The organism is Methylobacterium longum (genome assembly GCF_022179385.1).
Classification (GTDB): Bacteria; Pseudomonadota; Alphaproteobacteria; order Rhizobiales; family Beijerinckiaceae; genus Methylobacterium; species Methylobacterium longum.
In genome coordinates, this window is record NZ_BPQS01000004.1 from 56,659 (window position 1) to 172,001 (window position 115,343).

93 protein-coding genes, 2 tRNA genes, 1 other RNA gene and 3 pseudogenes (1 of these 99 running past the window's edge) are annotated in these 115,343 nt (G+C 68.9%); 59 read left to right on the top strand and 40 right to left on the bottom strand.

What is annotated here, in order from left to right; all coding sequences use genetic code 11:
- Window positions 1–160: 160 nt before the first annotated feature.
- Window positions 161–1,156, bottom strand: a complete 996-nt coding sequence (locus MFF58_RS05055) for a helix-turn-helix domain-containing protein (protein ID WP_238285765.1) — start codon at window positions 1,154–1,156, stop codon at window positions 161–163.
- 660 nt (window positions 1,157–1,816) lie between these two features.
- Here MFF58_RS05055 and MFF58_RS05060 point away from each other — a divergent pair.
- The gene (locus tag MFF58_RS05060; RefSeq protein ID WP_238285767.1) at window positions 1,817–3,385 is read left to right on the top strand and encodes an alpha/beta hydrolase domain-containing protein; all 1,569 of its coding nucleotides are present in this window, start codon (window positions 1,817–1,819) and stop codon (window positions 3,383–3,385) included.
- 313 nt (window positions 3,386–3,698) lie between these two features.
- On the opposite strand, the gene MFF58_RS05065 is transcribed toward MFF58_RS05060, so the two are convergent.
- Window positions 3,699–3,774: transfer RNA gene (locus tag MFF58_RS05065), tRNA-Ala, on the bottom strand.
- Between the two features lie 122 nt (window positions 3,775–3,896).
- On the opposite strand from MFF58_RS05065, the gene MFF58_RS05070 reads away from it, so the two are divergent.
- From MFF58_RS05070 to MFF58_RS05080, 3 genes are read left to right on the top strand one after another with little or no spacing between them, the layout of a single operon-like run.
- Window positions 3,897–4,199, top strand: a complete 303-nt coding sequence (locus MFF58_RS05070) for a YggT family protein (RefSeq protein ID WP_238285768.1) — start codon at window positions 3,897–3,899, stop codon at window positions 4,197–4,199.
- A gap of 12 nt (window positions 4,200–4,211) precedes the next feature.
- Entirely contained in the window at window positions 4,212–5,255 is a 1,044-nt protein-coding gene (locus MFF58_RS05075; RefSeq protein ID WP_238285769.1) for a MaoC family dehydratase, read from the top strand.
- Between the two features lie 30 nt (window positions 5,256–5,285).
- Complete coding sequence (locus MFF58_RS05080) at window positions 5,286–5,921, top strand: GNAT family N-acetyltransferase (protein WP_238285770.1); 636 nt, start codon at window positions 5,286–5,288, stop codon at window positions 5,919–5,921.
- A 15-nt stretch (window positions 5,922–5,936) separates the two neighbouring features.
- On the opposite strand, the gene MFF58_RS05085 is transcribed toward MFF58_RS05080, so the two are convergent.
- Window positions 5,937–6,581, bottom strand: a complete 645-nt coding sequence (locus tag MFF58_RS05085) for an outer membrane protein (RefSeq protein WP_238285771.1) — start codon at window positions 6,579–6,581, stop codon at window positions 5,937–5,939.
- Window positions 6,582–6,730: 149 nt separating this feature from the next.
- Between MFF58_RS05085 and MFF58_RS05090 the strand changes: the two genes are divergently transcribed.
- Window positions 6,731–7,192: a hypothetical protein gene (locus MFF58_RS05090; RefSeq protein WP_238285772.1), complete on the top strand. Its 462-nt coding sequence runs from the start codon at window positions 6,731–6,733 to the stop codon at window positions 7,190–7,192.
- Between the two features lie 115 nt (window positions 7,193–7,307).
- On the opposite strand, the gene MFF58_RS05095 is transcribed toward MFF58_RS05090, so the two are convergent.
- Window positions 7,308–7,871 carry a L,D-transpeptidase gene (locus tag MFF58_RS05095; RefSeq protein ID WP_238285773.1) on the bottom strand — a complete coding sequence of 188 codons (564 nt, stop codon included), beginning with the start codon at window positions 7,869–7,871 and terminating at the stop codon, window positions 7,308–7,310.
- Window positions 7,872–8,039: 168 nt separating this feature from the next.
- On the opposite strand from MFF58_RS05095, the gene MFF58_RS05100 reads away from it, so the two are divergent.
- From MFF58_RS05100 to MFF58_RS05135, 8 genes are all read left to right on the top strand, one after another.
- Window positions 8,040–8,492, top strand: coding sequence for a hypothetical protein (locus tag MFF58_RS05100; protein ID WP_238285775.1), 453 nt, complete (start codon window positions 8,040–8,042; stop codon window positions 8,490–8,492).
- A gap of 234 nt (window positions 8,493–8,726) precedes the next feature.
- Window positions 8,727–9,941 (top strand): efflux RND transporter periplasmic adaptor subunit, encoded by a 1,215-nt coding sequence (locus MFF58_RS05105; protein ID WP_494337833.1) that lies wholly within the window; start codon window positions 8,727–8,729, stop codon window positions 9,939–9,941.
- 18 nt (window positions 9,942–9,959) lie between these two features.
- The gene (locus MFF58_RS05110) at window positions 9,960–13,118 is read left to right on the top strand and encodes a multidrug efflux RND transporter permease subunit (protein WP_238285777.1); all 3,159 of its coding nucleotides are present in this window, start codon (window positions 9,960–9,962) and stop codon (window positions 13,116–13,118) included.
- 290 nt (window positions 13,119–13,408) lie between these two features.
- Window positions 13,409–15,022, top strand: a complete 1,614-nt coding sequence (locus MFF58_RS05115) for an ABC transporter substrate-binding protein (RefSeq protein ID WP_238285778.1) — start codon at window positions 13,409–13,411, stop codon at window positions 15,020–15,022.
- A 9-nt stretch (window positions 15,023–15,031) separates the two neighbouring features.
- Window positions 15,032–16,012 (top strand): ABC transporter permease, encoded by a 981-nt coding sequence (locus MFF58_RS05120; protein ID WP_238285779.1) that lies wholly within the window; start codon window positions 15,032–15,034, stop codon window positions 16,010–16,012.
- 10 nt (window positions 16,013–16,022) lie between these two features.
- On the top strand, window positions 16,023–16,994 hold the full coding sequence (locus MFF58_RS05125; RefSeq protein ID WP_238285780.1) for an ABC transporter permease: 972 nt from the start codon (window positions 16,023–16,025) through the stop codon (window positions 16,992–16,994).
- On the top strand, window positions 16,991–17,971 hold the full coding sequence (locus tag MFF58_RS05130; RefSeq protein WP_238285781.1) for an ABC transporter ATP-binding protein: 981 nt from the start codon (window positions 16,991–16,993) through the stop codon (window positions 17,969–17,971). Before MFF58_RS05125 ends, MFF58_RS05130 begins: the two co-directional genes overlap by 4 nt.
- Window positions 17,968–18,948 (top strand): ABC transporter ATP-binding protein, encoded by a 981-nt coding sequence (locus MFF58_RS05135; protein WP_238285782.1) that lies wholly within the window; start codon window positions 17,968–17,970, stop codon window positions 18,946–18,948. Before MFF58_RS05130 ends, MFF58_RS05135 begins: the two co-directional genes overlap by 4 nt.
- A gap of 169 nt (window positions 18,949–19,117) precedes the next feature.
- On the opposite strand, the gene MFF58_RS05140 is transcribed toward MFF58_RS05135, so the two are convergent.
- From MFF58_RS05140 to MFF58_RS05150, 4 genes are all read right to left on the bottom strand, one after another.
- Window positions 19,118–19,579 (bottom strand): hypothetical protein, encoded by a 462-nt coding sequence (locus MFF58_RS05140; protein WP_238285784.1) that lies wholly within the window; start codon window positions 19,577–19,579, stop codon window positions 19,118–19,120.
- 227 nt (window positions 19,580–19,806) lie between these two features.
- Window positions 19,807–19,929: a hypothetical protein gene (locus MFF58_RS32210; RefSeq protein ID WP_283206425.1), complete on the bottom strand. Its 123-nt coding sequence runs from the start codon at window positions 19,927–19,929 to the stop codon at window positions 19,807–19,809.
- A gap of 478 nt (window positions 19,930–20,407) precedes the next feature.
- Window positions 20,408–20,851 carry an MEKHLA domain-containing protein gene (locus tag MFF58_RS05145; protein ID WP_238285786.1) on the bottom strand — a complete coding sequence of 148 codons (444 nt, stop codon included), beginning with the start codon at window positions 20,849–20,851 and terminating at the stop codon, window positions 20,408–20,410.
- 70 nt (window positions 20,852–20,921) lie between these two features.
- Window positions 20,922–22,091 carry an SMP-30/gluconolactonase/LRE family protein gene (locus MFF58_RS05150; RefSeq protein WP_238285788.1) on the bottom strand — a complete coding sequence of 390 codons (1,170 nt, stop codon included), beginning with the start codon at window positions 22,089–22,091 and terminating at the stop codon, window positions 20,922–20,924.
- A 624-nt stretch (window positions 22,092–22,715) separates the two neighbouring features.
- On the opposite strand from MFF58_RS05150, the gene MFF58_RS05155 reads away from it, so the two are divergent.
- Window positions 22,716–23,420 carry a nucleotide-binding protein gene (locus MFF58_RS05155; protein WP_238285790.1) on the top strand — a complete coding sequence of 235 codons (705 nt, stop codon included), beginning with the start codon at window positions 22,716–22,718 and terminating at the stop codon, window positions 23,418–23,420.
- A 2-nt stretch (window positions 23,421–23,422) separates the two neighbouring features.
- Here the strand turns inward: MFF58_RS05155 and MFF58_RS05160 are convergent, their stop codons facing one another.
- Window positions 23,423–24,808, bottom strand: a complete 1,386-nt coding sequence (locus MFF58_RS05160; protein ID WP_238285791.1) for a M20/M25/M40 family metallo-hydrolase — start codon at window positions 24,806–24,808, stop codon at window positions 23,423–23,425.
- A 286-nt stretch (window positions 24,809–25,094) separates the two neighbouring features.
- Between MFF58_RS05160 and MFF58_RS05165 the strand changes: the two genes are divergently transcribed.
- The 5 genes from MFF58_RS05165 to MFF58_RS05185 all read left to right on the top strand — a co-directional run bounded on the left by MFF58_RS05165 (window position 25,095) and on the right by MFF58_RS05185 (window position 29,809).
- Entirely contained in the window at window positions 25,095–25,619 is a 525-nt protein-coding gene (locus tag MFF58_RS05165) for a (2Fe-2S)-binding protein (RefSeq protein ID WP_238285793.1), read from the top strand.
- Window positions 25,616–26,623 carry an FAD binding domain-containing protein gene (locus MFF58_RS05170; RefSeq protein WP_238285794.1) on the top strand — a complete coding sequence of 336 codons (1,008 nt, stop codon included), beginning with the start codon at window positions 25,616–25,618 and terminating at the stop codon, window positions 26,621–26,623. The genes MFF58_RS05165 and MFF58_RS05170 overlap by 4 nt, the downstream gene beginning before the upstream one ends.
- A gap of 7 nt (window positions 26,624–26,630) precedes the next feature.
- Window positions 26,631–28,883, top strand: coding sequence for a xanthine dehydrogenase family protein molybdopterin-binding subunit (locus tag MFF58_RS05175; RefSeq protein ID WP_238285795.1), 2,253 nt, complete (start codon window positions 26,631–26,633; stop codon window positions 28,881–28,883).
- A gap of 258 nt (window positions 28,884–29,141) precedes the next feature.
- On the top strand, window positions 29,142–29,579 hold the full coding sequence (locus MFF58_RS05180; RefSeq protein ID WP_238285796.1) for an EamA family transporter: 438 nt from the start codon (window positions 29,142–29,144) through the stop codon (window positions 29,577–29,579).
- 74 nt (window positions 29,580–29,653) lie between these two features.
- Window positions 29,654–29,809, top strand: a complete 156-nt coding sequence (locus MFF58_RS05185; RefSeq protein WP_238285797.1) for a hypothetical protein — start codon at window positions 29,654–29,656, stop codon at window positions 29,807–29,809.
- 20 nt (window positions 29,810–29,829) lie between these two features.
- On the opposite strand, the gene MFF58_RS05190 is transcribed toward MFF58_RS05185, so the two are convergent.
- The 3 genes from MFF58_RS05190 to MFF58_RS05200 form a co-directional block, all read right to left on the bottom strand.
- Complete coding sequence (locus MFF58_RS05190) at window positions 29,830–30,510, bottom strand: glutathione S-transferase family protein (RefSeq protein ID WP_238285798.1); 681 nt, start codon at window positions 30,508–30,510, stop codon at window positions 29,830–29,832.
- Between the two features lie 73 nt (window positions 30,511–30,583).
- Window positions 30,584–32,053 carry a M48 family metalloprotease gene (locus MFF58_RS05195; RefSeq protein ID WP_238285799.1) on the bottom strand — a complete coding sequence of 490 codons (1,470 nt, stop codon included), beginning with the start codon at window positions 32,051–32,053 and terminating at the stop codon, window positions 30,584–30,586.
- Window positions 32,054–32,058: 5 nt separating this feature from the next.
- Window positions 32,059–32,832, bottom strand: a complete 774-nt coding sequence (locus MFF58_RS05200) for an OB-fold nucleic acid binding domain-containing protein (protein ID WP_308445415.1) — start codon at window positions 32,830–32,832, stop codon at window positions 32,059–32,061.
- Window positions 32,833–33,418: 586 nt separating this feature from the next.
- Between MFF58_RS05200 and MFF58_RS05205 the strand changes: the two genes are divergently transcribed.
- The 4 genes from MFF58_RS05205 to MFF58_RS05220 all read left to right on the top strand — a co-directional run bounded on the left by MFF58_RS05205 (window position 33,419) and on the right by MFF58_RS05220 (window position 38,182).
- Complete coding sequence (locus MFF58_RS05205) at window positions 33,419–33,826, top strand: helix-turn-helix domain-containing protein (protein WP_238285800.1); 408 nt, start codon at window positions 33,419–33,421, stop codon at window positions 33,824–33,826.
- Window positions 33,827–34,004: 178 nt separating this feature from the next.
- Window positions 34,005–35,183 carry a methionine adenosyltransferase gene (gene metK / locus MFF58_RS05210; protein WP_238285801.1) on the top strand — a complete coding sequence of 393 codons (1,179 nt, stop codon included), beginning with the start codon at window positions 34,005–34,007 and terminating at the stop codon, window positions 35,181–35,183.
- Between the two features lie 394 nt (window positions 35,184–35,577).
- Window positions 35,578–36,312, top strand: coding sequence for a tRNA (guanosine(46)-N7)-methyltransferase TrmB (gene trmB, locus MFF58_RS05215; protein ID WP_238285803.1), 735 nt, complete (start codon window positions 35,578–35,580; stop codon window positions 36,310–36,312).
- Window positions 36,313–36,466: 154 nt separating this feature from the next.
- Window positions 36,467–38,182, top strand: coding sequence for a sensor histidine kinase (locus MFF58_RS05220; protein WP_238285804.1), 1,716 nt, complete (start codon window positions 36,467–36,469; stop codon window positions 38,180–38,182).
- Between the two features lie 195 nt (window positions 38,183–38,377).
- Here MFF58_RS05220 and MFF58_RS05225 read toward each other — a convergent pair whose 3' ends face one another.
- Entirely contained in the window at window positions 38,378–39,238 is an 861-nt protein-coding gene (locus MFF58_RS05225; protein WP_238285805.1) for a hypothetical protein, read from the bottom strand.
- Between the two features lie 324 nt (window positions 39,239–39,562).
- On the opposite strand from MFF58_RS05225, the gene MFF58_RS05230 reads away from it, so the two are divergent.
- From MFF58_RS05230 to MFF58_RS05245, 4 genes are all read left to right on the top strand, one after another.
- A complete protein-coding gene (locus MFF58_RS05230) occupies window positions 39,563–40,162 on the top strand; it encodes a superoxide dismutase (protein ID WP_238285806.1) in 600 nt (199 codons plus the stop codon).
- Between the two features lie 426 nt (window positions 40,163–40,588).
- Window positions 40,589–42,115, top strand: a complete 1,527-nt coding sequence (murJ, locus tag MFF58_RS05235) for a murein biosynthesis integral membrane protein MurJ (RefSeq protein WP_238285807.1) — start codon at window positions 40,589–40,591, stop codon at window positions 42,113–42,115.
- 73 nt (window positions 42,116–42,188) lie between these two features.
- Window positions 42,189–42,866, top strand: a complete 678-nt coding sequence (locus MFF58_RS05240; protein WP_238285808.1) for a haloacid dehalogenase type II — start codon at window positions 42,189–42,191, stop codon at window positions 42,864–42,866.
- Between the two features lie 203 nt (window positions 42,867–43,069).
- Complete coding sequence (locus MFF58_RS05245; protein ID WP_238285809.1) at window positions 43,070–43,426, top strand: hypothetical protein; 357 nt, start codon at window positions 43,070–43,072, stop codon at window positions 43,424–43,426.
- Between the two features lie 55 nt (window positions 43,427–43,481).
- Here MFF58_RS05245 and MFF58_RS05250 read toward each other — a convergent pair whose 3' ends face one another.
- From MFF58_RS05250 to tlpA, 3 genes are all read right to left on the bottom strand, one after another.
- Entirely contained in the window at window positions 43,482–45,239 is a 1,758-nt protein-coding gene (locus tag MFF58_RS05250) for a carbamoyltransferase family protein (protein WP_238285992.1), read from the bottom strand.
- Between the two features lie 209 nt (window positions 45,240–45,448).
- Complete coding sequence (nhaA, locus tag MFF58_RS05255; protein ID WP_238285810.1) at window positions 45,449–46,648, bottom strand: Na+/H+ antiporter NhaA; 1,200 nt, start codon at window positions 46,646–46,648, stop codon at window positions 45,449–45,451.
- A 55-nt stretch (window positions 46,649–46,703) separates the two neighbouring features.
- A complete protein-coding gene (gene tlpA, locus MFF58_RS05260; protein WP_238285811.1) occupies window positions 46,704–47,345 on the bottom strand; it encodes a thiol:disulfide interchange protein TlpA in 642 nt (213 codons plus the stop codon).
- Between the two features lie 42 nt (window positions 47,346–47,387).
- On the opposite strand from tlpA, the gene argH reads away from it, so the two are divergent.
- From argH to MFF58_RS05275, 3 genes are all read left to right on the top strand, one after another.
- Entirely contained in the window at window positions 47,388–48,767 is a 1,380-nt protein-coding gene (argH, locus tag MFF58_RS05265; RefSeq protein WP_238285812.1) for an argininosuccinate lyase, read from the top strand.
- Window positions 48,768–49,210: 443 nt separating this feature from the next.
- Window positions 49,211–49,492, top strand: a complete 282-nt coding sequence (locus tag MFF58_RS05270; protein ID WP_238285814.1) for a hypothetical protein — start codon at window positions 49,211–49,213, stop codon at window positions 49,490–49,492.
- 121 nt (window positions 49,493–49,613) lie between these two features.
- Complete coding sequence (locus tag MFF58_RS05275; RefSeq protein ID WP_238285816.1) at window positions 49,614–50,327, top strand: invasion associated locus b family protein; 714 nt, start codon at window positions 49,614–49,616, stop codon at window positions 50,325–50,327.
- Window positions 50,328–50,492: 165 nt separating this feature from the next.
- Here MFF58_RS05275 and MFF58_RS05280 read toward each other — a convergent pair whose 3' ends face one another.
- Both MFF58_RS05280 and MFF58_RS05285 read right to left on the bottom strand, forming a co-directional pair.
- On the bottom strand, window positions 50,493–50,759 hold the full coding sequence (locus MFF58_RS05280; RefSeq protein ID WP_238285818.1) for a hypothetical protein: 267 nt from the start codon (window positions 50,757–50,759) through the stop codon (window positions 50,493–50,495).
- A gap of 405 nt (window positions 50,760–51,164) precedes the next feature.
- Window positions 51,165–51,842, bottom strand: a complete 678-nt coding sequence (locus MFF58_RS05285; protein ID WP_238285820.1) for an HAD family hydrolase — start codon at window positions 51,840–51,842, stop codon at window positions 51,165–51,167.
- Between the two features lie 223 nt (window positions 51,843–52,065).
- On the opposite strand from MFF58_RS05285, the gene MFF58_RS05290 reads away from it, so the two are divergent.
- A complete protein-coding gene (locus MFF58_RS05290) occupies window positions 52,066–52,386 on the top strand; it encodes a PetM family of cytochrome b6f complex subunit 7 (RefSeq protein WP_238285822.1) in 321 nt (106 codons plus the stop codon).
- A 21-nt stretch (window positions 52,387–52,407) separates the two neighbouring features.
- Here the strand turns inward: MFF58_RS05290 and MFF58_RS05295 are convergent, their stop codons facing one another.
- Entirely contained in the window at window positions 52,408–52,902 is a 495-nt protein-coding gene (locus tag MFF58_RS05295) for a PAS domain-containing protein (RefSeq protein WP_373323277.1), read from the bottom strand.
- Window positions 52,903–53,108: 206 nt separating this feature from the next.
- On the opposite strand from MFF58_RS05295, the gene msrA reads away from it, so the two are divergent.
- Complete coding sequence (msrA, locus tag MFF58_RS05300; protein WP_238285823.1) at window positions 53,109–53,765, top strand: peptide-methionine (S)-S-oxide reductase MsrA; 657 nt, start codon at window positions 53,109–53,111, stop codon at window positions 53,763–53,765.
- A 3-nt stretch (window positions 53,766–53,768) separates the two neighbouring features.
- On the opposite strand, the gene MFF58_RS05305 is transcribed toward msrA, so the two are convergent.
- The gene (locus MFF58_RS05305) at window positions 53,769–53,933 is read right to left on the bottom strand and encodes a hypothetical protein (protein ID WP_238285826.1); all 165 of its coding nucleotides are present in this window, start codon (window positions 53,931–53,933) and stop codon (window positions 53,769–53,771) included.
- Window positions 53,934–54,086: 153 nt separating this feature from the next.
- Complete coding sequence (gene mepA, locus MFF58_RS05310) at window positions 54,087–55,007, bottom strand: penicillin-insensitive murein endopeptidase (protein WP_238285828.1); 921 nt, start codon at window positions 55,005–55,007, stop codon at window positions 54,087–54,089.
- Window positions 55,008–55,192: 185 nt separating this feature from the next.
- On the opposite strand from mepA, the gene MFF58_RS05315 reads away from it, so the two are divergent.
- Complete coding sequence (locus MFF58_RS05315; protein WP_238285994.1) at window positions 55,193–55,534, top strand: PRC-barrel domain-containing protein; 342 nt, start codon at window positions 55,193–55,195, stop codon at window positions 55,532–55,534.
- Window positions 55,535–55,549: 15 nt separating this feature from the next.
- Here the strand turns inward: MFF58_RS05315 and MFF58_RS05320 are convergent, their stop codons facing one another.
- The 4 genes from MFF58_RS05320 to fumC all read right to left on the bottom strand — a co-directional run bounded on the left by MFF58_RS05320 (window position 55,550) and on the right by fumC (window position 58,309).
- Window positions 55,550–56,176 carry a ParB-like protein gene (locus MFF58_RS05320; RefSeq protein WP_238285830.1) on the bottom strand — a complete coding sequence of 209 codons (627 nt, stop codon included), beginning with the start codon at window positions 56,174–56,176 and terminating at the stop codon, window positions 55,550–55,552.
- 81 nt (window positions 56,177–56,257) lie between these two features.
- Window positions 56,258–56,488 carry a ribbon-helix-helix domain-containing protein gene (locus MFF58_RS05325; RefSeq protein ID WP_238285831.1) on the bottom strand — a complete coding sequence of 77 codons (231 nt, stop codon included), beginning with the start codon at window positions 56,486–56,488 and terminating at the stop codon, window positions 56,258–56,260.
- 145 nt (window positions 56,489–56,633) lie between these two features.
- Window positions 56,634–56,837, bottom strand: coding sequence for a DUF4169 family protein (locus tag MFF58_RS05330; RefSeq protein ID WP_238285832.1), 204 nt, complete (start codon window positions 56,835–56,837; stop codon window positions 56,634–56,636).
- Between the two features lie 62 nt (window positions 56,838–56,899).
- Entirely contained in the window at window positions 56,900–58,309 is a 1,410-nt protein-coding gene (fumC, locus tag MFF58_RS05335; protein ID WP_238285833.1) for a class II fumarate hydratase, read from the bottom strand.
- Window positions 58,310–58,430: 121 nt separating this feature from the next.
- Between fumC and MFF58_RS05340 the strand changes: the two genes are divergently transcribed.
- Window positions 58,431–59,819, top strand: coding sequence for a cytochrome P450 (locus MFF58_RS05340; RefSeq protein WP_238285834.1), 1,389 nt, complete (start codon window positions 58,431–58,433; stop codon window positions 59,817–59,819).
- A 394-nt stretch (window positions 59,820–60,213) separates the two neighbouring features.
- Here MFF58_RS05340 and MFF58_RS05345 read toward each other — a convergent pair whose 3' ends face one another.
- Both MFF58_RS05345 and ssrA read right to left on the bottom strand, forming a co-directional pair.
- Window positions 60,214–60,846 (bottom strand): SspB family protein, encoded by a 633-nt coding sequence (locus MFF58_RS05345; RefSeq protein ID WP_238285835.1) that lies wholly within the window; start codon window positions 60,844–60,846, stop codon window positions 60,214–60,216.
- A 65-nt stretch (window positions 60,847–60,911) separates the two neighbouring features.
- Window positions 60,912–61,295, bottom strand: a transfer-messenger RNA (tmRNA) gene (gene ssrA, locus MFF58_RS05350).
- Between ssrA and MFF58_RS05355 the strand changes: the two genes are divergently transcribed.
- The 7 genes from MFF58_RS05355 to MFF58_RS05385 all read left to right on the top strand — a co-directional run bounded on the left by MFF58_RS05355 (window position 61,287) and on the right by MFF58_RS05385 (window position 68,088).
- Window positions 61,287–62,144, top strand: coding sequence for a CPBP family intramembrane glutamic endopeptidase (locus tag MFF58_RS05355; protein WP_243985468.1), 858 nt, complete (start codon window positions 61,287–61,289; stop codon window positions 62,142–62,144). The genes ssrA and MFF58_RS05355 overlap by 9 nt on opposite strands.
- Before the next feature lie 81 nt (window positions 62,145–62,225).
- Window positions 62,226–63,020, top strand: coding sequence for a thymidylate synthase (locus MFF58_RS05360; protein WP_238285837.1), 795 nt, complete (start codon window positions 62,226–62,228; stop codon window positions 63,018–63,020).
- Window positions 63,017–63,508 (top strand): dihydrofolate reductase, encoded by a 492-nt coding sequence (locus MFF58_RS05365; protein WP_238285838.1) that lies wholly within the window; start codon window positions 63,017–63,019, stop codon window positions 63,506–63,508. Before MFF58_RS05360 ends, MFF58_RS05365 begins: the two co-directional genes overlap by 4 nt.
- Window positions 63,509–63,787: 279 nt before the next feature.
- Window positions 63,788–64,975, top strand: a complete 1,188-nt coding sequence (gene hflK / locus MFF58_RS05370; protein WP_238285840.1) for an FtsH protease activity modulator HflK — start codon at window positions 63,788–63,790, stop codon at window positions 64,973–64,975.
- The gene (gene hflC / locus MFF58_RS05375) at window positions 64,972–65,943 is read left to right on the top strand and encodes a protease modulator HflC (RefSeq protein WP_238285841.1); all 972 of its coding nucleotides are present in this window, start codon (window positions 64,972–64,974) and stop codon (window positions 65,941–65,943) included. The genes hflK and hflC overlap by 4 nt, the downstream gene beginning before the upstream one ends.
- A gap of 115 nt (window positions 65,944–66,058) precedes the next feature.
- Window positions 66,059–67,609 carry a DegQ family serine endoprotease gene (locus MFF58_RS05380; RefSeq protein ID WP_238285843.1) on the top strand — a complete coding sequence of 517 codons (1,551 nt, stop codon included), beginning with the start codon at window positions 66,059–66,061 and terminating at the stop codon, window positions 67,607–67,609.
- A gap of 317 nt (window positions 67,610–67,926) precedes the next feature.
- The gene (locus MFF58_RS05385; protein WP_238285845.1) at window positions 67,927–68,088 is read left to right on the top strand and encodes a hypothetical protein; all 162 of its coding nucleotides are present in this window, start codon (window positions 67,927–67,929) and stop codon (window positions 68,086–68,088) included.
- A gap of 4 nt (window positions 68,089–68,092) precedes the next feature.
- Here the strand turns inward: MFF58_RS05385 and serB are convergent, their stop codons facing one another.
- Entirely contained in the window at window positions 68,093–68,986 is an 894-nt protein-coding gene (gene serB / locus MFF58_RS05390) for a phosphoserine phosphatase SerB (RefSeq protein WP_238285847.1), read from the bottom strand.
- Window positions 68,987–69,000: 14 nt separating this feature from the next.
- Between serB and miaA the strand changes: the two genes are divergently transcribed.
- On the top strand, window positions 69,001–69,924 hold the full coding sequence (gene miaA / locus MFF58_RS05395; RefSeq protein WP_238285849.1) for a tRNA (adenosine(37)-N6)-dimethylallyltransferase MiaA: 924 nt from the start codon (window positions 69,001–69,003) through the stop codon (window positions 69,922–69,924).
- Between the two features lie 200 nt (window positions 69,925–70,124).
- On the opposite strand, the gene MFF58_RS05400 is transcribed toward miaA, so the two are convergent.
- A complete protein-coding gene (locus MFF58_RS05400) occupies window positions 70,125–70,994 on the bottom strand; it encodes an NAD(P)-dependent oxidoreductase (RefSeq protein ID WP_238285850.1) in 870 nt (289 codons plus the stop codon).
- A 284-nt stretch (window positions 70,995–71,278) separates the two neighbouring features.
- Here MFF58_RS05400 and MFF58_RS05405 point away from each other — a divergent pair, with 284 nt between their 5' ends.
- The 5 genes from MFF58_RS05405 (at window position 71,279) to MFF58_RS05425 (ending at window position 78,182) form a co-directional block, all read left to right on the top strand.
- Complete coding sequence (locus tag MFF58_RS05405) at window positions 71,279–73,339, top strand: carbon starvation CstA family protein (protein WP_238285851.1); 2,061 nt, start codon at window positions 71,279–71,281, stop codon at window positions 73,337–73,339.
- A gap of 7 nt (window positions 73,340–73,346) precedes the next feature.
- Entirely contained in the window at window positions 73,347–73,565 is a 219-nt protein-coding gene (locus MFF58_RS05410; protein WP_238285852.1) for a YbdD/YjiX family protein, read from the top strand.
- A 305-nt stretch (window positions 73,566–73,870) separates the two neighbouring features.
- Window positions 73,871–74,071 (top strand): DUF3606 domain-containing protein, encoded by a 201-nt coding sequence (locus MFF58_RS05415; protein WP_238285853.1) that lies wholly within the window; start codon window positions 73,871–73,873, stop codon window positions 74,069–74,071.
- Window positions 74,072–74,154: 83 nt separating this feature from the next.
- Window positions 74,155–74,589 carry a tellurite resistance TerB family protein gene (locus tag MFF58_RS05420; protein WP_238285854.1) on the top strand — a complete coding sequence of 145 codons (435 nt, stop codon included), beginning with the start codon at window positions 74,155–74,157 and terminating at the stop codon, window positions 74,587–74,589.
- A gap of 323 nt (window positions 74,590–74,912) precedes the next feature.
- On the top strand, window positions 74,913–78,182 hold the full coding sequence (locus tag MFF58_RS05425; protein ID WP_238285855.1) for an efflux RND transporter permease subunit: 3,270 nt from the start codon (window positions 74,913–74,915) through the stop codon (window positions 78,180–78,182).
- A 254-nt stretch (window positions 78,183–78,436) separates the two neighbouring features.
- Here the strand turns inward: MFF58_RS05425 and cynS are convergent, their stop codons facing one another.
- Window positions 78,437–78,925, bottom strand: a complete 489-nt coding sequence (cynS, locus tag MFF58_RS05430) for a cyanase (protein ID WP_238285856.1) — start codon at window positions 78,923–78,925, stop codon at window positions 78,437–78,439.
- A gap of 243 nt (window positions 78,926–79,168) precedes the next feature.
- Here cynS and tsaE point away from each other — a divergent pair, with 243 nt between their 5' ends.
- From tsaE to MFF58_RS05465, 7 genes and pseudogenes are all read left to right on the top strand, one after another.
- Window positions 79,169–80,758, top strand: a complete 1,590-nt coding sequence (tsaE, locus tag MFF58_RS05435) for a tRNA (adenosine(37)-N6)-threonylcarbamoyltransferase complex ATPase subunit type 1 TsaE (protein ID WP_238285858.1) — start codon at window positions 79,169–79,171, stop codon at window positions 80,756–80,758.
- 19 nt (window positions 80,759–80,777) lie between these two features.
- Window positions 80,778–81,515 carry a nucleotidyltransferase family protein gene (locus MFF58_RS05440; protein WP_238285860.1) on the top strand — a complete coding sequence of 246 codons (738 nt, stop codon included), beginning with the start codon at window positions 80,778–80,780 and terminating at the stop codon, window positions 81,513–81,515.
- 139 nt (window positions 81,516–81,654) lie between these two features.
- Window positions 81,655–81,731, top strand: a tRNA-Arg gene (locus MFF58_RS05445).
- Window positions 81,732–82,294: 563 nt separating this feature from the next.
- The gene (locus tag MFF58_RS05450; protein WP_238285862.1) at window positions 82,295–82,462 is read left to right on the top strand and encodes a hypothetical protein; all 168 of its coding nucleotides are present in this window, start codon (window positions 82,295–82,297) and stop codon (window positions 82,460–82,462) included.
- Between the two features lie 145 nt (window positions 82,463–82,607).
- Window positions 82,608–82,766: pseudogene (locus MFF58_RS32215) on the top strand (winged helix-turn-helix domain-containing protein); the annotation flags it as partial.
- Window positions 82,706–83,359, top strand: a complete 654-nt coding sequence (locus tag MFF58_RS05460) for an IS630 family transposase (RefSeq protein ID WP_238285995.1) — start codon at window positions 82,706–82,708, stop codon at window positions 83,357–83,359. The pseudogene MFF58_RS32215 and the gene MFF58_RS05460, both read left to right, overlap by 61 nt.
- A 20-nt stretch (window positions 83,360–83,379) precedes the next feature.
- Window positions 83,380–83,634, top strand: coding sequence for a hypothetical protein (locus tag MFF58_RS05465; RefSeq protein WP_238286005.1), 255 nt, complete (start codon window positions 83,380–83,382; stop codon window positions 83,632–83,634).
- Window position 83,635: 1 nt separating this feature from the next.
- Here MFF58_RS05465 and MFF58_RS05470 read toward each other — a convergent pair whose 3' ends face one another.
- The 7 genes and pseudogenes from MFF58_RS05470 to MFF58_RS05495 form a co-directional block, all read right to left on the bottom strand.
- The gene (locus tag MFF58_RS05470; protein WP_238285864.1) at window positions 83,636–86,938 is read right to left on the bottom strand and encodes a type I restriction endonuclease subunit R; all 3,303 of its coding nucleotides are present in this window, start codon (window positions 86,936–86,938) and stop codon (window positions 83,636–83,638) included.
- A 57-nt stretch (window positions 86,939–86,995) separates the two neighbouring features.
- A pseudogene (locus MFF58_RS32535) lies at window positions 86,996–87,178 on the bottom strand (HNH endonuclease); the annotation flags it as partial.
- A gap of 181 nt (window positions 87,179–87,359) precedes the next feature.
- Window positions 87,360–88,469, bottom strand: a complete 1,110-nt coding sequence (locus tag MFF58_RS05475; RefSeq protein WP_238285867.1) for a restriction endonuclease subunit S — start codon at window positions 88,467–88,469, stop codon at window positions 87,360–87,362.
- Window positions 88,462–89,964 (bottom strand): type I restriction-modification system subunit M, encoded by a 1,503-nt coding sequence (locus MFF58_RS05480; RefSeq protein WP_238285869.1) that lies wholly within the window; start codon window positions 89,962–89,964, stop codon window positions 88,462–88,464. Before MFF58_RS05480 ends, MFF58_RS05475 begins: the two co-directional genes overlap by 8 nt.
- A complete protein-coding gene (locus MFF58_RS05485; protein WP_238285871.1) occupies window positions 89,961–91,463 on the bottom strand; it encodes a type I restriction-modification system subunit M in 1,503 nt (500 codons plus the stop codon). Before MFF58_RS05485 ends, MFF58_RS05480 begins: the two co-directional genes overlap by 4 nt.
- A gap of 811 nt (window positions 91,464–92,274) precedes the next feature.
- Window positions 92,275–98,367, bottom strand: a complete 6,093-nt coding sequence (locus MFF58_RS05490) for a DEAD/DEAH box helicase (RefSeq protein WP_238285873.1) — start codon at window positions 98,365–98,367, stop codon at window positions 92,275–92,277.
- An 11-nt stretch (window positions 98,368–98,378) separates the two neighbouring features.
- The gene (locus tag MFF58_RS05495; protein WP_238285874.1) at window positions 98,379–101,861 is read right to left on the bottom strand and encodes an STY4851/ECs_5259 family protein; all 3,483 of its coding nucleotides are present in this window, start codon (window positions 101,859–101,861) and stop codon (window positions 98,379–98,381) included.
- Window positions 101,862–102,821: 960 nt separating this feature from the next.
- On the opposite strand from MFF58_RS05495, the gene MFF58_RS05500 reads away from it, so the two are divergent.
- Both MFF58_RS05500 and MFF58_RS05505 read left to right on the top strand, forming a co-directional pair.
- Window positions 102,822–103,628 carry a GIY-YIG nuclease family protein gene (locus tag MFF58_RS05500; RefSeq protein ID WP_238285875.1) on the top strand — a complete coding sequence of 269 codons (807 nt, stop codon included), beginning with the start codon at window positions 102,822–102,824 and terminating at the stop codon, window positions 103,626–103,628.
- 301 nt (window positions 103,629–103,929) lie between these two features.
- A pseudogene (locus MFF58_RS05505) lies at window positions 103,930–104,157 on the top strand (hypothetical protein); the annotation flags it as partial.
- Window positions 104,158–104,587: 430 nt separating this feature from the next.
- Here the strand turns inward: MFF58_RS05505 and MFF58_RS05510 are convergent.
- The 3 genes from MFF58_RS05510 to MFF58_RS05520 form a co-directional block, all read right to left on the bottom strand.
- A complete protein-coding gene (locus tag MFF58_RS05510) occupies window positions 104,588–107,695 on the bottom strand; it encodes a DNA-primase RepB domain-containing protein (protein WP_238285876.1) in 3,108 nt (1,035 codons plus the stop codon).
- A 205-nt stretch (window positions 107,696–107,900) separates the two neighbouring features.
- Complete coding sequence (locus MFF58_RS05515) at window positions 107,901–108,296, bottom strand: hypothetical protein (RefSeq protein ID WP_238285877.1); 396 nt, start codon at window positions 108,294–108,296, stop codon at window positions 107,901–107,903.
- Window positions 108,297–108,299: 3 nt separating this feature from the next.
- On the bottom strand, window positions 108,300–108,635 hold the full coding sequence (locus MFF58_RS05520; protein WP_238285878.1) for a helix-turn-helix transcriptional regulator: 336 nt from the start codon (window positions 108,633–108,635) through the stop codon (window positions 108,300–108,302).
- Between the two features lie 750 nt (window positions 108,636–109,385).
- Here MFF58_RS05520 and MFF58_RS05525 point away from each other — a divergent pair.
- The 3 genes from MFF58_RS05525 to MFF58_RS05535 form a co-directional block, all read left to right on the top strand.
- Window positions 109,386–110,210, top strand: coding sequence for a Crp/Fnr family transcriptional regulator (locus tag MFF58_RS05525; RefSeq protein WP_238285879.1), 825 nt, complete (start codon window positions 109,386–109,388; stop codon window positions 110,208–110,210).
- The gene (locus tag MFF58_RS05530) at window positions 110,207–113,506 is read left to right on the top strand and encodes a GAF domain-containing protein (RefSeq protein WP_238285880.1); all 3,300 of its coding nucleotides are present in this window, start codon (window positions 110,207–110,209) and stop codon (window positions 113,504–113,506) included. Before MFF58_RS05525 ends, MFF58_RS05530 begins: the two co-directional genes overlap by 4 nt.
- A gap of 199 nt (window positions 113,507–113,705) precedes the next feature.
- Window positions 113,706–115,343 carry the 5' portion of a hybrid sensor histidine kinase/response regulator gene (locus MFF58_RS05535; RefSeq protein WP_238285881.1) on the top strand. The gene runs 810 nt beyond the window's last position, so only the first 1,638 of its 2,448 coding nucleotides appear in the window; the start codon lies at window positions 113,706–113,708; its stop codon lies off the right edge, out of view.

Below are 115,343 nucleotides of genomic sequence, written 5' to 3' on the forward strand. Positions count from 1 at the left end.
GCCTCCGAGCGGCATGCGCGCCGAGCGGACGGGGTCGTCCGGCCCGGTCTCATCCCAGGCCGGGCCGGCTGAACGGCGTCGGGCCTGTCCAGGGACGGGCATCGGCCGGCTGCCCGCGGCTTCCGGCCGACGGGCCGTGCCTTCCTCGATGACGGATCGCTCAGGCCGCGCCCAGACCGCTCGCGGAGCCGCGGCCTGAGCGATCCGCCAGCACGGCAGCGCTCCTGTAGTCACGCGGATTCAGGCCGTGGCGAGCTTTGAAGCGACGGGAGAAGTGCGCCTGGGTGGTGAAGCCGCACTCGTACGCCACGACCCCGATCGGGACTGCGAAGCCGTCCGGATCGGCCAAGCGCTCGGCGGCGACCGTTAGACGACGGTCCCAGATGTATTCGGAGATGTGCCGGCCGCGCTCGTGGAACAACTCCTGTAGCCGGCGCAGCGACACGCCGACCGCGGCGGCAAGCTGCGGTGGATCGAGGCTCGGGTCCGCGAGGTTCGCCTCGACGAAGGCCTTGGCGCGCTGGACCGTGGCGCTGCCGTGGACGGTACGGGGGACCTCCCGGGCCAGTCGATCGGCGAAGCTGGCCACGATCAGGTCGGTGCCGATCTCGGCCATGCGGGCGGCCGCCTCCGCGTCGAGCCGGTCGCGAACGCCGATCAGGTCGCGAAAGAACGTTTGCGCCAGGAATGTAGAGCCGGCATCGGCTTCGAGGGTGAGCGCCGTGTAGAGCCGGGTCGGGCCCAGGACGCTCTCCAGGCGCGAACGGGGCAATTCGAAGAACAGGTACTGGCTGTCGGCGTCCGACGCGACGACGCCGGGTCGCTGGTCGAGCACGACGATGTCGCCCGGCCCCTGGACCGAGCACCGGTCGTCCTGAAGGCTCGTCGTGCCGCCGGCGATCACGAAGGCGACGCAGACCATGCCCTCAGACCGCCGACGCCGGAGCGTGGTGGGTGTCGCCTCGCTCCGGACGGATCTCTGCGCGATGCGGCTGATGACGAGCGGGCCGATTTCGGCGATCTCCAGACGCGCCGCGAAGGGGGAGTCGTCGAGACGCTGTTGTTCGATGGGCTCGCACTGGTCGAACAGTGTTTCCCGCCAGAGCGTGAAGCTGTTTCGTGGATGAAGCCCAGCGGTCGTGAAGAGCGTGTGCATCGACAGTCCGGAACCCACTTGCCCCGATCGCGGGAGCGCGGGCCGTTCCCGCCTTAGATTGTATATAATCTGCAGTGACAATCCCGTCGCGTCCGCCAGTGTCCGCCCTTGGGGCGCCCGTCCTCATCCCCTCTGCGGATGCCGCCCCGCCCGGAGGCCTGATCTGCACGACCGTACCGGCGGCGAGGGCGGGGCAGGGCCCGCGCCGCTCCCCTGCGGGGTTGCGCTGCGGCCGGCCCTTCGACCGGGGTGCGACGGCCGGGATCGTTTCGGGGCGGAGACGGGTGCGCGCTCAGTCGATGGCGGGCGCGCTCGCGCGATTGTGACGAAGCCGGAGCAGATTGCAGACCGACGCGACATTCGTTCGGGAGCTCCGAGCGGCAAGCCCGTCCCGGGCGCTCGGTCCCTGAAGACGGCTCGCCCTCACGGCGTGCTCGCCCTCTGATCCCTCCTCGAAGGGCAGGGCGCCGTCGACGATGCCGGACATGGGCCGGGACCGGATCCTGGGACGCCCGAACCGGCCTGTCGGCCGCCGGGGCTTCGAGGCCGGTTCTCGCCAGGGCGCCGCCATCACCGGCCCAGGGCCCTCTCGACCGTCGCCCGGTAACCGCTGGCCATCGGCGAGCCGTCGCGCCAAGCTGTGCGGAACAGGGGAACGCCATGAAAAGCCTTCTGCGCGCGGCCGCGCTGCTCGTCCTCGCGTTCGCCGGCGGCGCTGCGCAGGCCAAGGTTACACGGCTCGAGATCGCCTCTCGGCAGGCCTACGGTTCGTTCAAGGCCGGCGACTACGTGCGCCTGGATGGGCGCATCGCCGGGGAGCTCGCGCCCGACGCCTCCGACATTCCCGATCTCGGCAAGGCGACCCGCACGGCCGCCGGTCAGGTCGCCTACAGCGCGCGCATCATCCTGTTCATCCCCGTGGACCCCGCCGCAGGCAATGGCGCGCTGCTCGTCGACGTGCCCAATCGCGGCAAGGCCTACGCTAATGCGCTCTACAACAGCCCGCGCACCCGCCCCATGCCGTCCGGCACCCTCGATGCCGGCACCGGCTTCCTGGAGGATCGCGGCTTCGCCGTCGCCGAGGTGTACTGGGAGCTTGGACAGGGGGCGGATCTGCCCGCCTTCACCGACGCCGACGGGACGCGGCGCTTCGTCGAGGGCGTCGGCTTCGCCATCGTGCGCGATGCCGCCGACTTCCTGGCACATGCCGCGGCCGACACGGCCGGGACGCCGAACCCGCTGGCCGGGACGATCAGCCGGACGCTGGCCACCGGCAAGTCGCAGGACGGCCGCTTCCTGAAGACGTTCCTGCTCCACGGCTTCAACGTCGCGGAGGGGCGCCGGGTGTTCGACGGCCTGCACGTCTTCGTCTCCGGCGCCGGGCTGCTGCCGATCCTGCGATCGGGCACCGGGCCGGACTCGAGCGCCGACAAGACGCCGAACTTCGCCGATCCGGACTACCCGGGCGTCCATGACGGCCCGCTCACAATCGGCGCGATCGTGGCCGCGGTGGAGGCCCGGGGCGAGGTCCCCCCGAAGATGATGCTGCTCAATTCGACGGTCGACTACAGCTCGCTGCGCGCCTCCCTCGGCCGGAGCGGCGCGCACGGCACCGCCGACCTGCCGCTCCCGCCGAGCGTGCGGATGTACGATGTCGCCGGCGCCTCGCACGTCACCGTCGTGAAGGCTCCGGCCTGCGACCTGCCGCCGGGGCGGCTCGACTGGGCGCCCGTCGCCCGCGCGACGCTGCAGCGGCTGGACGACTGGGCCGCACGCAACGAGGCGCCCCCCGCCACGCGGCTGATGCCGCTCCAGCCCGCCAGGGATGACCCAAGCGTCCTTCAGGCGCCGAAAAACCTCCCCGCGGCCGTCGTCCAGGTGCCGCAGCGCGACGCGGACGGGAATCCCATCGGCGGCGTGCGTCTGCCGGACATCGCGGTACCGTTGGGCGTGCACGGCGGCCAGAACGCGCCGTTGACGACCTTCACGTGTTCGCTGGTCGGCGCGTACCAGCCGTTCGCGTCGACTCAGGCGGCGCGCGACGGCAGGCACCCGTCCCTGGCCGAACGGTACGCGGATCAGCAGGATTACGTGAACAAGGTCCGCGTCGCGGCCCGCGCGGCGGTCGCGGACGGCTTCCTGCTGCCGGAGGATGCAGCCGTCATCGTCAACGCGGCTGCCGAGAGCCCGGTCGTCGAGCAGAAGGCGCAGGCCGGGCCGCCCCGCTGACCCGCACCCCTGTTGGACGCGCGACGCTGGCCTCAGCCATGGCGATGCGAGGCCAACCTATGGGCGGCCACCGCCCGTCGCGGGCATCGAACCCGCGCCGCGTCCTCACGACAGAACCAGTCTCCGACCGGCCGCGGGCGGACGTCCCGGGAAGCGACGATGGCGGCTGCGGATCGGCGATCGATCTCGGCCCCGAGCCGGTCGCGAGATCGCCCCGGAGGATCGCAGGAAGCCCCGTGGGCCCCGCTAAGTCCCGGCCGCCGCAGCACTATCGCTGCCGAGCGTCGGGCGCTGACTTTTCACCAGGAAAGCCTGGTGGAGCTGAGGGGATTCGAACCCCTGACCTCCGCAGTGCGATTGCGGCGCTCTCCCATCTGAGCTACAGCCCCGTCGAGGCGCCGGCCTTGTAGGCGCGGGCGGCTCAGCCTGTCAATTCCTGTTTCAACGTCGCCCGCCACGCGCCGCTCCGGCGCAGGGTTGCGGGCGCCCCGAGGAGAGCGCGCGAACCCGCATGAATGCCCTGATCTGGCTCTTCGACACGGTCGTCCAGCTCTTCATCTACGTCCTCATCGCCAGCGCGGTCCTCAGCTGGCTCGTGGCCTTCAACGTGGTGAACGTGCGCAATCCGATCGTCGCGCAGATCGGCGAGGTCCTTTACCGGATCACCGAGCCGGTGCTGCGGCCGATCCGCAACCTGCTGCCCAATCTCGGCGGCGTCGATATCTCGCCGATCATCCTCATCCTGCTGCTGCTCTTCATCAGCCGTCTGCTGCATGAATACGCTGTGCCCGCAGCCTACGTTTACACGCAGTAGGATCGAACGCCTGTGAAGACCAATCCCGGCCGCTTCTTCGAGGATTTTCGCCTCGGCGAGACCATCCGTCACGCCACCCCCCGCACCGTCACGGTGGGCGATGTGGCGCTCTACACGGGCCTCTACGGGCCGCGCTTCGCGGTCCAGTCGTCGGACGCGTTCGCCCGCGCCTTCGGCTATCCGAAGAGCCCGCTCGATGACCTGCTCACCTTCCACATGGTGTTCGGCAAGACCGTGCCGGATGTGTCCCTGAACGCGCTGGCCAATCTCGGCTACGCCGAGGGCGGGTTCCGGCGTCCGGTCTATCCGGGTGAGACCCTGTCGACCGTCTCCGAGGTGATCGGCCTCAAGGAGAGTTCGAACCGCCAGACCGGCGTGGTCTACGTGCGCTCGGTGGGCTCGGACGAGGGCGGCGAGACCGTGCTGAGCTATTGCCGCTGGGTGCTCGTGCGCAAGCGCGATCCCGCGGCGGCCATCGCCGAGGAGCACGTGCCGACCCTGGCCAAGGTGGTCGATCCGCAGGATCTCGCGGGCGCCCTGCCGCCGCTCTCGGCCGCCGCCTACGACACGGATCTGGCCGGCAGCCCGCATCGCTTCGCGGATTACGCGGTCGGCGAGAAGATCGACCACGTCGACGGCATGACCGTCGAGGAGGCCGAGCACCAGATCGCCACGCGCCTGTTCCAGAACACCGCCAAGGTGCATTTCGACGGGCTGGCCGCCAAGGAGACCCGGTTCGGCCGGCGGCTGATCTACGGCGGCCACGTGATCTCGCTGGCGCGCGCGCTCAGCTTCAACGGGCTGGCCAACGTGTTCGCCATCGCGGGCATCAATGCCGGTCGCCACGTGGCGCCGCTGTTTGCCGGCGATACGGTCTATGCCTGGACCGAGGTGCTGGCGACCGCCGATGTCGGCCGCGCCGATGTCGGGCTCCTGCGCCTGCGCACGGTCGCCACCAAGAACCAGCCCTGCGGCGCCTTCCCGGACCGCGCCGGCGAGGGCTACGATCCGGCCGTGATCCTCGACCTCGACTACTGGGCGTTCGTGCCGAAGTAGGCCGGGGTCCGGCGCGCGGGCCTGAAGCCCATGGCGGCGACCAAGGCCCCGCGCGTGGGCGCCGTGACGGTGCGGCGGGCCGCGCCGGAGGACGCGGCCGCGATCGCCGCGATCCACGTCGCCGCCTGGCACGAGACGTATGCCGGCCTCCTGCCCGACGCGATGATTTCCGCCCTCACGGTCGAGGTGCGGCAGGCGTGGTGGGCGCAGCTCCTCAGCAACCCGCCGGCGACGCCCGGCGGCGCGGCCTATGTGGCCGAACGCGGCGGGAGGCCTGTCGGGTTCGGCACGTGCAATGCCCAGCGCTCCGCGGTTCTGGCTGCGGCGGGCTTCGACGGCGAGATCAGCAGCCTCTACGTGCTGCGCGCCTCTCAGGGCCGCGGGGTGGGACCGGCGCTCATGGCGCGGATGGCGACGCGACTGCAGCGGGCGGAGTACCGCGCCGCCGGGCTCTGGGTGCTGCGCGAGAACGCGGTCGGCCGCGGCTTCTACGAGAGCGTCGGCGGCACGCAGCTCGACGGGGACGCGGGCCTCCGCGCCCTGGGCCGGTTCACGGAGGTCGCCTACGGCTGGCCCGATCTCGCGACGCTGGCGGCCCTCGCAGGGGATCCAAACTCGCGGTCGCCGCCGCGCCGCCCGCCGCCACGGCGGCGCGACGGCGGCTGACCGGAGCCCGGCGCCTCAGCGGAGGCCGCCCCCCACGACGCCCCCCACGACGCCCGCCTCGACCGCCAGCGAGAGGCGGTCCGTGACGGCCCACGCGACGCCGACGCCCGCCACCGGCCGCACCGCGATGTCCTGACGGGTGAACGGCAGCGTCGACGGCGTCGGCCCGACGCGCAGGGTCTCGCGGAGGGCCACGCCGCCACCCTTGGCGTAGAGCAGCACGTCCGGCGTCAGCAGCGTCCCGACCTTCACCTCCAGGGTGCCGGCGAAATCGCGGGCATAGGAGCGGCGCCCGTAGGCCGGCGTCAGGTTGCCGTCGAGGCCGGCCAGATAGTCGAATCCGCCGCTGAGGCCGTAGAGGATCGAGCCCTCCTGCCACATCCGGCCACCCTCGAAGCCGAGCGTGGGGCCCGCGTAGCTGCCGGAATGGCGGGTGGTGGTCACCGCGTACCCGGTCGAGAGTCGCGCGTAGGAGCCGGTCCAGCGGCCGTCCGCATCCTCGGCCGGCTGCGGCCATGCGAAGGAGGGTAGCGGCGCGAAACCGATCGCGGGCCAGAGGAGGGCCTGGGCCGCGGCCGGCGATGCCTGAAGCAGGCCGATGCCGAGACCGAGACTGGCGGCACGGCGGCGGAGCGGACGCGAAGCGGCACGGCGAGTCATGCGGCCATGGTAGCCGAAGGCGCCGGGCCGAAACAGGGCAGGCGAGGGCGCGCCCGCCGCATCCCGGCGGTCCCGGCCGGCACGCCTGGGAACACGAGGACCACCGCCGGTTTGCAATCTGCGTGGATCGGCGAGAGGCAGCGGGTGCGATGCAGGGATATGGAGCGGCGTTCGGCCTGGGCTTCGTGGCCGGGATGCGCAGCATGTCGGCCTGCGCCGCCCTGACCTGGGCCGCCGCGGACGGCCGGACGCGGGGTGCTCTCATCCCAGGCGGTTCCGGAGCACGGACCCTCGCCACGACGGCGGCCCTTGCCGAGATGGCGGGGGACAAGATGCCGTTCGCGCCCGACCGGCGGATCCCGCCCTCCCTCGCGGTCCGGCTGGCCATCGGCGCGGCGGGCGGCTGGGCCCTCACCGGGAGTCGAAGCCGCCCCGCCTACGGGGTTCTGGCCGGGCTGGCGGGCGCGGTCGCCGGGACGCTGCTGAGCCGCGCGGCGCGGGGAGGCGACTCGCGCACCGGGCCCGGCCGGGCGCGGGGGCTTGCCGAAGATGCTGCCGCCGCCGGACTGGCCGCGATCGTCGTGCTCAAGGCCGAGCGCCAGGAACGCTGACGCACACGCCCGAGAGGGGCCGGTGCAACGAGGCGGGCGCCCTCCAGCGCTTCGGCCCCTCCGCGACGACGATGGGGATCTCGTGGAGCCCCGCGGGTGCCGCTTCCGCCTCGGATCAGTCGCGCACGACCACCTGGGTGCCGACCCGGACCCGGTCGTAGAGATCGACCACGTCCTTGTTGGTCATGCGGATGCAGCCGGACGAGACCGCGGCGCCCATCGTCTCGGGCTCGTTCGAGCCGTGGATGCGGTAGAGCGAGGAGCCGAGATACATGGCGCGCGCGCCCAGCGGGTTGTCCTGGCCACCCGCCATGTAGCGCGGCAGGTCCGGGCGGCGGGCCAACATCTGCTGCGGGGGGCGCCAGTCCGGCCATTCCTTCTTCATGGTGACGGTCTTGGTGCCCGACCACGAGAAGCCCTGCCGCCCGACGCCGACGCCGTAGCGGACCGCCGCGCCGCCGCCGAGCACGTAGTAGAGCCGGCGCTGGCGGGTGGAGACCACGATGGTGCCGGGCTTCTCCTTGCCGGTCCACGCCACCGTCTCGCGGGGGATCGCCTGGCTGCGGAAGATGTTGAGGAAGTCCGCGATCGGACCCCGGTCCAGCGGGTTGGCCGCCGCCGCCGGGGCGCTCCCGAGCAGCAGGGCCGCGAGCCCCAATAGCGCGATCCGTCTCGACATGGTCTCTATCCTCCGTCCGTCGTGGCGGGGCCTTCGCGGCGGCCCCGTGCTCGTCGGGCGAGCCGGCCCGGACTTCACGGCAAGGTTGAGGCCGGTCCGCCAGGATGCGCACTTCCGGACGTGGCTGTGTGCTGCGTGCAACACCCGGCCGGCGGCGCGACGCCGTGGGTGATTGCGCGCGGCGACAGCCATGCTTATCTCAGGGCCGTGATCCGATCCGCCGCCCTTCTGGCTCGCCGCGTCGCGGGCCTGCCGGACCGCCTCGCCCGGGGCCTCGCCGCGCTGGCGCTGCTCGTCCTCGCGACGGCGGCGCTGGCCGCCGCGCCCGCACGGGCTGAGGCCCCGCGGCCGGAGGGACCCGCCTGCGCCGTCGCGGGCCCGCGCCTGTCGGTTCTGTCGGGAGCGCCGGACGCGCAGCCCGAGGCCAAGCGGTCGGTCTTCGGCCGCACCGATCTCTGCGCCGCCGATTGCGAGATCCTCACCGAATTGGGGCTGCCGCGCCCGCCGGTCGAGGCGCCGCGGCCCCGTCACACGGTCTCCGCATCGTTCGAGTACAGGTCCGACAGCGTTCCGGCGTCCGCGCCGGACGGCTCGCCGCACCGGCCTCCACGCTTGGCCTGACGCGCGCCCCGGCCTCGCGGCCGGGAGGCGTGCGCGCCTGTTCCGATCTTCGTCCGACCGGCCTCGTGACCGGTCCCGGGATCTGACTCGATGATGCGCGGGCCCACGCTCCGCGCCAGCCCCAGCAGACGCATGCTTTCAGGAGCGTCGGTAATCGTGACCCGCACTCTGTCCGCCAGAACCCTCTCCTCGTTCCGCGCCTCGTTCGGCGCCTCGGCCCGCGCGACGGCAGTCGTGCCCGCGGCCCTGCTCCTCCTCGGCCTTGCGGCCTGCAATCCGAAGCCGGTCGCCGCGCCGACGCCGCCCGTGCCCGAGGTCGGTTTCGTCAAAGTGGAGCCTCAGGCGATCCCCTACCTGCGCGACCTGCCGGGCCGCGTCGCGCCGATGCGGATCGCCGAGGTCCGCTCCCGGGTCTCGGGCCTCGTGGTGAAGCGGCTGTTCGAGCAGGGCAGCCAGGTCAAGGAAGGCGACATCCTCTACAAGATCGACCCCGCCCCCTACGTGGTCGAGCTGGCGAGCACGGAAGCCGTGCTGGCCCGCCAGGAAGCCGCCCTCGTGCTCGCCCGCCAGCAGGCCGACCGGCTCGAGCAGCTGCTGACCCGGGCCACCGCCAGCCAGGCGCAGTACGACGCCGCCTTCGCGGCCAAGAAGCAGGCGGAAGCCGAGGTCGCCGGCGCCAAGGCGGCCCGCGACCGGGCGCAGCTCAACCTCGGCTGGACCGACGTGCGCGCGCCGATCACCGGCCGCATCGGCCGGGCGCTGCTCACCGAGGGAACCCTGATCGAGCCGGGCTCCACCGGGGCCCTCGCCACGATCCAGCAGCTCGACCCGATCTACGTCGACATCACGCAGTCGGTGGGCGAGTTGAACCGCCTGCGCCGGGACCTCGCCAGCGGCGAGCTGGCGCGGCTCGAAGACAACACCGCCAACGTCCACCTGATCATGGACGACAATTCCCTCTACCCGCTGGCGGGCCGGCTGCTGTTCTCGGACGTGACCGCCGACCCGAGCACCGGCCAGGTGACCCTGCGGGTGCAGTTCCCGAACCCGCACGACGAGCTGTTCCCCGGCATGTACGTGCGGGCGCGGATCAAGCAGGGCATCGATTCCGACGCCATCGCGGTCCCGCAGCAGGCGATCCAGCGCACCGACGACGGCCGCGCCGAGGTCTGGGTGGTGCGCGCCGACGAGACCGTCATGCGCCAGCCGGTCGAGGTCGGGCCGGTGGTCGGGCAGAACTGGCTGATCCGCTCCGGGCTCAAGGCCGGCGAGCGGGTCGTGGTGGACGGATTCCAGAAGATCACCGTGGGCGCCAAGGTGAAGCCCCTCGACCAGACCCCGGTCCACGGCGAGGCCGGCCCGAAGCACGATGCCGACGAGGCCCCCGACGCGCCCGGCGACAAGGCGGAGGTCGCCCCGCGCGCCGCCGCCGTCCAGCAGCGCCACTGAGCCTGGAGAAGCCCGATCATGGCACGCTTCTTCATCGACCGCCCGGTCTTCGCCTGGGTGGTGGCCCTGTTCATCTGCCTCGGCGGCGCGCTCGCCATCCCGAACCTGCCGGTGGCGCAGTACCCGGTGATCGCACCGCCCTCGATCGCGTTGTCCACGGCCTATCCGGGGGCCTCGGTGGAGAGCCTCTACATCGGCACGACCCGGCTCATCGAGGATGAGCTGAACGGCGCGGCCAACATCATGAGCTTCGAGTCGACCACCGACTCGTTCGGCTCGGTCAACATCACCGCCACCTTCCAGCCCGGCACCGACCCGGCGCTAGCCTCCGTGGAGGTCCAGAACCGGCTGAAGCGCGTGGAGGCGCGCCTTCCGGCCGAGGTGCGCCAGCAGGGCATCCTGGTCGAGGAGGCCTCGGCCGCGACCCTCAACATCATCACCCTCGTCTCCAAGGACGGGTCGATGGACGAGGTCGGCCTGGGCGACTTCCTGATCCGCAACGTCATCAACGAGATCCGGCGCATCCCCGGCGTCGGGCGCGCGACGCTGTACTCCACCGAGCGGTCGCTGCGCGTCTGGGTCGATCCCGACAAGCTGCGCGGCCTCTCGCTCAGCGCCTCGGATGTGACCGACGCGATCCGCAACCAGAACGTCCAGGTCGCCTCCGGCTCGGTCGGCGCGCAGCCGAGCCCGACCCGGCAGGCGCTCACCGTGCCGATCATCGTGAAGGGCCAGCTCGGCACCATCGAGGATTTCGGCGCGGTCGTGCTGCGGGCCAATTCCGACGGCTCCAACGTGCGCCTGCGCGACGTCGCCCGGATCGAGCTCGGCGGCGACGCCTACCAGTTCTCCACCCGGCTGAACGGCGGCCCGGCCGCCGGCATCTCGGTGACCCTCGCCCCCGACGGCAACGCGCTCGAGACGGCCCGGGCGATCCGCGCCAAGATGGTGGAGCTGTCCCAGTTCTTCCCGCCGGACCTGAAGTGGGACATCCCCTACGACATCACCCCGGCGGTGGAGGCCTCCATCGAGAAGGTGCTGCACACGCTGGTCGAGGCGGTGGTGCTGGTCTTCCTCGTGATGTTCCTGTTCCTGCAGAACATCCGCTACACCCTGATCCCCACCATCGTGGTGCCGATCGCCCTCATGGGCACCGTCACGGTGATGTGGATCTCGGGCTTCTCGGTGAACGTGCTCACCATGTTCGGCATGGTGCTGGCCATCGGCATCCTGGTCGACGACGCCATCGTGGTGGTGGAGAACGTCGAGCGGATCATGAACGAGGAGGGGCTGCCGCCGAAGGAGGCCACCAAGAAGGCCATGGGGCAGATCACCGGGGCGATCATCGGCATCACCCTGGTGCTGATCGCCGTGTTCATCCCGATGGCGTTCTTCCCCGGCTCGGTGGGCATCATCTACCGGCAGTTCTCGATCGCGATGGTGACCTCCATCGCGTTCTCGGCGCTGCTCGCCCTGTCGCTGACGCCGGCGCTCTGCGCGACCTTCCTGAAGCCGATCGAGAAGGGGCACGGCCACGCCAAGGGCGGCGTGTTCGGGCTGTTCAACCGGTTCGTCGACCGGGAGACCGCCCGCTACGGCCGCGGCACCGCGGCGTTCATCCGGAAATCCGGCCGGGTAATGCTGGTCTACGTCGCGCTCGTGGCCGGCACGGCCTACGCCTTCGTCAACCTGCCGGAGGGCTTCCTACCGGTTGAGGACCAGGGCTTCTTCACGGTCGACATCCAGACCCCGCCGGGCGCCTCCTACAACCGCACGCAGGAGGCGGTCCGCAAGGTCGAGGAGCACCTGCTGGCTCAAGCAGGCGTCGCCACCGTGACCATGCTCAACGGCTTCTCCTTCTCGGGGCAGGCGCCGAGCACCAGCCAGGCCTTCGTCACCCTGAAGCCCTGGAGCGAGCGCGATGCCAAGAACTCGGCTGCCGCCCTCGTCGCCAACACGAACGCGGCGCTCAGCACCTACCGCGACGCCACCGTGGACGCCCAGGAGCCGCCGCCGGTGGACAATCTCGGCAACGCGGCGGGCTTCTCGTTCCGCCTGCAGGACCGGGCCAATCGCGGCTACGCGGCCCTGCTGTCGGCCCAGGAGCAGCTCCTGAAGCTGGCCTCGCAGAGCCCGATCCTCCAGAAGGTGAAGATCGAGGGCCTGCCGCCGACCCCGCAGGCGGAGCTGGTCATCGATCGCGAGAAGGCAGCCGCGCTCGGCGTCAGGTTCGAAGACATCAACGCCACGATCCAGCTCAACCTCGGCTCGGTCTACCCGAACGACTTCCCGAACCGCGGGAAGATGCAGCGCGTCTACGTCCAGGCCGAGCAGCTCCAGCGCATGAACGCGTCGGACATCCTCAACTACGCGGTGAAGAACGCCACCAACACGATGGTGCCGATGTCGTCCTTCGCGGAGCTGAAATGGGGGATGGGGCCGAGCCAGATCGTCGGCTTCAACGGCTACCAGTCGGTCCGCTTCACCGGCGAGCCGAACCCCGGCTACACGTCGGGCGATGCGATCAACGAGATGGAGCGGCTGATGCTCCAATTGCCCAAGGGCTTCGGCTACGCCTGGACCGGGCAATCCTATCAGGAGAAGCAGGCGGGCAGTCAGGCGAGCCTGCTGCTGGCGCTGTCGGTGCTGATCGTGTTCCTGTGCCTCGCCGCGCTCTACGAGAGCTGGGCGATCCCGGTCTCGGTCATGCTGGTGATCCCGCTGGGCGTCATCGGCGCCGTGGCGGCCGTGTACCTGCGCGGCATGCCCAACGACGTCTACTTCAAGATCGGCCTGATCACGATCATCGGGCTCTCGGCCAAGAACGCCATCCTGATCGTCGAGTTCGCCAAGGATCTCTGGAAGCCCGGGACCTCGGTGGTGCGGGCCGCCATCGAGGCGGCGACCCTCCGGTTCCGGCCGATCGTGATGACCTCGCTGGCCTTCATCTTCGGCGTGGTGCCGCTGGCCATCGCCACCGGCGCCGCCTCGAAGAGCCAGCAGGCGATCGGCACCGGCGTGATGGGCGGCATGATCACCGCGACCGTGCTGGCGGTGTTCTTCGTGCCGGTCTTCTTCGTCGCCGTGATGCGCCTGTTCCGGCGGAAGGCGGTGGCGGAGGGCGAGCGGGCGGAGGCGGAGACGCGGCGCGAACCCACGCGGGTGGCGGCGGAGTGAGGCGCTGGGGACGACCTCCGTAGCGCCACCGGGGAACACCGCGTCCTCCCGCCTCCTCCGCGGGGGAGGGGGAAGCGCACGTCGCTGCGTGCGCGATGCCGCGGCGCCAGGGCCGTCCAGCCAACATGGGATGAAGCGGGGAAAACGCGTTTTGGAGGACGTGTAACGTCACTCACCCGCGACAGGCTCGGCCGCCGTCTTGTATACGGATGGTCCGAAGCTTGCTGACGCCGCGGTGGACACCGCCGGGGCTGCCGGCCGGTGGCGCATTCACGGTCTCGGAGATCCGCTTGTCCCGTTCAGCCCTGAAGACCCTCGCCCGCGGCGTGTCCGCGGCCGCGGTCGCGACCCTGGCGTTCGCGCTGCCCGCACAGGCCGCCAACGTCTTCCGCTTCGCCTTCCAGGGTGACCTGAAATCCCTCGATCCGTACTCCCTCAAGGAGAGCTTCACCGAGGGCATGCAGCAGGCGGCCTACGAGTCCCTCGTCACCCTCGACAAGAACCTGAAATTCGCCCCCGGCCTCGCGGAATCCTGGGAGACGCCCGAGCCGACCCGCTGGCGCTTCCACCTGCGCAAGAACGTCACGTTCCACGACGGGACGCCGTTCACCGCCGACGACCTGCTCTTCTCCGCCCAGCGCGTCCGGGCCTCCGGCTCGAACTTCACCACCAACGTCCCGGCCGATGCCGAGTTCGTGAAGGTCGACGACTTCACCGTCGACATGGTGCTGAAGAAGCCGAACCCGATCGCCATCGCCCAGTTCCCGACCTGGGTGATCATGTCGAAGACGTGGTCCGAGAAGAACAACGTCGTCCAGCCGACGCCGCCCAGCGCCACCAGCCCGAGCTACGCCACCCTGCACGAGAACGGCACCGGCCCGTTCGTCATCACCGAGCACCAGCCCGGTGTGAAGACGGTGTTCAAGAAGTTCCCCGGCTACTGGGGCAAGGTCGAGTCCAACCTCGACGAGGCGGTGCTCACCACCATCGCCAACCCGGCGACCCGCGTCGCCGCGCTCCTCTCCGGCGAGGTCGACTGGATCGATCCCGTGCCGCTGCAGGACCAGCAGCGGGTCAACGCCAGCGGCACCGCCACCGTGATGGCCGGTCCCGAGCTGCGCACGATCTTCCTCGGCATGGACCAGGACCGGGACGAGCTGAAGGACTCCTCCGTCAAGGGCAAGAATCCGTTCAAGGACATCAAGGTGCGCGAGGCGTTCTACCTCGCCATCGACGAGGACACGATCGCCAAGCGCGTGATGCGCGGGCAGGCGGTGCCCTCCGCGCTGATGATCGCCCCGGCCCTCTACGACCGCGGCGCCGAGTTCAAGCGCCCGGCCACCGACCTCAAGAAGGCCAAGGAGCTGATGGCGCAGGCGGGCTACCCGGACGGGTTCTCGCTGACGATGGACTGCCCCAACGACCGCTACGTCAACGACGAGGCGATCTGCCAGGCGGTTGTCTCGATGCTCGCGCGCATCAACGTCAAGGTGAACCTGAACGCGCAGCCGAAGGCCAAGTACTTCGCCAAGGTGCTGGCCCCGGCCTACGACACCTCGTTCTACCTGCTGGGCTGGACCCCGTCCTCGCTGGACAGCCACAACATCCTCTACGAGATCGTCGGCTGCCGGAAGCCCGGCGACAAGTCGGGCCGCGGCAGCTGGAACCTCGCGGGCTACTGCGATCCGAAGATCGACGAGATCGCCGACAAAGTCGAATCCGAGACCGACAAGGCCAAGCGCGACGCCCTGATCAAGGACGGCTTCGACGTCCTGAACACCGACTGGGGCTACATCCCGCTGCACCAGCAGGCGCTGGCCTGGGGCGTCTCCAAGAAGGTCCACCTGACCCAGCGCGCCGACAACCTGCTGCTGCTCTACTGGGTCTCGAAGGATCCGCAGTAGGCGCGCGGGGTGCTCGCCTTCCTGCTGCGCCGGGTGATCCAGGCGGCCGCGGTGCTCGCGGTCGTCGGGCTCATCGCCTTCGCGATGTTCCGGTTCGCGGGCGACCCCGTGAACCAGATCGTCGGGCCCGACACCACCGTGGCCGAGCGATCCCAGATCCGGACGGATCTCGGCCTCGACGATCCGGTGCTGGTCCAGTTCGTCCGCTACGCCGGCAACGTGGTGCGGGGCCAGTTCGGCATCTCGTACCAGTTCCGGCAGCCGGTCTCGCAGCTGCTCGCCGAGCGGATGCCGGCGACGCTGGAACTCGCCTTCTGCGCCACGGTCTTCGCCCTGGTGGTGGGGATCCTGATGGGCGTGTACTGCGCGCTTCGGCGGGATTCCTGGATCGCCGGCCTGTTCCAGGCGGTCTCTCTGATCGGGATCAGCCTGCCGACCTTCCTGATCGGCATCCTGCTGATCTACCTGTTCTCGGTGACGCTCGGCGGGCTGCCCTCCTACGGGCGCGGCGACACGGTGCGGCTCGGCTGGTGGACCACCGGCTTCCTCACCGCCTCCGGGCTCAAGGCGCTGATCCTGCCCTCGGTGACGCTGGGCCTGTTCCAGATGACGCTGATCATGCGCCTGGTGCGCGCCGAGATGCTGGAGGTGCTGCGCACCGATTACATCCGCTTCGCCCGGGCGCGGGGGCTCACCACCCGCGCCGTCCACCTGCGGCACGCCCTGAAGAACACCCTCGTGCCGGTGATCACCATCGCGGGGCTGCAGCTCGGCTCGGTCATCGCCTTCTCGATCATCACCGAGACGGTGTTCCAGTGGCCCGGCATGGGCCTGCTCTTCGTCCAGGCCGTGCAGAACGTCGATATCCCGATCATGTCCGCGTACCTGCTGCTCGTCGCGCTGATCTTCGTGACCATCAATCTCGTGGTCGACATCCTCTACACGGTGGTCGATCCGCGCCTGCGGCTCTCGACCGGGCGGGCGGCGTGAGGGCGCGGCGATGAGCGGATACGATCTCGACGCGGGCGATGCCCCGCCGGTGCCGCTGCCGGAGGCGAAGCCCTCGCGGCTCGCGCGCTGGCGGGATTCCGACCTGCTGGCGAACTTTTTGCGCTCGAAAACCGCTGTGGCGGCGCTGATCGCCACGGTCCTGATGGTCGCACTCGCCTTCGCGGCCCCCCTGGTCGCCCCCCAGAACCCCTACGACCCGGCCCAGCTCGACCTGATCAACTCCAACCTGCCGCCGATCTGGCAGGCCGACGGGCAAGCGCCCTACTATCTCGGCACCGACGACCAGGGCCGGGACGTGCTCTCGGCGGTGCTGTACGGCCTGCGCCTGTCGCTGATCGTCGGCGGGCTCGGAGTGCTGACCTCCGGGATCCTCGGCATCGCGCTCGGCCTGATCGCCGGCTACGCGGGCGGGTTCCTCGACACGCTGATCATGCGGGTCGCCGACGTGCAGCTCACCTTCCCGGCGATCCTGATCGCCCTGGTGGTGGACGGCGTCGCCAAGGCGAGTTTCGGCAGCGCCCTCGACGTCGGGCCGCTGATCGGGCTGATCGTGGTGTCGATCGGCCTGTCCTTCTGGGTGCAGTACGCCCGGACCGTGCGCTCCTCCGTGATGGTCGAGAAGGGCAAGGACTACGTCCAGGCGGCGCGGCTGATCGGCCTGTCACCGCCGGTGATCATGGTGCGCCACGTGCTGCCGAACGTCACCGGCCCGGTCTTCGTGATCGCGACGATCAACCTGGCGCTCGCCATCATCACCGAGGCGACGCTGTCGTTCCTCGGCACCGGACTGCCCGAGACCATGCCGTCGCTGGGCACGCTGATCCGCACCGGCAACCGCTTCCTGTTCTCCGGCGAGTGGTGGATCGTCGCCTTCCCGGGCCTGGCGCTCGCCGGGCTCGTCATCGCCATCAACCTCCTGGGGGATTGGCTGCGCGACGCGCTCAATCCGAAGCTGCAATGAGCGAGACCATCCTCTCCGTGCGCGACCTCACGGTCGCCTTCGACACCCGCCGCGGACCGCTCACCGCCATCGACCGCGTCTCCTTCGACATCGGCCGCGGCGAGATCCTGGGGGTCGTCGGCGAGTCCGGGGCCGGCAAGTCGGTGACCGGGTCGGCGGTGATCGGCCTGATCGACCGGCCCGGCCGGATCGCCGGCGGCGAGATCCGCCTGCGGGGCGAGCGCATCGACAACCTCTCCCCCGAGGCCATGCGGCGGGTGCGGGGCAAGCGCATCGGCATGATCTTCCAGGATCCGCTGACCTCCCTCGACCCGCTGTTCCGGGTGGGCGACCAGATCGTCGAGACCCTGCGCACCCACACCGACCTGTCGGGCCGGGCCGCCCGCACCCGCGCCATCGACCTGCTCGCCGAGGTCGGAATCCCGGCGCCCGGGCGGCGCATCGACGGCTACCCGCACGAATTCTCCGGCGGCATGCGCCAGCGGGTGGTGATCGCCCTCGCCCTCGCCGCCGAGCCGGAGCTGATCATCGCCGACGAGCCGACCACGGCGCTCGACGTCTCGGTCCAGGCCCAGATCATCACGCTGCTGAAGCGCCTGTGTCGCGAGCACGGCACCGCGGTGATGCTGGTGACCCACGACATGGGCGTGATCGCCGAGGCCGCCGACCGGGTGGCGGTGATGTATGCCGGCCGCGTGGCGGAGATCGGCCCGGTCGCCTCGGTGATCGCCAAGCCCCACCACCCCTACGCGGTCGGCCTGATGGGGGCGATCCCGACCCTGTCGCAGGAGGCCGACCGGCTGAGCCAGATCCCCGGATCGATGCCGCGGCTCACCGCCATCCCGAAGGGCTGCGCCTTCAACCCGCGCTGCCCGAAGGTCTTCGCCCGGTGCCGCGTCGAGCGGCCCGAGCCGATCCCGGTCGATGCGAGCCGGGTCGCCTGCCACCTGTACGATGCAGCGGAGCGCGCGGCGTGAGCGCCTACGTCGAAGTCACCGATCTGCGCCGCCAGTTCGACGTCTCGAAGCCCTGGCTCAACCGGGTGATCGAGCGCGAGCCGCGGAAGTTCCTCACGGCGGTCGACCGGGTCGGGTTCGCGATCGAGAAGGGCGAGACCTTCGCGATCGTGGGTGAATCCGGCTCCGGCAAGTCGACGGTGGCCCGGATGGTGGTCGGCCTGCTGCCGCCGACCGCCGGCGAGGTGCGCATCACCGGCGTGTCGATGACCGATCCGCGCCAGGCCGCCGCCCGGCAGCGCCTGCGCGCCCGCATCCAGATGATCTTCCAGGACCCCTACGCATCCATGAACCCGCGCTGGCGGGTGGGGAAGATCATCGCGGAGCCGATCCGGGCCTTCAACCTGATCCGCGGCGAGGCCGCGATCCGCGCCCGGGTCGCCGAGTTGCTCGGCCTCGTCGGGCTCCACGCGGACGACGCCAAAAAATATCCGCACGAATTCTCCGGCGGCCAGCGCCAGCGGGTGGCGATCGCCCGGGCGCTCGCGAGCCAGGCCGAGTTCCTGGTAGGGGACGAGCCGACCTCGGCGCTGGACGTCTCGGTGCAGGCGCAGATCCTCAACCTGATGCGCGACCTGCAGGACCGCCTTGGGCTGACCTACCTGTTCATCTCCCACAACCTCGCCGTGGTCCGCCACATGGCGACCCGGGTGGGGGTGATGTATCTCGGCCGCCTCGTGGAGGTGGCCTCCGCCAAGGATCTGTTCGCCGCGCCCCGCCATCCCTACACGCGGATGCTCCTCGACGCGGTGCCCGACCTCGCCCATGTCGGCCGCGCCCGGGTGCCGGTCTCGGGCGAGATCCCGAATCCCATCGACCCACCGCCCGGCTGCACCTTCAACCCGCGCTGTCCGCTGGCGAACGACCGCTGCCGGGCCGAGGTGCCGCTGCTCCTCGAGGGCGTGGCCTGCCATGCTGTGCAGGAGGGGCGGGCCTGACCGAGGGGGCGAGGGACGCCGCCTCTTCCTGCCCGCGGCGGACCTGGCGGATGCGGCGGGCCGCACACCGCCGGTCGAACGATTACGCCGAGGGGGGCGCGGGTCCGCCGGCCTCGCGTCCGGGCCGTCAGCGCCCAGAGGCCGATCGAGGTCGCCGTGCGCGCCGTCTCTAGCGCGCGCCGACCTGCCGGATGAAGACATCGCCGCGGCGATCGGGGAAACGCCCCGTCCTCGCCGCCTCGAAGCCGGAAACCTGCTCGATGTGTACGCGGTGGCGATCCGACGTGGCAGATGAGGTCAAGTAAGGCTGCTGCGGGATCGTCGCGCTTTCAGCAAAGCCGAGGCGAACCCTCACCTTAGGTCTTGCGCGCGGGGCGGCGTCGGACGGACTGGTCAGATGATAGCCTCCGCGCCTGTAATAAGCGCCCATTGATGACGGATCTTCGCCGTTCGCCAAGATGGTTAACGGGAATGCCGGCCTGCCACCTTGCTCGATGAAGAGGCAGTACCGCAGATCGGTCGGATCCGTCAGGAACGTACAATCGTTGATCTTCGAAGGTGACGCCTGGGCCCAGCCATAGGTCGGAACACTCCATACGAGTGCCGCGAGAATTATTCGTCCTAAAGTCATCGGCCAGACCAGATGTTAGCCAAGAGATTCAGCTTGTGCCTTGCAAGTGTCGTGCGCGATCGGGAAAAACAAGCGGCCGCCGCCGGCGGCGTTCGACTTTAGACGGCGCGCTGCACGGCGCGGCGGCCGCGCCGTGTGCTCTCGCACCTCCGCCGGAAACCGCGGCGGTGGGTCTGCGCGGGTGGGCCTCCGCGGGCGCCGCAGCCCGCCCGCGCGGCGGGTCGGGCTCACCGGCGGTTCTCGATCACCCTGTCGACGTCCGCGCGGGCCGGCCCGTTCTCCTTCCGCCGCATCGCCGTGGCGTGCTCGGTGGCCTTCAGGGACATCCGGTCGCGCTGGCCCTGCGGCATTCCCCCCCGGCGCCGCCAGGACCGGTGTGACCGCCCACAGACTGGCGAGGCACCGTGCGGCGGCCGTCGTCTTCCTGAGCATGACGTGCCCTCCATCCCGCGACGGGGCAGGGTGCCTGCGGGAGGCCGGATGCTCCGCGCCGGACGACCCGGGTGACGTCCCTCTCCGGATCCGGATGTGCCGAGCGCGGATGTCGGCCAGCGCGCCGTTCGGGGCGCTGGCGGCCTGCAGAGGGTCCTTCGCGGCTGCGGCCCGGCACCTCACGATCCGAGGGAATGCGGGATCACCAGGGTCCGGGACGCCGCCGTGTCCCGTGACGCGACGCGATCGGGAGCCCCTCCAGGCCGCTTCCCGGGCGCGACGGCCCCGCGGGCCGCCTCGATGGAAGGCTCCGGCGGGAGGCCGGATCGCGCGATCGGGCCATGCGCGCCGGGCGCCGGTGACGGGTGGCCGACCCGCGACTGGAGGTCCGGTCGCTCACGCGTCGCGCCATTCCGCGAAGGTCGCCGCCTGACCGATCGTCACGCCGTCGCGGTCGAGCTGCCAGACCACCGCGCGCTCGATCCAGAAGCGCCGGCCGCCCTTGGCGATGCGCAGGCCGCAGTAGCCGCCGGTGAAGCCGTCGCGGGCGACCGCGTCGAGGAGGCGCTGGCGCTCGGCGCGCTCGGGCGCTTCCGCCGAAAGGCGCGACGGCAGCCCGATCAGCTCCGCCCAGGTGTAGCCGAAGCAGGCCTGCGCGGTCCGGTTGGCGTAGGTGAAGCGCGGGTCCGCACCGCCGTCGTGGGCGAGGACCGCGAAGGGGGCTTGCCGGTAGAGCCAGCCGGCATCCGCACCCTCCGGCACCAGCGGCGCGCCGAGCCGCCGCGCGTAGCTGCCGGTGAGCACGGCGAAGAAGTCCGGATCCTGAGACAGATCGGCCATGGCCGGCTGCAGCCCCTGTCGTGTCGCGCGCCCCCGCGCCGAGCCGGCATCCGCCCCGGTGGAGAGCGCTCTAGATGACGGGATTGGCGTCGATTCGCATCCGCAGGATCGCGTAGGGCGGTCGCTGCAGGTCCTCGCCGCGGTTGAATTCCGGCCGCCGGTTGACCTGCGCGGCGGAGATGTAGAGCCATCGGTCGGGGGTGATCCAGAATGTGTCGGCCCAGATCAGCCTGTCGTCGGCGGCGAGCACTTCGACGGTGCCGTCCGGCAGGCGGCGGCCGACCGCGTTGTGCTCCTGCAGACTGAGATAGACCCGGTCTTTGGCGTCGGTGGTCAGGCCGCCGGTCATGCCCTTCTCGCCCAGATCCCGGACCGCGGCCGCCACCGTCGCCTCGGGGATGTCCGGGTCGCGCAGGGCGGCGGTATCGACCGCGTAGAGGCGCCGGCTCATGAGCGGCGCGTAGTACAGGCGCGTTCCGTCGGGGCTGAGCGCGATGCCGTTGGCGCCGCCCTTCGGGCTCTTCGGCCGCGCGTCCCCCTTGCGCTCCATCACCGGCCGGCGCTCCACGAACTTGACGAGGCCGTCCTCCGACCGGGTGCTCGGGTGGCCGTCGAGCCGCCGCACCACGCGGCCGCTGTCGAGGTCGACCGCCAGGATCGCACCCGCGCCGGCCTGGCCCTGATCAGTGACGTAGGCCAGCGACCGCCCGTCGCGCCGGTCGACCCGCAGGTCGTTCAGGGAGGATTGCGCCACCACGCCCGCCTCCAGGGGAATCGACCGAAGGATCCGGTTCTGCGCGATGTCGATCGCCACGATCTTGGCGCCGCCCGGCACCGGCGTGCCCTTGCCCTCGGGCAGGCCGGCATCCAGCACCCAGAGGGTGTCGTCGCGGTCGAAGACGCCGTTGGGGACGTGGAACAGCGTGGCGTGCGGCGCCTTCGGATCCGGCCGGTTGGCGGCGGCATCCGGGTAGGGCTTCACCGAGCCGTCCGGCAGGACCTCACCGAGCGTGACCGGCTCGGCCCCGGTGAAGCGCGGCATCATCACGAACATGCGCCCGCCCCGGGCGATCGCCAGACCGGTGGGGGTGGAGGAGGCATCGGCGGCGATGGCCAGTTCCAGCGATCCGGCGGGACGGCTCGTCGGCGGCTCGCGGCCCGGCGGGGTTCCGGCCCGGGCCGGTCCCGCCGCCAGGGCGACGAGGCTGGAACCGATCAGGCGGCGGCGATCGAGGGGCATGCGCGTCCTGTCGCAAGGTGGCTGAACCGACGTTTCGCGGACCGCGGATCCGATCGGCCCGCGTCCGGACGGTGCCGCCCCAACGCGCGGAGGGCGCAGGTGATCCCATCCGGCCGCCGAAGCCGCCGCGGCTCAACTCCTGCCAGTCCGATGGGGGCGCGCCGAAGCTGTTCCGGATCCCGGGCCGGAATCGGCCATGACGGACCGAGTTCCGATATTGCTTCGCAGATATATCGATAATTATAATACTAAGCGTAAATCATCACGAAGCATGGGGCCATGGATGCAGTCATCGTCAGAGTATCTTGACGATACTGGCCGCGACTTGACCTGGCTGTGGGCTGCGCGTTAAAGCGCGAGCAGTATAAGTCAATGCATGTCGCGGCGGCGGTGGTTCTCGGGCCCTGGCGGCGCTGATGAGAGAGGCGTCGACGTCCGGTTGCGGACGGTGCGTCCGCGAATCTGCTCCCGGAAAGGCCCCGTCGATACCTGAGCGGCCGTGTGCGGCCGTCCGATGTGCCTGATCTCATCGTCATGATGCCCGGCCTACGATCGCCGCCGCTGGATCGCGCCACGCGCGAGTCGGCGGTGGCCCGGCCTGGAATTCGGAGGGGTTGGACGCGCATGGATCCCGAAGGATCCGGAAGGTCGCCGGACACCGCGCCGCGGCACGCCGCCGGGCCGCTGCGGGTGGTGGCGGTGGCGGTGCAGAAGGGCGGCACGGGCAAGACCACCTTGGCGGCCTCCCTGGCCATCGCCGCCGCGGAGGCGGGCGAGCACGTGACGGCCCTCGACCTCGATCCGCAGGGATCGCTCGCGGGCTGGGGGGCCTTGCGGAAGGAAGGGTCGGTCGCGGTCGACCGGGTGCGACCCTGGGAGATGGGTCAACTCGCCGAGATCCTCGGCCTCCTCGCGGAGCAGGGCACGACCCTTGCCATCCTCGACACCGCCGGCAGTTCGGCCGGGCTCGCGGCCGCCCTGAGGGATGTCGACTTCGTGCTGATGCCGGTCCGGCCGTCCCGGCTCGACATCGTGGCCGCCCGCCCGACGCTTCAGGCGCTGGTCGGCCTCGGGCTGCGGGATCGGCTGGCCCTGGTGCTGAACCAGTGTCCGCCGCCGCCCTCGCCGCGCACCAGCGCCTACGCGGCGCAGCTGCGGGCGCTGGGGGTGCTGGCCGAGCCCGGCATCATCCACCGCGTCGACCACCAGGATGCCCTGGCGACCGGCCTCGGCGTCACCGAATACGCCCCCGGCAGCCCGGCTGCCGGGGAGATCCGCGCCCTCTGGACCTGGATCGACGCCAAGATGCGGGCCGCCCCCGCCCGCTGAGATCAGCCCTGGCCGAGGGCGGCGAGGATGCGCGCCCAGGAGCGCGTGCCCTTGTGGAAGCTCGTCAGGTCGTACTTCTCGTTCGGTGAGTGGATGCGGTCGTCGTCGAGCCCGAAGCCGATCAGCAGGGTGTCGCGCCCGAGGATCCGCTTGAAGTCGCCGACGATCGGGATCGAGCCGCCGGCGCCGACGGTCACCGCCGGCACGCCCCACTCGTCCTGCAGCGCCGCCTTGGCGGCCCCGAGCTGCGGCATGTCGAAGGGCAGGCTGATCGCCCGCGAGCCCTTGTAGGTGATGACCTCGACCGTGCAGTCCGCCGGTACGCGCGCCCGCACGAAGGCCTCGAACGCCTCGGCCAGCCGCTTCGGATCCTGGTCGTCCACGAGGCGGAACGAGACCTTGGCCGAGGCCGTGGACGCGATCACCGTCTTGGTGCCCTCGCCGGTATAGCCGCCGATGATGCCGTTGGCGTCGCAGGACGGGCGCGACTGCACCAGCTCGATCGGCATCCGGCCGCGCTCGCCCGCGGGCTCCTTGAGGCCGATCGGCCCCAGCAGCGTCTCGGGCGTCAGGCCGAGGTCGCGCCACTGCTCCAGAACCTCCGGCGGGCGCTCGTGCACGCCCTCGTAGAAGCCGGGGATCGTCACCCGCCCGTCGGCATCGTGCAGGTCGGCGATGATCTTCGCCAGAACGTGGATTGGGTTGCGGGCGGCGCCGCCGAAGAAGCCCGAATGCAGGTCGCGGTCGGCGCAGGTGACCTTCACCTCGAAATAGGCGAGGCCGCGCAGCGACGAGGTGATGGCCGGGGTCTGCCGGTCCCACATGCCGGTGTCGCAGACCAGCACCACGTCGCAGCCGAGCCGGTCGCGGTTGGCCGCGACCCATTCGGGCAGGCCCTGCGAGCCGCTCTCCTCGGCACCCTCGATCAGAATCGTGACGCCGCAGGGCAACGCGCCGTGCATGGTGATATAGGCCCGGCAGGCCTCCACGAAGGTCATCACCTGACCCTTGTCGTCGGAGGCGCCGCGCCCGACGATCGTCTTGCCGCCCCTTCCGTCCTCGGCGATGTGCGGCTCGAAGGGCGGCGTCGTCCAGAGATCGAGCGGGTCGACCGGCTGCACGTCGTAATGGCCGTAGAACAGGACGTGGGGCGCCCCGGGCTTCGGCCTGTGGGCCAGCACGACCGGATGGAGCGAGGTCTCCTCGACGGAGGTCGCGAAGCCGAGCGCGGTCAGGTCCTGGGCGAGCCAGGCGGCGGCCGCGCGGCACTGGCCGGCATAGGCGGGATCGGTGGAGATCGACGGGATCCGCAGGAAGGCGAACAGCCGCTCCAGGGCGTTCTCCAGGTCCGTGTCGATGTCGTTGAGGATCGCGTCGAGCGCGGCCATCGGGGGCTCCGGGGTGCGGCGTGGACTCTGCGGGAACTGTGCGGGAACGAGGGTTAGCCGAGGCGGGGCAGGGGCGGCAACGTCGGAGGCCGGGTTGACTGGATCCCGAACCGCCTCGCGGTGGCGCCGGCGATCGGCTCTCGAGGCAGCGCGCCCCGGAACAGGCGCAGATTGGAATGGTTATTGACCGAAGCCTCAGGCCGGCGCCCGCACGTCCCTCCCGGTTGCCGCCCCGGACCGATCCGTTCCCGCCCGGCCCCGGCCGGCCCAGACTCTGGACGACATCATGCGCCTCGAGAACCAGCCGCCGGTGTCGGCGGATACGCCGATCGGCATCACGCTGACGATCAACGGGCAGCGGCGCGAGCTGCAGGTCACCCCCTGGACCACGCTCCTCGACCTGCTGCGCGAGCGCCTCGACCTCACCGGCACCAAGAAGGGCTGCGACCACGGCCAGTGCGGCGCCTGCACCGTGCTGGTGAACGGCACCCGGGTGAATTCCTGCCTGACGCTCGCGGTGATGAAGGACGGCGCCGAGATTACCACGGTCGAGGGGCTCGCCGCCCTCGGCGACCGGGCGGGCAGCAACGCCCTCCACCCGATCCAGGAGGCGTTCATCGAGCACGACGCCTTCCAGTGCGGCTACTGCACCCCGGGCCAGCTCTGCTCGTCGGTCGGCCTGATGAACGAGGGCCACGCCCACACCCGGGACGAGATCCGCGAGGCGATGAGCGGCAACATCTGCCGCTGCGGCGCCTACACCAACATCGTCGACGCCATCGAGGACGTCATGCAGGGAGGCGCCCGATGAACCGCTTCGATTACGTCCGCGCCGGCACGGTGGCGGAGGCCGTGCAGGCCTTCGGCGCCGGGGCCCGCTTCATCGCGGGCGGCACCAACCTCATCGACCTGATGAAGTACGAGGTCGAGAAGCCGGGACGGCTGATCGACATCACCCGCCTGCCCCTCGACCGGATCGAGGATCAGGGGAACGGCCTGCGGATCGGGGCACTCGCCACCAACGCCAAGGTGGCGTACGACGACCGCGTCGCGGAGCGCTACCCGCTGCTGCGCAACGCCATCCTGGCCGGTGCCTCGGCGCAGCTGCGCAACGCCGCCTCCACGGGCGGCAACCTGCTCCAGCGGACCCGCTGCTACTACTTCTACGACGTGGCGACGCCCTGCAACAAGCGCGAGCCCGGCTCCGGCTGCACGGCGATCGGCGGGATGAACCGCATCCACGCGATCTTCGGCACCAGCGAGCACTGCATCGCCACCCACCCGTCCGACATGTGCATCGCCCTGGCCGCCCTGGAGGCCACCGTGCAGGTGAGCGGGCCGCAGGGCGACCGGTCGATCCCGTTCTCCGAGTTCCACCGCCTGCCGGGCGACGCGCCGGAGCAGGACACCAACCTCGCCCCCGGCGAGATCATCGTGGCGGTGGACCTGCCGGAGAGCCGCTTCCCGCAGCACTACACCTACCTGAAGCTCCGCGACCGCCTGTCCTACGCCTTCGCGCTGGTCTCGGTGGCGGCGGCCCTGGAGTTCGACGGCGACCGGGTGAAGACGGCCCGGCTGGCTCTGGGCGGCGTCGCCCACAAGCCCTGGCGCAACCGCGAGGCCGAGGCCCTGCTCGAAGGCAAGCCCGCCACCCGGCAGAGCTTCCAGGCCGCCGCAGATCTCATCGTCGCCGAGGCCAAGCCGCAATCGGAGAACGGCTTCAAGATCGATCTCGCCCGGCGCGCCATCGTGCGCGGCCTCGAACAGGCCGCAGCCGGCACGCCCCAGTCGCTCAGCGACAAGCGCATCCAGTAGGCCCCCCATGACGCAGACCTTCAGCTCCACCGGCCGCGACACCTTCGTCGGCACTCCGCGCAGCCGCATCGACGGCCCCGCCAAGGTCACGGGCCTCGCCAAGTACGCGGGCGAGTTCGCCGCGCCCGGTCTCGCCTACGGCACGGTCGTGTCGAGTTCGATCGCCAAAGGGCGGATCGCGGCGATCGATTCCAGTGCCGCCGAAGCGGTACCGGGCGTCCTCAAGGTGATCACCCACGAGAACCGGCCGCGCACCGCGTGGCGGGACAAGAACTTCCAGGACGCGGTGGCGCCCCCCGGCTCGCCGTTCCGCGCCCTCTACGACGACCTGATCGTGTACAGCGGCCAGCCGGTGGCGCTGGTGGTGGCCGAGGATTTCGAGACGGCGCGCTACGCGGCCTCGCTCGTCCGCATCAGCTACGAGCGGCAGGAGCCCGTCACCGACCTGAAGGCGGTGCGCGGCGACGCCTACGATCCGCCCATGAAGCGCGAGGGCATCAAGCCGCCGCCGGCTCCGTGGGGCGACGCCGACCAGGCGTTCGGCAGCGCGCCGATCCGCGTGCAGGGCGGCTACAGCATGGCCAACGAGCACCACAACCCGATGGAGCCGCACGCCACCACGGTGGTGGTGGAGGAGGACGGGACCTACACGGTCTACGACAAGATCCAGGGCGTCTCGAACAGCCACCAATACCTGGTCAACGTGTTCGGCCTGAAGCCCGATCAGGTCCGGGTGCTCAATCCCTATCTCGGCGGCGGCTTCGGTTCCGGCCTGCGCCCGCAGTACCAAGCGTTCCTAGCAATGCTCGCCGCCCAGGAGCTGAAGCGCTCGGTTCGGGTCACCCTGACCCGCGACCAGATGTGGTCCTTCACCTACCGGGGCGAGGCGCTACAGACCATCGCCCTCGGCGCCGGGCCGGACGGCAGGCTGGCGGCCCTGCGGCACGACGCCGTCCAAGGCACCTCGACCTTCGAGGATTACCAAGAGGTGATCGTCAACTGGTCGGGGGTGCTCTACCGCTGCGACAACGTCGCCCTGACCTACCGGGTCGCCAAGCTCGACACCGCCACCCCCGGCGACATGCGCGCCCCCGGCGCGGTCACGGGCGTCTTCGCCATCGAGACCGCCATGGACGAGCTCGCCTACGCGACCGGGCTCGATCCCATCGAACTCCGGCTCCGGAACTACGCCGAGTCCGACGCCACCGCTCAGGGCAAGCCCTTCGGCTCCAAGGAGCTGAAGAGCTGCTTCACGCAGGGCGCGGAACGCTTCGGCTGGGCCAAGCGCGATCCCGAGCCGCGCTCCATGCGCGACGGGCGGGAGCTGGTCGGCTGGGGCGTGGCCACCGGCATCTGGGAATCGATGATGATGCAGTCGAGCGCCATCGCGACCCTGACGCCCGACGGCCGCCTCACCGTCGGCAACTCCACCGGCGACATCGGCACCGGCACCTACACGATCCTCACGCAGATCGCCGCCGACACCCTCGGCCTGCCGATGGATGCGGTGACCACCAAGCTCGGCGACACCCGCCTGCCCGAGGCGCCGGTCGCCGGCGGGTCGTGGACGGCGGCCTCCTCCGGCACCGCCGTGATGAAGGCCTGCCGCAACGTCGGCGAACAGGTGTTCAAGCTGGCCCGCGCGATGGAGAACTCGCCGCTGGCCAATGTCGACGTCGACCGCGCCGTGTTCGCGGACGGCCGCATCTCGGTCGCGGGCGATCCGGGCCGCAGCGTTTCTCTGGTGGAGGTGCTGCAGGCGGCCCGAATCGACAAGGTCGAGGCGGTCGAACAGGCCGGGCCCGACAAGGACTTCAACCAGAAATACGAGGCCTACACCCACTCGGCGATATTCGCCGAGGTGAAGGTCGACGAGGAACTGGGGCAGGTCAGGGTCACCCGGGTCGTCTCGGCCATCGCGGCCGGCAAGGTGCTGAACCCGAAGACCGCGCGCAGCCAGATCCTCGGCGGCGTGGTGATGGGGATCGGCTCGGCGCTCGAAGAGGAATCGATGCTCGACCACCGCATCGGCCGGTTCATGAACCACAATCTCGGCGAGTACCACGTGCCGGTGAACGCCGACATCTACGACATCGACGTGATCTTCGTGGACGAGGAGGACAAGGCGAACCCGCTGGGCGTGAAGGGGCTGGGCGAGATCGGGATCGTCGGCGCGGCGGCGGCGATCACCAATGCCGTCTTCCACGCCACCGGAAAGCGGGTGCGCGACCTGCCGATCACTATCGACAAGTTGCTGTGAGGCACGCGTGTTTCACGGGAAACATTGACGATCTGGCAAGGATTCGATCGAAGGCCAGCCGCCGTGCCCGGAGCGCGGCGGCGCCCCTGCATCGTGGACCCGCGCGGATCGCCCGATCGATCCGGACGCCGTCGCACGCGGCGACGCGGTCCCGGACAGCGTGACAGCGGGGACGGGGCGCTGCCGCGTTGCTTCGCTCCGCGCGCCTAGGACGATGACGCTTCCGAGCGCCGCACACCGGAACGGCAACCGATCCCCGTGACCGACCTGCTGCAATCCTGGCGCTTCTGGGCGCTCGCCGCCGCGGTGTTCGCGGCGCTCACCGCGATCCTCGCCAAGGTCGGTGTCTCCGGTGTCCCGTCGGATGTCGCGACTGTCGTGCGCACCGCGGTCGTCCTCGTCTTCGCGGGGGCCGTCGTCGTCGCCTCGGGTCAAGCCGGCGGGGTGGCACAGATCTCCGGCCGCAGCCTTGTGTTCCTGATCCTGTCGGGATTCGCCACCGGGGCGTCGTGGCTCTGCTATTTCCGGGCGCTGTCGCTGGGGGACGCCGCCCGGGTCGCGCCCCTCGACAAGTTCAGCGTCGTCTTGGTGGCGCTCCTCGGCGCCGGCCTGCTGGGCGAGACCCTGAGCTTGGCAGCCTGGGCCGGCGTTGCGCTGATCGCCGCCGGGGCCGCCCTGGTCGCTTCCGGCTTGTGACGAATGAATGGGGGCGCACCGTTCCGTTAACCGGTTCGGCGCATCCTGGCGGTTCCTCGCGAAAGGGGACCGCCATGGATTGGGTATACCGCGGCTTCGAGACCTCCCTGCTCGGTCTCGCCCTGTGTCTCGGCCTCGCCGCCTGCCTGACGTTCGGCACCGCGCGGTTGTCGGGCGACACGCTCTCCATCACCCTGCCGATGCTCACGGTGACCGCCCCCGCACACTGAGGGGGCGGCCGACGGTCCCGTCAGGCGGCGCCCCGCGCGGCGCGGAACATGAAGCCCCGGGCTTCCACGTCCATCTCGGCCTTGAAGGCGTGGCGGCCCTTCAGCGCCTCGGCGGCCTGCGCGGCCGGCCGGGCGTTGATCGTGTCGAGGAGCCGCTTGACGTTGGGCAAACCCGCGAAGGCGTCCTCGCCCAGCACGAACGGCACCATCCGGGCCCAGCCCCACACCGCCATGTCGACGATCGTGTAGGTCTCGCCCAACACGTAGGCGCGGCCGGCGAGCCGCTCGTCGAGGATGCCCCAGTGGCGACGCGCCTCGAAGGTGTAGCGCTCCGTGGCGTAGGCGCCGCCGTCCTGCGCGAAGTGGCGGAAATGCACGCACTGACCGGAGAACGGCCCGATGCCGGTGGCCACGAACATCAGCCAGGACAGCATCTCGCCCCGGACCGGCTCGCCCTCGGGCAGGAACTGGCCGGTCTTGCCGGCGAGGTAGAGCAGGATGGCGTTCGAATCGAACACCGTCACGTCCCCGTCGATGATCGCCGGCACCTTCCCGTTCGGGTTGACCGCCCCGTAGGCGGGCTCGAACTGCTCGCCCTTGCGGGTGTCGACCGGCACCGGCTCGTAGGGCAGCCCCATCTCCTCCAGGCAGAGGGCGACCTTCATGGGGTTGGGGCTGAGATTGTAGAAGAATCGAATCACGGCGTTCTCCCTGAACGATTCCGGAAGGATCCCCGGGGCCGCGCTCGGCACAAGCCGCAGATGCGCAGGGCGGCTATTCCGCAACGATCTTGTAGCTGCGGTCCGGGACCAGCTGGGCCCCCCGCTCCAAACCGTTGAGGACGAGGAACCGGTCGAGGGCGCGATCCGGCACCGCCATGCGGCGGGCGAGATCCTCGGCGCCTGGCGACGTCGCTTGGACCACCTGCAGCCGCAGGGGGCGCAGCACCACCGCGTCAGGGGAGACCGGCGCGAGCGTCGCGGTCCAGTGGCGGAAGGCGGCGTCGGGATCGGCCGCCCCCTTGCCCGCCATGATCATCCGATAGGTCGAATCGCCGATCCGGATCGCCGCGAGGCGGAAGGTCCAGTCCTTGCCGCGGGAGAGCGCGAAGGCCGCCGGGTGGCCGGCGACCTCCCGGGACTCGAAACCGGCGGGGTCGAACGCATCGTTCCAGCTCGCCTTCAGCACCGCGTCGAGGGTCTGGCCCTCCTTTGCGTCGATCTGGTCGAACAGGAGGCGCCGGCTGCCATCCTGCGTCGTGCCGAGCACGGCCGAGCGGGTGTTTTCCAGGGCGAAGCCCTCCGGTACCTCGAAGGCGATGCCGAGACCCGGATGGATGAAGCGGTGACCCCGCACCGCGCCGTCGCGCGGGTTGTCGCCGTACGCGAGCCCGTCCACCGCTGCGAGGTAGGAGGCGCGGTCGTCGGTCCCGATGCCGGGGGCGCCGATGCGGCGGGCCGCCCGCGTGACCAGGGTGATCCGCTCGGCCGTGCCCGGATGGGTCGCCAGCATGTCGGGCGCGGCAGCGCTGCCGCCCTTCAGCCCCGTCGATCGGTTGAGTGCGGCCAGGAAGCGGCCGGCGGCGAACGGGTCGAATCCCGCCTTGGCGAGGGTGCGCACGCCGGTGGCGTCCGCCTCCAGCTCCTGTTCGCGGGAGAAGCGGGCCAGCGCGAAGCGCGACTGGCTCTGGAGCTGCGCCCCGGTATCCGGGTCGTTCAGCACGTCCGCCACGACGCGGCTGACGAGGGCCGACCGCAGTTCCAGCTCGCTCCGGGCCGTGGCGTGGTTGAGGGTGACGTGGGCCATCTCGTGCGCCAGCACCGCGGCCACCTCCGAGGTGTCGCTCGCCAGCGCCACCAGCCCGCGGGTGACGTAGAGCCGTCCGTTCGGCAGCGCGAAGGCGTTGACCACGGGGGAATCGAGGAGCGTCACCGCGTAGGCTTGGTCCGGCCGGTCGCTGGCCTTGACGAGGCGGTCGGTCACCTCCGTGAGCATCCGCGTCACGCCGGGCGCCCGCGCCTCGCCCCCGAAGGAGGCGACGAGCTTCAGGTGATCGGAATCCGCGGCCCGCTCGCGCCCGGTGGTGCGCGGTGCCTCCGCGGGTACCCGAACCACCGCCGGCTGCACGGTCGCGCCGGTCTGGTCCGCCACGCAGGCGCCGAGGAGGCCGGCGAGGGCACAGAGTGCCGCCACGCCGCCCAGGCGTCGCCCGGTCGATCGAAATTGCCCCGTGATCCCGCCCATCGCGATCAGCGCCGCAGCCCCTGTTCCCCCTCCGGTTCGGCCTCCGGCCGCTCCGGCTCGCTCAGGACCTCGATACCATCGGCGGCGATCTCCAGGGTCGGGCCGCGCCAGACCTCCAGGATACCGCGCACGCGCACGCGCCGGCCTTCGAGCGAGGTTGCACTCAAACCACGCGCGCGCACCATTCGCCAAGTGCGTTTCGATACGGTGACCGTGAGCGCGTCGGTGCCGCGGGGCCCGAAATCCAGATAGGTGCGGGCGCTGCGCTCGCCCACACGGCGCACGCGGCCCTCGACGATCGCGAAGCGGCCCGTGCGGTCCCGAAGCCCCGGGCCGTCGATGGCGGCGAGGACGGGCTCCCGCCACAGGCCGAGCCGACGCGCCCGCGCGGCGGATTCGACGAGGCGCAACGCGGGGCGGCAGAGCGCATCGGCCTCGCCGGCATCCGCGACGGCGAGGCCCGCCCCGATGAGGCCGCCGGCGAGATCCGCGGCGCCGTCCTCGGATTCGATATCCGCCCGCACCCGGTCCCAGCGGTCGGGCTGCCAGCGGGGCACCAGGGTGACCGGGGCGCCCCGCCATCCCTCCAGCCAAGCCCGCGCCGCCGCGGCGGCCTCCGGCGCGTCGGGCCAGCGCAGGGAGTCGAGGACCGCGCGGGTGCCCGACGCCAGGCGGATCTCGCCGCGCGGCCCGACATCCTCCAGCACGTCGCGGTGGGTCGATCCGGCCAGGCATTCCGACGCGCCGGACCGCGGCGCTCCCCGGCACGGCGCCGGCATCGCCTGCTCCGGGCGCATCATGCGCGGGACGCCCGCATCGTCCAGCCGGCCTTCGACCAGGACGTACCCGGGCGCGGTTGGCCTGCGGCGGGGAGGGTGCTATGCAGCGGACGGTCGTCTCCGTAGCTCAGCTGGACAGAGCACAGGTTTCCTAAACAGGTTCAATTGGGCGCCGCGCTGGGAAACCGCGCGGCGGATCCGCTCAAAGTCGGGGAAAGCTCCAGGCACCGGTGCTGTGACGCCCGGGACCCTGCCGATCCCGAGCCAAGCCCGCCCTCCGCGGGAAGGTGTAGAGACTAGACGGGCGGCACCTACCGGCCGGGCGCGAGCCCCGCCCACGGTGAAGGGATAGTCCAGACCACGAACGCGTCCCGCTCGGGCGCGGCGGCGAAAGCCGAAGTGGTATGAAACCTGGGGTCGCAGGTTCGAGCCCTGCCGGGGACACCACACCTCCTTCTTGTGATTGCCCCCGCCCCGGCGGCGCGGGAAATCGTTCACCGTGCCGCGCCCGCGCCGGTGACAAGGCCCCTGTGCGGCGCTAAGCTTTGCCAGAGGGAATCACTGCACGGGGGTGGACGAGCTCTTCATGGCGGGTCAGAAAACCGATCAGCGCGACGTCTATGTCGGGCAGCGCATCGCCGAGCAGCGACGCAAGGCGTCCCTCACGCAACGCCGCGTCGCGCAGAGCTTCGGTATGTCTGCGGCTCAGCTACAGAAATATGAGAAGGGCACGAACCGGATCAGTGCCGTCCACCTCGACATCTTCTCCCGGATGACCGGCGTGCCGATGGATTATTTCTTCAAGGGCATGCCGCGCAGCGACGACTTCGTCGCGCCGGGCTTCAGCGAGCCGGATCAGCCCACCCTCGGCGAGGGGAGCCTGAAGGGTTTGGCCGAGATCGTCGGGCGGCACATCATGGAGAACTTCTCCGAGGAGGCCCGCCGGGATGTGGCGGCCGCGATCCGCGCGCTGGAGAGCAAGCTCAGCGGCTGACGGTCCGCGCCCCTCCCGGGTGAGCCGGGCGATTTCCCAACCGGTTTGTTCGTTTTAACGGAATCGTCCGGTGCTCCGCCTTGACCCTGGTGGGGCTGGGTGCGAGAACCCCGACCCCATGAAGGGTCAAACGCCGTGATCACACCGGCGTGCCTGTGAAGCCGGGGCCGTCCGTCCGATGCCGCGTTCCAATTACCTCTTCACCAGCGAATCCGTGTCCGAGGGGCATCCCGACAAGGTCTGCGACCGGATTTCCGACACGGTGGTCGACGCGTATCTGTCGGCGATGCCCGAGGCGCGCCTCGGCGTCGAGACGCTCGCTACCACCAATCGGATCGTCATCGCCGGCGAGGTGCGCGGCCCTGATTCGGTGACCTTCAAGGACCTCGAGGCCCTAACGCGCGAGGCCGTGAGGGACATCGGCTACGAGCAGTCGGGCTTCCACTGGAAGAACAACGACGTCGCCATCCACCTGCACGCCCAGTCGGCCGATATCGCCCAGGGCGTCGACGCCGCCGGCAACAAGGACGAAGGCGCGGGCGATCAGGGCATCATGTTCGGCTACGCGGCCGACGAGACCCCCGAGCTGATGCCGGCGCCGATCTTCTACGCTCACAAGATCCTCAAGGACCTCGCCGACGCCCGCAAGGCGAAGCAGGGCGAGGCCGCCAAGCTTGGCCCCGACGCCAAGAGCCAGGTCACGGTCCGCTACGAGAACGGCCGCCCGGTCGAGGTCACCCAGATCGTGCTCTCGACCCAGCACCTCGACGAGTCCCTCGACTCGGCCGACGTGCGCGCCATCGTCGAGCCCTATATCCGCAAGGCCCTGCCGGAGGGCTGGGTGAACGAGGGCACCGCTTGGCACGTCAACCCGACCGGCAAGTTCGTGATCGGCGGCCCGGACGGCGATGCCGGCCTCACCGGCCGCAAGATCATCGTGGACACCTACGGCGGCGCGGCGCCCCACGGCGGCGGCGCCTTCTCGGGCAAGGATCCGACGAAGGTCGACCGCTCGGCAGCCTATGCGGCGCGTTACCTCGCCAAGAACGTCGTGGCCGCCGGCCTCGCCCGCCGCGCCACGATCCAGCTCGCCTACGCGATCGGCGTCTCGAAGCCGCTCTCGATCTACGTGGACCTGCACGGCACCGGGAACGTGGACGAGGCCCGGCTCGAGGCTGTTCTGATGGACGCCCTGGACCTCTCGCCCCGCGGCATCCGCACGGCGCTGAGCCTCAACAAGCCGATCTACGCGCGGACCTCGGCCTACGGCCATTTCGGCCGCGCGCCGGAGGCCGATGGCGGCTTCTCCTGGGAGCGTACCGACCTCGCCGACAAGCTGAAGTCGGCGCTGGCCTGAGGGCAGTGGTCGCGTCGGGCCGTCCCGGACCCGCCTGACGGGTTTGAGGATGGCGGGACGCGCAGGCGTCCACCCGTCCTCGGCTCGGTCCCGGGGCCGGGGCAGCCGCGGCGCGGCCTCCTCGGCTGACGGACATGCCATCCGAGAGGGGCCGGACTGCGGCTCCGGTTCGGAGGCGGGATCGAGCTGAGGGATGCCCTCTTCTTACGGGCCTGCGCAGCCGCGTCCCGACACGGGCGCGCCCGCACTCCGTGTTCGAACAGCGATCTCCGTTTCCGGGCCGGCCATCGGTGCCCCGGAATGACGGCGCGAGACACCGGCACGGGACGCAGGTCCCCCGCCGCGGAGCAACCCCGCTTGAGATGCGCAAGCCCTTCGACGGCGCCCCGTGACCATGTCTGACCTTTCTGGACCCGCCGCACCGACGGCCGAGGAGCCGGAGCGCGCCTTCTTCGGGCGGCGCAAGGGCAAGCGCCTGCGCGGCCAGCAGGAGCGGCGGCTCGCCGACCTGCTGCCGGCCCTGCGGGTCGACCTGCCGCCGGACGACCGGCCCCTCGACCCGCGCACGCTCTTCCCGGACCTGACGGCCGCGCCCGAGGCGATCTGGCTGGAGATCGGCTTCGGCGGCGGCGAGCATCTCGCGGCCCAGGCGGAGGCTCATCCCGGGATCGGCTTCATCGGGGCCGAGCCGTTCGTCAACGGCGTGGTCAAGCTGCTGGCCGCGATCGAGGAGCGGGGCCTGCGCAACATCCGCATTCGCGACGAGGACGTCACCGCCCTGCTGGCGCGGCTGCCGGATGCCAGCCTGGAGCGGATCTACCTGCTCTACCCCGACCCCTGGCCCAAGCGGCGCCAGCGCAAGCGCCGCTTCGTCTCGGAGGGCACGCTGGCCGAGTTCGGCCGGGTCTTGAAGGATGGCGGCCTGTTCCGCTTCGCCAGCGACATCGACGACTATGCCGGCTGGACGCTGGCACGGGCGGCGCGCTGCCCGACCTTGCGATGGACCGCGCGGAGCGTCCGGGATTGGACGCAGCCATTCCCGGGCTGGCCCGGCACGCGCTACGAGGCCAAGGCGCTGGAGGCGGGACGGCGTCCGACCTACCTGGACTTCGTCCGGCTGCCGCGGTGAGCGCGGGCGGGCCGGGCGCCGCAACCCGGCGGAACGCCTTGCAACAGTCACGCTCGAAGGCCATCCTGATACGCCGTCGCGGTCCCGGATCGCGCCGGGGGAGAGGGCTCACTCCTGCGGGGGCGCGCCGTGGCGCGTTCGAGGGTTCTTCCGAGTGAATGAGCGGGTGGGTCAGGATCCGGCGGCGCACGATCCGTATCGCACCGGCTTCGACGATGCCGCGATCGGCCTCGTCGTGCTGTCGGCCGACGAGACCGTCATCGTCGCCGCGAACCGGTCCCTCCATGATCTGGTCGGCTGGGCGCCGGGAACGCTGGCCGGGCGTCCGACCGCCGAACTCCTCAACGAGGGTCCCGAGGGCCTCCGCGACGGCCTCCAGTTCTGGCGCCGGGCCGACGGTAGTCCCCTCGACGTGCGGGTGCGCCGCTCCGGTACGACCCTCGTGGTCGAATCCGTCGACGTGGATGCGGCGGCCCATTCCGAGGCGAACCGGGAGGCGCTCGCGACCGCCGGGCTCGGGGAGTGGCGCTGGGACCGGGCGACGGGCCTGCTCACCCTGTCGCGGCGCGCGGCCCGCATCCTGGGCCGGCCGCCGGGCCGCTCCGTGTCGTGGGACGAGCTGAAGACCGGACTGTCGGACCCGGAGCTCGCCCGCCTGAGAGCGGTCATCGCCGAGGCCGCCGCCGGCCGCGAGCCCTACGGGTTCGACACGCCCACGACGGTGGCCGGGCGCACGGTGATCCTGCGGGTGCGCGGGCAGGCTGTGCCGGGTCCGGACGGCGCGCCCGCCAGCATGGTCGGCGTCGTTCAGGACATCACGACCCGGGTCGAGGCCCGGGACGAGATCCTGTCCCGCGATCAGCGCCTGCGGGTCGCCACCACGATCGCCAAGCTTGGCATCTTCGAATGGCACATGCTCGAGGATCAGGCGATCTGGGAGAACGAGCACATGTACGAGATCTTCGGGCATGCGCCCGAGGACGGCACGATCGGCAAGACCGAGTTCCTCAACGACATCCTCCACCCGGACGACCGTGCCGCGGTCCGCCGGGCGATCTCCACGGCGCTGCGGGAGGACGGGATCCTGTACATCGGCGGCCGCGTCCGGCGCAAGTCGGACGGGGCGTGGCGGACGATCGACATGGCAGGCCGGTTCGAGCGCGACGCCCCCGGGCGGCTGCCGCGCCGCCTGATCGGCGTGGTGGCGGACGTGACCGACCGGCGCCGCGCGGAGGAGCGCCAGAGCCTGCTGATCCGCGAACTGCACCACCGGGTGAAGAACACCCTCGCCACCGTCCAGGCGATCGTGGGTTCCACGGCGCGCACGGCGTCCAGCATCGAGAGCTTCTACGAGGCCTTCGTCGGCCGGATCAAATCGCTCGCCCACACCCACTCGGTCCTGACCGAGGATACGTGGCAGACGGCCTCGCTGGCCAACCTCCTGCTCAACGAGCTGAAGCCCTACGCGGAGGTGGCGCCGGACGGCGCCGCCGAGGGCCGCATCAGCCTCGACGGGCCGGCGATCGACCTGCCTTCCGAGGTCGCGGTGCCGATCGGGATGGCGATTCACGAACTCACCACCAACGCCGCCAAGTACGGGGCGCTGTCGAACCGCACCGGGCGCGTCGCGGTGGAATGGTCCCTGGAACCGGGCGGGCCGGCCGGGATCCTGCGCTTCTCCTGGCGCGAGACCGGCGGTCCCCCGGTGGAGCCGCCGAGCCGCCAGGGCTTCGGCTCGCGCCTGCTGCAGCGGGTTCTGATCACGCAGGTCCAGGCCGAGGTGACGACCGATTACGCCCCCGGCGGCTTCGCCCTGACCATGCGGGCGCCGATCCCTCCGCGCAACGACAGCCTCAACCCGCTGGTGTGAGCCGGGTTCGCGAGCGCGGGCTTCGGTTCGGCCGCCGTCCCTGCCAACGCTGATTTCGAGGTGCCGCGGCAGCGGGCCTCGAAGGAGGGCGCGGCCGGCCGCGCGATCCCCGGCGGGTTCCGTCGAGGCCTGCGCGGCGGCACCTCGGGGTGAGGGCGGGGGCTGGAGGGCCGCCCGCCCGAGACGTCGGTGTCGTCAGGCGGCGCCGCGGGTCCCGGCTTCGCCGCCGCCGTCCACGAACGCCTTGAGTTCGTCGAGCGACGCGAAGGTGAAGCGGCCCTGCGGCGTCTCGGCCTCGATCGAGCCGTCCTCGAACATCACGTAGGTGTTGCCGCCCGAGGCGTAGCGCCCGACCACGGTGCGCGTCACCGGTTTCGGGGTCGGATCGGGCACCGGGTCGAGGCTCGAACGCAGTGGCGGGGCCTTCGATCCCGGCTGACCTTCGGGCGCGGCGAACAGATCGTCGTCCGACGCGATGGCGCTCGGGGGCATCGACGCCTCAGGCCGGGCCTCGCCGACCGGGTCACGCGCGACGGGCGCCGGGACCGGCAATTCCGGCTCCGTCCGAAGGGGCTTGGTCAAGACCGGCATGGATGAAGTCGACGGGGATGAGGCCGGTTGGGGAGACGCCGACGGGGATGACGGGGAGCGCGCGGGGGCCGAAACGGGTTCGCGCGGACCGTCCACCCGCGGCTCCAGGCTCGGATCGAGCCGCGACCGATCGGGATCGAAGGGCGGCTCCACCACCGGCGGGACGAGGAAGGCGGGGGCAGCGGGCAGAACCGGCGGCAACCGGGTCCGGCCCTCGTGGGCGGATCCCGCGTCGGCCTCCGGTGCGCGCACCGCGGGATTCCGCCCGATCGCCCGCTCGACCTTGCGGAAAGCGAGGGTGAGCACGCCGAGCCCGAACAGCACCGCGCCGGACGAGGCCGCCACGGAGCCGGCGATCACCATCGCCAATCCGCTCTCCAGGCGTACATACGGGAAGCCCTGGATCACGGCGGCGCAGCCCCCGATGACCATGGCGGCGGCGAGCGCGAACAGCGCAGCGATCATGATACTCTCTAGCACGGGCCGGCTAACCGCCGGCGCTCAAGGCGGGGCGCACAGTAAGGCCTAGCCGCCATATTGCAAAACAGCGTCGTGATCGCACCCGGGATACCGGATATCAACGATTATCCGCCGGGCGAACCCGGGGCGGGCCGTTCCGCCGGCGTCTCGACGTGCCGCTCGGCGATCCGGCCCGATATCCCGCGACTTCGCGCGTGGTCGGGCCGGAACGGCGTTGCCGTCCCGCGGCCCCCGACTTACCTAGCGGGCACTCGACTCGGGTCCCCAGCCGGGGACGAGGCCGCCCCCTGCTAAGCGGAGACAGACGCCATGACCTTCACCCTGCCGGAACTGCCCTACGCCTACGACGCGCTCGGGCCGTACATGTCGAAGGAGACTCTCGAGTTTCACCACGACAAGCACCACAAGGCCTATGTCGACACGGGCAACAAGCTGCTTGAGGGCACGGATCTCCAGGGCAAGAGCGTCGAGGAGATCGTCAAGGCCGCCTACAACACCAATCAGCCGCTCTTCAACAATGCCGGCCAGCACTACAACCACATCCACTTCTGGCAGTGGATGAAGCCGAACGGCGGCGGCGCGATCCCGGGCGCGCTCGCCAAGAAGATCGATGAGGATCTCGGCGGCGCCGAGAAGTTCAAGGCGGACTTCATCCAGGCGGGCATCGGCCAGTTCGGCTCCGGATGGGCGTGGCTCGCCGTCAAGGACGGCAAGCTCGCGATCATGAAGACCCCCAACGGCGAGAACCCGCTGGTCCACGGCGCCAAGCCGATCCTGGGCGTCGACGTGTGGGAGCACTCCTACTACATCGACTACCGCAACCGCCGCCCCGACTACCTCAAGGCCTTCATCGAGAACCTCGTGAACTGGGAGCACGTGGAGAAGATGTACGCCGAGGCGAACGCCTGAGGCGTCTCCGCCGGTGCCGCGGGCGCTGTGTCCGCGGCACCCTTGAGATGGCCGACGAAACCGGCTCTTGATGCGCCCGACGCCGGACGACCCGGTGCAAAAGGGTCCGGCTATTTTCTTCCAGCGCGACGATACCCTCTTCACGCTCTCCCCCCGCCGCGGGGGCGGGCGGCCCCTGCCTCGGCAGGGGTCGGGCCGGGCTGAAATCCCCGACGGGGGGAGCCCGGCTCCAGGGTGTGGTGCCGCCTCCCTGAGCGCCGGTGCGCCTTCCGGCACCGTCGCTCCCCGCTCCCGACCGGCTTCGCAGGCCCTTCGGCCCGGCAGCGAGACGAAGGGGAGGCGCGGGGCGGGTCGTTCCGATCGCTCGGCCTCGGATCTTTCCGAAGCCCGGCAAGGCGGATCGCCACCGTCCGGGCGGCGTGTCCCATGATCCGCTCCATCCTCTCCGTGGGCGGCTGGACGCTGGTCTCGCGGGTCACCGGCTTCGCCCGCGACGTGGTGATGGCCGCGGTGCTGGGCGCCGGGCCGATGGCCGACGCCTTCGTGGTCGCGTTCCGGCTGCCCAACCATTTCCGCGCGATCTTCGGCGAGGGCGCGTTCAACACCGCCTTCGTGCCGGCCTATGCCGGGCTCGCCGAGGCGGGCGCGCCGGGTGAGGCGCACCGCTTCGCCGACCGCGTCTTCACCCTGATGCTGATCGTGCAGCTGGTGCTGCTCAACCTCGCCCTGCCGGCGATGCCCTGGGTCGTCCACGCCCTGGCGCCGGGCTTTCCCGAGGACGGGGAGCGCTTCCAGCTCGCGGTGGCGCTGACGCGCATCACCTTCCCGTACCTGCTGTTCATGACGCTGGTGACGCTGCTGTCGGGCATCCTCAACGCCCACCGGCATTTCGCCGTGGCGGCGGGAGCGCCGGTGCTGCTCAACCTCGCCATGCTGGCGGCGCTCTCGGTGAGCTTCCTGTTCCCGAACGCGGCCTACGCCGCCGCCTGGGGCGTCGCGGTCTCGGGTCTCCTGCAGTTCGGGCTGCTGTGGTGGGGCTGCCGCCGGGCCCGCGTGATGCCCGATCTCGCCGTGCCGCGCCTGGATCCGGCGCTGAATCGGTTCTTCGCCGTGCTCGGGCCGGCCGTGATCGGCGCGGCCGGGTTCCAGATCGCCGTCTTCGCCGACACGATCATCGCGAGCTGGCTGCCGGTCGGGGCGGTCTCGGCGCTCTACTACGCCGACCGGCTCTACCAGCTTCCCTTCGGCGTCATCGCCATCGCGGCCGGGACCGTGCTTCTGCCCGAGATGAGCCGGCGGATCGCCGCCGGGGACGTCGCCGGGGCGCATGCGGCGCAGAACCGGGCGGCGGGGTTCTCCCTGGCCCTGTCGGCGCCGTTCACCGTGGCCTTCCTGACCATCCCGGGCCTGATCATGGCGGCCCTGTTCCAGCGGGGCGCCTTCAGCCCGGAGGATGCGGCCCGCGCCGCCTCGGTGCTGGCGGCCTACGGGCTGGCGCTGCCGGCCGTGGTGCTGGTGCGCAGCGCGGTGGCGAGCTTCTACGCCCGCCAGGATACCAAGACCCCGCTCTGGGCCTCGTTGACGGCGATCGCGGTGAACGTCGCCCTCAAGCTCTGGCTCACCGGCCCCTACGGCGTCACCGGGCTGGCGCTCGCCACGGCGGTGAGTCAGTGGGTCAACCTGCTGCTGCTCGTCGTCCTGGCCAAGCGCCGGAACTGGACGGCGCCGGGGCGCACCCTCGGGCTCACCGTCGCGGGGGTCGCGCTCGCCTGCCTCGCGCTGGCGGCGGTGGCCCTCTACGGCCAGGGTCTCGTCCAGGCGCTGGTGCCGGCCCTGCCGCACGGACGCGACCTCGTGGTCCTGGCTCTGCTCGGCATGATCGGGGCGGCAGTCTACGGCGGCCTGCTGGCCGGCCTTCTGCACCTCTTCGGCCTGCGCCTGCGCCGGACCTGAGGAGATCCGGCCGGGCTCGCATTCCCGCGGTCCCGGCCCCAAGATCGCGCGACATCACCCGGAGAGGAACGCCATGACCGACGCACCAGGACCGCTCGCGGGCGTGAAGGCCGCGGTGTTCGACGCCTACGGCACGCTGTTCGACGTGAACGCCGCGGTCCAGCGCTACGCCGAGGCGGTCGGGCCGGATGCGGCCCATCTCTCCGAGGTCTGGCGCAACAAGCAGCTCGAATACAGCTGGACCCTGTCGCTGATGGGCCATTACGCGGCCTTCTGGGATCTCACCGTGCGGGCCCTGGATTACGCCCTGGCGGTCCACCCGAACGTCGATCCCGGGCTGCGCGAGCGGCTCCTCGACGCCTACCGCGACCTCGACGCCTATCCCGAGGTGCCGGGCGTGCTGGCGGCCCTGCGCAAGCGCGGGATCCGCACGGCTGTGCTCACCAACGGCAACGCCGCCATGGTCGACCGGGCTGTGGCCTCGGCGAACCTCGCCGACCACCTCGACGCGGTCCTGTCGGTGGACGACGCGCAGGTGTTCAAGACGCATCCCGACGCCTACCGGATCGCCCTGACCCGACTGGCGGTCGGGCAGGGCGACGTGCTGTTCTGCTCGTCGAACCGATGGGACGTGGCGGGGGCGGGGGCCTTCGGCTTCAGGACCGCCTGGGTGAACCGCAAGGGGCTGCCCGACGAGTACGCGGCCCTGGCGCCCACCGTCGTGGTCGGATCCCTCGACGGGCTGCTCTGACGGGCGGCCCGCTCAGCCTGCCCGCAACACCGCCCTCCGATGCTGCGCTGCCCCGGGGGGCCGTCGCTGCCCGCACGGACCGGAGCGCGTCGCGGCAACCGGCGGGAATCGCGGAACCGGCATAACGGGCGCACGATTCAATCGTCCCACTTCGGGGATTCTTAATCCTCCCGGTGTTGGATCATCCTCAACACGAACGGGAGATGTTTCGCGTGTCCTTGAACGGTTCCTTCACGACGATCCGCGCTGGGGCCGCAGCCCTCGCGGCAACCCTGGCGCTCGGGGCCGTCGCCCCGGCCGCCGCCCGCGACCAGACGGGTGCGATCGTCGGCGGCCTCGCGGCCGGCGTCGTCGGCGGCATGGTCGGCGGCGCCCTCGTCAACGGCGCGAACCAGCCGCCGCCCCCGCCCCCCGAGTACCGCCCGCGCCGCGTCGTGGTCGAGGAGCCCGAGACCATCGTGGTGCGCGAGCGTCGCGGCCCGATCTGCCACTACGAGCGCCGCAAGGAGTGGCTGGGCGACGGCGAGTTCACCTACCGCCGCGTCGAGGTCTGCGAGTAAGTCACCCGCGCGGTGACACGATCGGCGCCGCGTCCCCCCGGGGGCGCGGCGCTTCTCATTTCACCACCAGCCAATCCTCGACCACGAGGGCGTCGAGGCCGGTGGTGTAGAACATCAGGATCGCGTCCTCCGCGCCGTGGAGGATCGGCTTGCCCATCACGTTGAAGCTGGTGTTGAGCAGGATCGGCACCCCGGTGATCTCCGCGAAGGCGCCGATCAACGCCGCGTAGGCCGGGTTTCGGTCGGCCGTGACGCTGTGGAGCCGGCCTGTGCCGTCCGCGTGGACGACCGCCGGCACACGGGCGCGGACCGCGTCCCGCCAGACCAGGGTGCGCTCCATGTAGGGGCTGTCGGCGTAATCCGCGAACCAGTCCGGCCCGGCCTCCGCCAGGATCGACGGCGCGAAGGGGCGGAACGCCTCCCGGTATTTCACTTTGGCATTGAGGGCGTCCTTGGCGCCCTCCGGCCGCGGATCCGCCAGGATCGACCGGTTGCCGAGCGCCCGCGGCCCCAGCTCCGCCCGGCCCTGCACCCAGCCGACCAGGCCGCCCTCGGCCAGGATCCGTGCCGCCGCGCGGGTTGCCTCCGCGTGACCGACGTGCCTGGCGCGGGGTTCCTGCTCGGCGAGCCGCTCCATCGGGGCGGTCGACACGGGGGAGCCCAGATAGGGGGTGAGCGGTCGCTGCGCCGGCGGCGGCCCGGCCCAGCCCGGATGATCCTCCGCGTAGGCGAGCCACGCGGCTCCGACCGCGTTGCCGTCGTCGGCCGGCGCCGAGGGCACGTGCAGCCGCGTGAAGCCGGATCGGCCGAGCACCCGTCCATTGTAGGACGAGTTGAGGCCGCATCCGCCCGCGATCACGAGATTCTCGGACGGTGCCAGGGCGTAGGCCTCGGCCACCAGCGCGTCCATGAGGGTGCCGAAAAGATCCTGGCCGCAGCGGGCGAGGTCGGCCCAGCCGTTCTCCAGGGCGTCGGCGGGACGGCGGGCGCGGATCTCCGCGGCCACGGAGCGGATCGTGTCCGTATCGCCGTAGCGCAGGCGGAGGCCTTCGACCGTGCAGAGCCGGGCCAGCAGCGCGACGAGGTCCGGATCGGGGCAGCCGTAGGAGGCGAGGCCCATGATCTTCCACTCCTCGCCCTTCACTTGGTCGAAGCCCGCGAGATCGGTGATCAGCCCGTACAGGAACCCGAGCGAGCCGCGCCCGCGGTGGCGACGCAGCTCGGTGATCCGGCCGCTCTCCAGGCGGTGGATCGCCACCGCACCGGTCTCGCCCATCCCGTCGACCACCAGGGCGGTGGCTGCGTCGAAGGGGCTGCCCCAGAGGCCGTAGGCGGCGTGGCAGAGGTGGTGCGGGTAACGCCGCTGCCCTGCGATCGACGCCCGGGGCGCCGCGCCGGTGATCCGCGCTTCCTGGTTCAGGGCCAGCAGGGTGCCGTGCCCGGCCCGCTCCTGCGCGCCGTGGAGATCGGCGATGAACACCCGTTCGGCCTGCTCGGGCACGAAGGAGCGGTTGAGGGCCGTGGTGTGGGCCGCGAGCGCCATCAGGTCGAAGGCGCCGGCGCCGGCCTGCCCGCGCAGGAAGTCGGTGAATTGCGCCCCCCAGGTCGAGGCGACGACGAGTTCGGAGCCCGGCGGGACGTACTCCTTGAGCAATGGCGCCATCACGGCCGGGAGGTCGGGCTCGCAGTTCGGGGCGCGCTTGTACTGGAGTGCGCGCTCCGCGGCCTCGGCGAAGAGCAGGGTGCCATCGGGCCCGACCAGGGCGACGGCGGGGTCGTGGAAGGTGGTGGCGAGGCCCAGATAGAAGCGCATGTCGACGCTGGGGTAGCGCATTTTCGCCCCGGGCGGATCCCGGTTCGTGCGGGAGGCGTCCTCCGGCAGCGGCTGCGCCTGGACTTCGGGAGGGGGCGAGACCCAGGCGCGGATCGCGCAGGCTGCCGCCGGCCTGTCGACCGGTCGGCCCGTCTCCGCGAGCGCGGCGCAGCAAACCGGGGCGGCGCGGTGTCGGCGCAGGGGCGCCGCTACGCCCTCGCGGTCCGCGGCTTGGCCAGCATGAGAATCGCCGCGCCGGCCAGCCCCGACAGGGCCGAGCCCGCCAGAACGCCGAGCTTCACGGCGGTCTCCTGCTCCGGATCCCGGAAAGCGAGTCCGCCGATGAACAGGCTCATGGTGAAGCCGATGCCGCACAGCACCGCGACCCCGTAGACCTGCCCCCAGCCGGCCCCGGCCGGGCGCTTGGCCAGCCCCAGCGCCACCGCCAGCCGCAGGCTCGCGAACACGCCGGCCTGCTTGCCCAGGAACAGCCCGGCCGCGATGCCGAGCGTCACCGGCTGGAGCAGGGCCTCGGGGGTGAGGCCGGAGAGGTCCACGCCGGCATTGGCGAAGCCGAAGACCGGCACCACCCCGTAGGTGATCCAGGGGGCGAGGGCATGCTCCAGCCGGTGCAGGGGCGAGTGCGCGTCCTCCGGCCGGCCCGGGCTGACCCGGATCGGGATCGTGAGCGCGAGGAGCACGCCCGCGAGCGTCGCGTGGATCCCGGAGCGCAGCACGAGGACCCAGAGCACGAGGCCGAGGAGGCCGTAGACCGGAAGCGATTCGATCCCCGCCCGGTTGAGGCCGTAGAGGCCGGCGAGCACCAGCGCGGCGAGCCCCAGCATCGTGAGATCGAGGCCGGCGCTGTAGAACAGCGCGATCACCACGACGGCGCCGAGGTCGTCGACGATGGCGACCGCGCTGAGGAAGATCTTGAGGGAGACCGGCACGCGGGATCCGAGGAGCGCCAGGACTCCGAGCGCGAAGGCGATGTCGGTGGCCGCCGGGATCGCCCAACCGCGCAGGGTGCCGGAACCGAGATTGGCCAGGGCGTAGAAGGCGGCCGGCACCGCCATGCCGCCGAGCGCCGCGAAGCCGGGCAGGACCCGGTCTGGCCAGGTGCGCAGCTGCCCGTCGAGCGCCTCGCGCTTGATCTCCAGCCCGACCAGCAGGAAGAACCCGGCCATCAGGCCGTCGTTGATCCAGTGCTGCACGCTCATCGGCCCGAGGGCGGCGTGGAGCGCGTGCGCGTAGGGCTCGGCGAACGGCCCGTTGGCGACGAGGAGGGCCAGGGCGGCCGCCGCCATCAGGATCAGCCCGCCCGCCGCCTCGCCGGCGAGCAGCGTGCGGATGATCGAGAGCGGGCGCCGGCCCCGCTTCGGCGACTGGTCGGGGGAGGGGGACATCATCGCGGCAGGCCTTGCCGCGCATCCGAGGCGGGTGCAAGCGCCCCGCCGTACCCGACTAGGACGTCCGCCCCAGGGCCGCGCGGATCAGGGCCAGCCCGTCCGGGCTCGCCCACGCGGCCGGCCCCTTCATCACCCCGAGGGTGCAGCCCTGCGCGTCGACCAGCAGCGTGGTCGGCAGGCCCGGCGATTGCGTGTCGCGCTGGATGACCGGCAGCACGCGCCCGCCGGGATCGGCGTAGAAGGCGAGGTCGTGGATGCCCGCCTGCTTCAGCCATTCCGGCGGCTTCTCGAGGTTGCGCGTGTCGACGTTGATGGCGACGACCTGGAAGTCGGGCCCGCCGAGCTGCGCCTGGAGCCGGTCGAGGGCGGGCATCTCGGCCTTGCAGGGGGCGCACCACGTCGCCCAGAGGTTCACGAGGAGCAGCCGGCCCTTGAGGTCGGCGAGGCCGATCTCGGTGCCGTCCGGCCCCTTGAACCGGATGTCGGGGGCGGGCCGGGCCTGCGGCAGCGCCTGCATGGCGGCGACCTCGCCCCTCGCGGCGGCGTCGACCCGGGCGAGCGTCGGCTTGGCGGCGGCGCACGGCCCCGAGCCCGCGCCCGTGTTGCCGGGCAGGAGACCGCTCCCGTATAGGGCGAGGCCGAGGACGGCGAGCGCGGCGACGCCCGCGCCGGCCAGGATGGGCGTGCGGCCGGGCATCAGGCTCGGCCCTCGGGACGGTCAGGGCGCGGAAGGATCGACATGAGCAACCGGATGTGGGGCGGCCGCTTCGCGAGCGGCCCGGCGGAGATCATGGAGGAGATCAACGCCTCCATCGGATTCGACAAGCGCCTCGCGCCCCAGGATATCCGCGGCTCGCTGGCGCATGTGGCGATGCTGGGCGCTGCCGGCATCCTGCCGGCGGAGGATGTGGCCGCAATCGAGGTTGGGCTCAAGTCCGTCCGCGACGAGATCGAGGCCGGCACCTTCGTGTTCAAGCGCGAGCTCGAGGACATCCACATGTCCGTGGAGAGCCGGCTGACCGAAATCGTCGGCCCGGCCGCCGGGCGCCTGCACACGGCGCGCTCGCGCAACGATCAGGTCGCCACCGACATGAAGCTCTGGGTGCGCGACACCCTCGATTCCCTCGACCAGCAGGCCGCCGACCTGCAGCGGGCCCTCAGCCAGGCGGCGCTGAAGCACGCCGGGACCGTGATGCCGGGCTTCACCCATCTCCAGTCGGCCCAGCCGGTGACCTTCGGGCACCACTGCCTCGCCTACGTGGAGATGCTGGCCCGGGACCGGGGCCGGTTCCGCGACGCGCGGGCGCGGCTCAACGAATGTCCCCTCGGCGCCGCGGCGCTCGCCGGCACCTCCTTCCCGATCGACCGCCACGCCACCGCGGCGGCGCTCGGCTTCGACCGGCCGACCGCGAACTCCCTCGATTCGGTGGCCGACCGCGACTTCGCGCTGGAATCCCTGGCGGCGGCCTCGATCTGCGCCGTCCACCTGTCGCGCTTCGCCGAGGAGCTGGTGGTCTGGACCTCGGCCCAGTTCAACTTCGTCCGGCTGTCGGATGGCTACACCACCGGCTCGTCGATCATGCCGCAGAAGCGCAACCCCGATGCCGCCGAGCTGGTGCGGGCCAAGAGCGGCCGGATCATCGGCGCGCTGACCGGCCTGCTCATCGTGATGAAGGGCCTGCCGCTCGCCTATTCGAAGGACATGCAGGAGGACAAGGAGGGGACCTTCGACGCTCTCCAGGCGCTGTCCCTGTGCCTCGCCGCCCTGACCGGCATGGTGCGGGACCTGGAGCCCAACGCCGAGGTGCTCGCCCGGGCCGCCGGCTCCGGCTACGCCACCGCCACCGACCTCGCCGACTGGCTGGTGCGCGAACTCGGCCTGCCGTTCCGGCAGGCCCACCACGTCACCGGTCGTCTCGTGGGCGTCGCCGCCGCCAAGGGCGTCGGCCTCGAGGAGTTGTTGCTGCTGGAGATGCAGGAGGCCGAGCCGCGGATCACCGACGCGGTCTACGCGGTGCTGGGCGTCACGAATTCGGTGGCGAGCCGCACCAGCTACGGCGGCACTGCGCCCGACAACGTCCGCAAGCAGGCGCAGGCCTGGATCGCGCGGCTGGCCTAACGGAAGGCCTGAGCGGCAGGGCCTCGGCGGTTGATCGACGGGGCGACGCCGCCCCGCGCGTGCGGCGGGATCGCTGCCGGGAGGTCGGCGCCGCTGCACGACCGGGGGCAGCACGCCGACACGATCGGGGTGGCGGAGGGTCACCGGCTTCCCCGGGCGATCGGATCCGCCTGCCCCTCGCGCCCGCGTCGCGCAGCCGGATCTCGGGCCAGCGCCGCGGGGCGCTGACGTGCACGGACCCCGTGCCGTCTCCGATGCCCGCTGCGGCCGGGTCGCGGCACGAGGGATGCCACCAACAGGCCCCGGATCGAGCGCACCGGCATCCCCCTTGTCCACAGGCCGCATCGAAATTGTGCGTTGCAACCTTATTCCGACCCGCGCGTTCAGCGTCTGGCTAAGTCCCCTCAGCTACAAGCTTCGCCGTTAGGATCGGAGTTCGCAGTATGCCTGTCGAGAATTGGCTGAACCCGGAGGACGTGCCGGACTTCGCGGCTCACGCCACGGCCATGATCGATGCCGCTTTGACGGGTTCGGGCCTGACGCGGGAGTCCTACTGGGCTGCGGTGCGCAAGGGCTACAACACCCCCTACAACGACCCGCCCCGCAGGGGCGCCGCGCCGGCTCAGCCGACCGTGATAGCGACGATCGCGGGTCCGGCCGAGGAGCCCATGGCCGTGCCCGCCGCGGTCATCGCGGCCTTGGCTACCGAAGCCCGGGCCCTCTGAAAGGTCCTCCAGTATCGGCGCGTAACGCGCATCGCCATCTTGCCGACGTTTTACGCAAGCTTCACTACTTCCGAATCCCGGTGCGGCGCCTGAGGGAGCCGCCCGTCGTCAGGAAGTGAAGATGGTTCGCGTTACCCGCTTGCTCCCGGTCGGAGTTTTTGCCCTGTTCGCCTCCGGGCTCGCACCGGCGCTCGTCGGGGGGCTCGGCGGTGTGGCCCTGTCCGCCACCGCGCTGTCGGCCCAGGAGGCCGCGCCCGCGGCCGACGACGGGGCGCCCGCCCGGCGCGGCCGCCGGCGCGGTCGCGAGCGCGCGCGGCCGGCCGAGAAGAAGATGGGCACGCCGCCCGGTATGCAGCAGGCCACGCCGGTGGCGATCTTCGGCGACTGGAACGTCTTCGTGAACGGCGACGGCCGCAACAAGCTCTGCTACGCCATTGCCCAGCCGCAGACGCGCTCGCCCAAGACCCTGAAGCGCGACACCGCCTACCTGTTCGTGAGCGTCCGCAAGGGCGAGAACGTGCAGAACGAGGTGGCGGTGATGCTGGGCTTCCCCTCGAAACCCGCGGCCTCCCAGGTGAAGCCCGGCTCGGCCGCCGCGCCGGGCGACCCGAGCCTCAATCTCGGTGCCAGCCGCTACGGTCTGGTGGTGAAGGACGGGAATGCGTGGCTGCAGAACCCGGCCGAGGAGGCGCGCGTCGTCTCGGAGATGAGCGCGCGAAACCCCAAGCTGATCATCAAAACCACCTCGCTGCGCGGGAATCCGACGAGCGACGAGTACGCCCTCGGCGGGTTCGCGGAGGCCATGAAGCGCACCCGCGACGAGTGCGGCCGGTAGCGCGCCGGGTCGAAGCCGTCGTAGATCCGTCGGGTTCGTGACCGGTGGTTCAAGCCCGCTCGACGCGGCTCCTCCGAGCTCAGACCCGATCGCCGCATGCGGCACCGCGGCCTGCGCCGGGGGCTCCATGCGGGACGAGGGTTGTGGGTCGGACCGCCCCGTGTCCTAGGCGCGACGGAGACGCCGCTGCCCCGGCCGAACGGCCGAGCGGGCCCGGACGCTCACGCGTTCACGAGCCGCGCGGGCCGCCTGCTCGGCCGTGCGGAACACGGCCCCGTCGAGGCCGTCGAAATCACGCGCCGATGAGAAGAACCGCACGCCGCGACCTTCCGGCACGGCAATCCCGGCGGTGATCTCGCCCACCTCGATGACCCGCGCCGGTGCGGCGTCGAGGCGGTCTCCGGGCGCGAGTTCTGCGTGAAGATCGGACATGAACTTAGGACTCCCTGGGCAGGCGTGAGGCCCTGCCAAATCGCGATGAAGGCTGCGTGATGGTCGGCGGGCTAGCGTCGACAGCGCCGATGGTGGGCGCGGGAGCAGGTCGCGGTCGGGGAGACGTGTACGAAGGAAGTGGGTCGGCTCACCATGAGAAGTCCTCCAGACTGAAGGACCGCGCGGCACGGATGCCGTCGCAGTGCTTTAGCGTTTGATGACGCGGCGCAAGCTACGCTCCTCAAATCACCGCGGCCGGGAAGGACGCACCTCCGTGTTCGGTCCGCACTGGCATCCCTGAAGATGGAGGCGCCGCGGTGCTCCGTCAACGGAACGGAGTTCCGATTTTCGGGCTCTCCTTGGCAGGAAGGCGGGCTCGAACGGTGGGCGGGGAGGCGGGACCGCTCAGGCCTCGGCGAGCACGGCCGGGAGGTCGGAGAAGTCCGAGAAGATCCGGGCCGCGCCGGCCCGCAGCAGGTCGACCCCCGCGGGATCGTGATCCCAGTGCCCGCCGCCGGTGAAGCCCGCGACCTGCATGCCCGCGCTCCGCGCCGCGGTCACGCCCGGCACGCTGTCCTCGATCACCAGGCAGGCGGCGGGTTCGACGGCCATGCGGTCGGCGGCGAACAGGAACAGGTCGGGGAAGGGCTTGCCCCGCGCCACCTGTGCCGAGGAGAAGACGCGGTCGCCGAACAGCGGCAGCAGCCCGGTGAGGCTCAGGGAATGGCGCAGCCGCACCGGATCGCTGCTCGACGCCACACAGACCGGCGGATCCAGGGACGCCACCGCCTCGGCGACGCCGCGCATCGCCCGCAACTCCGCATCGAACAGCGCCAGCGTCTCCGCCTTGACGGTCTCGACGAAGTCCGGGGGCGCCGCGACCCCGTAATCGTGGGCGATGTGCCCCATGATCGACACCATGGAGGTGCCGGTGAAGCGCGCCCGCACGGTGGCGAGGTCGATCGCCACGCCGATGCGGTTGAGGTTGGCGGTGAGGCAGGCGAGGCTCAGGGGCTCGCTGTCGACCAAGACGCCGTCGCAATCGAAGATCACGAGGCCGAGTTTCGTCACGCGCGCGTCCAAGGCCGACCGTCCCACACGGCCTGCCGCCGCCGCGCGATCCTGTGGCACGGGCCCACCGCAGCGGCAACCGCACCGCGCCGGCGGGGCAGTCGGGCGCATCGGACGGGCGCGTCGGGCCGGCGGGCGCAGGTCGCGCTTGCACCGGGCGGTCCGCGCCCATACTCCCTGGCGGGCGTCCTCCGGCGGGCGCAGGCACGGCTCACACGGCAAGGCTGACCCCGCGATGCTCCGCTTCCTGGCCCGGGTCCTGGGTTTCCTGCTGATGGCCGGCGGCTTCGTGGCGCTGGTCTATGATGGCGCTCGCTCGATCGCCAACAACGGCCTGCGGGTGACGCCCCTCTCGGACGTGATCGCCACCCTGTTCAAGGACAGGGCGGGCGCGCTGCAGGGCAGCGTGGAGGGGGCGGCGCCCTGGCTCTGGCACATCCTCGGCCTGCCGCTCACCCTGGCGCCGGCCTCGCTGATCGGACTCGGGCTCGGCGCGGTGCTGCTCTGGCTCGGCCAGCCCGGTCGGGAGCCGATCGGCTTCCTGACGAAGCCCTGAGCGCTCGAAGCCTGAACGACCCTATCGGTCGCCGCGCGCGCCCCGCGCCTCGGCGAGCTCGCGCTTCAGCCGCGCGACCTCGGCGGTCAGCGCGTAGTGCTCGCTGACGTCGATCTGCGAGGCGAAGTAGTAGTTGACCCTGCCGTCCGCGTCCCGCACGGGCCCCACATACAGGGCGTTCTGAAAGGTCGAGCCGTCCCTGCGGTAGTTGAGGAGATCGATCCGGATGTCGGTCTCCCGGCGGATCGCCTCCCGCAGGCGCTCGACGGCCACGGGATCCGTCTCGGGCCCCTGGAGGAAGCGGCAGTTGCGGCCGGTGACCTCCATCCGGGTGTAGCCGGTGAGCTTCAGGAAGGAGTCGTTGGCGAAGACGATCGGGTTGTCGAACTGGCGCGGGTCGGTGACGATCATCGGCATCCGCGTCGCCCGGACGGCGGCAGCGAACGGATCGCCCGGGTGCGAATCCGCCTTCAGATTGTCCAGCACGCGGCTCGTGACGGCCCAGCCCGTCGCCATACGGTGTCTGCCCCTCATCCGGCGACACGGGGCCGCCATTTCCACCGGGGTACAAGCCGGAAATTGTGCGCGAGGTCCAGCCCCTCACTCCAGGTTTCATAACCGCGACGGCACCCCCGGCCTGTCAGAGGAAGCGCCGGCCGCTTCCGCGGTCCTGGTGCAAGCCCCATATCCGGTGCGAGCCCAGAAACCCGGAAGGCAAGCCGATGCTCCTGTTCCGCAAGCGTCCCGTGATGCCGAGCCCCGCGGAGGCCTTGCCGGGCCGGCCGACGCCACTCCCCACGTCCGAGGCCCACTTCGTCAACGGCAACCCGCTCAAGGGTCCCTATCCGCCGGGCACGGAGACGGTCGTGCTCGGGCTGGGCTGCTTCTGGGGGGCGGAGCGGCGCTTCTGGCAATTGCCCGCGGGCGTGTTCGTGACCGCGGTGGGCTACGCCGGCGGCTTCACCCCCAACCCCACCTACGAGGAGGTCTGCACCGGCCAGACGGGCCACAACGAGGTGGTTCTGGTCGCCTTCGATCCGGCGGTTCTGCCGCTGGAGGCGCTGCTGCGGACCTTCTTCGAGAGCCACGACCCGACCCAGGGCATGCGCCAGGGCAACGACGTCGGCACGCAGTACCGGTCCGGGATCTACACGAACAATCCCGAGCAGGAGGCGACCGCCCGGGCGGTGCGGGGGGCCTACGCCGAAGCGCTGCACGCCCGCGGCTTCCCGAACGTGACCACCGAGATCAAGCCCCTGGAGCACTTCTACTTCGCGGAGGGCTACCACCAGCAGTACCTCGCCAAGAACCCGGCGGGTTATTGCGGCCTGGGCGGCACCGGCGTCAGCTGCCCGGTCGGGACCGGCGTCGTCGCTTGATCTTCACGGGTTGCCGCCGGTCCGCGGCTGCGCGGCCGGTGCTGCCGGAGTCGGGACGTTGCCCGTCAGCGGCGGCGTGCTGTTCGGGCTGCGCAGCACGATCAGGACGCTGCCCAGGACCGAGAGGGCGACGGCGGTGGCGAGGAGGAGGAAGAGCCAGCGGGGCATCCCGGGGCGTTAGCACATCGGGACGACGGGACGAACAGCGTCCCGCCCTCTTCGCAGACCCTGCGACCCAGGCGCGCATTATTCGGGCGCGGGCGGTCCCGATCAGCGCGGGCGCGCCTCGCTCTGCCCGCGACGGCGGACCTCCGGGCCGGGCTACGGCGCCTTCAGAACGGCCCGGCAGGCGGCCGGGAGCGCGGCCATGGTCATGGCGGGCTTCGGCTTCGGCGCCACCTTCGGGGGCTTCGGGTGGAGCACGGCGTCCGAGAACCAGTAGCCGAGGTCGTCGCAGCCGTCGCCCGAGGGCGGCGCGCCCTGCGGCTGGCAATTCTCCTGGCCCTCCGGGCAGGAGAGCCGGATATGGTAGTGGTAATTGTGCCCGTACATCGGGCGCACCTTGGACATCCAGCGGCTGCCCGAGGCGTCGCGGCAGAGCGCCTTCTTGATCGCCGCGTTGACGAAGATGCGCTCGACCTCCGGCTGTTCCGCAGTGAGCTTGATCAACTGCAGATGAGTCGGCGTCCAGACCTGGGGGTCGATGTCGAGGCGGTCGGGGCGGACCATGTCGGTGGCCGAAGTCTCCTCGCGCTCCGCCCGGCTCATGCGGTGGCCGGGCATCGGCGTCAGCCAGACGTCGGCGTCGATGCCGATCTGGTGCGAGGCGTGGCCGGTGATCATCGGGCCGCCCCGGGGCTGGGCCATGTCGCCGACGAGCAGGCCGGGCCAGCCGACGCGGGCGGCCTTCTGCGAGAGGCGCTCGACGAAGTCGACGAGATAGGGGGTGCCCCACATCCGGTTGCGGGAGGGGCGCATGACCTGCCAGTTCGGCCCGTCCAGAGGCAGGGCCTCGCCCCCGGAGAAGCAGCCCTTGGCGTAGAAGCCGTAGATGTGCGCCGGCCCGGCGGAGCCCCGGGTGACGCGCCCGAACAAGGCCTTGGCGGGCGTCGAGGGCGCGTCCGGATGCTCCAGCGGCGGCAGCGGCTTCGGGTTGACGCTGCCGCGGTCCTGGGCCTGCGCGGCGACGGGCAGGAGCAGGACGGCGAGCGCGAAGCTCGGGGCGATACGCGGCATCGGCATGCGGGGGCTGTTCGTCCTGCTGGAGGGTCGAGCGCGGGCGCGCACCGGAACGTCGCCTGCCGCCGGGGCGTTTTTCGGGCAGCCAGGCCGTGTGCGCAGGTTCGGCAGCGACGGGACAGGGAGGCGACGATGACGGCGATCGGTCAACCCCCCGGGGGAGGGGCGCGACCCGGAAACCCCGCACCCTGATCGCCAGCGACCGGGTCATCGGGACGGACGTCCGCCGGCCGGACGGGACCCGGATCGGCCGCATCGAGCGGCTGATGCTCGACAAGGCCACCGGCCGGGTCGCCTACGCGGTGATGAGCTTCGGCGGCTTCCTGGGCCTCGGCGAGGAGTTCCACACGCTGCCCTGGTCGATGCTGCGCTTCGAGCCGCATCGGGACGCCTACGTGGTCGACATCACCGAGGAAAAGCTGCGCGCCGCCCCCGCCTGCACGACGGAGGGCACCGATCCGGCCGAGGACGGCGCCTGGGAGGAGCAGATCCACCGCTACTACGACGCCGCACCCTACTGGGGGATCTGAGATCCGCCCCGGCTCTCAGTGCTGGCGGCGGGTCACCGGTCCGCACCAGCCCGGCAGGTAGTCGGCGTCCTTGGACTTGGCGAGGGACATCGCCGTCTCCAGCGCGGCATCGAAGTCGTGCTCGATGCGCTTCCCCTTGATGTTCCGCCGCAGGAAATCGGCCCACAGGAACTCGCTGAACGGTGTGGTGTCCTTGGCGAAGCCGCCGGCCCGGCGCAGCTCGCCGGCGAGGCTGCGATAGGGATCGTCGAGGAGGGCATCCACCGATTTCGGGATGTCCTTGAACTGTCGGCGCACGCCCTCGGCATCGTAGGGATGCGTCCACGATTTGTGGTCGCACACCGTCCAGAAGGCATCCTTGTCGAGGTAGTGCAGGTCGGCCACCACGGTGACGAGCACGCTCTCGACGCCCTCCTCGTACAGGGCGCGGGAGAGGTGGTGATGATCGATGATGTAGTGGTGCTTCTTGGGGCCGAGCAGGGTCGGCATCATGTGGGCGCCGAGGAATTCCTTCTTCTTCTCGCCGTCATATTCCTGCCAACGCCGCCGCTTCTCCGCCACCTCCCGGTAGCCGACCGTCATCTGCGTCGGGCGCAGCTCCGCGATCGGGAGTGTCTTGAGCAACGGCTCTCGGTTGGCCATGGGCTGTCCTTCCTGCGTGGATTTGTCACGCAGATGTCACAGGCCGCCGGGGATCAGAAGTCCGGAGCGGTCGGGGCGCGCTCACGTTTCCGGTATCGGGCCGGCGCGCACCGCCTCCAGGACGAACACGCGGATCGCCGAGGACAGGTTCTGGCCGCCGCGCCCGGCATCGATCGTCCCGACCAGCGCCTGAACCGATTGGCCCCGGGCCTCGGCGATATCCCGCAGCGCCACCCAGAACGGATCCTCCAGGGACACGCTGGTCCGGTGGCCGGCGATCATCACGGAGCGCTTGGTCACGCCTGCGCTCATGCGGAGATGGCCCTGCGGGTCGCGCGGCCCGTCTTCGCGCGCGGAGCGTCCCGGCCCGGCGCGGGGCGGCGAAGGGCGGCGTCGCGCCGCCGGATCGCGACACTCCGCCGGCGTGGGCGGCCGGGCCGGCCGGACTGCGACGGCCTCATCCCGCCGGATCGGGATCCGGCTCGTTCCGCTCCAGGCGGTGGCCCTCGTGGCGCTCGGTCTCCATTGCCTTGCGCCGCTGCTGGAGGGTCTTGGCCTTCTTCGGCCGGCCGAAGGCGATGCGGTTGGTCTCGGCCTGCGCGTCGGCCTCGGCGCGAGCCTTCGCCTTCCGGACCTGACGCAGGTTGATGATCTCGGCCATGGATCGCCTCCCGGTGTCCCGCCTCCGGCGCGAGGGAGCCCGCGCCGGCCCGTCCCCAACGATCAGTCGGCGCTGGGCGCCAGCATGGTCTCCGGCCGGACCACGCGCTCGAACTCCGCCTCGGTCACGTAGCCGAGCCGCAGGGCCTCCTCCTTGAGGGTGGTGCCGTTCTTGTGCGCGGTCTTGGCGATCTCGGCGGCCTTGTCGTAGCCGATCGAGGGGGCGAGCGCGGTCACCAGCATGAGCGAGCGGCTCACCAGGTCGGCGATCTTGTCCTCGTTGGCCTTGATGCCGACCACACAATTGTCGGTGAAGCTCACCGCCGCGTCGGCGAGCAGCCGGATCGACTGCAGCACCGCGTTGGCGATCACCGGCTTGAACACGTTGAGCTCGAAATTGCCCTGGGAGCCCGCGAAGCTCACGGTGGTGCCGTTGCCGATCACCTGGGCGCAGACCATGGTCAGCGCCTCGCACTGGGTCGGGTTGACCTTGCCGGGCATGATCGAGGAGCCGGGCTCGTTCTCGGGCAGGGACAGCTCGCCGAGGCCGGAGCGCGGCCCCGAACCGAGGAAGCGGATGTCCTGGGCGATCTTGAACAGGCCGGCGGCGAGCGCCGACAGCGCGCCCTGCGTGAACACCAGGGCGTCGTGGGTGGCCAGCGCCTCGAACTTGTTGGCGGCGCTCGTGAACGGCAGGCCGGTCAGCTCCGCAACCTTGGCGGCGAAGCGGTCGGCGAATTCCGGATGCGCGTTGAGGCCGGTGCCGACCGCCGTGCCGCCCTGGGCGAGCGCCAGCACCCCCGGCAGGGTCGCGGCGACGCGCGATCCGCCCAGCGCCACCTGCGCGACGTAGCCGGAGAACTCCTGACCCAGCGAGACCGGCGTCGCGTCCTGCAGATGGGTCCGGCCGATCTTGACGATCGCGTCGAACGCCTGGGCCTTGGCGTCGAGGGCCGCGTGCAGGTGGCTCAGGGCCGGCAGGAGGCGTCCCTGGATCTCGCGCGCCACCGCGATGTGCATGGCGGTCGGGAAGGTGTCGTTCGAGGACTGGCCGCGGTTGCAATGGTCGTTCGGATGGACCGGCGACTTGCCGCCGCGCTGGCCCCCGAGCCGCTCGTTGGCGAGGCTCGCGATCACCTCGTTGGCGTTCATGTTCGACTGGGTGCCCGAACCGGTCTGGTAGATGACGAGGGGGAACTCGTCGTCGTGGCGGCCCTCCACCACCTCGGCCGCGGAGGCCGCGATCGCCTCGGCGAGCCGCGGTTCGAGGGCGCCGAGGTCCTGATTCACCAGGGCGGCGGCCTGCTTCACGAGGCCCAGCGCGTGCACCAGCGGCGCCGGCATCCGGTCGGTGCCGATCTTGAAGTTCTGGATCGAGCGCTGGGTCTGCGCGCCCCAGTAACGATGGGCCGGGACCTCGATCGGGCCGAACGTGTCGGACTCGGTGCGGGTGGCGGTCTCGGTGGGCGACATCGTGGCCTCTACGTCTGGTGCAGTGCGGTGCCTACTTAAATGAGCCGTGGGGGAATCGCGATGCCGGTTTTCCCGGCGTGCCGACAAGGGCGGAGCTCTGTTTCCGCCGGACAAGGAGCCGATGAGCGCGACGATCGATCTCTCCGAGCCCGCCACCCGGTTTCGCCCCGCCGTGCCGCCGCCGCTGACGGAGCCGCTGGGCCTGTTCGAGTTCCTGCGGGCCGCGCGGAAGAATCCGATCACCACCTGGATGGACGCGCATTTCAAGCTCCCGGTCGTGGCGGCCGACGGTGCGATGGGCCGGATCACCGTGGTGAGCGACCCGGCGTTGATCCGCTACCTGCTGATCGAGAATGCCGACGGCTACCGGAAGGACGACCTCCAGCGGCGTGTGCTCGCCCCGGGCCTCGGGAATGGCCTGCTCAGCGCCGAGGGCGACGAGTGGCGGCTCCAGCGCCGGACCCTGGCGCCGATCTTCAACGCCCGCACCGTCCAGGGCTTCTCCGAGGCGATGAACGCCGCGGGCGCCCGCCTCGGTCGCCGCCTCGCCCGTCGGGCCGGCAAGCAGGTCGACGTCGCCCTCGAGATGACCCGCGTCACGCTGGACGTTCTGGAGCGGACGATCTTCACCCACGGGCTTCCGAGCGATCCGGACGCGCTGGGCCGCGCGATCACGCGCTTCCTGGAGGCGGTGGGGCCGATCGATCCCCTCGACGTGTTCGGCGTACCGGACTTCGTGCCGCGGATCGGCCGCCTCCGTGCCCGCCCGGCGGGGCGGTTCTTCGCCGAGGTGGTCGATGAGCTGATCGCGCGGCGCAAGACCCTGATGGAACGGGGCGAGGCGCCCCGCGACCTGCTGACGCTGCTGCTGGCCGCGCAGGACCCCGAGACCGGCACCGGCCTCTCGGACTTGGCCGTGAAGGCCAACATCGTCACCTTCATCGCGGCCGGTCACGAGACGACGGCCAATTCCCTGACCTGGACGCTCTACTGCCTGTCGCAGGATCCCACCGCGCAGGCGCGGATCGAGGCGGAGGTCGACGCGGCGGGGCCAGGGGATTTCGCCGCGGAGCGCCTGCCCTTCACCCGGGCCGTGATCGAGGAGGCGATGCGGCTGTTCCCGCCGGTGCCGTTCCTCAGCCGTCAGGCGGTCCGGGACGATCGGCTGGGCCGGATCAAGGTGCCGCGGGGCTCGCTGGTCCTGATCGCCCCCTGGGTGCTTCACCGTCACCAGCTGCTGTGGGAGGACCCGGAGGCCTTCGTGCCGGAGCGCTTCCTGCCCGAGAACCGGGACGCGATCGCGCGCTTCGCCTACCTGCCTTTCGGGGCGGGTCCGCGCGTCTGCATCGGCCAGAGCTTCTCGATCCAGGAGGCGGTGATCGTGCTGGCCCACGTGGTCCGGGCGGTGCGGTTCCGCCTGCCGGCCGATCATCCGCCGGTCACGCCCCTCCACCGGGTGACGCTGCGGCCGGAGCACGGGTTGCGGATGGAGGCCGCGGCGCGGAGCTAGGGCCGGGCTCGGCCGGAGCGTCACCGTGCCGGACGGCGCCGTATCGCGGCCGACGCGCGAGGCCGAAACTCCGGTTTGCCGAGGCTTGCGTCAGCGGATCAATCCTCCGGACGCGGGGATCGGATCACGCGCCGACCCATCGGAGGCCGGGCGCTCGCCGCAGGCAGCCGTGTCCCCCATCATCGGCACGCAGTCCGGATGCCGCTAAGCGGGGATCGAGCACCGCGATTCGGATCGTCGCGATGGCCGACGCCTTCAGCCGGGGCGAGACCCGCGTGAGGCCCTCGTTGACGCGCTTGGCACGGTGATTCCGCTCAGCGACCGACGGCCTCGGCTGCGCGAGCGCGTCGTCCGCCGTGTGACCCCCCGGCCGTCGCGTCGGGCCGGGGACAGGTCAGCTCTTCTTCCGGAACGCGTCCAGGCTCACGACTTCGGCGCTGCCCTCCTCGCCCTCCTTCTTGGCGGCGGGACGGGGGGCCTTCTCATCGGACTTGTCAGACTTGGCGGGTTTCTCACCCTGGGCCGCAGGGGCCGGAAGGCCCTTCGGGGGGCTCGAACCGATCGTGGCCAGCCCGGAACTCTTGGGCCGCACCTCGCCGGGCTCGGAGCCGGCTCCGCGCGGACCCGGCTTGGCCGGCGCGGCATTGGCCTCCTCCGGCGTCTCGCCGGCCTCGCTGAGGTCGAACTTCAGGCCGAACTGCACGGAAGGATCGAAGAAGCCCGACAGCGCGTCGAACGGGACCAGCAGTCGCTCCGGGACCCCCGAGAAGGACAATCCGACCTCGAAGGCATGCTCGGTGACGTTCAGGTCCCAGAACTGGTGCTGCAGGACGATCGTCATGTCCTGCGGGTACTTCTCCCGCAGGGCCTGCGACATTCGCACGCCGGGCGCCTCGGTGCGGAATGAGACGTAGAAGTGGTGCTCGCCCATGAGCCCTTCGCGGGCTGCGTCGGTCAGCACCTTGCGCACGACGCCGCGAAGGGCGTCCTGCACCAGGAGGTCGTAGCGGATCAGGTCGTCTGCCATCTGCGGTCGCGCTCTAGCCCGGTCTGCCCGGCGCCCCGCCGCGGATGGCTGGACCGAGGAATTGATGTGACGGCTTCCGTTGCCAGGTGCCTGCCTACCCCGCCTGTCCGGTGCGACCCGGCAGGACTTCAAGTCGCGGTCTCGGAGCCGCTTACGCGGCCGCCGCCACCGCAGCAAAGTTGTCGTTGGCAACTGTTGCAAAGGCCCGATAACGGCGGAACCATGCCGAGCGAAAGCTCAACCTTTACGCCCTCGTCGATCCTACTTCGCCCCCGCCGAAGCCCAGGCTTCCGATCATGCGCCTTGCGGCAGCATGTCCTGGGCTCGGGTGGAGGCGCCGGGTACCGCCCCCGGGTCCGATAGGTTTATTGCGAAGAACGTTTATCGCCATAGCCGGCCTCGCGACCGGCACCCGAGATATAGAGGGGATCGGTCCGGTTTTGAAGCCCGATCGTGTCGCGCCGCCGCCTCATTTGAAGCCTCCGGGCGAGGCTGTTGCCGGAAGTGCGCAGTCGCGCGCGCCCGCCTCCGATCGCCGGGGCGTTCCCGGCCGCCTCTGGACGGCGACGTGGCAGCTCGGGGCCCTGGTGGCCCTCGTGGTCCTCTACCTCGGTGCCGCCAGCCTGCTCGCGCTGGTCGCCGTGCGGGTCGGGTTCGACCTGTGGAAGGGGATCGACCCGTTCCTGCCCCCGGAGCAGCGCCCGTTCATCGGCGCGGTGGAGCTCGCCCACCGGGCCTTCGCCATCGATGCCCTGCGCCAAGTCTTCCTCGCCGCCCTCGTGCTCGGCGGCGCGTGGTGGCAGGACCGGACCGGCTGGCGGCGGCGCCTCGCCCTGGACCGCGAGCGCCTGAACGGAATGCGGCCGGTCGCGCTGCTGGCGCTTCTGCTCGTCTGGCCGGTGCTGCACATCGCCTGGGTCACCGGCACGGCCGAGCTGTTCGGGGCGAGCTTCGGGCAGCACGTCCGGCTGTCGCCGTTCATGAGCCAGGCCGCGGTGGCGGCGTGGCTCGCCTACCTGGCGATCCTGGCTCCGGTGGCCGAGGAGCTGCTCCTGCGCGGCGAGGCCTTCGCCCGCGCGCAGGCCGCGGTGGGCCCCCTGGCGGCGATCCTGGTCACCGCCCTCATCTTCGCGGCCGCCCACGTCTCGTCCTGGGGGCTGGCCCGGCCGGTCTCGCTGCTGCCCCTGGCCCTGGCGCTCGGCTGGCTGCGCTGGCGCACCGGCCGGCTCTGGCCCGGCATCGCCCTGCACGGCTGGTCGAACCTCGCGTTGGTGACGTACCTGCTCTGGCCGGCCTGAGTCCGCCGCCGGGCGTGACGGCGGTGGACAGATGTCGGCGACGAACTTGCCGTGCGGGCCGCCGACGCGCAGGAATGGCCGATGGACGCTTACCAGGACCTGCTCCGGCGCATCCTCGACGAGGGCGCGGCCAAGGATGACCGCACCGGCACCGGGACGCTCTCGGTGTTCGGCCACCAGATGCGCTTCGACCTGTCGGCGGGCTTCCCGCTCGTCACGACGAAGCGGCTGCACCTGCGCTCGATCATCCACGAACTGCTCTGGTTCCTGGCCGGCGACACCAACGTGGCCGCCCTGCGGGCGAACGGGGTGACGATCTGGGACGAGTGGGCCGACGAACGCGGCGACCTCGGTCCGGTCTACGGCCGGCAGTGGCGGTCCTGGGAGAAGCCGGGCGGCGGCACCGTCGACCAGATCGCCTGGGTCCTCGACGAGATCCGGCGCAATCCCGATTCCCGTCGCCTGATCGTCTCGGCCTGGAATCCGGCCGATCTCGACCGGATGGCGCTCGCCCCCTGCCACTGCCTGTTCCAGTTCTACGTGAGCGACGGCCGCCTCTCGTGCCAGCTCTACCAGCGCTCGGCCGACGCCTTCCTGGGCGTGCCGTTCAACATCGCGAGCTACGCGCTCCTGACCCACATGATCGCCCAGGTGACCGGTCTCGGGGTCGGCGACTTCGTCCACACCTTCGGCGACGCGCATCTCTACCGGAACCACATGGAGCAGACGCGCACCCTGCTGAGCCGGACCCCGCGTCCGTTGCCGCAACTGCGGCTCAATCCGGAGGTGCGCGACCTCTTCGCGTTCCGGTACGAGGATATCGTCATCAAGCAGTACGACCCGCACCCGGCCATCGCGGCCCCGGTGGCGGTATGACGCCGCGCGTGGCGCTGGTGGTGGCCGTCGCCCGCAACGGCGTGATCGGCCGCGACAACGGCCTTGCGTGGCACCTGTCCAGCGACCTGAAGCGGTTCAAGGCCCTGACCCTGGGCAAGCCGATGCTGATGGGCCGGCGCACCTGGGACTCGATCGGCCGGCCGCTGCCGGGGCGCCGGACCCTGGTCCTCACCCGCGATCGCGGCTTCCGGGCCGAGGGCGCCGAGGTCGTCCACGGCTGGGACGCCGCGCTGGCCGCCACGTCCGGCGCGGAGCTGATGGTGGTCGGCGGCGCAGAGATCTACGCGCTGGCGCTCCCGCACGCCGACCGCCTCCACCTCACCGAGGTCGAGGCCGAGCCGGACGGCGACGTGCGATTCCCCGACTTCGACCGGGCGCACTTCCGCGAGGCCTTCCGCGAGGCGCATCCGGCCGGCCCGCGCGACGAGCACGCCTTCACGTTCATCGACTGGGAGCGCGTGCGCTGAGGCGCGCCGCCGCGGTTGCCTTTGCCGCCCCGCGTGCCCACCTGCCAGCCTTGACAGCACGGGGCGCGCGCCCGCAGGTGCCTGTCGGGTGTGCGCTCGGGCGGAGCGCGCGTTTGGCGGGAAGATGCGTGCGCACAGGCTCTTAGGCCATCGATCGGGCAGGGTCGCGCCGAGGCCGACCCGGCGGGTCGGGACTAGGTGGGCGAGCGTGGCCGTTCAGGCAGGGGGCGCGGGTCGGAAGCAGGACCGGGCGCGGACAGGCGGGAGACGACGGCTAGGATGCCTTGGAGCAATCAGAGCGGCGGCGGGGGCCCTTGGGGCCGGCCCGGCGGCAACGGCGGCGGTCCCTGGGGTGGTGGCGGCGGTGGCGGTGGCGGCAAGACGCCGCCCAACCTCGAGGACCTGCTCCGGCGTGGGCAGGACCGCCTGCGCAACCTGATCCCGGGCGGCGGCGGTAGCGGCGGCTACGGTGGCGGCGGCTCGACCGGCCTCGGGGGCGGCCGCAGCGCGGCGGTGATCGCGTCCCTCGCCCTGGCGATCTGGCTCGCCACGGGCTTCTACACCGTCTACCCGCGGCAGGTCGGCATCGAGACGATCTTCGGCCGCTACATCGGCACCAAGGGCGAGGGCCTGCGCTACAACTTCCCCTACCCGATCGGCGGCGTGGTGAAGCCGGATGTCGGCTCCCAGAACTCGATCCAGATCGGCTTCCGCTCCGGCCCCGGCGGCCAGGGCCGCAACCGCGACGTTCCGGACGAGAGCCTGATCCTCACCGGCGACGAGAACATCGTCGATCTCGACTTCGAGGTGCAGTGGCGGATCAACCCGCTGAAGGCCTCCGACTTCGTGTTCAACCTCCAGAATCCGGAGGGCACCATCAAGGCGATCTCCGAGAGCGCGATGCGCGAGGTGATCGGCCGCCGCAACATCCAGGCGATCCTGACCAACGAGCAGTCGAGCATCGCCCAGGAGGTCAAGGAGATGGTCCAGAAGGCGCTCGACGAGTACGGCGCCGGCGTGCGCATCGAGGTGGTGCAGCTCGTCTCGGTCAACCCGCCGCCGGAGGTGCGCCCCGCCTTCATCGACGTGAACGCCGCCCAGCAGGACGCCGACACGGCGCAGAACGAGGCCAAGACCTACGCCAGCCGCGAGGTGCCGCAGGCCCGGGGTAAGGCCTCCCAGATCGTCCAGCAGGCCGAAGCCTACCGGACCAAGGCGACCGCCGACGCCACCGGCCAGGCGGCGCGCTTCAGCGAGGTCTACGCCTCCTACAAGGCCGCCCCGGCGATCAGCCGCGAACGGATCTTCCTGGAGACGATGGAGAAGGTTCTGGGCTCCGTGAACAAGGTGATCATCGACCAGAACGGGACGCAGCCCGGGACGGCTGCGGCGGCCGGCGTGCTGCCGGTGCTGCCGCTCTCCGAGTTCGGCCCCCGCGCCCAGACCCAGACGGGAGCCGCCCGATGAAACAGGCTCTTCGCACCGGCCTGATCGCCGTCGCGGCGATCGTCGCGATCGGGCTCTACGCCTCGATCTTCACCGTCGGCCAGATGCAGCAGGCCCTGGTCCTGCAGTTCGGCCGCGTCCGCGCCGTGCTCAACGCCACCGGCGAGGAGAAGCCCGGCCTCTACTTCAAGATCCCGTTCATGGAGAACGTGGTCATCTTCGACAAGCGGGTGCTCGACCTCGACCTGCCGGTCCAGACGGTACTCACCGCCGACCGGCAGAACCTGGAGGTGGACGCCTTTGCCCGGTACCGGATCCTCGATCCGCTGCGCTTCTATCAAGCGGTCGGCAACAAGGAGCTGGCGAACCAGCGCCTGGCGAGCTTCACCAATTCCGGGCTGCGCAACGTGCTGGCCCGCTCGACCCGCGACGCCATCGTCAAGACGGATCGCGGTCAGCTGATGCACCAGATCCAGGAGGACGTGAACCGGCAGGCCAAGGCGCTCGGCATCGAGATCGTGGACCTGCGCATGACCCGGGTCGATCTGCCCGCACAGAACTCGGCCGCAGTCTACAAGCGGATGAAGACCGAGCGCGAGCGCGAGGCGGCCGACATCCGCGCCAACGGCGACCAGATCGCCGCCACGATCCGCGCCAAGGCCGACCGGGAGGTGACGGTGATCCTGGCCGAGGCGACGCAGAAATCCGAGCAGCTGCGCGGCCAGGGCGACGCCGACAAGAACCGGATCCTCGCGGAGGCGTTCGGCCAGGATGCGGACTTCTTCAGCTTCTACCGCTCCATGCAGGCCTACGAGGTGGGGCTGAAGGGATCGGATACGCGCCTGGTGATCAGCCCGAGTTCGGACTTCTTCCGCTACTTCAGCGATCCGCAGGGCCGGGCGGCGGCCTCTTCGGCGGCCCCCCGCAACCCGCGCGGACCCGCGGATCCGAGCGCGACCACCGGTTCGACGACCGGGGCGGCGCGCTGATCGACCGCGTGTTGGCGCCATGGCGCCGGCGGACTACCTTGCGCGACAATGAGCGGGCCCCGATCTCGGATCGCGGGCCCGTAAATCGGGAGACGCGTTCTTGAAGAGGTCGATCATGTACCCCGTCGCGAGCGCCCCTGGGGCGCCCATCGGCCGCGCCAAGGCGCAACCCCGCTCCCGCGCCCGCGCGCTGATGGCCTCGATCCTGGTCGGCGCGTCCGTGGCCACCGCCGCCCTGCCGGTTCCGGCCTTCGCCAAGGGGCCGGCCTCCCTGGCCGACCTCGCCGATCAGGTCACCGACGCGGTGGTGAACATCTCGGCCTCCACGACGGTCGAGGCGCGCAGCAGCCGCGCCGGGCCGCAGGTCCCCCCGGGTACGCCCTTCGAGGATCTGTTCGAGGAGTTCTTCAACCGTCGCGGCGGCCGCGGCGGTGGCGGTGGCGGAGAGCGGGGCGAGAGCGACGCGCCGCGCCAGCAGCGCAAGTCCAATTCCCTGGGCTCCGGCTTCATCATCGATGCCTCCGGCATCGTGGTGACCAACAACCACGTTATCGGCGACGCGAACGACATCCAGGTCATCCTGCACGACGGCACCAAGCTGAAGGCCGAGATCGTCGGCAAGGATCCGAAGATCGACCTCGCGGTGCTGCGGGTGAAGCCGACGGCCGAGCGGCCCCTGAAGGCCGTGCCGTTCGGCGATTCCGACAAGATGCGGCCGGGCGACTGGGTCATCGCCATCGGCAACCCGTTCGGGCTCGGCGGCTCGGTCTCGGCCGGCATCGTCTCGGCCCGGGGCCGGAACATCGAGTCCGGACCGTACGACAACTACATTCAGACCGACGCGGCCATCAACAAGGGCAATTCGGGCGGTCCGCTGTTCAACATGGACGGTGAGGTGATCGGCATCAACACCGCCATCCTGTCGCCCACCGGCGGCTCGGTGGGCATCGGCTTCGCGGTGCCGTCGGGGACGGCCAAGCCCGTGATCGACCAGCTCCGCGACTTCGGCGAGGTTCGCCGGGGCTGGCTCGGCGTGCGCATCCAGAACGTCGATGACGCCACCGCGGAGGCCCTCAACCTGAAGGGTGGGCCGCGGGGGGCCCTGGTGGCCGGCGTCGACGAGAAGGGCCCGGCTAAGACCGCCGGCATCGAGGTCGGCGACGTGATCCTGAAGTTCAACGGCGCCCCCGTGAAGGCCTCGGGCGACCTGCCGCGCATCGTCGCCTCCACGCCGGTCGGCCAGAAGGTCGACGTGGTCGTCATGCGCAAGGGCGAGGAGGTGACGAAGCCCGTCACCCTCGGCCGTCTGGAGGACGGCGACAAGCCCCAGCTCGCCAACCTGCGCCAGCCGGAGCCCGAGAGCGCGACCCGTCAGGCGCTCGGTCTCAACCTCTCCGGCATGACCGACGACCTGCGCAAGAAGTACTCGATCAAGGACACCGTGAAGGGCGTGGTCGTGACCCGCGTCGATCCGAACTCGACGGCGGCCGACAAGCGGATCCAGCCCGGCGAGGTGATCGTCGAGGTCGGCCAGGAGGCGGTCAACACTCCGGCGGACGTGACCAAGCGGGTCGACACCCTGAAGAAGGACGGCCGCAAGTCGGTCCTCTTGCTGGTGGCGGGCGCCACGGGCGACGTGCGCTTCGTGGCGATCGGGCTGGACTGAGTGCCGTCAGGCGCGCGATCGAGGGCCGTCGCTTCGCGGGGAGCGGCGGCCTTTCCTGTGTTCAGGGCACGCCGCCTGGACGCGGCGCCACGGGGCGGCATACGGGTGCCGCGGGTCGGTGCGGCTCGGACGATCCGCGATCCGTGACGGCCGTCGCCTTCGATACCCCGAAATTCGCCCCCGCCCCGGTGAGAAGGCGAGGCTGCCGCCCGGGCCGGACGAGGGCTTGGCCGACGCGCAAGTGGATGTCGCCGACTGCCCTCCCGCTACGATGGCCCACATCCGCGATGTTCAGGTCGACACGGGCATCTCGACACGTGCAGATCGACATCCGGATCGTGTGGAGCGACATCGAGGCCGTGAAAGGCGCCGGCGCCTCCGCGGAGGACGAGACGGTGGGCTGGCTCATGGGGACGCACGGCCGTCAGACCCGGGCGGTTCCGGGGGCGGTCATCGCCCCGCCTCGCCCCCTGCGCTGAGCGCTCACCCCACGAACTCCGCCGCCGCGTAGCCCTGCAGGTACAGGAGCGCGGTGAGGTCGCTGTGCTCGACCCGGACCCGCGCCGCGGCCGCGACCGCGGGCTTCGCCCGGAACGCCACGCCGAGGCCGGCCTCGCTCAGCATGTCGAGATCGTTGGCCCCGTCGCCCACCGCGAGGGTCTCGGCGGCCCCGAGGCCCAATTGGCCGCGCAGGGCGATCAGCGTCGCGCGCTTCTCGGCCTTCCCGACGATCGGGGACTCGACGACTCCGGTGAGCCGCCCGTTCGCCACGCCGAGCACGTTGGACCGGTGCTCGTCGAAGCCAATCATCGCGGCGATCGGGCCGGTGAAGACGGTGAAGCCGCCCGAGACCAGGCAGGTATGGGCGCCGTGCGCCCGCATCGTCCGCACCAGCGTGCGGCCGCCCGGGGTCAGGGTCAGGTGCTCGGCGATCAGTCCGTCGACCGCGCCGACCGGGATGTCCTTCAGGAGCGCCACGCGCTCGCGCAGGGCCGGCTCGAAGGCGATCTCGCCGCGCATCGCCCGCTCGGTGATCGCCGCGACATGGTCCTTGAGGCCGAGCGTCCCGGCGAGCTCGTCGATGCATTCCTGCTCGATCATGGTGGAATCCATGTCGGCCAGGAACAGGCGCTTGCGCCGGTGCGCGTCGGCGGGAAGCACCGCGAGATCGACCGGCTCGCCCGCGAGGGCCGTGCGCAGCCTCTCCGCGAGGGACGCCGCCGCGGCGGGCTCGCCCGGCACCAGCAGCTCGGCGGCGACTTCCCCGTGCAGGATCCGGGGCTGATGCTCCGTCCGCAGCACGGCGCGGGACTCGGCCAGGACCGCGTCGGTGATGGACGGCCGATCCGGGTTTGCTATCAGGACCGCGACCAGCATCGTGGAGGTACGCCTTGCCAGACCGGGAGGAGGCCGGGGGGCGCCCGGCCGCGATCCTCATCGCAGGGCCCACCGCGTCGGGCAAGTCGGCGCTCGCCGCGCGGCTGGCCCGACGGCACGAGGGCGTGGTGATCAACACCGATTCGATGCAGGTCTACGCGGACCTGCGCCGCCTGACCGCCCGGCCCGACCCGGACGAGGAGGCGCGGGTGCCCCACAGGCTCTATGGCCATGTCGACGGCGCCGTGAACTACTCCGTGGGGCATTTCTCGCGGGACGCGGCGGCGCTGCTGGGGACGCTCGGCGGGCGCTTGCCGGTCTTCGTGGGCGGCACGGGCCTGTATTTCCGGGCGCTGGAGCAGGGGTTCTCGGAGTTGCCGCCGGTCCCCGAGCCGGTGCGCGCGCAGGTGCGGACCGAGGCCGAGGGACGACCGACCGCAGCGCTCCACGCCGAACTCGCCCGGCACGACCCCGAGGGCGCCGCCCGCCTGCGCCCGAGCGACCGGATGCGGGTGATGCGCGCCCTGGAAATCTTTCTCGCCACAGGCCGGCCGATCGCCAGCTTCTACGGCGATCCGGTCCCCGGCCCGCTCGCCGGCTGGACGCTCGACAAGATCTTCCTGGCGCCCGACCGCGCGGTGCTGCGCGCCCGCATCGACACCCGCTTCCGGGCGATGATCGCTGCGGGCGCCCTGGACGAGGTCGCCCGTCTGCGCGCCCGAAACCTCGATCCATTGCTGCCGGTGATGCGGGCCCACGGCGTGCCGGGCCTGATCGCCCATCTCGACGGGGCGATCGATCTGGAGGCGGCGATCACCCGCGGGCAGGCGGATACGCGGGCCTATGCGAAGCGCCAGTTCACGTGGTTCCGCCACCAGATGGGGACGGGCTGGCGCTGGCTCGATCCAGAGGCTGCGGCGGGCGACGCGCTACTGTGACGGGTGAGCCCGATCCGCCGGGCGGAGCGGGCTCACCCGTCACCGGCCCTAGGCTGGGTCTTCATCTCCCGTGCGGGCGGGGGACAGGGCGAGGGAGCAAGTCCTTCCGGAAGTGCCCCCACCGCCCGCGCGCTCACGGAAGAGCACGAAAGAGCCGGTATGGCGCGTCTCGCCCCCGCGCCGCGGCCCGGGGCGACGCTTCAGCGCTCCAGGCGCGCCACCAAGCTCGACGTGTCCCAGCGGTTGCCGCCCATGGCCTGGACCTCGGCGTAGAATTGATCGACCAGGGCTGAGACCGGCAGCTTGGCGCCGTTGCGGCGGGCCTCGTCCAGCAGGATGCCGAGATCCTTGCGCATCCAATCCACGGCGAAGCCGAAATCGAACTTGCCCTGGTTCATGGTCTTGCCGCGGTTCTCCATCTGCCAGGAGCCGGCGGCCCCCTTGGAGATCACGTCGAGCACGGCCTCCACGTCGAGGCCGGCGCGCTTGGCGAAGTGGACGCCCTCGGAGAGGCCCTGGACGAGGCCGGCGATGCAGATCTGGTTGACCATCTTGGTGAGCTGGCCGGAACCCGCCGGGCCCATCAGCCGGCAGGCGCGGGCGAAGGAGCCGATCGCGCCCTCGACCTTGGCGTAGGTCGCCGGATCGCCGCCGCACATCACGGTGAGCACGCCGTTCTCGGCGCCGGCCTGGCCGCCGGAGACCGGCGCGTCGACGAAGCCGAGTCCCTTGGCGTCCGCCGCGGCGGCGAGCTCCCGGGCGACCTCGGCGGAGGCCGTGGTGTGGTCGACGAAGATCGCGCCGGGCTTCATGCCGGCGAGCGCGCCGTCCTCGCCCAGCACGACGCTGCGCAGGTCGTCGTCGTTGCCCACGCAGGCGAACACGATCTCGGCGCCCTCGACGGCCTGCCGGGGCGTGGGCGCGTGGGCGCCGCCGTAGGTCTTCACCCAGGCCTCGGCCTTGGGCGTGGTGCGGTTGTAGACGGTGACGTCGTGGCCACCCTTCTTGGCGAGGTGTCCGGCCATGGGGCCGCCCATCACGCCAAGACCCAGGAATGCGACCTTCGCCATTGTTGTGCGCTCCTCGCAGGCCCGGTCGGCGCCGGCGCCCTTCCTTCGCTCACGGCAGGCGGCGACAAGACCCGGCCGCCGGTTCGTGAGAGTGATCGGGGCCGTGCCGAAGACCGGACGTGACAGATCGGGCATCGTGCCGCCGCCGACGCTGCATCACAGCTCGGATCGCTTGCGTCAACGTCGGACCAATAGGATAAACCGCCCGTGTAGCCCGGGACCCGCGAGTCCCAGCCGGAGCCCCCGCGGCCCCGCGCGCGAGGTGGTCGGTCAGGGAGTGGGACATGGGTTCGGCGATCGGCAGGCATGGGCCCTGGGCCCTCGTGGGGGCACTCGGCGCCGCGGCTCTGGCGATCGTGGCGAGCCAGCGGGGCGAGACCATCAACGCCCTCTGGATCGTGGTCGCGGCGGTCTGCACCTACCTGATCGCCTACCGCTCCTATTCCCAGTTCATCGCCGACAAGGTGATGCGCCTCGACCCCAAACGCCTGACCCCGGCGGTCCGCCACAATGACGGGCTCGACTACGTCCCCACCAACCGCGGCGTCCTGTTCGGCCACCACTTCGCGGCGATCGCGGGCGCGGGCCCGCTGGTCGGCCCGGTGCTGGCCGCCCAGATGGGCTACCTGCCCGGCATGCTGTGGATCCTGGCCGGCGTCGTGCTGGCCGGCGCCGTGCAGGACTTCATGGTCCTGTTCGTGTCGATGCGGCGGGACGGGCGCTCGCTCGGCGAGCTGATCCGGGCCGAGCTCGGCACCGTGCCGGGCATCATCGCCCTGTTCGGCACCTTCCTGATCATGGTGATCCTGCTGGCCGTGCTGGCGCTGATCGTCGTCAAGGCGCTCGCCGAGAGCCCCTGGGGCACCTTCACGGTGATGTCGACGATCCCGATCGCCATGCTGATGGGCGTCTATTCGCGCTACATCCGCCCGGGCAAGATCGGCGAGGTCTCGATCCTCGGCTTCGTCCTGCTGATGCTGGCGATCGTCGCGGGCGGCTCGGTGGCGTCGAGCCCGGTCTGGGCCCCGGCCTTCACCTTCACGGGCCCGCAGCTCTGCTGGATGCTGATCGGCTACGGCTTCGTCGCCTCGATCCTGCCGGTCTGGCTGCTCCTCGCCCCGCGCGACTACCTGTCGACCTTCCTGAAGATCGGCACCATCGTCGGGCTGGCGCTCGGCATCGCCTTCGTGGCCCCGCACATGCAGATGCCGGCGGTCACCAAGTTCGTCGACGGCACCGGTCCGGTCTGGGCCGGCAGCCTGTTCCCGTTCCTGTTCATCACCATCGCGTGCGGCGCGGTCTCGGGCTTCCACGCCCTGATCTCGTCGGGCACCACGCCGAAGCTGATCGCCAGCGAGGCCGATGCCCGCTTCATCGGCTACGGCGGCATGCTGATGGAATCCTTCGTGGCGATCATGGCGCTGGTCTCGGCCTGCGTGATCGACCCGGGCGTCTACTTCACCATGAACTCGCCCGCCGCCTTGGTCGGCACGACGCCCGAGACGGCCGCCGCCGCGGTGTCCAAGCTCGGCTTCGCTACGACGCCCGAGGTGATCACCCAGACCGCGGCCGACGTCGGCGAGCACACGATCATCTCGCGCGCGGGCGGCGCGCCGACGCTCGCGGTCGGCATGGCCCACATCATTTCGTCGGCCGTCGGCGGCAAGGCGATGATGGCCTTCTGGTACCACTTCGCGATCCTGTTCGAGGCGCTCTTCATCCTCACCGCGGTGGACGCGGGTACCCGCGCCTGCCGGTTCATGGTGCAGGACCTCGTCGCGCTCGCCGTCCCGTCGTTCAAGAACACCACGTCGTGGGGTCCGAGCATCGCGGCGACCGCCATCTCGGTGGGGGCCTGGGGCTACTTCCTCTATCAGGGCGTGACCGACCCGCTGGGCGGCATCAACACCCTGTGGCCCCTGTTCGGCATCTCGAACCAGATGCTCGCTGCGGTGGCTCTGACCCTCTGCACGGTGGTGATCTTCAAGATGAAGCGCGAGCGCTACGCGTTCGTGACCATCATCCCGACCGCGTGGCTGTGCCTGTGCACCCTCACGGCCGGCTGGCAGAAGATCTTCTCGGCCGATCCGAAGATCGGGTTCCTGGCCCATGCCGAGCGCTACGCGACGGCCGCCGCGGAGGGCAAGATCCTGGCACCGGCCAAGAACGCCGATCAGATGAGCCAGATCATCCTCAACGACCGGATCGACGCGGTCCTGGCGGCCCTGTTCATCGGCCTCGTCGTCGCCATCGCGGGCTTCGGCATCGCGGCCTGCCTGAAGGCGTGGCGCGCCGATCGCTGGACCGCGTTGGAGACCGAGCCCCGCATGGTCGCCGCGGAGTAGGAACACCATGCAGCAGACAAACCTGCGGGATCGACTCCGGACGCTGTCGAAATGCGTCTGCGACGGCGCCCGGCTGATGGTGGGGCAGGGGGATTACGCGACCTATGCGGAGCATATCCGCCGCACCCATCCCGACCGGGCGCCCATGACGGAGGTGGAGTTCTTCCGCAACCGGGAGAATGCCCGCTTCGGCGTGGGCAACACCTCGGGCTTCCGCTGCTGCTGAGCGGTGCGGCGGGGCCGGGTGACGGGCCGCCCGGTCGGGCCTGCCGGCCTTCGGCGGCGCGAAGCGGCCGAGGGAAGCGACGGAGGGGGGTAGCTGCGGACAGCGCGCGATCGGTGCGCGCCGCGCTGCTGAGCGGCGTCGCCCCGCTCCCGGACGGCGCGCGCCTGTCCCGGGCGGGGGACCGCCTCGACCGGGCTCGATCCGCGAAGGGGCGCCGCCCGCCGCCGCCATCCGGACCGATCCGGCGCCACCGGCGTTTACCCTGCCGGAGGGCGGTTCGGCCCTCATCTGCGAGCAGGGAGCCGATGACCGACGACAACGCGCAGGACCCGGTCGAGCCGAAGGCCGTCAACACAGCGCACGCCTGGGAGCGGGCCTACTGGGCACGCCGCCTCATGGTCCCGGTGGAGCAGGTCGAGGCCGCCGTGGCGGCGGTCGGCGACGATCCGGCCCGCGTGGCGGCCCATCTCGGGCGGGACTGGCCCGGCCACGAGCCCGCGACCTGAGCCGGCATCCCCGGCCCAAGCTCGACCGCATCTTGACTCGGCGGCCACAATGTCCGCCATCTCCGACCTGACGGGAGGCCGGCATGAGCATTTTCCAGGACGCCATCCTTCGGTTCGGCCGCACGATCATGTCGTACGCGGGCGACGCCGTCTTCCTTCAGGCCGCGGTCTCCGCCGCGGCCAACGTCATCGTGGCCGACGGGGACGTGGCCGAGGAGGAGATCGAGTCGGCGATCAGCGGCATCCGCGCGAACCCGATCCTCGAGAAATCCTACGACACCCTGCGGGTCGAGCAGGAACTCTATGAGGCCATCGCCCGGGCCAAGACCCGGGCGGGGCGCCTGGAGAACCTGCGGCTCGTCGGCGCCATCGCGGAGCGGCCGATCGAGCAGCGCCAAGACGTGTTCCTGATCGGCGCGGACGTGGCTGATTTCGGCGGCATCAGCGCGGTCGAGCACAAGGCGCTCGACGAGATCGCCGGGGCTCTGCAGGTCGACAAATCCGCGCTCCTGCGGTGATCCGGCGGGCGAGGCCTCCCCGCGCCGATCTTGTCCGAGGCGCACGCTCATCCTGAGGTGCCGGAGCGCGGAGGCTCGAACGAGCCCGCCAGCCGGCCGGTTGAACCCTGGAGTCCGTCCTCGAGGCCCGCTCCGGCGGGCACCTCCCCGTGAGGGTGCGGGCGATCCATCCCGGGCGCCAAGGGGGCCCGCCCTGCGGCGACGCGGCCCGACCCTTGCCTGCTCCCTTGCCGATCCGGACGTGATAGCGAAACAGTCCGGGTATCCGGTGCGCCGGTATGCAACGCGGAGTTGCCGGCCCGCCGCCGGCCGGCGGAGACCGCATGGGCCTCGTCCTCTACGCCCTCAAGTTCCGGATCACGACCTACGTGCTCGCCGTGCTGATGATGCTCGGCGGCGTCGGCGCGATCGTCGTGATGCCCAAGGACGTGCTGCCGGTCGTCGACATCCCGGTCGTCGTGGTGGTCTGGACCTATACCGGCCTGTCCGCGCCGGAGATGGAACAGCGCATCACAACCTACGCCGAATACGGGATCTCCAACAACGTCAACAATATCCGCCGCATGGAGTCGACGACGCTCCAGGGAACGGCGGTGCAGCGGGTCTACTTCGACCCGTCGGTCAGCCTGGATCTGGCCATCGCCCAGGTCGTCTCCTCGACCAACTCGATCCGCGCCGTGATGCCCACCGGCACGCAGCCGCCGGTGATCGTGCGCTACTCCGCCTCCTCGGTGCCGGTGATCCAGCTTGCCCTGACCTCGGCCAAGCAGAGCCTCAACGAGGTCTACGACTACGCCCAGTATCGGATCCGCCAGACCCTCGCACAGGTGCCGGGCTCGACCCTGCCGTCGCCCTTCGGCGGCGCACCCCGGCAGATCATGGTCGATCTCGACCTCAACGCCCTGCAGGCGCTCGGCCTGACGCCGCTGGACGTCACCAACGCCATGACGGCCCAGAACCTGACGGTGCCGTCCGGCCTGACCAAGATCGGCGAGCAGCAATACCCCGTCCAGCTCAACGCCACGCCGCCCTCGATCGAGACCCTGAATCTCGCGCCGATCAAGGTCGTGGCCGGGCAACCGGTCCTGATGCGCGACGTCGCCTACGTCCGCGACGGCGGTCCGCCGCAGGTCAACGTCGTCAGCGCCGACGGCCAGCAGGCCGTGCTGATGCAGATCATCAAGAACGGCAACGCCTCGACGCTCAACGTCGTCAACAACGTCAAGGCGGCGATGCCGACGATCCGCGCGGCCGCACCCGAAGGCCTGTCGATCAAGCCGCTGTTCGATCAGTCGGTCTTCGTGTCGAACGCCATCGAGGGCGTGCTGCACGAGGCCCTCACCGCGGCGGCGCTGACGGGACTGGCGATCCTGCTGTTCCTCGGCTCCTGGCGCTCGACGATCATCGTGCTGATCTCGATCCCGCTCTGCGTGATGACCTCGCTCGCCGTGCTGGCGGCGCTGGGCGAGACCATCAACGTCATGACGCTCGGCGGCCTCGCCCTGGCGGTGGGCATCCTGGTGGACGACGCCACGGTGGCGATCGAGAACACCTACCGGCTGTTCGAGGAGGGCGAGGAATTCCGCGAGAGCGTGGTTCACGGCGCCGCCGGGATCGCCAAGCCGGCGCTGATCTCGACGCTGGCGATCTGCGCGGCCTTCACGGCGGTGTTCGCGCTCACCGACACGCCGAAATACCTGTTCACCCCGCAGGCGCTCGCGGTCGTGTTCGCGATGCTGACCTCCTACCTGCTGTCGCGGACCCTGGTGCCGCTGCTGATCGACGTGATCGTCGCGCCGGAATACCGGCAGAAGCACGCCAAGGACCGGGCGCAGCATGAGGCACCCCGGCGGGGCCGGATCGCCCGGGCGCTCGGTCTCGTCGGCGCCCCCCTGATGCGGCTCGCCGGCCGGATCCACGCCGGCTTCGAGCGGGGCTTCGCGCGGTTCCACCGGGGCTATGTCGGCCTGCTGCACGCGGTGCTGCGCCATCGGATCGTCACCCTCGGGATCGTCGTCGGCGTGCTGGCCATGACCGGCGTGCAGTTCGCCTTCGTCGGCCAGGACTACTTCCCGCAGATCGAGGCGAGCCAGATGACCCTGCATCTGCGCACGCGCACGGGCATGCGCATCGAGACCGCCCGGCAGGTCTTCGCCGAGGTCGAGGACACCGTCCGTGAGGTCATCCCCCCGGGCGAGGTCGATCAGGTCCTCCAGAACATCGGCCTGCCGTCGAACAACTACAATTTCGCGTTCTCGGACGGCTCGTTCGTGTCCTACAACGACGGGCAGATGCTCATCAGCCTCAAGGAGGGGCACGGCCCTGTGGCGGGCTACATGAAGCGCCTGCGCGCGGTGCTGCTGAAGCGCTTCCCCGACGTGATCGCCTATTTCCAGCCCGCCGACATGATCACCCAGATCCTGAACTTCGGTGTCCTCACACCGATCGACGTGCAGGTCTCCGGCCGGAACAAGGAGAAGGACCTGGAGGTCGCCCAGCGCATCGTCCAGCGGCTGAAGCACACCAAGGGGCTCGTCGACGTCCACCTGCAGCAGATCGTCAACGAGCCGCAATTCTACGTCGACGTCGACCGGCGCCTCGCCTCCGAACTCGGGCTCACCGAGCAGCAGGTGGCGCAGAACATGAACATCTCGCTGTCCGGCAGCTATCAGGTGACGCCGAACTTCTGGCCGGACCCGAAGACCGGCATCCCCTACCAGCTCTGGGTGCAGACGCCCGAATACCGCAACAGCTCGCTCACCGACCTGCGCAACACGCCGATGTTCGTGCGCGCGGCCGCGACCTCCGGCTCCGGTCCGGGCGTGCTGACGCTGCTCTCCAGCCTCGCCGACATCCGCCGGGTGCCGACGCAGACCATGATCAGCCACGTCAACATCCAGCCGACCTTCGACATCTTCGCCTCGGTCCAGGACCGGGATCTCGGCTCGGTGGCGCGCGACATCGACGCGATCGCGCAGGAGGAGCAGAAGAACCTGCAGGCGCCCGACAAGATCGCGGTGCGCGGGCAGATCGAGAACATGCGCTCGGCCTTCCTCCGCCTGGAGATCGGCCTCGGCATCGCGCTGATCGCCGTCTACCTGCTGATGGCGGTGAACTACCAGAGCTGGGGCGACCCCTTCGTGGTGATCGCGGCCCTGCCGATGGCGTTCTGCGGCATCACCTTCGCGCTGTTCATCACCGGCACGACCTTCTCGATCCCGTCGATCTTCGGGGCGATCATGTCGGTGGGCATCGCGTCGGCGAACTCGATCCTGCTCGTCACCTTCGCCAAGGAGCACCGGGAGGCGACGGGCTGCAACGCCCTGGAGGCGGCGATCACCGCGGGCGAGACCCGCCTGCGGCCGGTGCTGATGACCGCCTCGGCGATGTTCCTGGGGCTGATCCCGATGGCGCTCGGCACCGGCGAGGGCGGCGAGCAGAACGCGGCGCTCGCCCGCGCCGTGATGGGCGGCATCGCCTTCGCGACGCCCGCGACGCTGCTGCTGGTGCCGTTCCTCTACGTGCTGATGCGGGGCGGGCCGGCGCGGCCGGTGCAGGATTACCTGGAGCCGGAGGGGCAGCCGGCGGCCTGAAACGGGAGCCGGTCCCGGCGGGTGGAGTGCGGCTCGGCGAGGCTGCTTCTCCGGCCGTTTCTCCGGGAGGGGGCGACGGGCGGCCCGGGCCACCCGCGCCCTCATCCTGACGTGTCAGGGCGGAGCGTAGCCCGCGCGGGAGCTCTCCAGGGATCGCGCGCCGTCCGGAGGGCGCCTTCGAGGCCGGGCGATCGGGGATCGCCCGGCAACCCGGGACGAGGGCGCGTTCCGGATTATCCGGACCTCCTCGACGGTCACCCCTCCTTGAACCCGTATTCCGGCGTATCGTCGTCGTTACCGTAGTACTTGTACGGCAGGAACTTGCCCGACATGGTGAGCCGCACCCGGTCGCCCTTGTTGTTGGCCTCCCGGGCCATGTCCATGTTGAAGTCGATCGCCGACATGATGCCGTCGCCGAACTCCTCCTGGATCAGCTCCTTGAAGGTCGTGCCGTAGACCATCACGAGCTCGTAGAACCGGTAGATCAGCGGGTCGGTGGGCGGCATCGACGGGATCGAGCCGCGATAGGGCGCCTCGTTGAGCATCCGCTCCTCGGCCTCGGTGAGGCCGAACAGCTCGGCGGCCCGCTTGGCCTGCGCCTTCGGCAGCTTCATCTGGCCCATGCAGGCCGCCGTGATCAGGAACGGCGACAGGCCACCGATCGCCTCGTGGATGTGCTTCCAGCTCCACCCCTTCTCGCGCTTGATGTCGAGCAGCTTCTCGGTGAGGTCCTCGCGTTTCATCGTTTGCTCCCTGTTCGATGGATCGGCTCGTTCCGACCCGGTTTCAGCCCGGATCGGCGATGTGCCCGGGCCGGGCGGGCAAGCCGTATGCCAAGCGCGAGGCCGGAACGGCCGACGTCGGCGGTCGACCGGGAGCGTGCTTTCGATGCACCGGGCGGTCGGGAAGCGCACAACCGCGATCGGAAACGCTTGCATCCGTGGCGTGTTTCCGGACCATGCGCCCTCTGGTCTCGGAGGCGGGCTTTGGGCGGAGACGATCGGGACGGGCAGACGGCCGATGGGACGGCGGGCGCATCCGCGCCGCCGGCCCCGTGGGAATTTGTGCTGCCGGAGGAGACCGCCACCGAGGATCTCGGGCTGTTCCTCTCCGAACTCCTGCTCCCGGGGGACGTGGTGGCGCTGTCCGGCGGCTTGGGCGGCGGCAAGACGACGCTCGCCCGCGCGGTGATCCGGGAACTCGCCGGCGACCCGCGTCTGGAAGTTCCCAGCCCGACCTTCACGCTGGTTCAGCCCTACACGGCCCGCGATGGCCGCGGGATCATCCACGCCGATCTCTACCGTCTGCGCGACTCCGACGAGCTGGTGGAGCTCGGCTTCGACGAGATGGCCGAGGACGCCATCACCCTCGTCGAGTGGCCTGATCGGATGCCGCCCCGCGCCGGCCCGGTGCTCACCGTCGACCTGTCCCTGCGGGCCGAGTTCGGCCCCGAGGCGCGGTTCGCCCGGATCGACGGCTCCGGAGGCATGCGCGCCCGCCTCGACCGGGCCCGGGCGGTGCGCCGGCTCCTCGACCGCAGCGGCTGGGATCTCGCCGAGCGCGTGCTGATGCAGGGCGACGCCTCCTCGCGCGCCTACGAGCGCCTGACCAAGCCCGACGGCACCAGCGCGGTGCTGATGATCGCACCGCCCCGGCCGGACGGACCGCCGGTGCGCGACGGCAAGCCCTACAGCGCGATCGTCCATCTGGCCGAGAGCGTCCACGCCTTCGTGGCCCTCGACCGCGGCCTGCGGGCGCTGGGCTTCTCGGCGCCGAAGATCTACGGCGAGGACCTCGCCGAGGGCCTGCTGATCCTGGAGGATCTCGGCAGCGAGCCGGTGATCGAGGCCGGCGCCCCGCGCCCCGAGCGCTACGCCGAGGCCGTGCGCCTGCTCGCCAAGCTCCACGCCACCCCGCTGCCGGCGGTTCTACCGGTGGCGGACGGGATCGAGCACGTGCTGCCGGCCTACGACACGGAGGCGCTGCTGTTCGAGACGGAGCTGATGCCGGACTGGTACGCCCCGGCGATCCGGAACGTCACCCTGTCCGACGCGGCGCGCGCAGACTTCGTCGACCTGTGGCGCGAGGCCCTGGCGGGGGCGGTTCCGGACCGGCCCACCTGGACCCTGCGCGACTATCATTCTCCGAACCTGATTTGGCTGCCCGATCGGGATGGGCTGGAGCGGGTCGGGCTGATCGACTTCCAGGACGCCGTGATGGGCCATCCGGCCTACGACGTGGCCTCGCTGCTGCAGGATGCGCGGGTCGACGCCAGCGCGGAGTTCGAGCTGCGGCTGCTCGGCCTCTACGCCCGCGAGCGCCGGGGGAAGGACCCGGCCTTCGATGTCAGCGCCTTCGCCACCGCCTACGCGCTGCTCGCCGCGCAGCGGGCCACCAAGATCCTCGGCATCTTCGCCCGGCTTGACCGGCGCGACGGCAAGCCCGGCTACCTCGCCCACCTGCCGCGGATCGAGGGCTACCTCGCCCGCAACCTCGCCCATCCGGCGCTGGCCGGGCTGCGGGCTTGGCATGCGGAACACCTTCCGGGCCTCGTCCCCCCCGCTCCCGAACCCTGACCACCGGATCCTTCACCGCATGAGCGAGCCCCGCCCCGCCGTCAGCCGCGCCTTCGTCCTGGCCGCCGGCCTGGGCAAGCGCATGCGACCGGTGACCGCCACGGTGCCGAAGCCCCTGGTGGCGGTGGCCGGCAAGGCCCTCCTCGACCACGCCCTGGACCGGGTCGCCGAGGCCGGAATCGACCGCGCGGTGGTCAACGTCCACTACCTCGCCGACCAGATCGAGGCTCACCTCGGCCGCCGGGCCGGGGGGCCGGTCATCCAGGTCTCCGACGAGCGCGCTGCGCTGCTGGAGACGGGCGGAGGCATCCGCAAGGCGCTGCCGCTGCTCGGCGATCAACCCTTCGTGGTGCTGAACTCGGATTCGTTCTGGCTCGAGGGATCGGTCTCCAATCTGCGCAGGCTGGTGGAAACTTGGGACGGGCGCTGCATGGACGGGCTGCTCCTGGTGGCACCCACCGCGTCCAGCCTCGGCTACGAGGGCGCCGGCGATTTCGTGATGGACCCGGATGGCCGCCTGGAGCGCCGTGGGACGCGCGCGGCGGCTCCCTACATCTACGCCGGCGTGGCGATCCTGACCCCGGGCCTCTTCGCCGATGTGCCGGAGGGGGCGTTCTCGCTCAACCTGCTGTTCGACCGGGCGATCGCGGCCGGGCGGCTGTTCGGTATGGCGCTCGACGGCCAGTGGCTCCATGTCGGCACGCCGGAGGCGATCCGGGCCGCGGAGGAGCGCGTGACGGCGAGCCGGATTTCCTGACCCGCCCCTGGTCGCGGCGGGCGTCTCGCACGGGACCGACGTCTCGCCCGATTCCGTGTCGTGAGGTGTCTTGCCAAGCCCGATCCGAGCCTCTAGAAGCCCCTGACACCGGCGAGCCAAGAGCTCGCCGCCGTGTCAGGCGCCCGTAGCTCAGCTGGATAGAGCACCAGACTACGAATCTGGGGGTCAGAGGTTCGAATCCTTTCGGGCGCGCCAACAACTTCAAACACTTAGCCGCCGCTTCCTTATTTGGCATTCGTCGGAAATAAGGGAAATTGGGTGATAGTAGCTGCAACATGCAAGCTTGATCATTCGTGCGCCTGCCATCGAAGGCGTGGCCCGATCGCTTAAGCCGGTTCTGGTAGTAGCTGCCTCTTAATCAGCGGGTCCTAGGTTCGAACCCTAGTGCGCCCACCAATAATATCAGGGGCTTAGATGCAGAAATGCCCTATTTGGGCTTTCTCGCCTGACCCGAACGTAACACCTGACGTAACACCGCACGGCATCGCAGTCCCTCGGGAGGGCGCAATCGAATCCGAGCTGCCGAAGCTGGTGGCGATGGATGCGGATTGCTCGCCTAAACCATTTTGCGAGTTGCCAAGCTGCCGCGTTTTGCCTGCCGACCGAGCATGCAGCTCACGTCGGGTAATTACCCATGCCCTTGCGCGGGTCGGATTTCGCTGATTCCCTTGTGATACCGTTTCCGGCTGATCGACTCGGGGCGGATTACCGCTGGCGCGGCGCGGGGTTAGCGTGTGTGCCTTCTCGCGGAGGCGGACATGGCCCATATCGCCGATCATCTGAGCGTCGAGGAACTGGGTCGGCGTGCCCGCACCAGCGCGGATGCCTGCGCGGCACGGCACTACCAGGCGATCTGGCTTCTGGCCCAGGGGGCAGCCGGTGTCGGCGACGGCGGCCGTCACCGGCTTCGTGCCGCGCTGGCTTGAGCAACTGGCGAGCCGCTACAACCAGTTCGGTCCCGAGGCGCTGGGTGATCGCCGCCGCCGCAACGGCGCGCGGGCGCGGCTGCTGACGCCCGAACTCCTGGGCCGCCTGCGCAGGCGGCTGGAGACGCCACCGCCCGACGGGGGCGTGTGGACCACCACCAAGATCGCGGTCTGGATGGCGCAGGATCTCGGCCTCGTCTCGGTCTACCCGCAGCGGGCCTGGGACGCGCTGCAGGCGCTCGGCTGGTCGAACCAGGCGCCGCGCCCGGAGAACCCGGCTGCGGCCGGCCCCGACGCGCAGGAAGCCTTCAAAACAAACGCGCCGCCACGCTCGCCGAGGAAGAGGCGCGCCAGCCCGGCCGCCCGGTCACGCTCTTCTGCACGGACGAGCACCGGATCGGGCTGAAGCCCGTGACTCGCCGGGTCTGGGCCCCGCGTGGCCAGCGGCCCACCGCGCTTGGCCATCACCGCTACGAGTGGCTCTACGTCACCGCTTTTGTGGCGCCGGCCACCGGTGAGAGCCACTGGTACGTCGGCAACGGCGTCTCCAAGCCGCTGTTCGAGCGCCTGCTCGCCCTGTTCGCGCAGGAAGCCGGCGCAGGCCCACAGCGCACGATCCTCCTGCTGCTCGACGGGGCCGGCTGGCACACCGAGCCGGGACTGCGGGTGCCCGACGGCCTGAGGCTCATCCACCTGCCGCCCTACACCCCTGAACTCCAACCCGCCGAGCATCTCTGGCGCCTCGTCGACGAGCCGATCGTCAACTGGCACTTCGACCGGATCGCCGAGATCCAGGACCGCATCGAGCAGCGCTGCCGCGACCTCGAAGCTCGACCAGACATCCTCCGAGACAACACGCTCTTCCGCTGGTGGCCTCAGAAATCCACACCGAACTAATCAATCGGAAATGGTATGAGATGGGCCGCAGCGAACTGGAACGGCTGAGCCGCGAAGAGCTGATCGAGCTGGTGCTGCGGCTGCAGCGGCCAGTAGCAGCAGCTAAATTGCGAATCGACCGCTGGAAGGCCTCGGCGCTCCAGTACATGTTAGAATCCGCAACGAAGATAAGACGGACTGACGTGAGTCAGCTAGGGGCAAATCAACTGAGAAGAACTCCAGAGGCCTATAAAATTAATCCATTTCTGAACCCTCTCAATCAATATAAATTGTAAACTAATAGTACTCTTTTATGTATTCAAATGAGCGTTCGAACAGCTCTGCATCCTGGTGCAGCTTGTAGCGGAAAAGCGTCTGGCGAAGCACCTTCTTGACTTCACGCTCACCCGCATGCGTGGCCTGCCAGCCTTCGAAGCGGACTGCGCGCACGATCTCGTCGATATCGTCTACGACCCGCTTCACCATCACGGGCGTGTCTCCGTTCCGGGCTTCCTCGAAGAGCCCGGTCAACGCCGCCTTGCCACGATCTATCTCATCTTCCTCTGGTGTCTCGCGTTCGGTCTTCACCACGTCCTTTGCTAGCGCCAGAAGCTCTTTCAGGAAGTCGATCGATAGCAGCAGACCCTGCTGATGCCGATTTTTAAGATCCTCAAGGCGCTGCCCCAGTGCCTTGAATTTTGGATCTCCGGCGTGCTTCCGTAGACGACCCGCCAGCTTGACAGATACTTCTTTGGCCTTCTTTTCCGGATCAGTGTTTCCGAGGACGGCTTCGAGCAATTCGGCATCCAGAACCAAGGTGTCGAGATCGTCGCGCACCGCATCCACATGAACGTTCTCGTGGATCAGCTGGATGGTCTTTGCCCCTAGCCGATGCCAAAGCAGCCGCCCAGTGCCGCTGGAAGGCTTCAGAGACTCATAAACCTGCGTTAGCCATCGATAGTCGCTTTCATAAGGCGTCAGCACTGGATCTGGCGATAGCGCCTCCCAGATCCTTGCCAGAACGCTGAAGTCGGCCGCAAAGGCGTCGCGCAGGTCGTTGTTCGGTATGCACTCCTGAGCGGCGATTAGACCCTCGTAACCGGTCAGGCCGCGGTCGACGCCCGCGAAATAGGCCAAGCACTTCTGCAAGGCGGTCGGCAGGGCGGTGACCAGCTCGGCGATGTTCGACACCGCTCTCTGCACGCCCTCCTCATCGAATCTTAACGCTTGCGCGACGTCGTCGAAGATGCCGAGGTAATCGACGATCAGGCCGTGCGTTTTCTGCTCGCCATAGGGGCGGTTCGTGCGGCAGATCGCCTGCAGCAGCGTGTGGTCGCGCAACGGCTTGTCCAAATACATTGTCTGCAGGATTGGCGCGTCAAAACCAGTTAGCAGTTTGGACGTCACGATGATGATCTTCAGCGGATCTTTTGGATCGCGGAATCGGTCGAGCAGCTTCTCTTCGACATTGCGGTCACGCTTGAAGGGAGCGTAATCCGACTCGCCGCTGTTGACCGAAATCACCACGTCCGAAACCTCGGGCGGCAAGTGACGGTCAAGCTCCTGCTTGTAGAGCAAACAACTTTCGCGGTCGAAGGTCACCACCTGCGCGCCGAAGCCGTTCGGTGCGACCTTTTCCTGAAAGTGCTTGGCGATGTCAGCGCAAATCGCGCGGATGCGCTCCGGCGCTTTGACAAGAATCGACATCTTGGCCGCCGCCTTGCCCAAACGATCCCGGTCCTCGTCGGTCAGGCCCTGCGTCAGTTCGGAGTAGGCTTCCTCGATAGCCTTCTGGTCGATGTGAACGTCCACTAACCGTGGCTCGAAATGCAACTCTTTCGTAGCGCCGTCGCGGATCGAGTCATTCAAGCCATAGCGGCTCAGGTAGCCGCCTTCGTCCGTTTCTGCGCCGAAAGCGTAGAACGTGTTCTTGTCGGTGCGGTTGATCGGGGTGCCGGTCAGGCCAAACAGGAACGCGTTCGGCAGCGCCTCGCGCATCTTGCGGCCCAGATCGCCTTCCTGCGTGCGGTGCGCCTCGTCCACCAGCACGATGATGTTGTCGCGGTTGTTCAGCACACCGTCGGCCTCGGCGAACTTCTGGATCGTGGTAATCACCACCTTCCGCGCATCCTGGCCGAGAAGATCGGCCAACTCCTTGCGGCTTTCGGTGCGCACCATGTTAGGCATGTCGGCAGCATAGAAGGTGCCCGAGATCTGGCTGTCTAGGTCGATGCGGTCCACCACGATCAGCACCGTGGGGTTCTTCAGCACCGGGTGCAGCCGCAGCTTGCGCGCAGCGAACAGCATCAGCAGCGATTTGCCCGACCCCTGGAAATGCCAGATCAGCCCCTTTCGCGGCTGGCCCGCTACCACTCGTGCGACGATCTTGTTGACGCCGTCCACCTGCTGATAACGGGCGATAATCTTGATGCGGTGCTTGCCCTTCTGCGTAGCGAAGGCTGTGAAGCTGTCGAGCATGTCCAGCACCATCGCCGGTTGCAGCATCGAGGCCGCGGCCTTTTCCACTGCCCCCATCGTCTGCGGCCCGTCGCCGTCGCGCCAGGGCCCCCACATATCGACCGGCATCCGGGCCGAGCCATAGCGAAATTCCTTGCCCTCGGTCGCCACCGAAAAGACGTTGGGCACGAACAACTCCGGCACGTTGCGTTCATAGTCGTTATGTACTTGCAAGGCGGCGTCGAGCCAGCTTTGGCTGGCGCGCACCGGCGTCTTTGCCTCGATCAGCACCAGCGGAATGCCGTTGACAAGCAGAACAAGATCGGCGCGCTTTTCGGTTTTGCCGGCGCGGATGGTGAACTGCTGGGTGACGGCAAAGCTGTTCTTCTCGATATCCTCAAAATCGATCAGGCGAACGGTGACGTGTTCACCATTCGCGCCAAAGGGCATCGAGCGTTCGCCGAGTAGCCATGCCGCGAATTCTTCATTCGTCTTCACCAGTCCGTCCGATCGAGCGCTCATGACAATGGCGCGCAGTCGGTAGAGTACGTCGTCGGCCCGGCGGGGGGCTAAGGCGATGTCCGGATTCAGGCGGATCAGGGCGTCTCGCAGGTGGGACTCAACCAGCACTTCCTGCGGTTGGCGGGGAAGGTCGGCGGGGGCAACGTAATGCCATCCGAGGCCACTTAATCCGGTGCCAACGCGGGCCAAGCCCGACGAAAACTCCCGAGGACGTGAGGTCAAAGGACCAGCCAGGATGTCGCGCAGATGCGCTTCAACGGTGTTCCCTTCATTGAAGCTGGCGATACGAAGGGCAGGTTCGACTTGGTACGACGCGCTTTCCGCGCCCGATTCGATTCCAGATACCTTGATGGGCTCCAACAGGGCCTGCAACCTAGATTGAGCTTCCTCCGAATTCAGCAGCCGGCCAGCTTTGTCAGCTGGAACCGCAACGGTTAGAAGAATGCTACCCTGCTTCACGGACACGGTAAGCACGTCCTTTGGCGAGGCGTCGATGACTGCGGCAATCGCGACGAGGATGCGCTCTTTGTCCTTCTCGTAATCGTCCTTCGTCGTATCGAGTTTCAATATTACGAGCTGTTTTGGGCCTAAATCAGACGGAATGCCCTTGTAGCGAGCCACCCACGGCTTTTTCTTGTACAGTTCAAGTGTCTTCGTGTCCCACTTCTGATCATGCGAAAGCTTGTGGCAAACACTACAAAGCACCACTAGATTAGCGAAGGAATGATCCTTTGAGGTCGACCAAGGCACAATATGCGCCTTCTCGAGCGAGACCGTTTCGCCGCAAGCACAGCACCGATGCCCGCACTCAATTAGGAGATTGCGTTGTGTCTGCGCTGAGATTGGCGGGCGAATCGGCATTAAATCTGCTTCCCGGAAGTGGCGAACAGCACCATCAAGGCTACCCGGAGGAAGTATTGAGCGCCGACTAATATTATATCGCCGCAAGCGAGGCCGGGTGCAGCCTGCGCCGGACGAGGCGAGGCCATTCCCGCAAGAAGGTCGAGCACGTGATTTTCAACAGAGCTGGACGCGATGAAGTTCATTTATCGAAACACTCGATTAACAGTCGTTTTCCGAAGCCCCGAGCTGACAAAATTCTTTGTTTCATATGATCTATACTGTTCAAGATATTCAAGTCGGCAGAGATTATCTTATCTTGATGTCGCAACTTCGGGACCGGGATGTTGAACCTATTGATGATTGCTTGCGTCATCAGAGGTTGAGCGCCACCGGTGCTGTGCCCATTGAGATGAAGGTTTCGCAAGCATAGTTCCAAATAGCGGGATCTTAAGCGCTCTGAATGAGACCTCACATAAAGCGCGTTGTCAGTTACCCAGCAGGGCTCGTCGATGAAGTGAACCGCACCACAGTATTCTCCTACGCGACCTATAGCGATACAAGGGTGCGGAACGTCGGCAAGTCGTTGACCTGAATAGCCTGCGATACCATTGCCGCCGACCACCGGAAAAATGTTTGGACCACTTCTAAACTTAGGAATATCCGAAATCTTTATCAGTTTTCCGCTACTGAACTTGGCGAGTTGCCCAACCTGCTCTCGAATAACGGAATCGTCGGAGATGGCATTTGTGAAAGTGGCCTCTCGAAGCAGCATCGACGATTTCGTTGCTTCGTCAAGTTTCTCAAGAACTGAACGATAGGCCGACAGCGCCTCCGCCAACCGCGCCTGCTCCTGGATCGGCGGCAGCAGGAACTCGAAGCTTGCAAGACTGGTCCAGTTGGTGCGCGGCGACAGCGACCCGGCCGAGGTACCGACGGCATGATCAAAGAAGGCATCGGTCTGGCACAGGAACGGCAGCAGCTCGGGCATCAACCGATCGCTCGCCGGTTCCAGCACATAGATGTCGCCGGAACAGACCCCTACAAAATCCGCTACTGCCACCTTCCGCTGATAGGCCCGGCGCTTGCCGAACAGAACCTGCCCTGGCTTGAACAGCGTCGTGAAAGTCGTGCCGTCGGCCACGTCACTCCAACGGCGAATGCGCAGGTCGCCCGGCTTGATATGTTCCAGCCCTACGACACGCTCGATTCCGGCCGCCTCAGGATTGGCCGTGCGCGCCTTCGACAGGCGCACCACATCGCCAAAGGACACGCGCGTCCACCCAGCCCTGGAAATCGGCCGCTCAAGCATCGGCATCCTCCGCAGGCGTCAAGCCATCAAGCATGTCCACCAGCGAGTTCATGCCCGTCCAGAAATCGCGCCCTTCCTCAACGAACGCCTCCCACGTCGCCGCCAGCGTGGCACCTGCTCCTCCCGCGGCCGCCTTGGGCCGCTTCACATAGCGGGCAATCGACAGGTTGCTCTCAGCCGCCAGGACTTCGGCTAAATCTGCCACTGCGGCAAAGCCGGGGTCGCCCTCAAAGGCGTGATAGGCTGACAGGATTCGCGCCTGATGTTCGGGGCGCAGAAAGCTTTGCGACCGTTCTCGCGCAATCTCGGCCACCGCGTCGATGAACAGAATGCGTCCCTTGCGCGCCTCCGGTTTCTGCGACCGGCAGATCACCACGCAGGCCTCCATCGGCGAGTTGTAAAACAGCCCTGGCCCCAGCCCCAGCACGCATTCGACCAGGTCCGATTCGATCAGTCTGCGCCGCATTTCGGCCTCTTCGTTGCGGAACAGCACGCCATGCGGAAACAGGATGGCGCAGCGCCCGCTCCTCGGATCAAGCGACGACAGGATGTGCTGGAAGAAGGCGTAATCCGCACGCCCCTGAGGCGGAGTGCCGAGGAAGTTGCGGCTCCAAGAGTCGAGCTCCCACGCACCGCGGTTCCATTTCTTGATGGAATAGGGCGGGTTAGCTAGAACCACGTCGAAGGTCCGCAGCCGGTCGTCCTGCACGAAGGCGGGCGCGGCCAGCGTGTTGCCGCTGGCGATGTGGAAATCATCCACGCCATGGATGACCAGATTCATCCGCGCGATGGCCGCGGTGATGGTGATCAGCTCCTGCCCACAGAGAACCATTGTGCGTGTGTCGCCTTTGCGCCGCTTCACCTCGGCTAAGCAGGAAATTAGCATGCCTCCGGTGCCGCAGGTGGGGTCGTAGATGCTTTCGCCCGACTGAGGCTCCAGCATCTGTGCCATGAGATGGACAAGGGTGCGGTTTGTGTAGAACTCCTGCGCGGTGTGACCGCTGTCATCCGCAAACTTCTTGATCAGATATTCATAGCCGTTGCCGAGCTCGTCCTCCGGCACTGCGGCAAGCGTGAGGTCGTGCTTAGAGAAGTGCTCAATCAGGTTTTTCAGCGTGCTGTCGGGAAGTTGGGCCTTGTCAGTCCAGTTCGCATTGCCGAAGACGCCTTGCAGCCGCTCGGGGTTTGCGGCCTCGATGGCCAGGAAGGCCGATAGCAACGCCCGGCCCACATCGCGCGGCGCCGCGCGCACGTCGTTCCAATGCGCGCCTTCGGGGATCACGAAGCGGTCGTTGGCGGTATCGGTGGCATACCTTTTATCGCCAGTTTCATCGAGCGCCTGCTGGTAATCCGCGTCCCAGACGTCGGATAGGCGTTTGAAGAACATCAAAGGGAAGATGTACTGCTTGTAGTCGCTGGCATCGATGAGCCCGCGCAGCAGCGTAGAGGCACCCCAGAGATAGCTTTCGAGTTCGCGCTGGGTCAGCCTTCTCATTGCAGCCACCCCCCTTCGACAAGCACCGTGCGCAGGTGATCCTCGGCTGCGCGGGCCTCGGCCAGCGCGGTCTTGAAGACCTCGACGGCTTCGGGCAGCGGTGGCACGTCATGGCCAATAGGCGGCAGGACGTAACGCGAAACGTTCAGCGTCCAGCCTTCCTTCTTGATATCGTCCAGCATGACGACCTTGGCGCGATCCTCGACATCCTCATAGGCGCGGTACCAGGCGACGATCTGGTCACTTTGCTCGTGGTCAAGGAAGTTCTGCGCCCGGCCTTTGCGGAACAGGCTGGAGGCGTCGATGATCAGGACCTTGTTCTTGCGGACTGCTGGCTTCCTGCGGCGCAGGGTCACGACACATCCAGCCAGCTGCGTGCCGTAGAACAGGTTCGGCGCGAGGCCGATGACCGCTTCGACCATATCCCTTTCCAGCAGGGCCTGGCGGATCGAGCCCTCGGCCCCTTTCCGAAACAGGGCGCCCTGCGGCAGGACTACCGCCATGCGGCTGTTGCTGGTCGGCGCCATGGATGAGACCATCTGCTGGACGAAGGCGTAGTCGCCATAGCTATCGGGCGGGATGCCATACTGGGCGCGGCCCCAGGGATCGGCCTCCCACAGGTCACGGCCCCATTCTTTGAGCGAGAACGGCGGGTTCGCGATGACGCAGTCGAAGGTGGCGAGGCCGCCCGTGCTGGAATCTTTGAAGGCTGGGTTGCGGAGGGTGTCCTCACGGGCAACCTGGAAGTCCTCGATCCCGTGCAGCACAAGGTTCATCCGCGCAATCGCGGCGGTGGTCAGGTTCTTTTCCTGACCATAAATTTTACCATAGAACGTGCGCGGGTCTCCGCCCTTGCGCGACACATGTTCGATGGCTCCAAGAAGCATGCCGCCGGTGCCGCAAGCGGGATCGTAGATGCTTTCACCTTCCTTGGGGTCGAGGATCTCGACCATCATGCGCACGACGCTACGCGGGGTGTAGAACTCGCCCGCCTTATTTCGGCGGGTGACGTCGGCAAACTTGGCTACCAAATATTCGTATGCGTCGCCCAGCACGTCAGTGCTGACGGCAGTGTTGCCGAGCGCGATTTCTGAAAATCCTTCGATCAAATCCTTCAGTAAGTGGTCCGAGAACTTCTCCTTATTACCCCAATCCGCCGAACCGAAAACGCGAAACAGCGTGTCCGGGTTGGCTCGTTCGATTTCCTGCATCGCTTTCTGGAGAGTGGCGCCGACATTCGCTGGAACCGCCCTAATGTCGTCCCAGTGACAGCCCTTTGGCAGCACGAAACGATGCACTTCCGGAAATAAGGAAGGGTCGGCTCCGCCATAAATTTCACGGGCTGCAGATGTCTCTTCGTCCCAAACGTCTGAAATTCGTTTGAAGAAGAGCAGCGGTAGGATATAGCCCTTCCAATCGGTTCGATCGACCGCAGAACCGCGCAGTGTGTTGGCTGCATCCCAAAGAGAGGACTGCAGCTCTTGTAGAGATGTACTCACGCAATTTACCTATTTGTTTGTGTCGAGGAATACTCAAATAGGCATCTACATCCCTTTGATTTCATCTTTCCGTATTCCTCGAATGCAAACACTGCGACTGTAGTTAGGTCATGCTATTCAAATGTTCGGCGTTCTGCCCGCGCGTATCGACCAGCTGCCCGAATCTGCATTTCGCATCCCCCGCCAAAAGCGTTCACATACTCTCCGCCGAGCCACCTGGCTGTGGCCATAATGGCCCAAGCGGGGCGGAACTGTCGAGCTTCGAAGCCGCCTTGATGGGAGCTGCGCGCCATCGCTGATCGTCGATTGTTTCCCTCGATCTGCCGCTTCAAACACCCCAGCTTTGTTCGTCTTGTGGATCGGCATCCAAACAGACCCCACCTTTCGATGCTATTTAACGCATTGATGACAATATCTCTTTCATTGCTGAAGTGGGCACCTGTTGGGCGCAGATCGGCGCCGAAGCGTTACCCGCCTGCGGCCGTCAAAGAGCAATGATTCTAGCGGCTTGGTTGCAAGAGATGGGTGGGGCCGCCTTGTACGCCGATCCACAATCGGAGCGCGACGTGCTCGTTCTCAGGAAACGCTCTGAGTGCATCATCCAGGCTTGTGTTACGCATCCGCTACGCGAGCCATCAGCCACAGGCCGGATTCCCCGTTTAAATATCTAGAGAACATCGACCATTTGAACCCAAAGCAGGTCATTACAAATCACCTGCTGCAAAGCTAACGAACTACCGCGCGCGTGGTGTAGCGCGGCGCGTGCATCTTGACTTTCGTCGCCAAGCCGCGCCGGCACCACCGCACCTTGCTATTTGCTCGTAACGACCACGATGTAGCTTGCGCCGTCAGACGAGCAAGAAACGTCCGTGGCGTTGAGGTTCTTGGCCTGCATCGGTGCTGTCGCTTGAAAATCGTATCGGGGCGCCGATGCCTGCGGCTTCAAGAAGCCGAAGCCTTGGTCGAAGACGAGCACGGCGTCAGGACCGTCCGCGTAGCTGAGCGTGAGACGCCGCGAGTGCGAGCAGGGACCGACCTTGAGTTCCAAATCGAGCCCACCGGCCTGAAAGAGCTGACGGAGGACGACGGTGCGATCGGTCTCCGTTCGCCAGTCGTGGGACAGGCGATGAGGAAGACCGTCATTATGGCTGAGAGGCGTCGTCGTTAGGAGGAAGGGCCGCCGCTGCGAGCCGGATAGCGCCGTCGACAAGCGCGTAGTGACGCGGGCGACGAGCAGCGCCACGAGGGGCGAGCGGACGTAGCGGTCGCTGTAGCTCATGGCTGTGAGCTGACCTGGCCGCCACAGGCCCGCCGCTTCAAGCTCCGGTTTGAGCAGGGCGAGGAAACGCTCGCCCAATCCACGGCTAGGTCCGTCGAGCCGGCGCCCCGGCTCGATGAAACGCGTTCCTTGCCTCGGCAACAGACAGTCGGGGTCGAACGGCTGGCAAGCGGGAAACCGTCCCAGGAAGGTGACGACCGGCGCGTCCCCGCCGAGTCCCCAGCCGTCGCCGAACCGGGCCGAGGCGTCATCGCGCGACGCCCAGATGCGCCCGCCGGACAGGGCAGCGATCGCGCGCGCGCTGTTAGGGAAGCGCGGTGCGTCCCCGGTGGCCAGGCGCAGCCCGTGCCGCACGGCGGCATCCCGGAGGGCGAGGCGCTGGGCTGGATCGAGCTGAGCCAACAGATCGCTCGATGCGCAGAGCGTGAGCGCGGTGCCCGCTTCGCGCAAGCGCTGGAGGAGGCTAAGGAGGCGGGGCCGGACCAGGGTTGCGGGATCGAAGGGCTCCGCTGGCCACAGAATCACGGCTTCGCCACCCGCAACGACCTGGGTCGCGATCTCGTCGGCCACGTCGCGGGCAAGGACGGCGCCCTCGGTGATTCGATCTTCGGGCGACGGGCCCGCGATGGCCTCAAGTTCGGCCTTCACGAAGTCGAGGGCGGTGCGGCGGTCGAGCATTTCTGCCTGCCGATGGAGGTCGCTCGCCAGAACACAGGCCGAGCATCCCCCGATGCAGCCCGGTCGGCGGCAATCGAGGATCACCCGCACATCGTGGAGCAGTTCCTCGAACATTTCGACGAGGCGTGGAGTAAAGCCGGCCCCGCCGGAGGCGCGGTCGTAAAGATAGACGGAATGGGTTGCACCGCCGAGCGTGGAGACGTGCCTGACGACCGAGAGACCAATCTCGCCGGTCTCGATGCCGAGACGGCGGGTCAGTGCCTCGCGAAGGCCGGAGGCCAGTGCCCAAGCGGCACCCTCTGAAGCGAGCGCCGCGGGTTGGATCTCGGCGACGTCCGTGGTGATGTCGTGCCCCAGGGCGAGGCCGGTCTGGACGGCGAAGCCGCGCCCGTTACCCGGACAGTAGCCGTCGATGTCGGCCTTAGTGAACCGCAACGGCCGATGGTCGCGCAGCGGCCTTGCGGCGGGATCGATCGGGTGCGCGTGCGCTTCGGCACGACCGCATTCGAGGCAGACGGCGTATCCGGCCCCGTGCTCACCGGAGGAGGCGTAAAAGACGAGCCCCTCGTGGCTCGCGCGCAGACGCCCGCGGGCGGGCGTCAGAAAGGGCTTCCAAGCGGCACCGCGCGCCACTACGCGCTCGGGCTCGGGCTCCACAAAACGCACCTGCTCGATCTCGGCATGCGGCTTCTCCCGTGGATCGACCGTGAACCCGGCGGGCTGGAGGAAGCGGCGGATATCCCCGCCCTCTAGCGCCTGGCCGCAGGCGGCGCAGCGCTCGGGGAACAGCCGGGTCGTGTCGGCGGCGGCGCAGTGGGTGCACTGCCAGAACCACTTGATGCTCTGCACCTCGGCGACCTTGGCCGCCGCCGCGGGGCGCTGCCAGTTCAGGGTCACGCCGGCCGAACCGTAGACGAGGCCGTCCACCACCACCTCGGCACCGGGCGCGTAGTCACGAATCGCGAGGTCAAGGTTTCGCGTCGGGTACCCGCGGCGGCGGAAGCGGTCGCTGTCGCGGTCGCCCTGCGGGACAGCCTCATCGTCCGGATCGTCCTTGTGGACGAAGGGCACGACCGCGCTGGGAAAGCCGTGGCCGGGCAGGACGCCACTGTCCGCCAGTTCCCCCAGCAGGTACTCGCCGCACATGCGCTTTACCTGCATACCGAGAGCCTTGCGCGCGGCCTCACGATCTAGGCCCGCAGCCTGTGCCTGGATCGCATCCCATTCGGCCAGGAAATCCGCCTCGGCCTCGCGGACCGCCTCGGCGGCGGCGGCGCAAACGTTGGGATGCCCGGCGAGCGCCGAGCCGCGCAGGAGCGTTTCGATGGCGGCCGTGTGGGCCTGCGACGTGCTCGGCAAGACCACCCAGGCGCGGAACCGGGTCGAGGGCGGGGCCGGGTCACGCACGGCCGGAACAGTAGTAGGACAACCATAGAAATCGCCTGCCCGAGTCTTCAGCACCTGCCCCTGGGCTTCCCGGAACCATGCGGCGAGAAGGAGCGCATTGACGTGGCGTTGCACGATGCGGCGTGAATCGAGCGTCACTTTGGGCGCCTCGATGCGGCGGCCGAGGTATCCCACAGGGTCGCGGAAGGTCTCGCGGTCGAGTGGCGTGTCGCGGGCGTAGGTCAGGGCCGTCGAGAGCCCCTGTCCGCGACGCCCGGCGCGGCCGACCCGCTGACGGTAGTTGGCGATGGAGGGCGGCACGTTCGTCATCATCACCGAGGAGACCGAGCCGATATCGACGCCCATCTCCATCGTGGTCGAGCAGTTCAGAACGTTGATCTCGCCGCGCTTGAACGCGTCCTCGTAGCGCCGCAGGCGGGTCGGGGGCTGCTGCGCCGAATGCTCGGCCGCCCGCGCGTAGGGCGACCCGAGCGCGATGCGGTCGTGAAGATCGCCCCAGAGGCCGCGGACGCGCAGGGTCGCAACCCGTTCGTCGGTGTCGAGCCAGCTCTGAACGACCCCCACCCCGCCCCGCTCCGGCAGCAGGTACGGATTCGGATGGACCGGCATCGAAATCGGCGCCAGACGCTCGCCGGCCGAGCGGTCCCTGCGCTCGGTCGCGTAAGGCGACAGGCCTAGGAACGTCGTATCAAGCAGGCGGCGATTTATCGGACAGGCAAAGGCCTGAACCACCGGGGCGATGTGCGCAGTCTCGAAGTCCAGAGCGTAGAGGGCGCCCTCGCCGGGGCGAGCGAGGAGCGGCGTCAGGGCGCTCCAGGCGGCGCGCAGCACCTCATCAATCTCGGCGCGGTGCTCGGCTTGGCTCACGTCGAGGCCGAAGCCCTGCGCCAGCAGGCGAACCGCGATCGCCGGGCGCCCTACCGGGCGTGCCTTCGGCCAGGCGAGTTCATGGCTCGCTGCCGTCTTGCGATCCGGCCCCACCAGGATGCGCGGGAAGCCCTTTCGGATGAGCCAGTGCTGGTCTGCCTGATCGATTCGGACAGCGAAGGGGTTGCGGATGTTGATCGTGACCAGGAGGTGCAGGAAGTCGCGCCAATCGGCGATCGTTCGTCCCCGTACGCGGAAGGCGTCGGGAAGGTGCCGCGCCTCCATGCGGTCGATGTCGGCAAAGCGCAGGCGAGCGAGGCCTAGCGGTTCGAGCGCGTTGGCGCGGCGGGGACGGCGGGCTAGTTCTCGCAGCAGGAGGAAGGTCGCGAACGCCTCGGCGTCCTGGTCGAAGCGCCGGTCGCGAAGGCGCCAAACCTGGCGCATCCACGTCTCGACCTCGGGCCTGCGCACGAGTATGTCGCGCACGCGCCGCCACAGCAGACCGTCGCTGCTCGGTCGAGCGAGGGCCGCGCGCTGCTCCCGCTTGTCCTTCAGCATTTCGGACAGGGTCGGGACCTGGGCAATCACCAACTCAAGCTGGCGAATCTCGGCGTCCAGTTTCTCCGCCACCGTTACGTCGATCGCGGGCGGGCGCAGACTGTCCTGGACCGCATGGTAGATCACAGCGCGGACGGCGTTGCGCTCTGAGGCGGCCTGGAGCGCGGCGGCGAAGCGGGCGGTGCCCTGCCGGCTGTCCGTGAACGAGAGCAACTGGCGCCCCTCGGCCGGCGGTGGCACCAGAAGAGCTGGATCGGCGTCGCGGGGGGCGACGCCGTCGAGCAGCACGGGGGCGGCATTGCCGATCAGGAAGGGGGCACCGTAGCGGAACGACCGCAGCACCGTGCCCCGCGTCTGACCCGGTCGCGCGCTCGCGGCGCAGGCCGGGCAGTGCTCCGGGGGACCTCGGTCGTGGACGCTCAGGGTCACGCTGTCCTCGGTGGGGCCGTCGCGAACGAGGCCGTCCGTTGCGGTGACGTAGAGGGGGCGGCCGCCGGGCAGGCCGCGCACCGCGATCAATCGTGCGATGTCGGGCCGAGACCGGGCCGGAACACCGGCCTCGTCCGGGTCAGCGTCCGCGGCGCCCTCGTCCTCTACGGCCTCGGGCACGCTCTCCGTCTCGCTCGCCGAGGCGAACTCGTCCTTCTCGGAAAGTCCAGTGCCGCAGCGCAGCCGCTCGTCCCGCTCGACGGCATCGAGATAGGGCTCGCCGCACTCCGAACAGGAGACGATCTCCAGCATCGGCCCGGCGCAGTGCGGACAGACGTCAGCGCGGGCGTGCAGCAGGGCACCGAACGGCCAGTCGCCCGGTGGTCGGCCGGCGCATTCGCGTCTAAGGCATGCCCATAGCCCCGGCACCGCGCGTATAAAGCCGTGGACGCGCAGCGGCAGAAGCGGCTCGCGCCCGTCGCTGCCACGCCGCGCCAGCGCCTCCAGCAGAGCCTGCGGCTCAACCCCGGCGGCCCGCGCAGTCGTCGTGAACGATTCCCAAGCCAGGGGGGCTACGGTCAGCCCACGGATCAGCGCATGCACGCCCGGGTTGCGCGCGAGGATGCCCGCGTCCCCGAGGCCATCGGCGGTCAGCCTGCGTGGCCCATCGGCATCCGGGAGGTCCGGCAGTCGCCGCTCGCCGACGACGACGTGTACTCGTTCATCGGACACGCCAGCGACGTCCCGCAGGAAGCGCCGGAGCTTGCCGAGCAACTCCTTGCCCTCGCCAATCGTGGCCGACGTGGCGACGAACCGCACCTGGGCCGGCGTCACGCCGAAGGCGAGGAGGGCGCGGCGGATTAGCAGCGCGATCTCGGCGGCGGCCGAGCCGCCGTAGCTGTGGGCCTCGTCCAGAATGATCCAGCGCAACTGGCCCCGCGAGGCCTCGAGGAGCGGCCGGTCCTGATGGCGCACCGTCATGTATTCGAGCATCGTCACGTTCGTGACGAGGATGGGCGGCGGGTCATCGCGCAGGGTCCGGCGATCCCCGACCTGCTCCGGGGAGCTCGCCGTGAACTTGTCATCCTCCGGCATGTCGCCGTTGTAGAGCCCAAACCGGATGCGGCCCGCGAACGGCGCTGTCCACTCGCGCAGGCGCTCCTGCTGGCTCGCGATGAGCGCGTTCAGCGGATAGAGGGCGATAGCGCGCACGCCCTTCAGGCGGCCGACCCTGTCCGCCTCACACGCGAGGTCGTGGAGGAGCGGGACGAGGAAGCACTCGGTCTTGCCCGAGCCGGTGCCGCTGGTGACGAGCACCGATTGTGGCGTCGGATCGGAGAGGAGCGCCCACGCTTCGCGCTGGTGGCGGTAGGGTTTGAGGTCGCGAGGGAACGCGTAGCGGCGGTCCGGCCCCGGCGCGGTCAAGGCATTGACGACCGCGGGATGCAGCCTGTCACCTGCGAGGGCGGCCAGGGTCTCTGTGCCGGTGACGTAAGGCAGCGCGGCCTCGACGACCGGCTGCTGGACGAGGGCGCCGGCCTCCGCATCCGTGCAGGCGAAGCGGCGCCGGATCTCAGCGGCGAGGACCGGATGATTGAGCCCGCTTTGACCGAGCACCGCTTCGGTGGCTCGCTCGCGCACGGCATCGAGCGTGGCAACGGGAGTGGTGAAACGCGGGGACGACACGGGGCACCTCACTATTGGAGCAATCGGGCCAGACGCATGAACTGGGCGTCGAAGGCGGCAGCGAAGTACAGGTTGTCGGCGCGGGCGGCCGTCTTGATGCGCCGCACCGCGTCTTCGCTCAGCCGCCACCGCCCCGCGGCGGCACAAGCGGCCGCGCATGGGGCATCGAGGGTCTCGAGGTGGGCCGGGTGGAACAGCTGCTGAAATTCTTGCGGCAGTTCGCCCGCATCTGCGTTGCGAAACATGCTGCCGGACGGGCCGTTTTCGACGACTCGATCGCCGTGACGGCGGATGTGGTCGCGGGCAGCCTCCACAAGACCCGGCCCGCGGGCCGTCGGCGGTGGGATGAGACCCGCTGCGTAAAGGGGCCAGCAGAGCAGGGGTTCGGCGTGAGCGAGCCTTTCGGCCGCGTGCCGGACGGCGGCCCGGGCCAACGAAGTGGCGTCGACCGCTAATCCCGCGAGTTGTGCGAGGATCCCGGCCTCGACGGCGGAGGCGGCACTCGCCCAGTCCGCATGGCTCACCGTCGGCCATGCGAACGGCAAGGCATCGGCCAGGTCGAGCACGGCCGAGCGCTCGGCTTCCCCAGCTTGAAGAGCGAGGCGCGCCAGCGCACCGGGACAGCGCGCGAGCAGCCTCAGGACGTCGAGGCTCGCGGGCGGCAGCCCGTTCAGGCCGGCGGCGAGCGTCGCGAGCCAGACGACGTCCGCCTGCGTCCCTGGTGCGCCGTTGGCGACCTCGGTGAGGCGGTGCTGCAGCAGCGCTTCCCGATCCTCATTGTGTGCGATCATCACGGCCGCCGGCAGGCCCTGCGCCTCCGTCGGGCGAGGCGGCCCGAGGCGCGCGATGGATGGCCGGCCGATTACCGCGTCCCCGCGGCGCAGATAGATCAGCCACGTGCCGGCTAGCCCCTCGGGCGAGGCGGGCGCCCGCTGGTTAATTCGATCTTCGGCCGTGCTCATGCCGAGGAAGACTTCGACCGGAAGATTGTCGAGGGCGCGCCCCACGAGGGGCAGGCCGGCGTCTCCTACCCATCCGGCCGCCTGCGCGAGAGAGCCCTCGTGTAGAACCAGGGACGTCTCGAACTGGCTGACCTGCCAGTGCTCGGCACCGTCGTCGAAGGAGAGGCTTGCGACGATGTCGATATCAGCGAAGGGGCGAAGGAGGGCGGCCAGATCGTCGGCGACGCCGCGCAGCGGCAGTTCTCCGTCGAAGGTCCAGCGAGCGTCCCCCCCGCGCAGGGGGCGGCGGTTTCGATCGAGCAGGACCGCGTGGAGGGTGCTCACCCCGCGCCCGAATGCCACGCAGTCGGCGAGGTCAGAAAGAGGCAGGGGGGCTGCGATTCTAGGGGTTGGGCCGCCCCGGACGCAGGCACCAGACCAGCGGGCGATCCCCGCTTCGAGAGGGAACGGCGCATTGATGCGCAGCGGCTTGCCGCCCGCGAAGGACAGGTCAAAGGTCACTGATCGGCAGGGGCGGCCTATGAAGCGGGCGCCGACGCCGCCGCCGCGCAGCTCCAAGACCAGCGCCGCATCCGGCGAGGTGAGTGCTGCGGCGGTAAAGCCCTCCGGCGTGTAGACCGCGCCGACGCCGTCGCGCCGACAGGCCAGACACGCCCCCGCCGGTAGGAGCGCGACGTGGCGGTGGTCGCGGATGAAGCCGGTCTCGGGATCACGCCACGCAATTACGATCCGACCCGTGCCGAACGGCTCCGGACGCCAACCTCGCTCTTCCTCGGGCCGCCAGCGGATCTCATCCGGCCGCGCAGTCCTCACACCCTGTCCCTCGCGGACCCGGACCAACAGCCGTCCTGCGAATAGTTCGACGTCCGGGTCGGCGCTGGTCAGCCCCTTCGGCTCGGGTCCGTCGAGATTCAGCCGGTCGCGCCGGGCCCCGCCCTGACCCGCCGCTACGCGGTAGCGGTCGCCGTCGGGCGATCGGAGGATGACGGTACCGGTCACCCGCCACAGCTCCCGTCCGTCCTCAGCTCGCTCGGAAAGGACATCGCGGCTCGAAGCCTCGCCATAGGGGGTGATCACCCAGGTCGGCGGCACCGCAACGACGAGGGGCTCCGGCCTGTACTGGCCCGACCCCTCGCCGATGAGGGTGAGGACGCCGTCATTACTCTCATCGGGAGCGAAGATCGCGAGGCGGCCGCGCACGGCCTCGCCGCCGGGCCATGCCGTCGTTGCGACTGGCCGTCCATCGACACGAAGCTCGACCTGGACGGGCACCGTGAAAGGCACGCCGCCCAGCAGCGTCTCGCGTCGCGAGGGGAGCACGCGCCAGCCATCTTCGGGATCGGTCGGCGGCTCGAAAACGGCGAGTTCGCCTGCCGTATAGCGTGCGAAGGGACCGGTTGGATGGGCACGCAACCGCTCCTGCCGTCCCGTCAGAATCCGGCACACGCCGCCGTGTGCCACGCCGTCCAGGGCCAGCTGGAGGGCGGGCCCCCAGAGGCCGTCCCGTCGCACTAAGACCCGCTCGCAGCCGACCCGCCCGTCGCCCGTAACTTGAAGCGCCTCGGCCTGCAGCAGCCCATCGACGAGTTGGGCAGCCGTTTCGCCGCCGGCCCGTATGGGCAAGGCGTCGCGCCAGCCGGGCCGCGTCGCGTCGAGCCAGGCGCTCGCTGGCACGCCACGCGCCCTAGTGTCGGCCTCCACCTCACGGCGCAGCCGTACGATGGCCGTCCCAAGGTCGGCGGCAAGGGCGAAGAACACGTCCTGACGGTAGGCCCGCGGCGCATGATCCTCCTGCGCCCGCGCGGCGGCGAGCGCGGTGTCCTCGTCGAGCGGATCTACACCTAACAACGTGCCGACGACGCGGGCAAGATATCGCGCCGCCCAAGCCTCCGCCTGCGCAAGCACGCCGGACGGGAAGCCTCCCTCGACGGCCAATGTCATAAGCCACTGATGGAGCGCGGCCTCGCTCGTCTGTGGTGGGCGGCGCCAGGCCGAGAGGCCCTGGCGCGTCAGGTGGCGCGCCGCGGTACCGTCCAGTTGCACTCCGAGAGCAACGCCGAGGTCATCCCATCGTCGGATCCCGCCCCGGTAATCCCGGTGAAACCAATGGGCGGCCCACAGCACGAACAGCGCGCTCGTCTCCCGGTCCGCGTTTGCCAAATTCGAGCGGGCGCGCCGCCGGATTTCTTCGCGGACAGCTGCAAGCTCGTGGTCATCGAGGCTGTATCGGTGAAGCGGACGTCCGTCCGGCGAGCCAAGTCCGACCCGCTTAAGAACGATGGTCCAGGGCTCGGGAAGGCATCCACGCTGTCGCATAACACTCGGCGGCCTAGGCTTCTGCGGCAGACAACCGCCGCTCTGCACGCGGGGTCTGCGAAGCATGAGGCGCAAATTGGCGATTTTGATCCGCAGGCGGCGCGCCTCTGGCTCCGGGCGTTGTTTAAGCAGGGTGTCTATGGCAGCCAGGGCAACAGCATCGCCAGCGCAGGCCGCGATCTGAGCCGCGATCTCCCGCAGCGTACCCTCCGACATTTGTGCCACCCTCGGTTTTCGCGCGCAGGTTGCATCGACACTGCCGATTTGAGGTCTTTATTGTCAAGCTTGAGGTTGAAGATCTTATTTAGAGCGCACTGCCCCAAGCCTGAGGCGGCCTCGGCTTGATTCTTTGTGAGCCTCCCGGGCAAACACCGGGGCCTGCGCGTCCCCCGGAAGACAAGCGACCGCTTCGGACAGTGCCCGCTCAGCTGCGGGCGGCGGGCGGAGCCGGGTGTCCACACTCAGAAGGGCGACAGCGGCGGTCAGGCGTGTAAGAGGCTCGGCTGCGTTGAGCAGACTTCCCGCCGTTTGAGCCGCTCTCTCGCGATTTCTTGCTACGGTTGCTGCTTGCCGAGTTGCAGCGCCGCGAGCCGTGCACCAAGTCGACCGATGACACGGGCTTGGACGCACATCAAGCGTTCGGTGAGCCGAGCATATGTTGCCGCGTGCATGCCCTTCGGCCGAGGGGGAGGAGGACTGAGTGCCCCGTTCGGCGGAGCCTCACCGGCGATGAGCGCGTAGAAGCGACAAGCTCGGAGGATGTCGTTGGTGTTATGGGCCCCGTGCTCGACGGCGTAGCCAAGCCCATGAGCCGCAACCACGACGACACGCCACTGCATGGGGCCGCTTGTCATGCTCGCCTTCTAATTCCGAAGACGTCCTGCAAGGCGCGCAACACGCGCCTGGATCGTAGCCTTCTTGTTCGGACCGTCGTCAACACGATGGTGCCGCTCTTCGCGGAACGCATTTCAGACGCAGGCTAATCCGCGTCCACAAGGTCACCCCTCCTCGCGCTGGCCGTCTTCACCTTCGCTGCCGTTTTGATGCTCGTCAGACGCCCCGCAGGGGCGATATAAAACGGCGTCTAACGCTTCTTGCGCCGGTTCAGATGCCGGCCTCATTGATCGAGCAACTAGTCAAAGCCGGTGTTCATCGCGAGTTTATCAAATGCCAATTATGATGTCAGACGTACTTCGCATTGATGGTGAATTTATTGCCGACTACAAGATTCATTTCGCCTCGCATAATGGCGAAGTGGAGCCACTCGATGAGTGGGTTAGAAGTAATGACAACCTATTTGGCTGGCAGGAGTTTAGGCCATCAGTGAACGACTTCAACAGAGAATACATTTTTGCGTTGATGAAATTCTACCCTGAAAATAACTGCTGGCTCTTCGGAGGGGTATTTCGCGTCTTGGCCAGACATCACGATAGGTATGAAGTAGAACTGAGTCAAGAATTTAGCGAGTTTATCGGGCGATTGAAACTGTATTATTCATATACAGACCGAAAGCGGCGTGTGAATTTTGAGAACCATTACGAGAGGCTGGAAGTCGGAGAAATCCTCCGCGAACCTTATGGCGGCCGACCATTTCCTGGCTTTGACAGCGTAAATCTCTCGTTCAATGAACTAGAAAATATTATTACCAAAAACAGATTCGATTGGCGGCAGGCTTTAGCAAATGCGAAGGGCATATATTTAATCACGGACGGCTCAACAAAAAAACAGTACATCGGCTCTGCTTATGGTGATAATGGCATATGGTCGCGCTGGTCTTACTATGTATCCTCAGGGCACGGCGGTAATGCACGGTTGAGGGACTTCGTGCCAGAAGCTGATCTAACTTATTGTCGTGAAAATTTTCGTTTTAATCTGCTCGAGTATCATTTGCCGCGCGCCTTGGACCAATTCGTGATAGATCGAGAGGGATATTGGAAAGACGTCCTGATGACTCGGGTGCCGCACGGCCTAAATGAAAATTGATGTTATTGGCAAAGACGCTGGCGCGCATGCGTAAGATTATATTTTCAGCCGGACACTTGAGATCCAGACGGGAAAAATCTTCCAACGTTCGTCGTCTCACTGGACCTGCGTCGTCAGCGTCTCAATTATTGTGAGACCAGCGACAGCACTCTCTTTCGTTCCTGATTGATCAGCGGAACTCGCGCGAATGCATCTGGATCGCGGGCGCAGCAGAACCGTCGTCCGGCGCGTCGGCGCCGTCGATCCGGTTGTGCAAAATGAAGATGTTGAGGTGCTTGCCAGAGATCGCTCGCGCTGATTCGTGGAGATTGGCGAGCCGGATCAGGGCCAGAAGGGGTTTGCCGGCCAGCCCCGGCGCTGGGTGATCAGACGGACCTTCGGCTGGATCGCCCGCTGCCGCAGGCTCGCCCGCGATCACGGAGCTGCCGTCTCCTCAGCGCTGGCCTTCTTCGTCATGGCCGCCAGCAGCCAGTGGTGCACGCTGCATCAGGGCGAGGCGGGCGGCCGGCATCCACGTCGATGTGCTTAGGTGAGCATCAGACGGCTTCCCCAATACCTGCAGCATCCGCCGCTCGCCCGGCATTCAAGCTGTTTTGCCCGTTATGCAAAGGGCTTCAGTATAGACGGCGTATCTCACCGGCCTTTACCTTTAGACCTATGTAAGAGGGTCCTTTTCTCACCTGAGATGCAGGCGGGCTGCAATGGGTACAGACTGCAGATTCTTAGGCTGTCACACCCATTGCAGGTCGTGTGTGCCTTACCTGCTAACGCTGCTTTCTCGCGGGTTACACACCAGGGGCGCGTCGGCGCTTCAACCACTGGACACATGCTGGTGTCCGGCATCCTCCCGAGCACTCCAACGAACCTCTATATAGAGCCATTATATAGAGCCCCGTTGGAGTGCTCCCCCGTCCCAGTTAAACAAGCATGTGCCTCTCGTGTGCCGGGAGGCCGGAGGTTCAGGAGTCCCCCTGCGGAGCGACCGCCTCGAACCGTGTGAGCGGTCCAAGGCGTTCCTCAAGCCATGTGCGGATGTCGCCGACAACCTCCGGGTCGTAACTCACCTTCCACGTCTTCTGTCCAACGCCAGACCGTTGGTAGATTGCACGAGCCGAGCACTCCCGGGGTATCGATATGCGCTCACGGCGAGCGCACTCGCTAGCCGCAGCCGCCGTCGCCCAAACCTCGGGCCAGCACGCGGACATATCGGCCGGCTTCTCGAGCACAACTCCAGCCGTCAGCATCTCAATTCCAGCGCCAGATGGTATGTCGCGCCAGGGCCGAACGTCGTCCACCGCAACCGGCAGCACCAGATCGGACCAGATTTCGATATGAAGAGGGGTGTCAGCGGCTCGGTTAACCCCCCGACCACGGCCGATCGCTTGTATCGACTCGCCTTCAGCGATCTGCCACCGGCACGCTTCGGCTACAGGATCGGGATGAGCGTCGGCGCTCACGCGGACCCCCTGGCCGTCTTTTCGAAGAATGCCTCGCACTACCTTGTCGTACCATCTAGGACCTTTCTCGGGCTGTCTCGTCTTCGCAGGCGCTATACTACTAAGGGCTCCAGCCATCGCCTCGACGTCGATGATGTTCGGCAATGTGCGTCCGATTACAAAAAGAAGTTGGACATCTTTATGAGCGTCTAGGCCGGAAATATTGTTAAAATGCGCAACAGTGATGTTGGAAGGCAGCGTGCCTACGAGCCAATCCTCCAACTTTTTTTGACACACCACGAGTGTATTTGGACGGCCCAGTTCGATGTAGCGAGCTAACAGAGCACGCTTAATCGATATCAAATTTCGGTTCGTCGACACTTGTCGGAAGAGCTTATTGTTGCTGACCGGTGCGCCAAGAATTTGGCGCATCGAGACATGCGGCATGGCGACATCGATATCCGCTAGCACTTCAAGGTGTTCATAGAACGGTCTCAGCAAAGCTAAATCTGGCAGTGTGGCGTCCATAATTAGTGTCTTTGCGCGGCGCCATCGGTTCACGACCCGCTTCACGCTCCGCACGGCGGCGACATGCAGCGTTCCATGCTCACCCTCTGCTTGCTCAACCGTCAGTCGTCCGGAAACTGCATCGGGGTTGCGCATCCCCTGGCACAGCAGCTCCCCAGCGGCTTCCCACATAACGATTAAAGTCCGCACATGCCGGGCATTTGTCGGAGCCTGCAGCGCCTCAGTTCGCTTCTTGTTTGGCATGCCAGGCCAAAGCGGCCGCTCTTTTAATAAAAGCTTCCACTCAAGTTTAGACGCGCGAACGCAAAGATGGGGCTCTAACCCAACCTGAGAGAGATGCTCGTGTCTTAGTGATTTTTCACCTAAGCTTGACGATATCCTCAGAGCTTTAGCGAGCTTCGTTCTATATTCAAAGAGTTCACTCCGCGGATCTACGGTTTGCTCGATATGGTCGATCGATATTATCCGTCTGTCTTGGTCTATGCCTGATTGCCAAAACGACTCGTCGATCACGACAAAATCGACATTCCCCAACCTTTCTTGCTCGTGGAAGAGGATGTTATGTGCCGCGATCCAAACTCGGGGCTTTTCTTCAAACTGCTGATTGTAACCGCAGGTTTCGTAGAAGGCACACCGCGCCTTTTCCTTGTCTGGGCTCGTGCCTGAGCAGCAACTCTTACTGACTTCGACGCCCAGTTTCAAAGCCGCCTCGATCGCCTGCAGGTCCAGGCACATTTTATCTGAGCTGCTTTCGGGATTGTCGGCTTGCCGCCCCCTGAAGACCCGAGCGTCAATGCCTAAGTTCTTGTGAATTGAGCATATCTCATCAGCCAGTGTTAGGGTCGGTACTGAGTAGAAAAATCTTTTTGACCCTGTTTTCGATATTGCGTAAGCCGCAGATCGAGTTTTGCCAACCCCCGGGCTTACCCTGATTGCTTTTTGCAGAGGCTGAAAATCTGGATCAAGATCGCACTTATCGTATATTGTCGGATTTTCGATGGCGTCCTTCTCAACCGTCTCCCAAAACTCTCCTGTAAGTCTCCAACGGGGGCCCCAGTACTCACGAACAAACAGGTCTTCGAGAATCTCTTTAAGGTCGTTGCGGGCTTGCGTGATCGGCGTGGTGTTGAGCCGGTAAGTCGGTTCGGTCAGCTCGAACAAGGATTGCGTTTGAATCCAGCGTTCTGCACTTTTGAATGATCGCTCCACCTCTTTGCTGAGGCGCCCTTTGTACTTGCCCGCGCAACCCTGCGGGTTTGCGGCAGCGAGCTGCTCAAACACCTCGGCCGAAAGACCTTCGCGGTAGGCGGAGTTAACCGCCTTCTGGAACTGCGCTGAGCGATCCATTGCGGCTGTGGCCGGCACGCTCAGCAGTTCATGAACATCAGCGCTCGCCGTCGTGCCCGTGACTTTGCGTGCAGCCCCGCTGACGTTGCGGTCCGCTACGGGGGCAGCAGGAAACGCTGCGCTCAAAGCCGCCGGGGTCCACAAACGCCCCGAGTGCTGGAGCAGATTTGTCGGAGCCACGACGCGCCCCCGTGCGATCTTTTTACTGTTGGGGTAGTTTGGGGTTCCAGGAACGCGGTAGGGCTGCGTTACAACACCTGTTGCGCTGTCCGCCCCTGTGCCGGCGCGTATCGCGTCGCCGAGCTGCCTCGCTTCTCCGACGGTCAGAGCACGCTCGAGGAATAGCCACAGATGGTAGTTGCCGGGCGAACTCTCGACAACGAGGGAGGGCTCAATGGACAAGCTGCCCGCCTTGCCCTTGTCGCCATCCGAATCGACGACGAAGGCGAACAAGCCGCGTGTGTCATTCAGGCCGCCTCTGCCTTTTTTGGGCGCGGTCTCTGCAATCGTGCGCGCCTCGATGTAGACGTTAAAGCCGTTATTGGCGGCCCTTACAGCAGCCTCCGTCATGCGTTCGACGGCACCGATATCGAACCTAAGGCTAGGCGCTGCGGGGCCCGATGGGTGGATCGGAACTAACTGCAGCAGTCCGGGCTTGTTGACGCCATCCAGCGCCCTCGCAGCGTGAGCGTGAAGGATTTCCAAAAAAGCGCGTACCGTCCGGTCGTCTACGAGGCTCGATGAGGACGCAATCACGGCTGGATCCTGAGCAGCCGCACCCGCGCATTATCGATCCGGTCGAGCGGCGACCGGACATGCGGGGTAGCGGAAATATGCGGGAAAGATGCAGTGCAGAACAGCTGACGCTGGACGCTCAGGTGGGGCGAGGGCGACTCTGGGACACATGTCCCGGAGAGCCCCCGTCCCGCCCGTCAGCCCAGCGCTACGCCGTTATTTCCCTTCAGCGCACATACGGCCACCTCGCTTGCCAAGCACCATTGCTTAGTTCTTCGCGAAGAGCATCATAGACGGCCTGGAAGTCAGCCGGTTTCGGACGAAATGGCATTCCGTCTTCATCAGTCGAATTTTTCAGAAATCGCCAGATTCGCTTGTAGATTTCGCTCTTTGTAACGAGATCGATATTGTGACTCCAGAACTTTTTTCCGTCAAATGAGAGATCGGGGCGGATCTCGCGGATGATCCTGGCAGTTCGCTTGGGATCATCACGGCTTAAGCGGCGCGGTTGCTTCCCTTTAGGGCGTGCGCTAGCATTGTCGGGATTATCGACCTGAGCAGCCGATACGTCACCAGCCCCGAGCGCCGCTTCATCGGCGCCGGGGTTATTTTGTTGGGTCATGGCTCAGGCGACCTCCCCGTACTTTGAGGTCGAGGCGAACGTGCGTTCTTCAAGCCACACGATTACATCGCTACGACGATAGCGGATGCGCGCCGGGGCAACGCGGATGAATTTCGGGCCGTATCCACGAGAACGGCCAATTTCGAGGAAGGGGATAGATACCCCTAGCCAGTCTGCTACAGCGCGTGTTGAAAGCAGGTCATCTGGATAGCCGTCTCCGAGCTCGGCGAGACGAGATGCGTGACGATCCAGATGATGCCGTCGCGATAGTGATGCTTCTTTGTTTGATGGAGCTGTCGCCGGGTCGTCAGGGACGTGATTTCTGTAAGATTTGGCCACTATGGCCTCCGTCGGAGGCACTAGGCACCGTGAAAGGCTGCCCAGTGCTCTCGCACCAAAGCAACCTCCGGTTTGCAAGGCCTGTGGGACAGCCTAGCGGCGTTGTCAGCGCCCGAAGAGTCGGTTTGCAGTCCTGAATCGGTGCTAGACCGAACAGGTACCGGGACCCTTTCTGTGCATGTCGTGAACACCCACTCACGGCAGCGTTTTAAAATTAGTGCGAGTTGTTGTGTTTGTAAAGCACTCTAGGTCGCATAAATGCGCGCTTTCCCCCTCATCGATGCTCCATGGCGATAACCAGACGCTTAGGAGGAGGCCGCACAAAAGCACTCAATCACCTTACTTTTATGGGTGCTCTCTGTGAGCTGATGGTGATCTGTGACGATGGGCCATTTGGGAAACTTATAAAGCTCAGCATCGCCACAGCTAGTCGGTCTGCAGTCGTTTGGCGCCTCGATCCCTCCTCAAAGCCTATTTTCGTGGCTCCAGCCCCTCACGGGTGGCATCTCGATATCGGTGAACAGCACCCCGAAATCACCGCCCCGACTTTCAAGAAGCGCCCTAGCCTTGTCGGCGCTCGACACCTTCGGCCAATTGCCATGCCGGAAACCTCGCGACCGAGCGGAGGCAGCGCGTTCTGGGATGCCGGCCGAATGAAGTCAAAATTGCGCCAATGTCGGATTGTGGGCCTAGTTCGGCCATGGCATAGGTGAGGCCTCGAAAAAGCCTGCCGCCGGGACTTCCATCTTCATGTCGTGCGACCCCGGTGACCCGTTCGCGGGCAACCTGCTCCTTGCCGCGCTCGCGCCGCGGGACATCGACCTGATCGCGCCGCATCTCGCCCGCTCGGACCACGCCCGGGGCGACACGCTTTTCCACGCGAACGAGGACGTTTCCCAGGTCACTTTCCCGCTCGGCCGGACCGTCGTGACCCTGGTCGTCCCCATCGACGGCGACAGCAACGTCGAGACGGCCACGGTCGGCCACGAGGGAGCCGTCGGCGGCGTCGTCAGCCAAGGTTACCTGCCCGCGTTCACCCGATGCGTGGTGCTGGTCGAGGGCTCGATCCTGTGCATGGAGGCGGACCGCCTCAAGGAGGCCAAGCGCGCCTCGCCGACCCTGAACGACCTGTTCGTGCGCTATGCCGACTGCCTGCTCGCGCAGGTCCTGCAATCGGTGGCGTGCAACGCCGCACACCCCATCGAGCGGCGGGTGCTGCGCTGGCTCCTCGGCCTGCAGGACCGGCTCGGGACGGACGACTTGCCGGTTACCCAGGCGGTGCTGGGCAACATGCTCGGGATCGGGCGCACTTACGTCACCGGGGTGCTGGCCAACCTGCAGCGCCAGGGGCTGATCCATGTCGGGCGCGGGCGCATCCACATGCTCGATAGGGCGCGCACGGAGGCGGCTTGCTGCGGTTGCCATGCCCGGGTGCGCCGGCACTTCGAGATCGTGCTCGGGGCCATCTACGCGCCGGAGGGCGAGATCCTCGCGGTCGAGGCCACACCGCCCGGCATGGGGCCGGAGCGTCCGCCGGATCCGGCTAAGTCGGCGGTTCGGGAGGCGGGCCGATGACCGCGCGGTCATCGGCCCGGATCGAGGTTGCCCGCCCGTCCCGGCTCTCGGCGCTCGACGCCTACGGCATCCTCGACACGCCCCCCGAGCAGGGCTTCGACGACATTGTCCACCTCGCCCGCAAGACGTGCGGCACGCCGGTGGCGCTCGTGAGCCTCGTGGCCGAGGACCGGCAATGGTTCAAGGCGCGCGTCGGGTTCGAGCCGTGCGAGACCTCGCTCGACCAGTCGGTCTGCGCCCACGTGCTCGGCGCGCCCAACATCCTCGTCATCCCGGACCTGACACTCGACCCCCGCACCCGCGAGAACCCGCTCGTGACGGGCGAGCCGTTCATCCGCTTCTACGCCGGCGCGCCGCTGGTGGCGGCGAACGGCGAGCCCATCGGCTCGCTGTGCGTGATCGATGGGGTCCCCCGGCCCGAGGGGCTGACGCCCGACCAGGCCGACTCGCTGCGGGCGCTCGCCGGACAGGTCATGGCACAACTGGAGCTCCGGCGGTCGGTGACCGAGCGTGACGGCATGCTCGCGGCCCAGCGCGCGACCGTGGTCCAGCACGAAGCCCTGCTCGCGGTCCAGGTCGCCGTGGCGCAGGCCGGAGGGCAACTCGACGTCGCGCTCCAGGCGGTGGTCGACGGGTCGCTGCGTGCGCTGCCTCAGGCCGAGGGCGCCGTGGTCGAGATGCTCGACGGCGACGAGCTCGTCTACCGGAACGTGGCGGGCAACCTCGGACGGCACCTCGGGCTGCGACTTCCGCTGCGCGGTAGCCTGGCCGGGGCATGCCTCCTGTCCGGCGAGGCGCGGGTGGTGGCTGACGTCCGCAAGGACCGCCATGTCAGGCGCGACCTCGTCGAGCGCCTGTCGCTACGCTCGTGCGCGGTCGTCCCCCTGTTCCGCCAGGGCAAGGGCATCGGCGTCCTCAAGGTGCAATCGAGCCGGCCCGGAGCCTTCACGACGCGCGACGGCGAGGTCGTCGGCCTTTTCGCCGGAACGGTCGTGGCCGGCCTGTCCCAGGCCGAGGAGGCCGAGGCTCGGCGCAGCGCCCGGGCCAGCCAGGACCGCTACAAGGCGGTGTTCGATAGCGCCATCGACTACGCCATCATCGCGATGGACCGCAGCGGCATCGTCACCGACTGGAACGCCGGGGCCGCAAAAATCCTCGGCTGGGAAGCCGATTCGATGTGCGGCAAGCCCGCCGATGCCTTCTACACACCCGAGGATCGTGCGGCCGGCATTCCGGCCCAGGAGATGGCCGCCGCCCTGTTGACCGGGCACGGCATCGACGACCGCTGGCACCTGCGTTCGAACGGTGAGCGCTTCTGGGCCAACGGCGAGATGATGGTATTGCGCGATGAGGGCGGCGAAGGCGTCGGCTTCGTGAAGATCCTGCGCGACCGCACGGAACAACGTCTCGGCTTCGAGCGCCTGCGCGAGGCCGAGGACCGGCTGCGCCGGGCGCAGGAGGCAGGCGGCGTCGGCATGTTCGTGGTCGATGCCGAGGGCATCCTGCATCCGACCCCGGAGTTCTGCCGCCTCTACGGCTTGCCCGCGCGGGACACCTATCCGTCTACGGCCTTCGAGCGCCTGATCATCCCCGAGGACGCGCACCTCGTCTCGACGGCGGCCTCGCGCGCCAGCGGAAAGGCCCCGCGCGACGTCGAGTACCGCATCCGGCGCCCGGACACCGGCGAGATCCGTTGGATCGCCCGGCGGGGCGACCTCGAACACGACGAGCACGGTCGGCCGGTGCGCTTCGCGGGGGTGTCGCGCGACATCACCGAGCAGGTGGCGGCGCGAGAGGCGTTGGCGCGGAGCGAGCGGCACTGGCGCGGCCTGTTCGAGCAATTGCGCGAGGGCTTCATCCTCGGTCGCGTGATCCGCGACGCCTCGGGTCGGGTGACCGACTGGCGCTACGAGGAGGTCAACCGCGCCTGGGGCGAGCTCGTCGGCGTGTCGAGCGAGCAGGCGGCGGGCCGCACGATCCGCGAGGTCTTCCCGGGCATCGAGGACGAATGGGTCCATGAGTTCGCCGACGTAGTCGAGAGCGGCCGCTCGGCCACCTTCATCCGGCAGGTCGGGACCCTGGAGCGCTGGTACGAGGGGCGCGCGCACAAGCTGACCGACGAGACCTTCGTGGTGCTGTTCCTGGAGGTGACCGACCGCATCCTGGTCGAGCGTGCCCGAGAGGCCGAGGAGCGGCGCAGGTCCGCCCTGCTGGAACTCGGGGATCAACTCCGCGACCTGACGGCAATCCCCCAAATGACCCGTGCCGCGGCCGAGATCGTGGGGCGCACGTTGGATGCCGGCCGGGCGGGGTTCGGCCGGCTCGAAGCCACCGCCGAGCATGTCGCGCTGGAGCCGGACTGGACCGCACCGGGCCTGAGCAGCATCGCCGGCCGGCACCGGTTCGAGGATTACGGCGACCTTCGGCGGGACCTGTTGCACGGCGAGCCCGTCGTCGTGCGGGACGTGGCCGAGGACCCACGCACCGCCGTGAACCTCCCCACCTTGCGTGCTGTCGACGTCGCCAGCCTGATCAACATGCCGGTGCGCGAGCGTGGGCGCACCGTGGCCCTGTTCTTCGTCCACGACCGTGTTCCGCGGGATTGGAGCGCCGAGGAAATCGCCTTCGTGCGCGCGGTGGCGGACCGCGTCGAGTCGGCGGTGGCACGCATCCGGGCCGAGGAGCAGCAGCAGTTCCTCAACCGCGAGCTGTCGCATCGCATGAAGAACACGCTGGCGATGGTGCAGGCCATCGCCACCCAGACCCTCCGCGGCGCGGCTGACATCGAGGTCGCCAAGGAGGTCCTGGCCGCACGCCTCATCGCGCTGGGCAAGGCGCACGACATCGTCATGACCGGCGAGGGCGAGAGCCGGGAAACCGATGTGCGCGCCGTGGTCGAGAACGCGCTCGACCTGCACGACGACCCGGGGCAGAGGCGCTTCAGCCTTCAGGGCCCTCTGGTCTCCTGCGGGTCCCGAGCTGCCCTTTCCTTGGCGCTGATGGTGCACGAGTTGGCGACGAACGCGGCCAAGTACGGTGCGCTCAGCACGCCGGCCGGCCACGTGACCCTGTCCTGGGGCGTCGAGGGCCCGGACGGCGACGAGGCGGTCCACATGACCTGGCGGGAGGAAGGCGGCCCGCCGGTCGCCGCCCCGAGCCGTCGCGGGTTCGGTTCCCGCCTGATCGAGCGCGGGCTCGCCGGGGCGGTCGGGGGACATGTCGAGCTCCGCTACGAGCCTCAGGGCGTGTGCTGCACCCTGACCGCGCCGTTGGCCGGGTTCCTGGCGGAAGGCTGATGGCGTGCGTAACACCGGGAGGTCACGTGCCGCGACGGCCTGAGGCTCGCATGGCCACGCACCTTGGAAGCGTCAGCTGGTGCGGGAGCGAAGATCGCGTAAGCGGGCCGTCGTTGCCCGAAGGCCCGAGTTGCCTCCGGGGTGCGGCTCAGGCGCAGGTGTCGGGCCGATGACCGTGTCTGGTACAGGCGAACCCGTGATGCACGACGAACGCCCAACCTTATCGCCGACGGCCGCCGAAGCAGTTCGTCGCGACACCTACCGCATCCTCTCCGAGATCGCCGGCGGGGTGGAACTCAACGACCCGTTCGCGGCGGCGGTGCATGCCACGCGCATGCCGATGATCATCACGGACCCGCGCCAGCCCGACAATCCGATCATCTTCGTCAACGACGCGTTCTGCCGCCTGACCGGCTACGACCGTGAGGAGACCGTCGGCCGCAACTGCCGTTTCCTGCAAGGGCCCGAGACCGACCTGGACGACGTGGCCCGCATCCACAATGCGGTTGCCGAACGACGTGAGGTCGAGGTCGCGATCTACAACTACCGCAAGGACGGCACGCTGTTCTGGAACCAGTTGCTGCTGGCCCCGGTGAAGGATGCTGAGGGCGAGGTCGCCTACTTCTTCGCGAGCCAGTACGACATCACCGGCGATTTCGCGCAATTGGCCAAGCTGAAAGGCGAGAACTCGACCCTGGCGGCCGAGTACGCCGAGAGCAAGGAGCGCCTGCAGGCCAGCCAGCAGCGCTTCAAGGTCATCCTGGACGCCATCGACATGGCCTTCGCCATCGTCGAGGTGCGGTTCGATGCCGATGACCGTCCCGTGGACTACCGCTTCGTCGATGCCAATCCCGCCTTCGAGCGGCAGGCGGGGGTCAACCTGCGCGGCAAATGGGTGACCGAGTTCGCCCCCGACCTGGAGCGCTTCTGGTTCGAGACCTACGGCCACGTCGCGCGGACCGGGGAACCGGCGAACTTCGAGAACTACGCCGAGGCTTTCGAGCGTTGGTTCGACGTACGGGCCATCCGCGTCGGGCAGCCGGCCGAGCGTCAGATCGCGATCCTCTTCAACGACGTCACCGCGCGCAAGCGCGCGGAGGCGGAGTTGCAGGAGCTGAACGAGACCCTTGAGGCGCAGGTCGCAGCCCGCACGGCGGAGCGCGATCGGGCTTGGCGTCTGTCGCAGGAACTCCTCGCCGTGGCCCTGCCGGACGGGACCATCGAGAGCATCAATCCGGTCTGGACCCAGTTGCTCGGTTGGCAAGCGCACGAGATCCTCGCCAGGTCCTTCATCGCGTTCACCCATCCCGACGATTTGGAGGCGACCAAGGCCGCCTTCGCCGCCATCTTCGAACGACCGCTGGTGACCCCGTACGAGTACCGATTCCGCCACAAGGACGGCTCGTACCGGTGGTTCGCCTGGACGGGCACTTTCGAGGACGGCAAGGTCTACGCCTCGGGACGGCACACGACGATTGAGCGCGAGCAGGCCGAGGCCTTGCGCCAGTCTCAGAAGATGGAGGCCGTCGGTCAGCTGACCGGAGGCCTGGCCCACGACTTCAACAACCTGCTGGCGGGCATTTCCGGCTCCCTGGAGCTGATGCAGACCCGCATGCAGCAGGGCCGCCTCACGGACCTCGACCGCTACATGACGGCGGCCCAGGGGGCCTCGAAGCGGGCGGCCGCGCTCACCCATCGCCTGCTCGCCTTCTCGCGGCGCCAGACGCTCGACCCGAAGCCGACGGACGTGAACGCCCTCGTGGGCGGGATGGAGGAGCTGATCCGACGCACGGTTGGGCCCGCCATCACCGTGGAGGTGGTCGGGGCGGCCGGGCTA

Excerpts from the sequence above, each read along its gene's own strand:
- MFF58_RS05440 (WP_238285860.1), top strand. The coding sequence starts at position 80,778 with ATGAGCGAGCCCCGCCCCGCCGTCAGCCGCGCCTTCGTCCTGGCCGCC.
- fumC (WP_238285833.1), bottom strand. The coding sequence starts at position 58,309 with ATGTCGCCCACCGAGACCGCCACCCGCACCGAGTCCGACACGTTCGGC.
- MFF58_RS05160 (WP_238285791.1), bottom strand. The coding sequence starts at position 24,808 with ATGGCCGCGCTCGACGCGATCCTCAACGACATCGACACGGACCTGGAG.
- MFF58_RS32210 (WP_283206425.1), bottom strand. The coding sequence starts at position 19,929 with ATGCCGCAGGGCCAGCGCGACCGGATGTCCCTGAAGGCCACCGAGCAC.
- MFF58_RS05200 (WP_308445415.1), bottom strand. The coding sequence starts at position 32,832 with ATGCCGGCGCCGTGCCGGGGAGCGCCGCGGTCCGGCGCGTCGGAATGC.
- MFF58_RS05475 (WP_238285867.1), bottom strand. The coding sequence starts at position 88,469 with ATGCTTGAGCGGCCGATTTCCAGGGCTGGGTGGACGCGCGTGTCCTTT.
- MFF58_RS05170 (WP_238285794.1), top strand. The coding sequence starts at position 25,616 with ATGAACCGCTTCGATTACGTCCGCGCCGGCACGGTGGCGGAGGCCGTG.
- MFF58_RS05305 (WP_238285826.1), bottom strand. The coding sequence starts at position 53,933 with ATGCCCCGCTGGCTCTTCCTCCTCCTCGCCACCGCCGTCGCCCTCTCG.
- MFF58_RS05145 (WP_238285786.1), bottom strand. The coding sequence starts at position 20,851 with ATGGCCGATCTGTCTCAGGATCCGGACTTCTTCGCCGTGCTCACCGGC.
- MFF58_RS05320 (WP_238285830.1), bottom strand. The coding sequence starts at position 56,176 with ATGGCCAACCGAGAGCCGTTGCTCAAGACACTCCCGATCGCGGAGCTG.
- MFF58_RS05420 (WP_238285854.1), top strand. The coding sequence starts at position 74,155 with ATGAGCATTTTCCAGGACGCCATCCTTCGGTTCGGCCGCACGATCATG.
- MFF58_RS05270 (WP_238285814.1), top strand. The coding sequence starts at position 49,211 with ATGCCTGTCGAGAATTGGCTGAACCCGGAGGACGTGCCGGACTTCGCG.
- tlpA (WP_238285811.1), bottom strand. The coding sequence starts at position 47,345 with ATGCCCGGCCGCACGCCCATCCTGGCCGGCGCGGGCGTCGCCGCGCTC.
- MFF58_RS05290 (WP_238285822.1), top strand. The coding sequence starts at position 52,066 with ATGCTCCGCTTCCTGGCCCGGGTCCTGGGTTTCCTGCTGATGGCCGGC.
- MFF58_RS05245 (WP_238285809.1), top strand. The coding sequence starts at position 43,070 with ATGTTTCGCGTGTCCTTGAACGGTTCCTTCACGACGATCCGCGCTGGG.
- MFF58_RS05240 (WP_238285808.1), top strand. The coding sequence starts at position 42,189 with ATGACCGACGCACCAGGACCGCTCGCGGGCGTGAAGGCCGCGGTGTTC.
- MFF58_RS05140 (WP_238285784.1), bottom strand. The coding sequence starts at position 19,579 with ATGACTTTAGGACGAATAATTCTCGCGGCACTCGTATGGAGTGTTCCG.
- MFF58_RS05155 (WP_238285790.1), top strand. The coding sequence starts at position 22,716 with ATGGATCCCGAAGGATCCGGAAGGTCGCCGGACACCGCGCCGCGGCAC.
- MFF58_RS05230 (WP_238285806.1), top strand. The coding sequence starts at position 39,563 with ATGACCTTCACCCTGCCGGAACTGCCCTACGCCTACGACGCGCTCGGG.
- MFF58_RS05405 (WP_238285851.1), top strand. The coding sequence starts at position 71,279 with ATGGGTTCGGCGATCGGCAGGCATGGGCCCTGGGCCCTCGTGGGGGCA.
- MFF58_RS05175 (WP_238285795.1), top strand. The coding sequence starts at position 26,631 with ATGACGCAGACCTTCAGCTCCACCGGCCGCGACACCTTCGTCGGCACT.
- MFF58_RS05130 (WP_238285781.1), top strand. The coding sequence starts at position 16,991 with ATGAGCGAGACCATCCTCTCCGTGCGCGACCTCACGGTCGCCTTCGAC.
- msrA (WP_238285823.1), top strand. The coding sequence starts at position 53,109 with ATGCTCCTGTTCCGCAAGCGTCCCGTGATGCCGAGCCCCGCGGAGGCC.
- MFF58_RS05070 (WP_238285768.1), top strand. The coding sequence starts at position 3,897 with ATGAATGCCCTGATCTGGCTCTTCGACACGGTCGTCCAGCTCTTCATC.
- MFF58_RS05360 (WP_238285837.1), top strand. The coding sequence starts at position 62,226 with ATGGACGCTTACCAGGACCTGCTCCGGCGCATCCTCGACGAGGGCGCG.
- MFF58_RS05415 (WP_238285853.1), top strand. The coding sequence starts at position 73,871 with ATGACCGACGACAACGCGCAGGACCCGGTCGAGCCGAAGGCCGTCAAC.
- cynS (WP_238285856.1), bottom strand. The coding sequence starts at position 78,925 with ATGAAACGCGAGGACCTCACCGAGAAGCTGCTCGACATCAAGCGCGAG.
- serB (WP_238285847.1), bottom strand. The coding sequence starts at position 68,986 with ATGCTGGTCGCGGTCCTGATAGCAAACCCGGATCGGCCGTCCATCACC.
- MFF58_RS05380 (WP_238285843.1), top strand. The coding sequence starts at position 66,059 with ATGTACCCCGTCGCGAGCGCCCCTGGGGCGCCCATCGGCCGCGCCAAG.
- hflK (WP_238285840.1), top strand. The coding sequence starts at position 63,788 with ATGCCTTGGAGCAATCAGAGCGGCGGCGGGGGCCCTTGGGGCCGGCCC.
- MFF58_RS05495 (WP_238285874.1), bottom strand. The coding sequence starts at position 101,861 with ATGTCGGAGGGTACGCTGCGGGAGATCGCGGCTCAGATCGCGGCCTGC.
- MFF58_RS05080 (WP_238285770.1), top strand. The coding sequence starts at position 5,286 with ATGGCGGCGACCAAGGCCCCGCGCGTGGGCGCCGTGACGGTGCGGCGG.
- metK (WP_238285801.1), top strand. The coding sequence starts at position 34,005 with ATGCCGCGTTCCAATTACCTCTTCACCAGCGAATCCGTGTCCGAGGGG.
- MFF58_RS05185 (WP_238285797.1), top strand. The coding sequence starts at position 29,654 with ATGGATTGGGTATACCGCGGCTTCGAGACCTCCCTGCTCGGTCTCGCC.
- MFF58_RS05465 (WP_238286005.1), top strand. The coding sequence starts at position 83,380 with ATGGGCCGCAGCGAACTGGAACGGCTGAGCCGCGAAGAGCTGATCGAG.
- MFF58_RS05195 (WP_238285799.1), bottom strand. The coding sequence starts at position 32,053 with ATGGGCGGGATCACGGGGCAATTTCGATCGACCGGGCGACGCCTGGGC.
- MFF58_RS05280 (WP_238285818.1), bottom strand. The coding sequence starts at position 50,759 with ATGTCCGATCTTCACGCAGAACTCGCGCCCGGAGACCGCCTCGACGCC.
- MFF58_RS05425 (WP_238285855.1), top strand. The coding sequence starts at position 74,913 with ATGGGCCTCGTCCTCTACGCCCTCAAGTTCCGGATCACGACCTACGTG.
- MFF58_RS05085 (WP_238285771.1), bottom strand. The coding sequence starts at position 6,581 with ATGACTCGCCGTGCCGCTTCGCGTCCGCTCCGCCGCCGTGCCGCCAGT.
- MFF58_RS05400 (WP_238285850.1), bottom strand. The coding sequence starts at position 70,994 with ATGGCGAAGGTCGCATTCCTGGGTCTTGGCGTGATGGGCGGCCCCATG.
- MFF58_RS05295 (WP_373323277.1), bottom strand. The coding sequence starts at position 52,902 with ATGGCGACGGGCTGGGCCGTCACGAGCCGCGTGCTGGACAATCTGAAG.
- MFF58_RS05275 (WP_238285816.1), top strand. The coding sequence starts at position 49,614 with ATGGTTCGCGTTACCCGCTTGCTCCCGGTCGGAGTTTTTGCCCTGTTC.
- MFF58_RS05345 (WP_238285835.1), bottom strand. The coding sequence starts at position 60,846 with ATGGCAGACGACCTGATCCGCTACGACCTCCTGGTGCAGGACGCCCTT.
- murJ (WP_238285807.1), top strand. The coding sequence starts at position 40,589 with ATGATCCGCTCCATCCTCTCCGTGGGCGGCTGGACGCTGGTCTCGCGG.
- argH (WP_238285812.1), top strand. The coding sequence starts at position 47,388 with ATGAGCAACCGGATGTGGGGCGGCCGCTTCGCGAGCGGCCCGGCGGAG.
- MFF58_RS05110 (WP_238285777.1), top strand. The coding sequence starts at position 9,960 with ATGGCACGCTTCTTCATCGACCGCCCGGTCTTCGCCTGGGTGGTGGCC.
- MFF58_RS05325 (WP_238285831.1), bottom strand. The coding sequence starts at position 56,488 with ATGAGCGCAGGCGTGACCAAGCGCTCCGTGATGATCGCCGGCCACCGG.
- MFF58_RS05500 (WP_238285875.1), top strand. The coding sequence starts at position 102,822 with ATGATGTCAGACGTACTTCGCATTGATGGTGAATTTATTGCCGACTAC.
- MFF58_RS05150 (WP_238285788.1), bottom strand. The coding sequence starts at position 22,091 with ATGCCCCTCGATCGCCGCCGCCTGATCGGTTCCAGCCTCGTCGCCCTG.
- MFF58_RS05090 (WP_238285772.1), top strand. The coding sequence starts at position 6,731 with ATGCAGGGATATGGAGCGGCGTTCGGCCTGGGCTTCGTGGCCGGGATG.
- MFF58_RS05340 (WP_238285834.1), top strand. The coding sequence starts at position 58,431 with ATGAGCGCGACGATCGATCTCTCCGAGCCCGCCACCCGGTTTCGCCCC.
- MFF58_RS05225 (WP_238285805.1), bottom strand. The coding sequence starts at position 39,238 with ATGATCGCTGCGCTGTTCGCGCTCGCCGCCGCCATGGTCATCGGGGGC.
- MFF58_RS05205 (WP_238285800.1), top strand. The coding sequence starts at position 33,419 with ATGGCGGGTCAGAAAACCGATCAGCGCGACGTCTATGTCGGGCAGCGC.
- MFF58_RS05530 (WP_238285880.1), top strand. The coding sequence starts at position 110,207 with ATGACCGCGCGGTCATCGGCCCGGATCGAGGTTGCCCGCCCGTCCCGG.
- MFF58_RS05095 (WP_238285773.1), bottom strand. The coding sequence starts at position 7,871 with ATGTCGAGACGGATCGCGCTATTGGGGCTCGCGGCCCTGCTGCTCGGG.
- MFF58_RS05480 (WP_238285869.1), bottom strand. The coding sequence starts at position 89,964 with ATGAGAAGGCTGACCCAGCGCGAACTCGAAAGCTATCTCTGGGGTGCC.
- MFF58_RS05330 (WP_238285832.1), bottom strand. The coding sequence starts at position 56,837 with ATGGCCGAGATCATCAACCTGCGTCAGGTCCGGAAGGCGAAGGCTCGC.
- MFF58_RS05515 (WP_238285877.1), bottom strand. The coding sequence starts at position 108,296 with ATGACCCAACAAAATAACCCCGGCGCCGATGAAGCGGCGCTCGGGGCT.
- MFF58_RS05365 (WP_238285838.1), top strand. The coding sequence starts at position 63,017 with ATGACGCCGCGCGTGGCGCTGGTGGTGGCCGTCGCCCGCAACGGCGTG.
- MFF58_RS05125 (WP_238285780.1), top strand. The coding sequence starts at position 16,023 with ATGAGCGGATACGATCTCGACGCGGGCGATGCCCCGCCGGTGCCGCTG.
- mepA (WP_238285828.1), bottom strand. The coding sequence starts at position 55,007 with ATGCCGATGCCGCGTATCGCCCCGAGCTTCGCGCTCGCCGTCCTGCTC.
- MFF58_RS05410 (WP_238285852.1), top strand. The coding sequence starts at position 73,347 with ATGCAGCAGACAAACCTGCGGGATCGACTCCGGACGCTGTCGAAATGC.
- MFF58_RS05450 (WP_238285862.1), top strand. The coding sequence starts at position 82,295 with ATGGCCCATATCGCCGATCATCTGAGCGTCGAGGAACTGGGTCGGCGT.
- MFF58_RS05525 (WP_238285879.1), top strand. The coding sequence starts at position 109,386 with ATGTCGTGCGACCCCGGTGACCCGTTCGCGGGCAACCTGCTCCTTGCC.
- MFF58_RS05250 (WP_238285992.1), bottom strand. The coding sequence starts at position 45,239 with ATGCGCTTCTATCTGGGCCTCGCCACCACCTTCCACGACCCCGCCGTC.
- nhaA (WP_238285810.1), bottom strand. The coding sequence starts at position 46,648 with ATGATGTCCCCCTCCCCCGACCAGTCGCCGAAGCGGGGCCGGCGCCCG.
- MFF58_RS05060 (WP_238285767.1), top strand. The coding sequence starts at position 1,817 with ATGAAAAGCCTTCTGCGCGCGGCCGCGCTGCTCGTCCTCGCGTTCGCC.
- MFF58_RS05165 (WP_238285793.1), top strand. The coding sequence starts at position 25,095 with ATGCGCCTCGAGAACCAGCCGCCGGTGTCGGCGGATACGCCGATCGGC.
- trmB (WP_238285803.1), top strand. The coding sequence starts at position 35,578 with ATGTCTGACCTTTCTGGACCCGCCGCACCGACGGCCGAGGAGCCGGAG.
- hflC (WP_238285841.1), top strand. The coding sequence starts at position 64,972 with ATGAAACAGGCTCTTCGCACCGGCCTGATCGCCGTCGCGGCGATCGTC.
- MFF58_RS05055 (WP_238285765.1), bottom strand. The coding sequence starts at position 1,156 with ATGCACACGCTCTTCACGACCGCTGGGCTTCATCCACGAAACAGCTTC.